This is a genomic window from Rhizobium sp. M1, from assembly GCF_002531805.1.
Taxonomy (GTDB): domain Bacteria; phylum Pseudomonadota; class Alphaproteobacteria; order Rhizobiales; family Rhizobiaceae; genus Rhizobium; species Rhizobium etli_C.
Genome location: NZ_NWSW01000024.1, coordinates 1 through 112,897 on the forward strand (window position 1 = coordinate 1; position 112,897 = coordinate 112,897).

The window sequence follows — 112,897 nt, forward strand, 5'->3', positions numbered from 1 at the left end:
GCCAGGCGCTGGAAGCATCGCACCGCGGCTGGGGCAAGTCGATCATCATCGGCGTTGCCGGCGCCGGCCAGGAGATCTCCACCCGGCCGTTCCAGCTGGTGACCGGCCGCAACTGGATGGGCACCGCCTTCGGCGGCGCGCGTGGGCGAACCGACGGGCCGAAGATCGTCGACTGGTACATGCAGGGCAAGATCCAGATCGACCCGATGATCACCCATACGATGCCGCTCGAAGACATCAACAAGGGCTTCGAGATGATGCACAAGGGTGAAAGCATCCGCGGCGTCGTGGTGTACTGACGCAAATCTCCGAACGGAATGCGGCGAAGGTTTTCATTGGTTTAGCCTCGGCCGGACCGAACCCCAGCGTCACGTCGGATCAGTGACTTTCAAATTTTAAGGGAGGGATACGTGCTAATAGGGTCGCCTCGAGAGAGGCTGGAAGGAGAGGCGCGCGTTGCAATGACGCCTGACAGCGCCACACAGCTTCAGAAACTCGGATATCAATGTGCCATCGAAACTGGCGCCGGCAAACCCGCGGGCTTCTCCGACGATGCCTACCGTGCTGCCGGGGTAACGGTTGTCGACAGCGCCGAAACGCTCTTTGCAAGCGCCGACGTGATCGCCAAAGTGCGCCCGCCGGAGTCAAGCGACGTGGCGAGGCTTTCGAGCGGCAAGACGCTGATCTCGTTCTTCTATCCGGCACAGAACAAGGACCTGCTGGACCAGGCGAAATCGACCGGCGCCAACGTGATCGCCATGGATATGGTGCCGCGCATTTCGCGCGCCCAGAAGATGGACGCCCTCTCCTCCATGGCCAATATTGCCGGTTATCGCGCCGTGATCGAGGCCGGAAATAATTTCGGCCGCTTCTTTACCGGTCAGGTGACCGCCGCCGGCAAGATCCCGCCGGCCAAGGTCCTGGTCATCGGCGCGGGCGTCGCCGGTCTTGCCGCGGTCGGCACCAGCGTTTCGCTCGGCGCCATCACCTATGCTTTCGACGTGCGGCCGGAAGTCGCCGAGCAGATCGAATCCATGGGCGCGGAATTCGTCTTCCTCGACTTCGACGAACAGCAGCAGGACGGCGCTGCGACGGGCGGCTATGCCGCGCCCTCCTCGCCCGAGTTTCGCGCGGCACAACTGAAGAAGTTCCGCGAAATCGCGACTGACATCGACATCGTCATCACGACCGCGCTGATCCCGGGCCGCGACGCGCCGAAGCTCTGGCTTGCCGACATGGTCGCCACGATGAAGCCGGGTTCGGTCATCGTCGACCTTGCCGCCGAGCGCGGCGGCAATTGCGACCTGACCGTCCCGGACCAGAAAATCGTATCCGACAACGGCGTCACCATCATCGGCTACACCGACTTCCCAAGCCGCATGGCCGCACAGGCTTCGACGCTCTATTCGACCAACATCCGCCACATGATGACGGACCTGACCCCAAATAAGGATGGCGTCATCGTCCACAACATGGAGGATGACGTGATCCGTGGTGCGACGATCGCTTTGAAGGGCGAGATCACCTATCCGCCGCCACCGCCAAAGATCCAGGCGATTGCCGCCCAGAAACCAAAGGAAAAGCCCAAGGAGCTGACGCCTGAAGAAAAGAAGGCCGCGGAGGCGGCCGGCTTCAGGTCTGCGACGCGAAACCAGGTCGGGCTTCTCATCGTTGGCGGTCTCCTTATGCTCCTCATCGGCGCTTTTGCACCGCCGGTGTTCATGGGTCATTTCATTGTCTTCGCACTCGCCTGCTTCGTTGGCTTCCAGGTGATCTGGGGCGTGTCGCACTCCCTGCATACGCCGCTCATGGCAATCACCAACGCCATCTCCGGCATCATCATCATTGGAGCGGTCCTGCAGATCACCGCTGGCGGTTGGCTGGTCACGGCGCTTGCCGCCATTTCCGTGGCGATCGCAACGATCAACATCGTCGGCGGGTTCATGGTGACACGCCGCATGCTGAACATGTTCCAGAAGTCCTGACCGGGTCGAGGGAGAATTGACAATGTCTATCGGTATCCAGACCGCGGCCTATATCGCAGCCTCGGTCCTCTTCATCCTCGCGCTTGGCGGTCTTTCGGGCCAGGAAAACGCAAAGCGCGCCGTGTGGTACGGTATCGTCGGCATGGCGATCGCCGTCATTGCGACGATCTTCGGGCCAGGCGTCGGCCTTTCGGCGGTACTCATCATCATGCTCGTGATCGGCGCCGTCGTCGGGACGGTCATGGCGCGGCGCGTCGAAATGACCGGCATGCCGCAACTCGTGGCGGCCCTTCACTCCTTCGTCGGCCTTGCCGCCGTCTTTATCGGCCTCAACTCCGATATCACGGCGCATGAATTCACTGCGCATGCCGAGCAGATCATCCACGAGGTGGAAATCTTCCTCGGGGTCTTCATCGGTGCTGTGACCTTCACCGGTTCGATTATCGCCTATGGCAAGCTCTCAGGCCGCATCGGCGGTAAGGCGCTGATCCTGCCCGGCCGCCATGCTTTCAACATCGCGATGGTCGCCACCTCCCTCATCCTCATGCTGCTCTACATGAACGGCGCGGGCTCATGGACGCTTTATATGATGACGCTGATCGCCTTCGTCATCGGCGCCCATCTCGTCATGGCGATTGGCGGGGCCGACATGCCGGTGGTCGTTTCCATGCTCAACTCCTATTCGGGCTGGGCAGCGGCGGCGACCGGCTTCCTGCTCGGAAACGATCTTCTGATCGTCACCGGTGCACTCGTCGGCTCCTCCGGCGCGATCCTCTCCTACATCATGTGCAAAGCCATGAATCGGCAGTTCCTGTCGGTGATCCTCGGCGGTTTCGGCAATGCCTCTGGCCCGGCAATGGCTGTCGAGGGTGAACAGGTTGCGATCGACGCCGAAGGCGCTGCCGCCGCGCTTAACGATGCCGACTCAGTCATCATCGTGCCCGGCTACGGCATGGCGGTTGCACAGGCGCAGGGTGCGGTCTCCGAGCTCACCCGCAAGCTACGTGCGACCGGCAAGGACGTACGCTTCGCCATTCATCCCGTCGCTGGACGCCTGCCCGGCCACATGAATGTGCTTCTGGCCGAAGCAAAGGTGCCCTACGACATCGTTCTGGAAATGGACGAAATCAACGAGGATTTTTCGAACACGGACGTCGTCATCGTCATCGGCTCCAACGACATCGTCAATCCCGCAGCACAGGAAGATCCGAATTCGCCGATATCAGGCATGCCGGTTCTGGAAGTTTGGAAGGCCAAGCAGGTCTTTGTGTCCAAGCGCGGGCAAGGCACCGGTTACTCCGGCATCGAGAACCCGCTGTTCTACAAAGAAAACACCCGGATGTACTACGGCGACGCGAAGGACTCGATCAACAAGCTGCTGCCGATAATCAACTGATCTCCGCTCCAGGAGGGAGGAGTCTCGCCTACCTGGCGACTACCCTCCCCCAGGCAGACTGCGGATCCCATCGGCTCGCATGCGAGGGCCATACGTATGGCTCGCTAAGCAAGATCGACGTGCTGATGCCCTGGAATTATTCGCGGCGGACAAACGGCTGAAGTCCGCTTTTTTTGCCCGAAGCGGACGTCACGTTCATAATCGGTTGGCCATGCGCCAAACTGCCCACCCTAATCCTTGTCCAGCAAGCCCGCCGCCAAGTACCGGTACGAGCAGGAAAGAGATGAACAATCCGATAAGCCCTACCATCGCGGCAAGCCCATTTACGAAATCGCTGGAGGTGCAAACGTCGCCCCAATAGCATCCGCCGAATGCCATCATCGCTAAATCTATGAGCAGCAGTTTTACCATGAGCCACGTCTGGCCTGCTCTGAAGCGGCCTTTTGCGAGTTGCCAGTAGGTGAGCGGAGCGCTGAGAAGGATGATCGGGACCGCTGCGAGTGCATAGGTTTTGAAGTCACCTATATCCATTTTGATCCCCGAAAGCTTCTTGTGAGCCTATCGAGAGCATCTGAATAAATTGGAAAAGAATTGGTCTGCTTTTGGCGCTTTGTTGCTGTTGATGTTGCAGCGGTAGTTTTCGGAACGGCCTACCGCGCTTGGTCAATGTGACAGGAAGACACCGCTTACCCTTCGGGCACCCAAGGTCTTGTCGGGAGAAATAGTGTCGCGAGGCAATGGGATTGCCAACTCAGAAATATACTCGATCTGGCTCAAGTTCCCCGAACTCGACAGTCCGTTCCTCGAAATACACGAACACGAAGTCACGTTTGATAGAGAGCAGCCGAGAGTGAATGAACCGGGTTTCAGTCACCTGTCGTTCCAGACACCAGATATCGGCAGTATGCTGTCGGAAATTACTCGAGCGGGTGGCGCGCAGATTGGCGAAATCACGGATTTCGGGACGGCGGAAAAGCCATTTCTCATCGCCTACGCACGCGATCCCGAGGGAAATGTCCTTGAGCTTGAGCAGACCTGATCGTCAGGTCTACCCGGGCGTCGTCCAGCCGCCCAGGATGTTCGGTAGAATAACGTGCACCATCCTCACACCCTAGTCTTCGGGCGCAATTCCAATCACGATGCCACTGAGTGTCTCGTCGAACGGTAGCTGACAGGAAAGCCGGGAGTTCTCCTGGCGGTAGTCGGATCCCTCGAGCAGCTCGGTTTCATCGATCGAGGATACCGGCAAATTTGCGCTCGTGGGAAGCTGCTCGACATAGACGTGACAGGTGGCGCAGGACAGACAGCCGCCGCACATCGCCAAAAGTTCGTCAAACCCAGCATTCCGGATATTCTCCATAAGCGAAGCGCCTATCCGCCCGTCGAAGCTATGAAGCTCTCCGTCTCGGGTCCGTACTGATATGGTAGCCATTTTTCCTCCACTTTTCCTACGCCTGCACCGCCTTACGACGTGACGAGGTCGATTTCTTTGAGTTGTCTCGATGTGTCCGCCAAAGCGGCGGGATCGATCCTTGCTGCGCTGTCGACAAGCTTTCGCCCCTGCACGTAATCGCGCGGCGAATTGATGCAATCGAGGGCGAGAACCGCCCCGTCCTTCAGATAGATGAGACTGAAGCTTCGGGAGGCAGGATCTCCTCGCATGACGACACTGTCGAAGCCGTAATTGAGGCCGACCGTCTGCATTTTCAGGTCGAACTGATTGGACCAAAACCACGGCGTTGCATCGTATTCCTTGAACTGCCCGCAGATCGCCTTGGCAGCGGTGGCCGCCTGATCGGTCGCGTTCTGCACAGATTCAATGCGGATGCCCGGGCCATTTTCCAAGCGGGCGCAGTCGCCGACGCAATAGGTGTTCGGCAGCGACGTACGGCAAAACTGATCGATATCAACACCGTTTTCGCCCTTGGCTCCCGCCGCGACCAGCGGATCGACCGATGGGATGATGCCAATTCCGACGACCACGATGTCGGCTGCAATCGCCTCGCCGGAGGCAAGAACGACGCTCGACACGCGGCCGTTCACGCCCTCCACAGAGGCGACATTGCTATTGAGGCGGATGTCGACACCGCGCGCCCGGTGCTCTTTTTCGTAAAAGCGTGATACTGGCTCCCCCGCCACGCGCGCCAGCACACGGTCAAGGGCCTCGACAAGGGTTACGTCCTTGCCGATCTCCCGGAACACTGCGGCCGCTTCCAAGCCGACGTACCCGCCGCCGATGATCACGATCCTTTGCGCATCGGGAAGAACATCGAGCAGTGCGTCGCAATCCGCCTTGCTGCGGATGTAGAAAACGCCTGCCAGGTCTTTGCCGGGGCAGGTAAGCTTCCGCGGATCGCCGCCCGCGGCCCAGACCAGCTGGCCGTAGGAGAAAGATTCACCGCGATCGGTCATCACGGTGCGAGCCGTGGGATCGACCGCGCTCACATGCCGCCCAAGCAACAATTCCACCTCACGCGCGCCCCAGAAATCCTGGGGCCGCAGGTGCATCCTGTCGAATGTCTTCTTGCCCGCCAGATAGTCTTTCGAAAGCGAGGGGCGGTCGTAAGGCACTTCCGGCTCAGCGCCGATCAGCGCGATGCTTCCCGTAAAGCCGGACTGTCTGAGTGCGGCGGCGGTCTGCGAACCGCCGTGTCCGCCGCCGACGATCACGCAGTCGAACGATCGGGTGAGGTTGTCCGGTGTCATCTCACGACTTTCTTTCAGCGCCGATGAGGACGAAGCACATCGTGGCAGGCCTGTCGCCCCTATTGCGCCAGGCATGGCGGGTGCCGCACTGGACCACGACGTCGCCCTGCTTCAGCAAGGTTTCGACGCCATCGTCGAGTTCGAGCCAGATCTCGCCGTCGAGGACGATGTCATAGTCGACCGTGTCGGTGGTGTGCATGCCGGGCGCGTCAGGCTCGAAAGCCTGGATCAGGCCGGGGATGTGGACTGTCTGCTCCTCGATGGCGGAGGCGTGATCGACGGTTGCGAACACCGAATCCGGCGGGAAGACGACGATCATGAGTTTCGTCGCTCCCGGCTCAGGCGTGATCAATATTTGCGGCGGCGCCTGCTCAGCCTGGTCTTGCGGGAGGACGGGTTTGGCGGCGGTGGCGTAAAGAACCGACGTCAAATGTCCCGGCACAGAATCGTAGGCGTGGGCGTTGGGCGTCGGGCCGTCGCTGACAAACACCGACTTCCCGTCCCTGATACCCGTGACGACGCGGCGAGGAATGCGCAGTTCAGTGGCCCTATTCATAGGTCAGGCCCTTCGCTTCGAGCTGCGGACGCATGTTGTTGATGTCGAGGCTGAGTTGGCCCGACTCGTAAAGGCCGCGCTTTTCGTCTTCCATCCGTTGCCGCTTGCGGGCCTTTTCGAGCACCTGAGCTGCCTCATCGCGCTTGACCACGCAGACCCCGTCGTCATCGGCGATGATGACGTCACCCGGTTCGATATAGGCGCCGGCACAGACCACTGGCACCTGCACGTTCGCCAGCGTTTCCTTGACGGTGCCCTGGGCCGAGATGGCCTTCGTCCATACCGGAAACTTCATCGCACGAAGATCGGCTACATCGCGGACGCCGGCGTCGGTCACCAGGCCGAGAATCCCTCGCGCCTTGCAGGAGGTGGCGAGCAGGTCGCCGAAATAGCCGTCGGTGCATGGTGAGGTCGGTGCGACAACCAGGATGTCCCCCGGTTGGGCCATTTCCAGCGCCACATGGATCATCCAATTGTCGCCGGGCGGAACCTCGCAGGTCAGTGCCGTTCCACCGATGCGCGCGCCGTCGATTACCGGACGCAGGTGCGGCGCCAGCAGCCCTTTCCGTCCCTGAGCCTCATGAACCGTGGCGACGCCGAGCTTACCCAGCGCCTCACATATTTCGCGGTCCGTCCGCGGGGTCTTTGTCATTACTTTCATCGAAAATCTCCTGATGTGACCATGGAACGCGCCTCAACAGATCGCTTAGCTGGATGCAGCTTCGAGGAGACCGCGATCGAACACGTCCCCCGCTAGAGGTCTGGCGCCTTCGTCAAGCAGGTTCGCGCGGATCATAAGGTCGATGGTGGTGTCCATCGCAGCTTGTGGAATGGACAGGTCACTGGGCCACATACCCATGTCACGCATATAGCGAAGCCCATGTGACGCCAGATCGACATCCTCCTTCGTCGTGATCCGCTGGAAAATTGGCAGCGTGACATCGTCCCGACCGGGATCGTTGGTGATCGCATAGGCATCGATGAGCGCCCGCAGGAAGCGGACAACCTTGTCGCGGTTGCCGTCCAGCCAGCTCTTGCGGCCGATGACGGCGGCGAAGACGATTTCAGGGATGATGTCGTTGATCTCGCCGATCAGGTTAAAGCCGTCCCGCTCGGCCAGGAAATTCCAGGGTGCCGGCTGCGGCGCGCAGTCGATCTCACCTGCCTGGAGTGCTTCCCAGCGCTTGGTGTGGATGCCGGCGAGTTCGAATTCATAGTCGCCTGGATAATGCAGCCCATCCTTGGCGAGCAGCATCTGCGTGTAGATCGCAGTGCCTTCGGTGAGCGACGACGTACCGACCTTTTTGCCCTTGAGATCCTTGATCGACTTGATCGAAGGCTGGGCGACGAGCGACATCGGCAGGCGGTTCGAGTTCGAAGCGACCACACGCAGTTCGCCACCTTTGACGAAGTCGGAGACCGCGCCTTCCGGCGGCGTGATGGCGAGGTCTGCTTCCCCCTCCATTACGGCGCTGGTCGCCTTGTCGACGGTACCCATCTTTTTGTATTCGATGGACAGCCCATGTTCGGCGAAAATACCGAGTTCTTCGGCGACGAAGACCGGTAGCCAGTTGAACCCTTGCGCCCCGCCTGCGAGGCTCAGATGTTGGCTCGAAGCCATTTGATTTCTCCCTGATAGTTGCGGCTTCAAAGGCCGCGCTCGCGTAGTCTCTTGTCCAACAGCGGGTAGACTCGCCGCGCGTTCCCTTCGAAGACCGCATGTCTCTGGTCGTCGTCGAGCCCGAGCTGATCGATGTATCTCTTGGTGTCGTCGAACGGATGCCCGGTCTCGGGATCGATCGCCTTGACCGCGCCGAGCAGCTCCGAGCCGAAAAGGATGTTCTTGACATCGACGACGTTGAATAGCGTATCGATGCCAGCCTGATGGTAGACGCAGGTGTCGAAGAACAGGTTGTTCATCAGATGCGTGTCGAGGCTGGGCTTTTCGAGCATGATCGACAGTCCGCGGTAACGGCCCCAATGGTACGGGGCAGCGCCGCCGCCGTGCGGGATGATCAGCTTGAGTTCCGGGTGGCGTTCGAACAGATCTCCCTGGATGAGCTGCATGAATACCGCGGTGTCGGCGTTGATGTAGTGCGCTCCCGTCATGTGAAGGCAGCGTTCGCAGGAGCTTGACACGTGGATCATCGCGGGAACCTGGAGGGCGACCATGGCCTCCCACATCGGGTCCCACCACGGATCGTAAATCGGCGGCGCGCTCCAGCGTCCGCCAGAGGGATCGGGATTGAGGTTGCAGCCGACGAAGCCGTTCCCGACGCAACGCTCCAACTCGTCGATGACAGCGGAAAGGTCGCCGTCGATTGTCTGCGGAAGCTGACAGACGGCGGCGAAATTGTCGGGAAACATGTCGACGATGCGGCCGACATTGTCGTTCGACAAACGCGACCACTCCTTGGCGACTGCCAGGCCTGGAACGTGGTGGCCCATGCCGGAAGCACGCGGGCTTAAGAGCGTCACGTGCGAACCGCGCTCGCGCTGTATCTTCAGCTGGTTCGCTTCGATGATGTCATGGAGCTGCTTGTCCGGAATGCCCGGATAGATGGGCTGCTCGAAGGATTTGCCTTCCGCATAAGCGACCTGTGCCGTCCGGAAGGCATGATGCTCCGGCGGTTCCGTCGTGAAGTGGCCGTGGCAGTCGATGATGAGCGACATCAGGCGCTCCACTTCGCCGGAAGTTCGGAAATGCCGCGAAACCGCCAACCCTTGCCCTTCATCTCGCGCGCGGGGTCGAGCCGGAGGTCGGGCAATTGCCGGAATACCTCCGCCAGTGCGATCTCGCCCATGGCCCTCGACAGGAAGTGGCCGGAGCAGAAATGCGGGCGGAAGCCGAACGACAGGTGCTGCTTCTTCTTGCGGAACATGTCGAAGCTGTCGGCGTCTTCGAAGCGGGTCGCGTCGCGGTTGGCGGAGCCCATGACGATCGCCACAGACGCTCCTTGCGGAATGACAGTTCCCGCGAGCTCGAAATCTTCTTTGGCGACGCGCGGCGTCACGCCGATCGGAGCGATCCAGCGGAGGCCCTCATCGAAGGCGCGCATGGCGTTTTCCTGCGGCTGCTCCGCCATGACCTTCGCTTGACCGGCATTTGTAAGAAGACCGGCGCAGGCGTTCGCTGCCGCGTGGCCCGGCTCCTGCAGGCCGCCGAGGATGATGACGCGCATGGTGGGCGAAATTTCCTCCCAGCTGCGGACCTCGCCTTTGGGCATGCCTCCGTACATGACGTGGCTCAGAAGCGAATTGTTGGGCTTGGAAAGACAGGCTTGGTAAAGATCGCCCATCTGCCTGTCGATGTCGGCAAGCGCATCGTCTAGCCGCTTCCAGATTGCCGCGTCGTTGCCGACATTCTGCAGGCCGAGCGCCATCGCATGGAACCACTCGACGAGCGTCTCGTTGGGCGTTTCCGTCAGGCCGATGACGTCGCCGATGCAGCGCACCGAGATAGGCTCGAAGAGTTCGACCGTGAGGTTCGCTTCTCCATTCTTCTTGATGGAGTCGATATAGCGCTGCACGACCGGGCGCGTCAGACCTTCAACGAACGAGCGCACGCGCTCCTGCGTAAGGTTCTCATCGATGCCTTCGCGAAGGCATTGATGGTCCTCACCGGACATCGTCAGGACGTTCGGCATGCCCATCACGCGGGCTTCCGGCCGGTCAGTCGATCCCGACGGCCCGAACACCTTGTCGTTGCCGCCGACGGTGCGGCAATCGTCGAACCGAGTGATGAAATATTCCTTCGTTCCCTCGAAGAAGGCCACGGGCTGCTCTGCCCGCAGACGCGCGTAAACGGGATACGGATCCCGGTAGAGGTTATCGCCCGTCAGTTCGGTGTGTGATCCCGTCATTGATCTCCTCCCATGCCCCCCTTGGGGAGCTGTCGCCAATCTAGCCGCCACGGTCTCCAGCCGGACGGTACGTGGACGTTTCGGGGAAGCAATCGAGTGCGATTGATACTTGACATACCGAAACGTCTTCGGATACGGATAGGTATCCAAAGCGGGGTGAGCTGTCAACAACAGAAATCGACAGATCGAGGAGAAGCCGCTTCAGGAGGGAGGAATAAAGTGAACGACAGCAGCATCGAAGAGGTGCGCCCGGTGCTCCGGGCGCGGGATGTTTCCGTGCAGTTTGGCGGCGTGAAAGCGCTGACAGACGTGTCGCTTTCCGTAAGGCCGGGCGAAATCTGTGGGCTGATCGGGCCGAACGGCGCCGGAAAATCGACGTTTCTCAACGCGGCAACCCGCCTCGTAAATTACGCAACTGGATCGATCATGCTCGACGGCCAGCCGCTCGAAGGCGTGGAAACGCGCGACATGATTGGAAAGGGCGTCGCACGGACGTTTCAGAATCTGGGCATCTACGCTTCGATGACGGTTCTCGAGAACGTCATGTTGGGTGCCCATCACCGGCTTGGCGGAAATTTCGCTAAGGCGATCCTCGCACCGTTCCGCGCAAGAGTGCTGGAGCGGTCTACGCGTGAAAAGGCAATGGCGGTGCTCGAGGAGGTCGGCATGGCGAACCTCGCCGCACGCGCGGCCGGCTCGCTGCCCTATCCCCTGCAGAAACGGATGGAAATCGCCCGGGCGCTTGCCGCGGAGCCGAAAATACTCCTTCTCGACGAACCCGCCGGCGGGCTGACCCACGGCGAGGTCCACGAATTCGGCGCGCTCGTCGACGGGATAAGGCGCAGACACAATCTCTCCATCCTCCTTATCGAGCATCACATGGGTTTGGTGATGAGCCTTTGCGACCGGATCGTCGTTTTTCACCTCGGCCGCAACCTTGCCGAGGGAACTCCCGCCGAAATCAAGTCAAACGATGCGGTGATCGCCGCCTACCTCGGGAAAGCGGCATGACCCTCCTGGATATCAAAGATCTGTCCGTCTTCTACGGCAAGACGCGGGCACTGTTTGACTGTTCGTTCTCAGTTGATGAAGGCGAGTTCGTCGCCCTGCTCGGCGCAAACGGCGCCGGCAAGACGACGCTGCTGCGCGCAGTCTCTGGCCTCCTGCCCTTCAAGGGCTCGGTTTCCTATGCCGGCAAAGCGCTCGACAAGATCTCCGCCCAGACGCGCCTTGCCCTCGGTGTTGCACACATACCGCAAGGTCGCGGCACATTCACGGAGTTTACCGTGGAGGAAAACCTGTCGCTCGGCGCCACGATCGTGGCCAGCCGCTCGCAGGTGAGGGAAGACAAGGAACGCTGGTACGAGACGTTTCCCAGATTGCGGGAACGGCGCAACCAACTCGCCGGAAACCTCAGCGGCGGCGAACAGCAGATGCTCGCCGTGGCTCGGGCTCTGATGTCCAGACCGAAACTGCTGATGTGCGATGAACCATCTCTCGGATTGGCGCCCTCGATCACGCAGGAAATCCTGGCGATCTTCAAGTCCCTGAACAAAGAGGCCGGCATGACTTTGCTCGTGGTCGAACAGAACGTCGACATTACCCTTCAATACGCCGACAGGGCCTTTGTCATCGAAGCTGGCCAGATCGTCGCGAGCGGTGCGGCAAGCGATCTGATCGGCAACGAAGACATCAAGAAATCGTATCTGGGGGTCGCCTGATGAGTTTTTTCTTCCAGCTCGTCGTCAGCGGCTTGACCACGGGCGCCATCTACGCGGCGCTGGCGCTGGCGCTCGTCCTGATTTTCAGGGCGACGAATGTCGTCAATTTCGGCCAGGGCGAGATGGCGACATTCTCGGCCTATGGCGCTTGGCAACTGATGCAGTGGGGCGTGCCGCTCTGGCTCGCCGTTCTTGTGAGCCTCGTGGCGGCATTTGCTATCGGGATCGTGACATTCCGCCTGATCATCCGACCGATGATGGACGCTCCCGTGGAAGCGACCGTCGTCATCACGCTAGGCATCCTCGTGCTATTCCAGGCCGCCTGCATGTGGATTTGGGGGGCGGAACAGCTCTCCTTCCCAAGCCTTTTTCCAGGTGGCGGCTTTAGTATCGGCGACGTCCGCGTGCTTGCCTCTGCCGTCGGGACACTGGCAATCCTCCTGGCGATTGCCTTGGCGATGGGTTTTGTCTTCCGCTTCACCAAGCTCGGCCTGTCGATGCGCGCAGCTGCCTTTGATCGTACACGCAGCGTTCTCGTTGGTGTCGATGTCGAACGAATGCTGATGCTCGGCTGGGGCTTCGCCGCCGTCATCGGGGCACTCGCCGCGATCCTGATTGCGCCCCGCCTATTCCTTAGCCCGACGATGATGACACCGATCCTGTTCTATGCCCTGGCGGCTGCAACGCTCGGTGGCTGGGATAGTCCGCTCGGCGCCATCGTCGGCGGTCTCGCGGTCGGTGTCGCCGAAAGCCTGGGGGCAAGCTACCTCCCGTTCATCGGAGCCGACATGCGTATCGCGGTCCCGATCGCGCTGACGTTGACCATCCTGCTCGTGAAGCCCGTCGGCCTGTTCGGCTCCTACAAGGTGACAAAACTATGAGAGACATTTCCCTCTCAACCGCGATCAAGCTTGGTGTCTTCGCAATCGTCGCGGTATCGATTCCGGTCTTCGCCCCGGCCTACGCGCTCCAGCAAGTGGCCATAGCGATCGCCTATACAATTGCGATCCTCGGTCTGAACCTTCTGATGGGATATGCCGGGCAGATTTGCCTTGCCCAAGGAACGCTGTTCGGCGTTGGCGCCTATGTTTCCGCCATCCTGAACGCGACCTACGGCATTTCTTCGCTGGCCACGCTACCGGCCGCGGCTGCGGTCGCCGCCGCAGTCGGCCTGGTGATCGGCCTTCCGGCGCTCAGGCTTCAAGGTCTGCAGTTGGCCATCGTCACTTTCGGTATCGCGGCGGCATTCCCGCAATTGCTCCTCAAGATGGGAAGCCTGACCGGCGGCGTATCCGGGCTTCCCGTCGACGCTCCCGAGACGCCTGATTTCATGGCGGATGTTCCGGAGCTTTGGCTTTACCTGATCTCGCTCGCCTGTGCCGGCGTCGGTGCATTGCTCGTCTCCCGAATGCTGTTCGGCGACGCCGGTCGCGCTCTGAGGGCACAGCGCGACAACCCTCAGATTGCCCAGGCGCTTGGCGTGAACCTGACGCGCACCCGGCTGTGGGCGTTCGCGATCAGCTCGGCGCTCGCGGGACTGGGCGGTGGCGTGTTCGCGATCGTCAGCGGCTTCATCAGCCCGGAGTCTTTCCTGGCGATCCTGTCGATCAACATCGTGATTGGCAGCATTGTTGGCGGCGTCACTAGCATCGTCGGCGCCTTCGTCGGCGGCCTGTTCATGGTGTTCGTTCCGAGTTGGGCATCGGACATCAACCTGAGCCTCGGCAATCTGATTTACGGCCTCGCGCTGATCCTCATCATGATGGTCGCACGCAACGGGGTGACTGGCTTCATCGAAAAATGGCTTTCGGTGATTTTTCGGAGGTCGGCTGGCTGAAAGCCCGCCATCGAACTGGGAGGAATTGAAATGAGACTGATCTCTATACTGAAGGGATGTACGATGCAGCTGGCCGCGGCCGGGTTGCTCGTCGCTTCTCACGCTAGCGCCGCGGAACCGTCGCCAGGCATCACCGATGACACGATCAAGGTTGGCGTGACCGGACCTTTGACCGGTCCTGTCGCGGTCGTCGGCGGCGTCGCCGAGGGCATTAGGGCGCGTGTCGAACAGGCCAACGCCGAAGGCGGCGTCAAGATGGGCGACGGCAAGACACGCAAGATCGAACTCGTCATCGAGGACGATGGCCTTGATCCGCAGCGCACATTGGCGAATGTCCGCAAGATGGTGGAAAAGGACAAGGTCTTCGCCTTGGTCGGCACGGCTGCCACCCCGAACAACCTCGCGATCGGACGCTACATCACTCAGAAGAAGGTGCCGAACGTCTTCATGTACTCCGGCGTTATTTCCCTGAACGCTCCGGAGTGGGAAGTTGGGTTCGTGCCGTCCTTCTCGACGGAAGCGGACGCGTTTACCGAATATCTCGCGATGAACAAGCCCGACGCCAAGGTCGCGTTCCTGTATCTGAACACGGAAACAGGCCAGACATTCATGAAGGCATTCGACCGCGCGATCGAGGGTTCGGCGATTAGAGTGGTCGAACGTCAACCAGTGACATCACAAGACCCCACTGTGGAAACCCAGCTCAATACGCTGAAGGCCTCCGGCGCCGACACGCTCGTCATCATCGCCGCGCCTCGCCAGGGCGGCGAGGCCATCCGCTTCCAATCCGAAAGTGGATGGAAGCCGTTGACCCTGGTCACAAATCTTTCGTCTTCGTATCCGGTCCTTCAGTCCGTTGGCCTGGAAAATGCCAAGGGTATCATCACCTCAGACTTCCTGAAGCCGATCATTAGCGACCAGAAGTCCAATGACGAGGGCATCAACCGATACCTCGATGCCATCAAGTCGGCCAAAGTGAACTTTGTCTTCGCCAACACGATCGGCCAAACCGGTTATTCGATCGGCGATGCGCTCATCCAGTCACTTGAAAAGCTAAAGGAGCCGACCCGCGAGGAACTGATGAAGGTCGTCCACAATATGGACGGCTGGCAGAGCCCGCTGCTTTTCGACGGCATCAAGGTGACAACCAAGGAGGGGTCCGACGTCTTTCCGATCGAGGCACTCCAGCTTTACCAGTTCGATGGGCAGCAATATAATCCGGTCGGCGGGGTATTGCATTTTGAAGGAGATACGCACGAGTGAACGTTACGTTCGCTTCGCGCGCACCATGGCGCCGACCCCTGTCTTCGCCAGTCGGTATCCAAATTGGGCCGCAGGGGACGGTGCGCTTCGTTAGCTGTTGAGCGAATACAGCCGTTCCGGCCTTTGCAAAGACCGGAACGGCCATTTCTTGAAAGCGGCAGCTAACGTGTAGCCACCGATCAGGTTGGAGGAGATCAGCATCGATCCCATTGCGCCGTGAGGCCGGCGAAGCGGACCGACTAACAAGCCAGGAAAACGTAGCCCAACGCTTTTCGGTGCCGCCCGCTTACTTCAGCGCTCCCCGCCTGACCCAGCTGACGGCAGGATCTGTATACGCGTGGGCGCTCGTGCTGGTGCTCGCTGGTCCGGTCATTTCAGAATTCGGAAGACGATCTGCTCCAGCTCAGGAGGGGTTTCTGCGGTAGATACGCCAATCGGCGGTCTCCCGCACGAGGTCATAGTGTCGGGCTATATAGTGCGCATAGATGTCCCGCATGCCGTCTCCGGTCCAGATTTCTATGGGCCACTTCGGGTCGAGGATCAGGTCCACGTCGGCGAACATCTCTTTCGCGGCTGGATGATACTCAGGCCCAAGAGTGCGTCCCCAATGATACCAGACGCTATCTCCGGCCGGCGGCGTGAGACGGAGGCCGGCAGAAAACGGATTAACGAAATCCAGAACGGCAACACGCTTAGACCCGGCATCCAATTGCGAAAGGGCGGCCGAGGCGTCGGCAAGTGTACGGTTGTAACGTTGGAAATATTCGAATTGGCCGGCACTCCACATCTCAACAAGCCGAACCCCGGAAAAGGCAGGCAGCGGAACAGCTTCGCCTCGTCCGCCGGCCGAATAATGGGCATGAATGGCAAGCGACGCAGCATTGCCGACCGCAGCCGGCATGAGCAGGAATGCGACGAGCAGCGGCAGGGCGATCCGCGCTCTTGCATACCGAGAGCGAAGCTCGGCGCGAAAGAGACTTTCCGAGAGCACGGCAGCGCTCGCGCCCAGCGTCAGAATCCCAAAGAATTGGAAGTTCTGCTCGATCAGGAGGATTCCTGATGTCATGCAGAAGGCGACAAAGAGCAGATGCCGATAGGTTGGTGTCAGGATGAGAAGGATGACGGCGACAGCCAGGTAAGCAAGAAGGTCGGCGAAATTATTCCGTACCACGTGACCGATAGCCGTCATCGTCGGGAGGCCGCCGCTGTTCTTCCCGGCAAGACTGATGTCGAGGAGGTAGTTGACCCCTCCGCCCCAGACCGTCTCAATCGCCAGGATGCTAGCGGCGACGATCCCAAACGCGAGCGCCACCCAGCCGGTCTGGCGACGGTCAAAAAGCATGAACACCAGAAAAGCAAGGCCCACGACACCATAGGTGATCTTGGTGTAAAGCATCAGCAGCACGAGGAAGCTGGCGCATGCTGCGTCCGCGCCTTTGCCGCTGGTGGCGCCAGGCAAGCGGCACAGGTACATGACCAGCAGCAAGCCGAGTGACGCCCAGCCGATCCGGTTGTAAAACATGGCAAAGCTGAGCTCCCCGATCCGCTCGCCCGGGTTTGCAGGTACCGCAAGCACCAGAAGCAGACAGCTTGCCAGCAGCAGCCCGAGCGGCCAATGCATTCGGCTGGCGACGATTTCGGCGGCGACGAGCGAAAATAAGAGGATCAGCAGGGACAGTCCCACTGGCATTGCCGCACCCATGCTACCGGACAGAGCGTAGCCGACAGCCGGGATATAGAATGTCAGCGGCCCGAGAGGTGTGTGGAAATCAACGTTCGGCACCTGTCCCGCCGCGATCCGATGTGCGCCATCCAGAAAGACGAATAGATCGTTGACGTATTTGGTTGTGACCGTTGCGCCCGGCAGTGCGAGGAGTCCGGCAAGAAACAATCCGATGCAGGGGACAATGGCACGCCACCAGTTCAACCGAACGGCCGGTCGCGCTGTACCTTTCTCCCGTATCGACGTCGTTGCTTGCGTCACCGTGCCTCACTTTGCGCCTTTGCCTGGGCGCCACTGATAAATCGTCCATTCGGATGTCTTCCGCACCACATCGAAATTCGCCGAAAGGAACGGGCCATACAGCTCCTGCAACGGCAGGCTGTTAATGCCTGTTTTGGGCACCATGACGATCTTGACGTCGGCAAAGAGCACCTCCGGCGGGATATAGGATCTTTCATTGATGTTGCGGTTCCAGTGAAGCCAGGCGGTGTCGCCGGCGGGCGGGCGAATGCCGAATCCAGCCGAAAACGGGTTTGCGAAATCGAGGACGAAAACCCGTTCGGCTGGAACCGGCAGAGACTGGAGAAGCGCGCCACCGCTGACAATGCCATCGAGGTAGCGCCTTATGAAATCGGGCTCCCCGCCAGGTGGATCGACTTCCCGGACATCGTCAAATCGCGGCAGCCCGAGAGACTTCCCCGCCTTCTCGGTCGCGAGAGCCGTATGCAGGGCGACGGCCGCGCTGTGCTGCACGATCGGAGGCAACAGGAACAAGATAACGATCAGCGGCAGGGCGCCGGCAGCACGAGCCAAGCGTCCTGCTCGTCCGCCTTCATTGTCCGGTTGAAGCCGGGCCGTCTTCTGCGCCAGCACGGTGGCCCCGCAATAGAGCGTGATGATGCCCCAGCTGTGGGCGTTCTGATTGATGAGCGCCACGCCGGCGCCGATGCAAAAGCTACAGAAGACAAGATCTTTCAAGCTGCGGCTTTGCCAGACGGCGAGCGAAGCGACGGCCGCGAACACAGTGAGATCGGACATATTTTCGCGCAGATTTTTCAGAATGCTGCCGACATCATGACCGCCGCTGACGCGCGCCGCCGCCCGCAGATCCTCAATGTGCTGGGCAGTTCCGCGCCAGAAGAACTCGATGGCGACCATCGCCAGTCCTGTCAGCAGCAGAGCCATCACGCCCCAGCGGCGTTGTTGCCGATCCGAGAGAATGATCAGGATCAGACCGGTTCCGGCAAGGCCGTAGGTCACCTTGGTATAGAACGAGACAAGCAGAAGAAAGGCGGCCGCGAGAGCATCGGCAATATTATTGCGCCTGTTTGGCGACTGCGGCGCCAGATACATAACCAACAACAGGCCGAGAGCGACCCAACCGATGCGGTTATAGAACATCGCGAAGGAAGGATACCAGATCGAACTGCCGAGATTGATCGGAGCCGCGAGAATGAGAACAAGGAATATGCCGAGTGCGGCAGCCAATGAAGGTGCGAGGCGCGACACAAGAATGCGGATCATCGCGGGGATGAAAGCGACGAGGACGATCGCCATCCCAAGTGGTATGGCAGCTCCGAAATTTCCTGACAGAAGATATCCCGTAGCCGGAATGTAAAATACGAGTGGCCCGAGCGCCGTGTGGAAATCGCGGTTCGGCACCTGACCAAAGGCGATGCGATGCGCACCGTCGATAAAGATCAGCACGTCATTGATGAAAGCGGCATTGATGGTCCTGCCCGGCAGTGCCAGCATGGCCGCACAGGCCAAGGCGACGACGATGATTGCGAGTTCCGCCGACAGCAATCGCCGTATCCAGACCGCAGGTCGCCTGTGGGCACTACCTCTCGCTCCGATGGCGTAGGCGGCCTGATTTGTGGGTTCCGTCACAGCCGCAACCTCTTGAAGATGGACTCTGGGATTGACCGGATTACCGTCATCAGCGGACGCCAGACCGCTCTGACGTAGACGACGTCACTGCGGCTCCCGCCCTCGGCGGCCGCGAAAATCTTTTGCGCCACCTCCTGCGGTTCGGCCGTGAGAAGCGGCGGAAGCTTCATCCCATCGGTCATCCGCGTGCGAACGAAGCCGGGCTTCACGGTCAGCACGCGCACGCCGGATCGGGACAGCCTGTTCCTCAGGCCGGACAAGAAGGCGGTCAGGCCAGCTTTGGCGGCGCCATAGACATAGTTCGACGCTCGTCCGCGATCGCCGGCGACAGAGCTTGTCCCCACGATCGTGCCCGATCCGCGCGCCGCGAAACGCTCGGCCAGAAGACCAAGAAGCAAAGCCGGACCCTCGAAGTTGGTCCGCATGACCATGGCCGCATATTCGAGCTCTTGTTCAGCCCGCGACTGCTCACCCAGTTCGCCGACGACGCAGACCACCGTGTCGGGTAAGGGCGATACGGCGCCGAGGAAGGCCTCGAAGCGCGTAGTCTGCAGGATATCGAGCTCATGAACGGTGACCGCTGCTCCAGTCCGTGCGGCGATGTCGTCGGCTTCACGTTGAACGGCCGCGCGCGTCCGTCCTGCCAAATGAATGGCCCAGCCTGCCTCGGCATAGACAATTGCCGTCGCCCGACCAATATCCGAGGTCGCGCCGATCATGAGCAGTGTCTTGCCGGTCCCCTTCATATGCCGAGCCTTTTTGCCAAGCGGGAATTGAAGCGACGATCGGCCCCGGTTGCTCTTCGCAGCTCTTTGAACGCGTCCAGTCTGGGGTAGCCGGATTCGAAGGTAAGGCGCGACTGGCGCGCATCCTTGGCGAGATAGAGGCGCCCCCCTGCCTTGACAACCAGCTTGTCGATTTCGTCGAGCAGCCGCAACACCTCTTGTGTGGCCGGCAGGTCGAGCGCGAGCGTATAGCCCGGCGCAGCAAAGGAGAGCAGACCTGCACTGCCTCGCAGCCTTTTGAGAACGGCAAGAAATGAACCTTTGCCCGAGTGCGCAAAACGGTCGAGGATGCTCGTGAGGACCTGGAGTGCATCGGCGTCCGGCACCACGCATTGATGCTGGAGAAAGCCTCCTTTGCCGTACAATCTGTTCCATTGAAGGATGCGGTCGAGGGGGAAGAAGTAATTATCCCAATGGACCAACAAGGGCTTGGCCGACTTGCGAATACCGGACCGGAAATAGAGCTCATTGAAGGCGGCAACGCTCGCCCTGTTCAGGAGCCAACCGGGCATATCGAGCGGCAGGGAAAGGGCCGCGCTGGTTGGCGAAGGAAAGCGATCGGCCTTCGGGGTCTCACCGACCTGCTCCTGTGTTGCGTGCTCGCCCGCAAAAATCAGCGACCGTCCGAGAGAAGCGCCTTTCGACAGGCAATCGATCCAAGCCACCGAATAGGTCGCGTCCTCCGATTGCCGCAGCGCCCTCAATGCTTCGCCGAGATTCTCGGCTACGGTCGTCTTCTGGGTGATCCAACCGGTCTCTATCGGCCTCAAGCGAAAGCTTGCTTCGGCAATGATGCCTGTCAGGCCCATCCCGCCGATAGTCGCTGAAAAAAGCTCCGTATTCTGCGAGCGGCTACAGGTGAGGATCTCGCCGCTGGCGGTCACCAACTTCAGTTCGTCGACGTGATCGCCGAATCCACCGTGGCAATGATGGTTCTTGCCGTGAACGTCTGATGCGACCATCCCGCCGATTGTGACGAACTTCGTGCCCGGAACCACCGGCGGAAAATAGCCGCGGGGCACCAGCGAGCGCAGGACGTCGGAAAGCATGACGCCCCCCTCTACGGTGAGGACCCGACCGGTAGCATCGAACCTTTTCATCCGGTTCAATCCACCACACATCAAGGTGGAATGCTCGCCGATCGCAGCGTCACCATAGGAGCGGCCATTGCCGCGAGCGATCAAACCTGGGTGCGATGCTGCAATCCCGCTCAGGGCCTCCGGAAACCGGCAGTTCAACACCTCGCTCTCATGACGCGGATAACGTCCCCAGCCCTCCATCGTCCGTCACGCCTCCCTTGGCTTGAAGACGAACTTTCGGTCGAGAGCGTATTTCGAGACATAGCCGATCGCCAGGCCGATCGCTCCGCCGGTGTATTTGGCAAGTTCCGTCTTCCAGAGTGTCCAGAAGGCAATTTCGAACCCCCAGAATATGAGCGTCGTCAGCACGCTGAACAAGCCGTACAGCGCGACCTTCGACATCTCGTCGCCATGCGAGGAGTAACGGTCGAAGAAGATCCAATTTTTGTCGAGAACATATTTCAGGGCGAAGCCGGCGGCGGTGCCCGCGAGGATCGATGGCATCAGGCCCGACCACGGCGCTATTTGGAGAACGATCGCCTGAACCAGGAAATTGGCGGCGGTGGAGAGCATCGCGAAGGCGACATAGCGGAGCGCGACGCCGGTTGGAGTGCTTCGCTGCTGGAACTGCGAGCCCATCATGACCACCTCACATCGCGGCAACGACGAACAGGCTGGCAGCCCCCAGCGTGGCGAGACTGACCTTGTCCCTGATAGCGAAGACCACCGGATCATCATGCATCTGCCCCCGATGGGCGAGCATGAGGATGCGCGCGATCCAGCAGGCGAGGACCGGCCCCGCGAGCCACAGCATTCCCGGCCGGGCATAGATGTCCTGTGCGTTGTCGCTCGCGGCGTAGAGGGCAAACAGCGTCAGTGCATTCATCCCCGCCCCCGCTGCCAAGGCACCCACCATGCCGATGTCGGCCTTCCTGTAGTCCCGGCCCTTGGAGTCCGGCAGGCGCGCGGCGCGACGTCCGATCAACTCGGTGTATCGTTTGACCAAAGCGAGCGAGAGGAACCAACTCATCATGAAGGCAAGGAGCCAAGGCGATGGCCAAACAGAGAGGGCTGCGGCCCCTCCGATCACCCGCGTGGTATAAAGCGATGCAAGGGCCACGACATCCAGGATCATCTTGCGCTTGAAGAAAAACGAATAGGCGGTGGTCAATGCAAAATATCCCGCCAACACAAGAACGAACCCTGGCGTCACCATGACGGCAACCATGAGCGATAGGAGAAGCAGGATTGGGATGACGGCAATGGCGTCCGAAAGCGGGATGTCACCGCAAGCAAGAGGCCTGCGGCATTTCGTGCGATGGCCGCGGTCGTCCTGGAGATCCACCAGATCATTGAGGATATAGACGCCGGAAGCACAGAGTGAGAATGCAAGGAAAGCCAGACCGGCGCTGACCATGCTGTCGACATCGAAGAGCTGATTTATCACAAGCGGGACAAAGACCAGCCCGTTCTTGACATACTGATGCACACGCAACAGCCGCGCCCAAGTGCGCCAGGTCGCCTTTTCACACGGCAGATGTTGGACGTTGGCGCACTGCCGGCTGAGTTTTTGCGCGACCGCGGGCGATGTCCGTATGGCATAGGATTTGGCGGCATGGCGCCAGACAGGAAGATCGTCCACATCGTTGCCAATATAGTCGAACCCGCTTTTTCCGAAAGCGGCGACGAGTTGTTCCGCTTTGACATCGGCAGCGCAGTTCGTTGTTTCGCTGGTTGCAAACCAACCGTCGAAAAGGCCGAGATGTTCGGCAACTGCGGAAACGAGACGCTCATGGCTCGCTGACGCGAGATAGATAGGTCGTCCCTCCTCCTTTGCGGCCCGGATCACCTTCAAGACCTCCTCGTCATACGGAAGGAGAGCCGGATCGAAATCCACTGGTTGCGAAAGACGGTGCTTCAGACAGGCTTTTCCGCCGAACAGGGCCTTGACGAGATCCACAGCAGAGTGAGGGCGTCGAGCGAGTTCGGAGAAAGCGGTTTCGATCAGCAGATCGGATCGTACGAGGGTGCCGTCCAGATCGACCACCAATGGGCAAGGCTGCAGTAACGTTTCGAGGTTTCCGGGACAGACCGCCGACGGCGGCGCATGTGGCTCGAGGCGTTCATCCTCCTGGAGTCCCGGCAGAAACTCTCTTTGCAGGAGGAACTCACGTTGCAGTTCGCTCAAAGGAATTCCCCTCTGCTTCAAACCCAGGAGTTCGTCGAACGCCGGCCGAGGCGGTTAGTTCCATTGCCGCAGAAATGCTCCCTCAGGTTGCGCTTATCCTGCCCATCCCGAAATATTTCCCGGAAAACTCGTGGTCTGCAAGGGAGGATGATTGCCTGCGTTCATCCGTGCTTTTGATGACGCACCTTTCGATCTCGCCCATGTTCTATTCAATCTGCCTCTTTACGGTTGGCGCGAAGATGGTGGTTCTCAAGAGCGTTGATGAGTTCGGCTAAGATCGTCCCGTCTACGCCAACGACATGCCTGTCTTCGGGGTAGGCGCCACTCGCTATGTCGGCGGAAAATTCGCGGAATGCGTTGACACGTTCATTCTGCAGACGGTCGAATTCGGCGGCGAAGTTGCGATAGGTTTTCGAGTGCCGGGGGTAATGACCTCTGTTGGCCCCCAACACATCGGTGGCGAAAAGATATTGGCCGTCGCAGCCGGCACCGGCGCCCATCGACATGACGATGAGCGATGTTCTTTTCGTGATTTCCGCGGCAACGGCTGCGGGGACCACTTCGAGCTCCACCATGACGGCACCTGCCTCCTCCAAGTGGCGTACGTCATCATAGACGCGCACTGCCGTCTCCAAGCTCTTTCCCACGGCCTTGAAGCCGCCTGTCCAGGTCGCTTTTGCCGGGATCAATCCGGCGTGGCCGCAGACAGGAATTCCTTCTTCGGCCAGCCGTCGAATGATACGCGTGCTGGCAGCACAGTAGACGGCGTCGGCCCCAGCACGACGCGCGGCGAAGGCTGCGTGAAGATATTCCTTGGGCGTAGCGAAGATGCCGTAGCTCAGGCTCGTCACGCAGAAGATCGTTGGGGCTGCGTCCTTGAAGCCCGGCTGATCGAGCAGAGGCGGCGGCACGGAGATCATGTCGATGCCGGCCTGCTCCGCAGCGGCCGCTTCTTCCAGGCTTTCGACGCGAAGCATCGACAGCTGGCGCTTGCCTTTCAGGGTGCGCAGGTCGGCAACCGTTAGCCGTTTTCGGTTGTTCATGACATGGCGACCTTGGGGGCGAGGAGCGTTTTCAGTTTGATGTCTGCATCGGCGAGGCAGACAGGGTCAGGCGAAACTCGGTTTCGGATCATCGCTTCGGCAATCTTTATGTCCCTGGCGATGCTTGTGCCGCGCGCGATTCCGCCGGCGAAGACCATGGTTCCGTCCGGCGCGAGTTGGAAGACGATCACGGCGCCGTCGTTCATTGTTCTGACAATGGAGGTGCCGTCGTTGCGGGTGAGCCCAACCACCTGCAGTCCGAGTTCATACTGATCGGACCAAAACCAAGGGACGTTGACGAAGGGCTCGCGACTTCCCAGCATGGCAATAGCGGCATGCTCCCCCTGTTCCCGTGCACTCCGCCAGCTTTCGATGCGAATGCGCCGGTCGCCGAATAGTGCTGCTGGAAAGCTGCAGCAGTCACCGGCCGCAAAGATATTGGCGTCACCTGTCTGCAAATTGAGGTCGACTTGAATGCCGTCGTGGCATGCCAGCCCGCAAGCATGGGCAAGTTCAGTGTTTGGAATCGCCCCGATCCCGATCACTACGAGGTCAGCCTTCACTTTGCTGCCGGCAAGCTCGATCGTGGCGGCCTCGTCGCCGGCATGTATGCCCAGGATGACGGAGCCGGTCTCGATGACGACGCCTGCCTCGGAATGGCGGGCGGCAAGCACCTCACCGATACAGGATGGCACGCCGCGCATAAGGATTCGCGGCTGCGCCTCGATCACGATGACATCGGCATCTTGTTGCCGTGCCACGGCAGCAAGCTCCAGGCCGATAAAGCCGGCCCCGACCATTGCCACCCTGATGCCGGGCCTTATGCGACCATGGAAACGATCCGCATCATCCAGCGTCCGAACCGTCATGATCCGGTCATGCGGGGCCACGCCTGTCAGGGATCGCGGGCTCGCCCCTGTGGCCAGCAACAGCTTTTCATAGGGCACGCGCCTGCCGTCCTGAAGAGCGACTTCCCTGCTTGACCGGTCGATAGCGGCCGCAGTGGTCGACGACAGATGATCGATCCGAAGAGCGGCGAGTTCGGCCTCGGTGATGATCGTGGTCGCTGCGCGACCCGGCGAACCCTTCGAGAGCGGCGGACGCTCATAGGGCATATGACGTTCGCCGTTGATCAAGGTCACGGTTCCCTCATAGCCTTTCTCCCGCAAGGCCACAGCCGCCCGGCAACCGGCTTCGCCCGCGCCGACGATGACCATGCCGCGCGCCGGCATCAGGAAATCGCCATCTGCAGGCGGTCGCCGTCCAACCGAACGGCATAGATCGCCAAGTTTTCGCAGACAGGACCGCTCAGCGCCTTGCCGGTGCGATAATTGAACCGGCCATTGTGCTTGGGACATTCGATGATGTCGCCCATGACAAGTCCGTCAGCGAGCGCGATGCGCTCATGGGTGCACAGGCCATCGGTCGCGAAGAATTTTCCGTCGGGGCTGTGGTAGACGGCATAGGTCCTGCCGCCGTGGTCGAAGCGAATGACGTCTTCCTCATCGATGTCGTCAATACCGCAGACGTCGATCCAGATCTGGTCGCTCATGATCCTGGCTCCTAGCTCACCAGCGCCGCGCTGGGCATGACAACGAGATCATGAAGTTCACCGCGATAGGGCTTCGCCGTCGGCGGTAAGCGTCGTGCGATATAGTAGCCTGGATCCCGTACCTGCTTCAAAACCGCCGGCACGATCTCGCTATAGGCGGCGAGCAGGCTGGGATAGGGTGTTGCCGTATCGTGCTTGATGGCCTCATGCAGCTTGGGAAGCGTGTAGTAAGGCACCATCGGGAACATGTGATGCTCCACGTGATAGTTCATGTTCCAGTAAATGAAGCGGAACAGCGGATTCATCATCACCGTCCTCGAATTCAGGCGATGATCAAGCACGTCTTCGGCCAGTCCCGCATGCTGGGTGAGATCGAAGAGGCGCGCCAGCCAGGCGCCGTACATCGTCGGCAGCGCCCCGACCAGCAGAACCGGAATCCAGCTGCCGAAATAGATCGACAACAATACCGACGCCGCATGAATGGCCAGCCAGATGCGGGCGGTACGAAAGACCTTGGCCCGCGCCGTCTCCGGCAGGAACGCACGCTCATCCGCCGTCAGCCGACCGAAGCTGTGCTGGATCATCGAAATCGTCGCCTTGTAGACTCCGGGAACCGCGAAGAAGCTCAAGATAATCGACGGGATATTGGGCGGCCGCTTGACCGCGATCTCGGGATCGCGTCCGACAATCAGGGTGTCCGTGTGATGGCGGGCATGGCTCCAGCGCGTGACTTCGGGTTCGCGCATAATGAGGAAACTCGCCACCTGATAGACAACGTCGTTCATCCAGATCGTCTTGAAGGCCGTGCCGTGGCCGCATTCGTGCCAGCGGGAGTCCGAAGCCGATCCATAGAGCACGCCGTAGATGATGAAGAACGGCAGCGCCGCCCAGTTGCCGAAAAAATAGATGCCGCCGAGGGCGCAGGCGACCATCAGCCCCCACCATATCGCGGTATCCCTCAGCGCCGGGCCATCCTGGCGCTTCATCATCGCCTTCATGTCCTTGCGGTCGAGCGCAGTGTGATACCACTCGGCGGCGGCTAATCCCGCCTGTTCCGCAGCTTTTGAATCCGCACCGACCAGGCTGTAGTCGCGCTTTTGGGTGCCTGTCATCTGGATACCTCCGATCGATGGAGGAAAGGATACCCTTGCGATCTTCTTGATCAAGGCGCTATGATGCTTTCCATCATTCCTGGCAATTTTTGATGAAAATTCATCAAGAGAGGCAGACGATGGCAAAACGTGTTACCGCAGCCGACGTCGCACGAAGAGCGGGCGTCAGCACGGCGACTGTCGACCGCGTCCTGAACGGACGCACGGCAGTCAGCGACAAGCGCGCCGAACTCGTTTACCAGGCGGCGCGCGAGCTGAATTACCACGGCGTGCCCGCCTTGAGATCGAGACTGCCCGTCAGGCGCAAGGTCGTGCGAATAGGCCTGGCGCTCCGGCGCCGGCACAACTCCTTCTATGTCGCGGTCGAAGCCGCCATCCGGTCCGCCTCCACGAAATTCGAGGAGGCGGACATCGATCTCACGGTGGTCTACCAGTCCAACAATTCGCCGCGGGAGGCCGCGTCCATCATCCGAAAGCTTGCCGAGACATGCCACGCGATCGCCATCATGGCGCCCGACCATCGGGTGGTGTCAGAGGCCGTGATCGAAGTGCGAAGCCGAAACGTCTTCGTCTTCTCTTTCCTATCGGATTTCGCCGTCGACGCCCGGCAGGCCTATCTCGGTCTCGACAACAGGAAGGCGGGCCGGTCGGCGGCCTGGGCTGCGGCGCATACCGCGCCCAGACCCGGCGCACTCAGCATCGTCGTCGGAAACTACAGCTATCTGGCCCAGGAGATGAGGGAGGCCGGCTTTCGTGCCTATATTCGGGACCATGAAACCGACTTTTCGGTGATGGACACAGTGGCCGCAGCAGAGTCGGAAGACGATGTGCGCATGGCCGTGGGCCGCCTTCTCGATGGGCATCCCGACATCGTCGGCATCTATGTGGCATCGGGTGGCTTCGAGGGCGCGCTGGAGGCGCTGCGCCGGCGCGACAAGATCGGGGCGGTAAGCCTGATCTGCAACGAGCTGACGCCGAGCTCCCGACAGGCCCTCATCGACCGGAGCGTGGCAATGGTCATCGCCACGCCGATCGATCAACTTGCCGAGCAGCTGGTTTATGAAGCCGCCCACGCCGCAACCGGCAAAGCAGACGATGTATCGAAGCCCGGACCTATTCCCTTTTCGCTCTACATCGCGGAGAATATCTAGGTGCTGTTCCGGAGACCGTTAATCCTCGTGTAAGCCACGTGAACTCGAGCAGACCACGTCTGCCTTCGCTTCTCCTCTTGTCAGCCAACCAACGTCGCCGTAACGAATCTCTTATGGACAAATCCATCGACTCACTCACTGGCGCCTCGACCTACCTCAACATACGGGGAGACATCATTTTTGGCGGTCTGCCGCCTGGATCGAAGCTGACGCTTGCGCCGCTTCGGGAGCGCTATGGCGCCAGCGTGCCCACGCTCCGCGAAGTCCTGAACAGACTGACATCCGAAGGTTTCGTGGTGTCCGAAGATCTGAAAGGTTTCCAAGTCGCACCGGTATCCATCAAGGGATTGAAGGAAATAGCCTCGCTGCGTGAGCTGTTGGAGTCCAGCGGCCTGCAGGACTCGCTGAAAGCAGGCGATGTGGAATGGGAGTCGGACGTACTGGCCGCTCATCATCGACTGTCATCGATCGAGGGCGCCATGATCCGTGGCGAAAAGGTGAATGTCAGGACATGGAAGCAGTGCGATCGGCAGTTTCATGCGGCACTGATCGCGGCCTGCGGCTCCGACTTTCTCGTTCGCACCTATAACAGCGTCTTCGACCATTACCTGCGATATCAGATGCTTGCGCTCGGCTTTCGCGGCGAGTCGGCGGCACTGGAACACCGCCAACTTCTCGAGGCGGCGCTTGCCCGGGATGTGAACAAGGCACTCGAGGTTCTCCACGTGCATATCGCCGAAGGTGTGAAGCAGGCAATCGCCACCGGGCCCCTGAGCAAAAGCCTTGCTCGGTAACGACGAGGCATCGCGCGGGGTGCGCGATGCCTTGGCGAAACCGACACGGGCGAATGGCTCTACGACTCCACGAACTCTTCCTTGTTCTGCTGGAATGCCGGCAGGAAGATCAGAAGTACCAGGGCCAGGATCATCAGAATAAGGACGATCGAAATCGGCCGGGTGACGAAGATCGAAGGGTCGCCCTTCGAGATGACGAACGCGCGGCGCAGATTCTCCTCCGCCATCGGGCCCAGGACGAAACCCAGCAGAAGTGGGATCGGCTGAAAGCCGAGCATGATGAGCACGACGCCGAAGACGGTGAACCCGGCCATGATGAACAGCATGATCGGCGTCACATTGAGCGTGTAGGCCCCGATACAGCAGAAGACGACAATCGCCGGAAAAAGCACCCTGTAGGGTACCTTCAAAAGCCGAACCCAGATGCCGATCAATGGCAGATTGATGACGACGAGCAGCAAATTGCCGATAATCATGCTGGCGATGAGGCCCCAGAACAGGTCGGGGCGGGAAGAAATCACCTGCGGCCCCGGTTGGATGCCCTGAATCAGCATGGCTCCGAGCATCAAGGCAATCACCGGATTGGTCGGTATGCCCAGCGTCAGCAGCGGAATGAAGGATGTCTGCGCCGCCGCATTGTTCGCGGCTTCAGGACCGGCGACGCCTTCTATGGCGCCGCGGCCGAACCGGGACGGATCCTTGGCGATCCGCTTCTCCACCATGTAGCTGGCGAAGGGGCTGAGCGTGGCACCGCCGCCGGGCAGGATGCCGAGCAGGGATCCGATCGCCGTCCCGCGAATGACGGGAAGCACGGCCTCCTTCAAGTCCGACAGGCTCGGCAGAAGATTGGTGATCTTCTGCGTCATCACCTGGCGGGACATGGGCATCGACAGGTTGAAGATGATCTCGGTCAGCCCGAAAAGCGCCATTCCGACCGGAACGATATCGAGTCCCGACGATATCTCGCCGATTCCGAACGTATAGCGCAGGGACCCCGTCTCGACATCCGTGCCGACCAGCCCCAAGAGCACACCAAGAAGCGCCATCGCAAAGGCATTGAGCACGGAGCCGTGGCAGAAAACGACGGAGGCGACGAGGCCAAGCAGCATCAGCAGGAAATATTCGGGCGCGCTGAAGTTCAATGCGAGAGACGCCAGCGGCGGCGCGAAGAGAACGATCAGAAACGTCGCGACGCAGCCGGCAAAGAGGGATGAAAGAGCCGCCGTCGCGAGTGCCACGCCGGCCCTGCCCTGCCGTGCCATCTGGTGACCGTCGATGCAGGTGACGGCCGAGGTCACTTCCCCGGGCAGATTGCACAGGATCGCCGTGGTCGAACTGCCGTATTGCGCACCGTAATAGATGCTCGCCAACATGATGAGCGATGTCAGCGGGTCCATCATCAGCGTGAACGACAGCAACATCGAGATCGTGGCGAGCGGCCCGATGCCGGGCAGGACGCCGATCAGCGTGCCGAGGATCGAACCGATGAAAGCAAAAAAGATATTGGTTGGCGTCGCGGCGTGGAGGAAGCCGGCGAAAAAGCTTGCGAGGCTGTCGATCATGGCGTCCACCTCGGCCAAAGCGGAAGTGCCTGGCCAAGCAGGACCACGAAGACGACGGCGCAGAATGCACTAAGCAGCAACGCGATCACCATATCGGAGCGCGAAAAGCCGCCGCCCATCGCGAACCGACAGAAGACCGAGACGATCACGACTGTCGCGACGACGCCCATGGGGCCGATGAGAAGCCCGAAGAGCACGGGCGCTATCGCAACAAAGAGCAATGGCCGCAGCTTTGCGATCGGCGCTTCTTCCTCCATTGCGGCCCGGGCGGACATGGCGATTTTTGTCATGCCAATGAAAGCAAGGAGCACGCTGATCGACATCGGAATGAAGCCCGGCCCCATTTGACCGGGCGATCCGACGCGGAGGCGCCATCCGAAAAAGATGAAAAAAGCAGCGAGGGCCATGAGAAGGACGCCGCCGAGGAATTCCTTGTTCAACGTTATCTTCGTCATGGCCATACGCTCACTCGACCTTGATGTGAGCGGTTTCAGTGACCTTGCCGATCAAAGGACTCGATGCTGCGATTTCCTCCGAAAAGGCCTTCGGCGTGCTTGCCACCGGGCTCATGCCGGCGGCTTCGAGGCGCTTCCGGACCTCTTGGTTATCCACTGCGACCTTGATGACCTCATAGAGCTTGTTCACGATGTCATCGGGCGTATCCTTCGGTGCCAGAACGCCGAACCAGTTCTTGATGGCCGCCAAATCGTCATAGCCGAGCTCAGCCGCCGTCGGCGCATCCGGAAAGGCCGGATAACGTTCACGGCCAGTCGCCATGATGACCGTGAGTGCCCCGCTCTTGACGTGCTCGACGATCGACGAGGCGCTATCGGCGAAGAACTGCACCTGATTGGTCAGAAGATCTGGAAGCAGGGCGGACGTACCCTGGTAATGCACAGGCGTCACCGGTACGCCGAGATGGGCTCGGAACATCTCGAGCACGACGTGCATGTTGCCGCCCGCGCCTGACGTCGCATAATTGAGCTGGCCGGGATTGGCTTTCGCGTAAGCAATCAGATCGGCGACCGACTTGATCCCCGTCTTGCTGCTCACGGTCACGAAGAGCGGTCCTTCGGCCACCATGGTTATCGGCTTGAGTTGCGTCAGCGGATCAGCCGGCATGGTCTGGTAGGTATGCGGGTTGTAGATGATCGGCCCGGCGGAGGTGAAGAGCAGCGTGTGGCCGTCCGGCGTGGCATTGGCGACAGCAGCCGTTCCGACATTGCCCGCCGCGCCTGTACGGTTTTCGACGAGCACCTGCTGACCCAGCTTTTCGGCCATGATCGGTGCAACAAGTCTTGCCAGAAGGTCGGTCAGGCCGCCCGGTGCGAAGCCGACGATCATCGTGATCGGCTTGGTGGGATAGGCCTGCGCCCTTGCCAGACCGGGCAGCACAGCCGTGGCCGCCAGTCCACCGATAACGCCAAGCGTTCCTCGTCTTGTCAAATCCATCAGCGATTCCTCCCCTGGCTGATTTCATATGTGCATCTCTAGCACATGACAATAATCGACGCGAAAAGATAATTCGTCAATCATCTTATAATTTTTATTTTGATAAGATGATTTGCATTGCAATTTACGATTTGCTGCGGCACTCTCGGCCCACGTTTCGGCCACGCACCGAGGGAGCAAGTGTGAAGAATCGTGTGATCTACGTCCTCAACGGGCCAAATCTGAACCTTCTCGGAAAGCGCCAGCCCGAGATCTATGGCAATGAGACCCTGGCCGATGTTGAGGTCAGATGCCGCGAACTAGGCGCCGCGCTGCGGCTCGAATTGCAATTCCGTCAAAGCAACCGCGAATACGAACTCATCGATTGGATCCATGAGGCGCGGGACGTTGCAGCGGGCATCATCATAAATCCCGCCGCGTTTACGCACACGTCCGTCGCGATACTTGATGCTCTCAATGCCTTCGAAGGCGAGATCATCGAGGTGCACATCTCGAATATCCACCGCCGAGAGTCCTTCCGGCACCACTCCTACGTATCGGCGGTCGCAGGAGGCGTCATCGCCGGATGCGGTACCGAAGGCTACCTCCTGGCGCTGCGGCGGATGGCGTCACTTCTGGCCGGAGTCAGCCCCGGAGTCAGCCAATGAATGCTCCCGTGAACCTAGCCGTTCTCGGCGCCGGACTGATCGGAAAACGCCACATCGAATTCATATGCGGTGACCAATCGGCCCGTCTTTGCGCCATCGTCGATCCATCCGAACCTGCCAGGGCCCTTGCCGACAAGCTCGGCGTGCCATGGGCGCAGAACCTCGATAGCCTGCTCAGGCAACACAGGCCGGATGGGTTGATCATCGCGACGCCCAATCAGATGCATGTCGAAAACGGCCTGCAAGCCGTTGCGGCCGGATTGCCGATGCTCATCGAGAAACCGCTCGCCGACGATGTCGTATCCGGAAGACGCCTGGTGGAGGCAGCGGCGGCGGCAGAAGTGCCCGTTCTCGTGGGCCATCATCGACGATATAACCCGATAATCCGGAAAGCGAAGGCCGTGGTGGAAGGCGGCAAGCTCGGCCGTGTGCTCACAGCACATGCGATGTTTTGGCTCTACAAGCCGGACGACTATTTCGAAGTCGACTGGCGGCGCCAGGCCGGCGCAGGGCCGGTTTTCATCAACCTCATCCACGACATCGACAATCTGCGCTACCTCCTTGGCGACGTCGTATCCGTGCAGGCCAGGGAATCGAACGCAGTACGCGGCCATGCTGTCGAGGAGACAGCGGTGATCATCCTGGAATTCGCGAGTGGCGCCCTGGCCACCTGCTCTATAAGCGATGCCGTCGTCGCACCATGGAGCTGGGAGCATACGACCGGCGAAAATCCCGTTTATCCGCGCGAAGATCAATTCTGTTACCTGATCGGTGGAACGCATGGATCGCTGAGCATGCCAGGCCTGCAGCTGTGGCGGAACACCGCCGAACGGAGCTGGTGGGAACCCTTCGAAAAGTCTGCCGAAACATTCGAACAAAAGGACCCGCTGGCAGAACAGATCCGGCACTTCTGTGATGTCATCCGCGGTAATGAAGAGCCGCTCGTCAGCGGTCGCGAAGGGCTGGAGACATTGCGCGTGGTCCTGGCAGTGAAGCAAGCGGCAGCCACTGGCGACACCGTTCGGCTTTGACGGCGGACGGGTTGCTCGGCGCATGAGGAGGCGACGATGAAGACATCGATAGCGACAGTGTCCATCAGCGGGGAGCTACCGGAGAAACTGGAGGCGATCGCGCGCGCCGGCTTTGCTGGCGTGGAGATCTTCGAAAACGATTTCCTCGCATTCGATGGCAGTCCGGCGGATGTCGGACGAATGGTGCGCGATCACGGGCTGGAAATCACCCTGTTCCAGCCGTTTCGCGATTTCGAAGGCATGCCGCCCAGCCACAGGCAACGCACCTTCGACCGTGCCGAACGCAAATTCGATGTCATGGAGGCGCTGGGCACCGATCTCGTCCTTGTCTGCTCGAACGTCTCGCCGATATCGCTCGGTGGTATCGAACGCGCGGCCGACGACTTTCGCGAACTCGGCGAGCGGGCCGCGAGGCGCGGGCTGAGAGTGGGCTACGAGGCCCTCGCCTGGGGCCGTCATATCAACGATCACCGCGACGCCTGGGAAATAGTCCGGCGCGCTGACCACCCCAATATCGGCCTCATTCTCGACAGCTTTCATACGCTTTCGCGCAAGATCGACGTCAATTCGATCCGGTCGATCCCGAAGGACAAGATCTTCATCGTCCAGCTCGCCGACGCGCCTTTGATCGACATGGACCTTCTTTACTGGTCACGACATTTTCGCAGCATGCCCGGCGAAGGCGACCTGCCGGTGACCGCTTTCACCGAGGCGATCGCCGAAACCGGCTACGATGGCTATTTCTCGCTGGAAATCTTCAACGATCAGTTCCGCGGCGGCTCCACGCGCTCGATCGCCGCCGACGGCTATCGCTCTCTGATCTATCTCGGCGACCAAGTGCGCCGCAGCCCGAATGTTTCGGCGCTCACCCTGCCCGCCATGCCCGAACGCGCGGTCGTCAAGGGCGTGGGTTTCGTGGAGTTCTCCGCTGACGAGGAGAGCGCCGCCGATCTCGGCCAAATCCTCAAGACGCTGGGTTTCCGTTTGAGCGCGCGGCACAGGACCAAAAAGGTCTCGCTCTACAGCCAGGGCGACATCAGGCTGATTATCAACAGCGAGGAGCGCGGCTTCGCCGGTGCGTCATTCGCCATGCACGGCACGACGGCCTATGCGATCGCGCTTCAAGTCGAGGACGCGCAGCGGGCGCTCGACCGGGCGATCGCGCTTGGTGCCGAGCCGTTCGAGCAACCGGTGGCGGACGGAGAGGTGCGGATTCCGTCGATCCGCGGCGTTGGCGGCGGGCTGATCTATCTAATCGACGACAAGAGCGAACTCGGCCGCTTTTCCGAGATCGACTTCATCGCGGTCGACGACGAGAGTGAGATTGCGCCGGTTCATCTCGAACGGGTCGACCACGTCGCGCAGACTGTCGCCTATGACGAGATGCTCACCTGGCTCCTGTTCTACACGTCGATTTTCGACTCACAAAAGACGCCGATGGTCGACATCATCGATCCTGGCGGGGTCGTGCGCAGCCAAGTCGTTGAGAATGATAGAGGCACGCTCAGAATCACGCTCAATGGGGCGGAAAATCGCCGCACGCTCGCGGGCCACTTCATCGCCGAGACGTTCGGCTCGGGCGTGCAGCACCTCGCCTTCCACACAGACGACATCTTCGCAGCAGCCGAGGGGTTGCAACGGAACGGCTTCCGGCCACTCGATATCTCTCCGAACTACTACGACGATGTCGAAGCCCGTTTCGGCCTCGATCCGAAGCTGACCGAGCGGCTGAAGGCACACAACATCCTCTATGACCATGATGAACACGGAGAATACTTCCAGCTCTACAGCACGACCTTTGGAGAAGGTTTCTTCTTTGAAATTGTGGAGCGCCGCGGCTATGCCGGCTACGGAGCACCCAATGCGATCTTCCGCATCGCAGCGCTGAAGAGACGGCTGCGGCCAGACGGGATGCCGAATACGCGGGCGTCGAAGCACCCTGCTTCATGAAGCTGCGGAGCGATGTCTGAAAAGAAGACATGCCGGGCCAGCTCCCCTAGATAGCTTATGGAGCCAGTCCCGTGTCAGTCTTGGGGCCTATCATATGCGGAGCTGATCCGATGCCTCTGAGCCCTGCAGCCACGCCGGAATATCCTGCTTGGCGTGCAGAACCCGCCACACGTCGACATGGTCGGCCCGCTCAAGGTAGAAGATCACATAGGGAAAACCCCTGATCGTCGTGCAGCGCAGATCGAGCAGGCCGAGTTCATATGCGTAGCGCAGTGAACCCGATGCGGGACGCTCTGCGATCAAGGTATAGGTTGATTGCAGTGCATCGATGAAGCCTATCGCTATCTGTGCTCCCGCCGTGTGAGCGTAATAATCCACGGCATTCTCGACATCCCCGCGAGCCGACTGGCGCGGGACGATAGGTTTCGCGGTCACTTGGAGCTTTGTTTCGTTGCGCGCTCGCGCAAACTATCGAAATAGCTCGTATTAACGGGTTCGGTCGCCTCGGATGACGCGCCCTCAAGCAGAAGATTGCGCAACTGCTGCCGATCCCTATCGCGACGGATCAGTTCGCGCACGTACTCGCTGCTCGTGCCATATCCTCGACCGGCGACCTGCTGGTCGACGAAGTGCTTCAGATTATCCGGTAGCGAGATATTCATTGTGCTCATGGGACCAAAGTAGCCGCCATGGCAAAATTTGGCAAGGCATGAGCCTTCGTCCGGCGGCGAGGCGCATCGCGCCGTCGGCGACGCCACTGCGTCCGGCTCAGCTATCGAACGATTTTGCTCGCCTTCTGGGAAACGCCAATGTTCCAAGCCCGAAGAGCATCGCACACCTCGGCTCGCGTGGGCGCGCCGGTGCGTCCGCCGAACACCTGGCATTTGAGCGCCGCCGCCATGGACGACAATCGCATCGTCTCTTCGATCGGCAGGCCTTCAGCGATCGCCAGCGCGAAAGCGCCATGGAAGATGTCGCCCGCCGCAAGCGTGTCGACCGCTCTGACCGTCGGAGCGGCAAGATGGCGGATGTCGCCGCTTGGTTCATCGAACCACAGCGAGCCGCTCTCGCCGGCCGTGACGCTGATGAAGGCATGTTCGAATTTCCGCTTCAGAAGGCCGACGCTTTCCACCAGATCCGCGGTCCCGGCAAGCCGCTCGGCCGCCGGCTGTGAAAAGATGATGTGGCTGGCCGCCGGCGCAAGCATCTCGATGACGCCCTCGCCGGCAACATCGCCATCGAGAATGGCCGGTATGCCGGCTTCGCCGGCCGCGATCAGCGTCCGCAGCGCCAGCTTCGGCCAGCGGACGTCGACAAGCACGGCATCGAAGGCAGAAATCTCCTGCGCGCTGACCGGCCTGACCGTATCGTGCAGCCGCTCGTCGTAGAAGGGCACGATCAAGCGCTCGCCCTGATCATCGATGAGGATCGTCGAGATGGCCGAGCGGGCGCCGTCTATCCGCAGCATGTCGCTCGTCTCGATGCCGCTCTTGCCAAGATCGGCAATGATACGTTCGCCGGCGGCATCGTCGCCGACCGCGCCCCAGAGGCTGGCGGCGCCGCCGAGCCGGACGATGGCGTAGGCGGCACTCGACGCCATGCCTTCGGCGACCTGCAGCATCTCATAAGGCAGGATCTTGCCCTGGCCGGCGGGCAAAGTTCGGACGCGAAACAGCGTGTCCAGAACCGCCGCGCCAACACACAGGATGCGGGGGGGTGGATTGAAGTCGGAGGAAATCGTCAAGGGCCGCCTCGCCCGTTCATTTGACGGCCCCGGCCGTCAGGCCTGCCACGATCTGCCGTTGCGCGAACACGGTCAAGATCAGCACGGGCAAGGTGACGATCAGCGCCGCCGCTGCAAGCGGCCCCCAACTGACCTGTTCGAAGGAGAGCATGTTGTAGACGGCGACGGGAAGTGTGCGCGTCTCGCGGCTGGCGAGCACGATGCCGAAGACGAAGTTGTTCCACGAGAAGATGACTGACAGGATGAAGGAGACGACGATGCCCGGCCTCGCGATCGGCAGAGCGACCAAGCGGAAAACCTGCCAGGGGGTGGCGCCGTCGATGCTTGCGGCCTCTTCCAGCTCCATCGGGGTGGTTTCGAAATAGCCGATCATGATCCAGACGACGATCGGCACCGTGACCACGAGGTGGATGATGATCTGCGGCATCAGTGTGCCGAGCAGGTTCAGCCATTGGAACAGCAGGAAGAGCGGAATGAGGAAGGACAGCCCCGGCGTCATGCGCGCGATCATGATGACCATCGCCGACTTCTCCGCCTTCAGGCGAGCGATGCCATATCCGGCGGGTACGCCGATCAAGAGCGCCAGAAGCGTGGCGCTGCCTGTCACCAGCAGCGAATTCCAGAGATAGAGGAAGAAGTTGTTTTCCTCGAAGACCTTCAGATAGTTCGTCCAGGCGAAACGCTCCGGAATGAAGATCGGCGGATAGGCGCCATTGTCGATTTCATATTTCAGCGACAGCGAGATCATCCAGAGGAAAAACAGGATGACCGGCGAGATCATCACCAGAGCGACGAACAGCAGTCCGATGCGGTCGAGCGTCTTGCGCTTCATCAGCGTCCCTCCCCGTTCGACCAGTTCGCCCGCTGCCGGACCATCAGAAGCACGAAGGACAGCAGCACGATCAGGATGAAGAAGATGACCGCCATAGCCGAGCCATAACCGATATCGTAATAGGCGAAGGCAGTGTTATAGAGATAGATGTTGATCGTTTCCGAGGCCGTGCCGGGGCCGCCCTGGGTCATGGCGTAGATGATGTCGAAGCTTTTTACGGCATCGATGCTGCGGATGATCACGGCGATCATCAGGAACGGCGCAATCATCGGCAGCGTCAGATAACGGAATTTCTGCCAGACATTCGCTCCGTCGATTTCCGCACTTTCATAAGGCTCGCGCGGAACCGCCGCCAGGCCGCCGAGCACGATCAGCATGACGAGCGGCGTCCATTGCCAGGTCTCGACCAGAACCAGCGAGGGGATGACGCTCCTCTGGTTATAGATCCACTCCTGCGGTCCAATGCCGACAAAGGACAGGAGGTAATTGAGAACCCCGAGCTGCGGATGGAACATCATCGTCCACACCAGCGCGATGGCGACAGGCGTCGCCATCATCGGCATCACGAATATGCCGCGCAACAGACCGCGGAACGGAAATTGGGCATCGAAGATCAGCGCGGCGAGCGTCCCGAGAAACAGGGGCGCTGCCACAGAGAGCGTCGTATAGAGCACCGTGTGCCAGAGCGACTCCCAGAAACGCATGTCGACCGCCAGGCGGGCGTAATTGTCCAGTCCCGCAAAGACTTGCGATTGACCGAGCGTCCAGCTGTTCACGCTCATCCACAGGGTAAACACCCATGGAAAGACGATGACGGCGGCTATGACGATCAGCGCCGGGATGACGAAGGGCCAGTAGTTGGGAGCAAACCGATCCGGTTTGCTCCTTCCTTTGGACGCGGTCTTGGTCGCTGTGGCCGTTTCGATGCTCGCCGCCATTATCCCTCGCTTTTCGCCAGCACGGGTTCGAACTGGGCCGTCGCCGCCTTCAGCTCGGTTGCCGGATCGGCGCCGCCGATCATGTTGGTCAGACCGACGCCATAGATGTCGCGGAACTCGGTGACCGGAATGATGACCGGCAGCGCGAGCTGCGAAATCTTGCCGGAGCCGGCGACCGCATCCAGCCATGCGGCCGGCATCTTGACGCCTTCGCGGACCTTCGCATCCTCGAGGACGGACTGGCGGAAAGGAACGCCGGCGCCGGCCTGCAGCAGGCGCGCGCCCATGTCGTGCGAAATCGCCCATTGGCAGAAGAGGTAGGCTGCTTCTTTTTTCTGGCTTGCCGCGACGACGCCAAGACCGTCGCCGAAGGTTCCCGCTGCCTGCGCCTTCGGGCCTTTCGGCATGATGCCGTACCCGACCTGGCCGACGACACGCGACTTTTCCGGATTCTCGATCGGCGGCGCAAAGCCGACGCCGTCCAGCCACATGCCGATCTTGCCTTGCAGGAAGGCCGACTGCGCCTCGGCCCAGTTGAAGCCGGAGACGCCGGGAGGGGCGGTCTTGGTCATCAGCTTCTGGTACAGCGTGGCGGCATCGACCGCTTCCTGCGATGTCGTGCGCAGCTTGCCGTCCGGTCCGAGCGGGCTCGAACCGTAGCCGAGCAGCAACGTCGTCCAGACCGGCGTGTTGGCGTTCTTCAGACCGCGGGCGACGAAGCCGTAAGTATTGGTCGAGGGATCGGTGAGCGCTTCGGCGGCACTTGCCAGCTCTTCGAAGTTGGTGGGGTAAGCAAGCCCTTTCTTTTCGAACAGCGCCTTGTTCCAGTAGATGATCCAGTAATCGACCGAGAAAGGCAGGGAACGCAGGACGCCATCCGCATCCTTGGCGAAGGCCAGGCCTGCTTCGGCAAAATCGCTTTCAGTGAGCGACGGATCGGTCAGAGCCGGGTCCTTGAGGAAACCGCTGATATCGGCAAGCCAGCCGCCCTTCTCGAACTGCCGCTTCTGAACGTGGTAGCTCATGTGCACGACGTCGAAGCTCGGCTTGCCGGAGCTGAGCTCGATGGTCGTCTTCTGGCGCTGCTGCTGTTCGGGCGTTGCTTCGGCATTGACCTTGATGCCGGTGAGTTCCTCGAACTCGGGCAGGTACTTGGTCAGGATCTCGCTGCGCGGGCTCTTGACCAGGTTGACTTCGAGCGTGGTGCCGGCGAAGCGCTTCCAGTCGACGGCAGCGGCGGCCGGCCGCATGCCGAGCACGCTGCTGGCCCCGAGAGCGGCCGTCCCCGCCAGAAAACCGCGCCGCGTCGGATTGATGAATGATGGCATGTTGATCCTCCTCCTTTTGCCGGCGATCTCCTCATCCCCGGCTGTTCATTCCCGATTATATCCTGAGCGCACGATCCCTTGCATGATTGATGTGTGCGACAAGGCTGTTGACGGCGTCCTCCGCCGATCGTCGTTCGATTGCCTCGAGCACTTTCAGATGCTCGCCCATGACGGGTCCGACGTGACCCTCGATGCGAAAGCGATCCTGGCTGATCAGCCGCATCTTGATCGAGTTCACGCGGTAGGCGTTCGAAATGATGGTATTTCCAAGAGCGTCGATAAAGGCATCGTGCATGCCCCAATCGACTGCCTGGGCGCGCAGCTCCAATTCGTGCGAGCCATCCCCGTTTCGGATGGCGTCGGCAATATCCCGATGCTGCTTCAAGAGCCCGGCGATCGTCTCGTCCGACGCCGACCGGGTGAAGAGTGCCACGGCCTCCTTCTCCAGGAACACACGCAGCTGGAACGCTTCGCGAATGAGGTTCAGATCGATGTGAGCGATCTGCAAGCCCCGCTGCGGCACCGTCTTGATCAGCCCTTCGGCTTCAAGCCTGGGAATGAGCTCGCGGATGGCGCCGAGTGTCAGTCCCGTCAATTCCACGAGACGGCGCTGCGAAACGAACTGGCCGGGACGCACGTCACGCGCGAGCAGGTGGCGCGTGAAACTCGCATAGGCCTTTTCCCGCAGCGTCGGCTGCTCGTCCGTTCCGTCCATCGCCTCCTCCAGCACCATGTCCGACCTATGCGGCTTTCGACCGGAAAAGACCGTCGAAGGCGCGGAAGAGCTCGGTCCGCCCCTCCCCGGATATTGAAACGAGCGGCGGACGAACCGCAAGCCAGATTTCATCCGATGTCTGATGTGCCACCATGGCTTTCACGGCTGGGACGACCGGATATTTGAGCAGTTCGTCCACGAATGCCTCGATGCGGGGATCGTCCTTGCCGTCTTCGGCCATCAGCTTGACGTCGTGGGGTACGAAATTTGCCATGCCCGAGATCGCGCCCTGGCCGCCAAGTCGTACGCCCCTGGCAAGATGGCGTTCATCGCCGATCAGGATGATGAGGTCACCATGGGCCTTGAGCAGGCTTTCCGTGAACGGCCAGTCGCCGGACGAATCCTTGACGCCTGTGACGATGTTCGGAAAGGCGCTCCGCAAGCGGCCGATCAGCGACACCGTCAGCGGAACCATGGTGATCGAGGGAATATTGTAGACGATGATGTCCCGCGCCCGATCGCCCAGCATGGCGAAGACGGCCGAAAACCACTGGAAGACGCCGTCGTCACCGACATTTTTGAAATAGGACGGCGGAGCCAGAAGGATATTCCTCGCTCCCAGGGAAAGGGCATGGCCCGCCTGTATCGCCGCATCCTCCACCGAGTCGACCAGGACGCCGGCGATGATGTTCTCTGCCGCGATCCCTGCATCGAGAAAGGCCGCCAGCACGCGTTCGCGTTCCCGGCTTCCGATGGATGAGCCCTCGCCCGTCGTCCCGAACAACGTCACGCTGCCGCAGCCAGCAGCAAGGCACCGCCGCCCCTGCGCAATCATCGCATCGAGGGCGATATCGCTATTGCCGTCAAACGGCGTGGCAAGGGCGACAGAAAGCCCGAATTTTGATGGCAAAATCATTCCTCCCCCATCTGGTGGATCAGATCTAGCAGACTGACATGTTAGCTGTAAAGACCCAGTGCCGGAAGTTCCCTTCATGCGTCGATGAACGCGCGGCCTAGGACTTTCTTTCAATTTCACAGTAGACAATGCTGCGGTTCGAGCCGGACCAAACAGACATCTTCGCATCTGTCCCAGTCACGCTTTCACCGGCGATCAAGCCCATTTCGCGTTCTGAGCGCAACAGCAGCGCCCAGTTCATGAATGTCTCCATATAACCATCGACATCCGTTTCCGGAGAGAAGTTGGCGAAGAGAAATGTGCCGCCGGGCTTAAGCATGCCGACGCACTTCCTGGTCAGCCTGACGGCCACCGCGTCCGGCAAATAGTCGTAGAGACCTGCGGCATAGACGAAATCGAACATTCCCAGCGCATGCCTTCCACCGAGCACGGATTTGACCGACCCGTTCACCGCCTCGACCGACGTGCCGGCGAAATCGCGGGCTACGGTTCCGACGCTCATCGGGTCCTGATCCAAAGCGACCCAGCGTTTGATCGCGCCGGCGCCGAGTGCGCGCGACAAAGGCCCTTCACGAAGATGCCCCGAAGCGATGGCCAGAACTTCGGTGGAACCAGGCCGAGCCGAAGCGATTTCGTCGACGCGGCGCGCCAGAATGTCTCGACGCTCCCTTACCGCGACGGATGACGAAGCATTTCGAGTATAGGCGTAGATCGAACGTCCCAAGTCGCTCGATGATGCGACTGCGTCCTCGATCTCGGGCCTGCCGTAGATGAAGTCGAGAAGACGTGCGTCGCCGGAATAGCCGCGCGGCTTTTCGAACGACCAGCGGGTTAATGGATCTTGATGCAGATAGTGAGCAACCGGATGAGATTGCGCGGTCGGAACGATGACGTCCCACACGTCGGGATGAAAGCGACGCCGCAACTGATGCAGGGCCTCGGTGAGCCGCTCGATTATCGCACCTGGCTCGACACCGGATTTGAACTGACGGAGCGACACGTCAAGGCTGACGGCAAGCTCGGCTTTGGCAACTATAAGGTCGCCCGGCTTCGGCGCGGCAAACCTCCTTGCTGCCTGGCGAATTTCACCGGGCGCAACAAGACTTTCACCATCCAAGACAAGACTTCGTGCCATTTCGAGACTCCCTTGACCTAGCGTTAAGCATAATCAACCTCGAAATAGGATGCGACTGGAATCCACACGGGATAAGGGTAATTCTACTGTTGCGGGTGGGAACCTGCTTCTCTACGAATGTTAAATAACAAGACAAACCCGTTGCAGGTTGCCGAACGAAATTTTGGAGGGCGCCGAAGCATGGCTTGCAGTTTATTTTCGCTGGATCGTAGCCGAGCTGGCATCGTTACATGAGCGCGGCTTACCCTACTGTGCGGGGTGATGAATCAACCGACAGCTTTTCATTTGCCGAGGCTTGCAAATCTCTGGAAGCCGAAAATGATTCTGCCAGAAGGCAAAGCTCACGGCATGGTCTTTGGATCGCGGTCGCCGTTTATCTGTCCTTCGCACTTCCCGACCAGTGGCTTATCCCCGACGTTGCGCCTGTGACGATCGCCGCGCGATTCGTCGTCGCAACGATGGCGCTGCTGACTTTCGAAGCCTTGCGATTGGCAAAAGCGAAAATCGTCTGGCTCGACATCACATGCGCCGCGGCACTGCTTGCGGGCTATTTGGGCTGGCTTTACCCGGCGATTGGCACCCGTGACGTCGCTGCCATGTCTTACTATATGATTTTCGGCGCCATCTTCATGATGGGCGCCAACCTCTTTTTCAGTTTCTCGTTTCGGCTGTCGGTGATCACCTCCAGCTTCGTGCTCTGCGCGTTTTTCGTGACGATCGAGGCGTATTTTCCTTCAAGTCAAATCTACAAGCTCGCTTTCGGCATGTTCTATATTTCCTGCTTTGTCTTCACGTCTTCCATCAATTGGCGATTGAATGTCGAGCGTCGAAACGTGCTGCTGAACGCGGCGGAGGCTCGCTATCAGCACTGGGAAGCCTCCGAGCGCGGAAGGTCGCTGCTCGAGCTTTCAAATACCGACTATCTGACAGGCATAAGCAACCGACGCGCGCTGGATCTGCGGCTCGACGAATGCTGGGCCGCCTGGAAAGACGAAGGCCGTGACTTTGTCGTGTTCCTCATCGACGTCGACTTCTTCAAACGCTTCAATGATCGCTACGGGCATCAGGAGGGAGACCGATGCCTGACCGTCGTCGCCAATGCGCTGAAGGCGGTTGTAGAGTCGTCCGGTGGCATGATCGGCAGGTACGGCGGCGAGGAGTTTATCGTGGTCATGCCGGCTGAAACTCCCTCGATCGCGATGAGTCTGGCCGAAAAGATCAGAATGGAAGTCGAGTTTCTTGCGATTGCCCATGACGAGCGACCAGATGATAGCCCGATCGTAACCGTCAGCATCGGCGTTGCTTTCACCCGCGACGACGTCGGAGAGAAAGTGGAGCGAATAGTGCGCGAAGCCGATCTTGCTCTCTACAATGCCAAGGCAAGTGGCCGAAATTGCATTCGTAGGTTTGATCCCTCGTTGCCTCGCCCCGATGACAATGCTGGTAAGCTCGTCCCGCTGCTGACGGCCGCCATTGACCGCAAACTGGTCTCGCTCGTTTACCAACCGATCTTCGACCTGACGAACGGGAGAGCAAAAGCCGTCGAGGCTTTGATGCGCCTCAGGATGCCGGACGGTACTGCGGTTTCGCCGAGGACATTCATTCCGGTTGCAGAACGAACGGGCGCTATCCTCGAATTGGGTAAGTGGGCGATCGAGACGGCATGCCGTGACATACTGATGACAGATCGGATGGCCACCGTCAGCGTCAACGTGTCGCCCATACAACTGCGCTCCCCGGGCTTCGCTGCGAGCGTCGCTGATATTCTTGCTCGGTGCGGGGTCTGCGGGTCGCGGCTGGCCTTAGAGGTCACCGAGGGCCTGGACATGGATATGCAGTCGGAGGTGCTGAAATGCATTGCCGATCTGCGGGCTCTCGGCGTCGAAATTTGGCTTGACGATTTCGGCTCCGGCTTCGCCGGCCTCTCTTGGCTGAGGGCGATCGAGTTTCAGACGGTCAAGGTCGATCGGACTTTTCTGCACGACTGCTCCAACCCACGCGGGTTGACGATGCTTCAGGACATGGTCTCTCTCATCCGCAATCGTGGGAATACGATCCTGGTGGAAGGCGTCGAAACGGCAGCACAATTGTCCCTGCTCAAGGATCTTCGCATTGACCGCGTCCAAGGCTTTCATGTGGGAATGCCGGTTAGCGCCGAACGTCTGAACGCGGCATAAGTCGAGCTCAACGTTTCCAGAAGACCGGTATCTTTTGCCGATCGGCTGGGAATGTGGCCAGTTTCGCTGATCACTTTTGTTCAAGAAGCGTCGCGGGAAAACTGCTATATCCGCCCGATGCAGAATATTTCCCAGGAACAGGCGACCGAAGCCATGCCACTCGCGGGAGCGGAGACGACGCGCTTTTGGCGCGATCCGCGCTTCGGCGGCATGGAATGCCTGAGCGCGACCTTCCTGACGCATGAGTTCGCACCGCACGCCCATGATACGTTCAGCATCGGCGCCATCGAGAGCGGCAGCCAGATCGCCACGATCTGCGGTGCACGCGAGGCCTCCGGCCCCGGCGATCTCTATTTGATCAATCCGGGCGAGACGCATGACGGGGCGCCGACCGATGGCGGCTATCGCTATCGCATGATCTATCCCGACCTGTCGCTCTTTCGCGAAATCCTCGAGGATGTCACCGGCCGCACCTTTCGCGGCACGCCGGCCTTCGGCAAGCAGATTCTTCACGATCCCAAACTGGCCGCGGCGTTTCTTGGTGCCCACCGGACCTTGGAGGCCGGAGTCGGGGCACTGGAGACCAGCCAGAGCATGTTCCTGGTGCTCGACGCAATGTTTCGCCAGCATGGAAGCTCGATCATCGTGCCGACCGACACCTCGGAGCGTTCAGCGGTTCGGCGCGCGCGGGATTATCTGACGGAACACTATGCGACCGATCTGGGGCTGGAAGAACTCGCCGCCGTCGCCGGCCTCAGCCGCGCGCATCTGATCCGCGCCTTCCGCAAGGAATTCCATATCACGCCGCACGCCTTCCTTACCGATGTCCGCGTCAGGAGCGCGCGCCGCAGGCTGCGGGCGGGTGACCTGCCGGCAGAGGTCGCGCTGGAATGCGGTTTTGCCGACCAGGCGCATTTCACCAGGCACTTCAAGGCGCGCACGGGATTAACTCCTGGCCAGTATCGGGCGAGATAATCACTTTCGTTCAAGACGTCGCTTCGGCACGGCTCTATGACCTCGGCATCAAGCGGAGGTTCGAACGTGCGCAAAAATGAAATCTGGGCCGAATTTTCAGGCGGAATGCGGGCGATCGCGCCACTCGTTGCCGCCGTCATCCCGATTGGGCTGGTGTTCGGTGCCGTCGCCGCAACGAAGGGGCTCTCGCCTCTTGAAGTCGGCCTGATGAGCGCGCTGGTTTTTGCCGGCGGCTCGCAATTCGTGGCGATGGATATCTGGACACATCCCGCCTCGTGGACAAGCCTCGGTTTTGCAGCCCTTCTCGTCAACATCCGCCACGTGCTGATGGGAGCATCGATCGTCACAAAGATGCAGTCGTTTTCACCGCGCGCCCGTTATCTCTCGGTACTCTTTCTGGCCGATGAAATCTGGGCGATGGCGGAATTCCGCGCCGGGGTGGCGAGGCTGAAACCGGCATGGTTTGCTGGGCTGGCAGCGCCTTTCTACCTGGCATGGGTTCTTTCCGGGCTGGCGGGCGCCACACTCGGGACGTTCCTCGGCGATCCCGCAACGCTCGGATTGGACTTTGCCTTTCCGGCCGTCTTCATCGTGCTCGTCATGGGTTTCTGGAAGGGACGCGAGACCGGCGCCGTTCTGCTTGCGAGTGCGGCGGCGGCCGTGCTTACCCATCACTTCGTACCCGGCGTCTGGTATGTCGCGGCCGGTGCTCTTGCCGGTGTCGCGGCCGCGACCTTCAGCGGTATGCGCCGCCTGGAGGTGACGCCATGACGCTCGACCTGCAGACCTTGTTCGCCATTCTGGCCATGGCGGCTGCGACGATCCTGACGCGTGTCAGCGGGCTCTTTCTGCTGCGGTATGTGTCGCTGGACGGCAGCAGGCGCAAAGCGATCGAATCCATTCCACCCGCAGTGCTCATGGCCGTGGTGGCGCCGACCGCTTTTGCGACAGGGATCGCGGAGAGCGCCGCCTGTGCCGTTACCGCGCTCGCGGCCCTTCGCTTGCCGATGCTGGTCTCCGTCGCGGCCGGCGTCGTCTGCGTAGCGTTGCTCAGGGCGATTGGCCTGAACTGAACGGCTTTGAAGGGGACTAGGTACCGCGCACAAGTCCGATTCCATTTGCGCTTGCCCATTGTCCGATATCCTGCTTCGTCAGAGCAACGGCCATCAAGTCAGGAAATTGATCCGGCGTGCAGGCGAAGACCGGGCAATCCATGGCGGCGATCGCGCCGGCGTGGCGGGCGTCGTAGCCCGGCCTGCCGTCGTCGGAGAGCGCCAGCAGAACGATGACGTTGACGCCGGATTGCTTGAGCGCGGCGACACGCGCCAGCATGGAGCCGGCATCCCCGCCTTCGTAAAGGTCGGTGATGAGAACGAGATGGGTCTTGTTCGGCCGGTCGATCTTGGTCTCGCAATAGGCAAGCGCCGCATTGATATCCGTGCCGCCGCCGAGTTGCACGCCGAACAGAACCTTGACCGGATCGGCCAGATCTTCCGTCAGGTCGACGATCGCGGTGTCGAAACAGACGAGCTTCGTCGACAGGACCGGAAGGGACGCCATGACGGCGGCAAAGATCGATGCGTAAACGACCGAAGATGCCATCGAACCGGACTGGTCGACGCACAGCATGACATGATCGAGATCGGCCTGCGTCCGGCTTTTACGCGCGAACCCCACCAGGGTCTCCGGCACGATCGTGTGGAAATCCTCCTGGTAGTGGCGAAGATTGGCGCGGATCGTCCTCGGCCAGTCGATATCGGCGTGACGAGGCCGACGGGTGCGCTGCGAACGGTTCAGGGCGCCGGTCACCTTCTCCACCGTTTTGGACTGCAATCGCTTCATCAGGTCCTCGACCACCTTGTTGACCACCGCGCGGGCAGTCTCCATGGTTTTGGCGGGCATTGCGCCGCGCAAGGAGATGAGATCGGCAACGAGATGCACGTCCGCTTCCAGCGTCTCGAGAAACTCCGGCTCCAGCATCAGCGCCTTGAGATTGAGGCGCTCGAACGCGTCCTTCTGGATGACCTGGACGACAGGCGAAGGAAAGAACTCGCGGATGTCGCCGAGCCAGCGCGATACTTTCGGCGAGGATGCACCGAGCCCGCCGCGCCCCTTGCGCCCCTCGGATTCGTAGAGGACCGACAGCGCGCGGCTCAGGCGCTGGTCCCGCTCGCCGAGACCCTCCATGTCGTCGTCGCCAAGTGCCAGCTTCCAGCGTCGGATACGTTCAGAAGTCATGCGCGTCCATTCCCAGGATCGTCTTCAGCAAAGGCAGCGCCCGTTCGAAGGCAGGGTTGTCCTCGATCACATCAGGCGCGGCCGATCGTTCCTTTCTTCCACCGGCGATGCGTTCCATGATCCGCTTGCGGCCGACCGCATCGAAACCGGTCAACGCACGCCGGAAGAGCGGCAGGCTCTCCACGAAAACCTCTTCGTCCAGCCCGCAGAGCCATTCGTCGATGAGGAAGAGCAGCGTCTGATCCTGGATCAGCACCTCCGCAGACCCCGAAATGAAGGCTTCGATGAAGGCGCCGGCCCGTGTGGGGCTCTCGCCCACGATCTGCCGCGAGAAGGCAGCCGAGATTCGCGGCTCGTCCCAAAGACTAAGGTCATGCAGACGGCGGAGACTGACGCCCACGACCGGCGCCGCCGCCTGCTCGTCGTCGACCAGGAGGGCGAGCTGGCGCCGCCATTCCTCGAGCAGCGCGGGATCGCCAAACAGGCCAAGAGCTTCGTCATAGGCGCGCATGGCGATGATGCGCTGAGATGCGGCATCATCGTCCAATTGGCGAGAACCGATCCGGACGCCGGCATTGACTTCGACGCTGAGTGCGGCGATCAGCGCGCGAAGCTCCGGCTCCGGCAGCTTGCGGGCGGTTCCGTAGCGGACAATGCGCACGAGCGGCGCGACCGCGTTCATCAGATCGGTGATGTCATTGTTCTGCACGGCGGCGGCCTGCAGAAGATCGATACAGGCGCTGGCAGCTTCGGGAAGATCGGCAACCAGCGCGCCGCGCACCAGTTCCGAAAGCGCCGCGATGCCGTTCGCGTTTCTGCCTCGATCGATCGTCGCCGCCGCTGCGGCCTGTTCGATCGTCAGGCCCCAGACAAGCGCCTCCGCCAGCCCGACGGACATGTCCGGCGACCATGCGAGGCTCCAAATCTCGCGGTAGGTTCCGCGCCCGGCCTCCGCGTCGATCAGCCGGCCCCAATGGACGCCGATCAGGTTGAGGCGGTGCAGGAAGGTCGATTTGAGCAGCCCCGCCTCGCTTCGCAGATCGAGCTTGATCTCGCTTGCCGTTTCTTCCGGCTTCAGCCGCGTCCTGCGGCACCACAGCTCGAAATCCTTGGCGAGCGGCATTTGCGGCACCGCTTCGTCGATCTCGCCGATCCGGCTGCCGATATAAAGCTTGCGCTCGATCATCGCGAGCGGGATGTCGTCGCCATGGCATAGGCTGGAAAGCGAGGCATCCCGCATTTCGGCCAGTCCGGGCACGCTCAGCCCCCGCATGCTGGCGAGCCCGAGCGCAAGGCGGGCCGCCTCAATGGCTGAGGCTGTCGAAGCGTCAAAACCTTCCTGCCGCAAAAGAGCTGCCGTCCGCGCCTGCCAGACGGCGGCAAAGGCTTCCGGCCCGTCATGACGATCGCTGGAATAGAGGCTCCAGAGATGCCGATACCAACCGGGCGAAATGACGCCTGCGCCATAACCGGACGCGTAGCTCAACCGCCCGTCACTCCAGGGCGCCCAGGTCGCCTCCACCTTCACCTTCGGCAGATCCTTGACGATGGCGCGGTCCTCGGCGACCGTTGTCTCGGCGCGCAGCCCGCCCACATGCCAGGCGCCGATCACGACCGCGACCTCGCCGTCATGCTGCTTCAGCGCATCCCGGATATGCCCGCGCATGAAGGCCTCACGGCGCTTTTCGCGCAGCCATTCGGCATCGCTCATGCCGCCCGCATCCGCCTGATGCTGACGCGCTTCCGTCATTGCCGCTTCTATGGCGGCGAAAATTTCGAGCGGCGACTGGCCGCTGCCGTGCTGTTCGATCAATCCGTTCCAGAAGCTTTCGCCATCACCATATCCGGCGGCCTCGGCAAGCAGATCGAGAGGGTCGAGGCGGATCGTGGGGGCTTCCGAAACGCCCTCCTCCGGATCTTCGCCCTCGCTATTTTCTGCCAACTCCGCCGCCTTCCTTTCGAGGGCGGCAAGCCGTTCCTCCCGGGCCGCTTTGGTCAGCGCCAGGGACACGGCGGCCGGCCAGTCGATGAAACGGACAGGACGGCCGTGAGCAAGCGCCCATTGCATGGCCACCCATTCCGGAGAGAATTCAGCAAAAGGCGCGAAGACGGCATTGGCGGCCTCATCGGCCGCGTAAAACAGCATGGCCAATGGCGGCTTCATGCCAGGCAGCGCCGCATGCTGGATCAGCGCATCGCCTTCCGTCGACCCTTCGATCAGCACGCAGGCGGGATCGAGCGCGTCGAGCGCGCCCTTCAGAAGCGCCGCCGAACCCGGCCCGTGATGGCGGATGCCGAAGAGATGCGCCTTCCGCTTCATGGTTCAGATCACCTCGCGGATGGCCTCGTAAAGATCGCGCCAGCCGTCGCGGGTGCGCACCACGGTTTCGAGATATTCCGACAAGGCGACGCCATCCTGCACCGGATCCTTGACGACCGCGCCGACAATATTGGTGGCAAGCGCATTGGCATCGATGCGGCCATCGCCGAAATGAGCGGCTTCCGCCCAGGCCGAAACGCCGACGGAGATCGCCTCGGCGGTCGACAGCGTACCGGTCGAGGTCTTCAGTTTCGTCTTGCCGTTCAGGGTCTTGCCGTCCCGAATTTCACGGAACAGGGTAACGACGCGGGCGAGTTCCTTGTCCGCGGGCTGGATCGGCGGCAGACTGAGGTTGGTGCCGATCTCGCCGACGCGCTTCACGACGATCTGGGTCTCCTCTTCGAGCGTGTTCGGCGATGGCAGGACCACGACGTTGAAACGCCGCTTCAGTGCCGAGGAAAGCTCGTTGACGCCCTTGTCGCGATTATTGGCCGTGGCGATGACGTTGAAGCCGCGTTCGGCATCGATCGCGATATCGAGCTCCGGCACAGGCAGGATCTTTTCCGAAAGAACCGTGATCAGCGTGTCCTGCACGTCGGAGCCCATGCGGGTCAGTTCCTCGAGCCGGAGCAGCGTTCCCTCCTCCATCGCCCGCACCAAAGGCGTCTTGACCAGCGCCTCCGGCGACGGCCCCTTGGCGAGCAGCAAGGCATAGTTCCAGCCATAGCGGATTTGATTTTCGTCCGTGCCGGCTGTGCACTGGATCAGGCGTTGCGAAGAACCTGATATCGCCGCGGCCAGATGTTCGGAAACCCAGGATTTCGCCGTCCCCGGCAGGCCAAGCAGCAGCAGCGCCCGGTCCGTCGCGAGCGTGGCGACGGCAGTTTCGATCAGTCGCCGGTTGCCGACGTATTTGGCCGATACCGGCGTTCCATCGGATGCCTTTCCGCCAAGGAGATAGGTAACGACCGCCTGCGGAGAGAGCTTCCAGTTGGCGGGTCGGGGACGGTCGTCGCCCTTCGCAAGGGCGGCCAGTTCGCCAGCGTAGATCTGCTCTGCAGGACGGCGAAGTTGGGCTTCAGGCATTTGCGGTCTCCAGGCTGTCCATGAGGTCGAGGAAAAGAATGGCATTGCTGCTTTTGGCGGGATCGAGCCCGGCAAGCTCGGCGCGCAGCGTCGAACGCATCGATGACGGGCACATGACGGCCATGCTGTCGGCGATATCGGCTTCGAAGCGCCCACTGTCCCCGCGCAACGCCTGCCACGGCTTGGAGCGCAGGATATCGCCGAAGACGTTTTCCGTCGTCTGCCCTCCCAGCCATTGCGCCATCCCCCGCATCGCCCAAGGCGACGTGTCGGCCGCCCACCTGTTCGGCCGAAAGATGTATTCGATCCAGAGCTGCCGCATATCAGCGGGATAATCCGCCAGTATTTCGCTATCGAGCTGGTGAAAGGCCTCCCAACCATTGAGGAGATGGCGCTCGGTGATCAGCTTGACGATATCCAGCCGCTTATCCTGCGTCGCCATGAAAAGCAGTGCCGCCAAGAGGTCGCCTTGCTTCTCGGCGGCAGCCACCACGCCATCTACCGTCATCGACAAGGCGTCGGCCAGAACCTCCAGACCGACTAAGCCGAAGGTCTCGTTGAGCCAGCTCATCTTTGTAAAATCTCGGACGGTGGCGGGCACGTCGAGCGACAGGGCCGTCTTCTTGAAAATCAGCCCGGTCTGGGAAACCTTGATGCGTTCCAGGGCGGCGCGCAAAGCCGGATTGTCCCCTTCGAACCCCGGCAAGCGGACGAGCAGCCTCTGAGCGAGCTCGCGAACGCGTGGCGCGCGATCCTTCTCCAAGCTCCTCAGAAACGGCGCATCTGCTTCCGACAGATTTTTCCAGAACGCGGCGAGAAGGCGCACGCGGCTATCGGCATTCTCCGACGTCCAGGCTGCCTCGACCATCGCCCGCGCAGCATCCGGATCGGAAGCTCTGCGGCCGTTGATGTAGCCAGCTTTCACGGCTGGCGTCGCAAGCATCCAGGTGTCGTCACTCAGGCTGTCGGGCGCGAAGTAATTCTGCTTCTGCGCGACCGGCGTTTCACGCTCGGAAAAGGCAAGCGCTTCCGCTCCGAGATTTTCGGCGTGGGCTTTCACAAACGGTTCGAGCCTGGGCAGATCGAACGGATGCAGCCGGAGCCTCTTTTCGGCAAGCTTTTGGACGATTGCCGCGGACAGTTGACCCGACGCCTGGTTCTTGCCGGAAAGCAGCCGAAGCAAGAGCTTCCTTGCCGCGTCCGGCAGGATTGCCGCATGATCGGTGATAGCCTCCTCGGTTTGGAACTGTCCCGGCGGAGGCGGACGGTCGAACCGCAATGCCTGGCCAGCAAGCGCCAGCGCCTGCAGCGGATCGGTGGCGCCGATACGATCGAGTGGCAACCCGCTCCGGGTACCGGACAGAAGCTTCGGCAGGATCTCGCTCTTCAGGCTGGTCAAGCTCATGCGGTCCACCGTCCAAGCGCCGTTTCAGACCAGCAGAGCGTCAGCTCGGTCCCATCCCAAAGCCCGGCGCCATCGATCGCTTCGAGTTGCAGGAGCGGCCAGCTTGCCGCCGATTGCGATTTCGCAAGCGGAAGACTGATCCCATGGCCGCTGAGGTGGATGGTTTCGCCCGAGCGCCTGAGCCGCGCGCCGCGAAACATGACCGGATAGTCGCCGAGCCAGGGTTTTTCGGTCAAGGCCTCCTCGTAAAGGCCATAGGCGTCGGCGAGATCGTGCGGCGGAAGCGCCAGCGCAGCGTCGGACATGACGCTGCCGGTTGCCTGGCTGGCGATCAGCGCCCGCAATGGCACGCTCGACGGATAAAAGATCAATTCAGCTTCGAAAGTATCGCCAACGCTGTAGCCGCTTGAGGAGGCGCCCGTCGAAACCGGGACGTATTCGATGAGCACCGCATGCCTGTCGCTACCGTGAAGCCAGGTCTCGATTCGGCGGAGCTTATCCGGCTGCACCTCGCTGCGGGTCGCCCAAACTCGCCAGGCGCCGGAAACGCGTAGCGCCCGTTCATCCTCGAGCAGCGCTTCACGCGTGACGTTCCAGCCCATCATCTGCCTGAGATCCTGGCGCAACGGCTCGGACAGGCTATCCTGGCGCCGATAGGCCTCGGCCAGGAGATGCAGGGTAGCGAGTTCCTGAATGGCAGCAATCGGGCGGGCAGCCTCCGCGCAGGCGAAAAGCCGCGCCGGAATGGTATCGACCCGGAGCGCCAGGCCGGAGGCCTTGGCGTCAAACAGGCGCTGAGCCATTACCCGGCAGGTAGCCGTTGCCTTGGTCGGAAAGGCGGCGAAACCAGCATCCATCTGGTCGGCAATCCAGGTATTGAGTTCGTCGAGGCCGTTGGCGATGGACGTCTCGCGCTCAAGCCGGTTGCGTTCCCGAGCCGCCGCTACGCGGGCCTCCGCCTTCGGATCAACCACCGCCCCGATTTCCTCGGTCGCCGCGATCGACGCTTTGGGTTTATCGGCGCCGGCTGCTGGAGCGCCCGCATAAGGTCCGCGTCGGCGCGACAGCCAGTCGTTGACCCAGTCCGGCGCCGTTCCGATCGCAAAATCGACCTTGCCGTCAGCGCGCATCCACATCAAGGCGAGCGAATGCTTGCAGGGAAACTTCCGGCTGGGGCAACTGCATTTGTAGCCGGCATCCGGTTCGGTGACGGAAATTCTGTAGGGCGTGGCGCCGGAGCCTTGGCATTCGCCCCAGATGAGGCCCGATCCGTCCTGGGCGAGCGTCGGCCAGCTCGAGGGTTTGAGAAGCTTCTTGGCTGCGGCGAGCGAGCCTTGATCCGGGGCAAGCTCTTCTATCTTTGCCAAACTCAAACTCAATGGAACCCCCGACTCGGCCACATTCCACTATCGCGCGTTTTCTGGCATGGCATAGCAGAAAGTGCAACGCCTGCCCGGCGCAACAACCCGTCATGGAATCACTCTGCTTCAAACGAGTGGGATATTCTCGCGAAAGATGATCCGTGGCTCGATATTCTTCAAGGACAAGGTCGGCGTGCTTGCCGCGATCGAGCCGAGGAGCCTTATGACAACCTGCTCGCCGATCAGGCGCGCATTCTGGTCGATCACGACGTCGATCAGATCTTCTGCCAGCCATGCCCGCGTCGCGTCAGTGAGGTCATGCATGATGACGAAGGGACGCTTGTTTCCTTGCGCTGCTTGCAGAACTTCGGCGATGCCGGCCCTGCCTGCGCCGACGCAATAGACGCCGACGAGATCGTCGGTGTCGCGTAGCATCCGTTCCATGGCCGGCTGGGACAGCTTGTTCTCGTCACGGGTTTCGATGGCAGGAAGGATCGTCAGATGCTTGAATTGCTCCTCCAGCAACGTCCGGAATCCATATTCCCGCTGCTGGTGTCCGTGGAGCGTTCGCGAGCCGAGGAACAGTCCTATCGATCCCTTCTTCTCACGCGACGTGAGGCCCATGATCAGCGCCGCGGTTCGCCCCGCCACCAGATTATCGACGCCGACGAAGGCAGAACGTGGGGTCGAGAGAACATCCGTCACTAGGGTCACGACGCGGACGCCGGATTCGCACAGGCGCCGGATCGCATGCCGCGTCTTCGGGTGATCGACGGCAATCACGCCGACGCCGTTGGTCCGAAGCGGAAGACCTTCCAACGCCGCTACGAGCGCGTCAGGGTCGATGCCGTCGAGTGCCGTGACATTGCACGACGCCACGAGCGGCAGGGATGACGCGAAGGTGGTGATCTTCCTGGCGACGTCCTGCATGAATGAGTTGTGCGCAAAGGGGATGAAGAACTCCAGATGTGCGGGGCGCGAGGGCAAGGGAAGCATCCCCTCGGTCGGCAGATAGCCCAGTTCCTTCGCGGCGCGAAACACCCTCTGGCGATTGGCGGCGCTGACACCACCACGGTCGTTCAATGCTCGATCGACCGTTGCAGTCGAGAGGCCAGCCTTCCGGGCGACATCGGAAATCGTCGTTTTCTTCATGATCCTTCCCTTCGCGCAGTTGAGGGAAATGCCGTTTTTTCACATCAAAAGATGAGGTTAATCACATCATATCCCACCTGCAGCATAAGTAAGGACCGCGAAATGAAGTGAGCGTCTCAAATACAATAATTACCAAGAGTTCCGCTGAAATCCAATCAATATGGGAGGAGGAAACTGATGTGATTTGATGTGATATTGAGTTGCGAAGCTTCTGTCGACAGCCCAGTTTGGCATCAGCAGGGTCATTACAACATCACGGGTAGCAGGCCGAGGATCGGCAGATCTCGCAGCGGCCCGGCGTGATGAATATGGATGTAGGGGCGAACGGGTGATGTGTCCGGAGCGATCCGAGGTGCCGGCGGCAATACAGGTGAACGGCCTGAGCGGGACCGGTCAGTCGCTTTCAGCGCAGCATTTGCTCCCGCCACCGGAGATGATCGCATGAGCGCCAATTCGGCCGATAGCGAAACATGCGGGCCGTCTGCCGCCCTCCCCCGCGACTACGGTTTGACCGGTGCTTCCGCCAGACAAGCCGTCGAGGCGGGCCTGGTGGCGGCCGAATGGTATCACACCGAAGTGCCGCGCAAGCTGATGAAGGAGTTGATGCAGCGCAGCGACCAGCCAGCGATCCGCGACACGATTCTATGGGCAGTTCTCCACGTGGCTTTTGCCGCTGGCGGCATCTGGTTCTGGGGCAGCTGGTGGGCGGTGCCGTTCTGGTTTGCCTATGGGGTGATGTATGGCTCGGCCTGCGATGCACGCTGGCACGAATGCGGCCACGGCACCGCCTTTCGCACGCGCTGGATGAATGACGTGCTTTATCACATCTGCTCGTTTCAGGTGGCACGCAACCCGGTGAACTGGCGCTGGAGCCACGCCCGCCACCATACCGATACAATCATTGTCGGCCGAGACCCTGAGATCGCCTGGATGCATCCAATTGCGCTGACGCTGAAAGCGCTGGCCTATACCGGCGTGGTCGAGGTCTGGCAGAACCTCAGGACGCTGGCGCGTAATGCGGCCGGGGCCCTCTCGCCGGACGAGAAGGACTATGTGCCCGAGAGCGAATGGCCCAAGGCGATGTTCTGGGCGCGGGTGCATATGGCAATCTACGCAGCCGCTATGCTGACCAGCATCGGCATGCTCATCGCCGGTGCCGGTTGGAAGGCGGCGATCCCGCTTCTTCTGATCGGCGGTCCGCGCATCTATGGCTGTTGGCATATGGTGATGACCGGGCTCCTCCAGCACGGCGGGCTCGCAGAGGACGTGCTCGACCATAGGCTTAATTCGCGCACCGTCCATATGAATCCCGTCAGCCGCTTCATCTATTGGAACATGGGCTATCACGTCGAACACCACATGTTCCCGATGGTGCCTTACCATGCGCTGGCAAGGCTGCACGAGGCGATCAAGCACGACCTGCCGCCCGCCAACACCTCGATCTGGGCCGGCTATCGCGAGATGTTTCAAGCGATTATGCGGCAGAGACGGGAGCCCGGCTATTATCTCAAGCGTGCCTTGCCGCAAGGGGCGAAGCCTTATCGCGAAGAGCTGCATGCGGCTGTGCCGGAAAGGTCCCTCGCATGATCGCCCCGCCATCAGAGATGCCCATTGAACATGGAAGCGAGGACCATATGCCCTGGATTGCTGCCTGCGCCGAAGACGACATCGAAAAGGAAGACGTTTTGGGCTGGGTCCATGGCGGACGGAGCTTTGCAATCTTTCGCAGCCCTGACGACGAATTCTTTTGCACCGATGGGCTCTGTACCCACGAGCAGGTGGAGCTCTCAGACGGATTGGTGCTCGACTATGTGATCGAGTGTCCCAGACATAATGGCCAATTCGACTATCGAACGGGAGAGGCCAAGCGCTCGCCTGCCTGCGAGAACCTGCGAACCTATTCCGTCCGGCACGAGGGCGGGCAAGTCCTGGTGTTGGTCGAATGACAGAGTTGAGAAAACAGGAGAGCCGGGGCGCCGCATCACGCCGTTTGCCGACGGTGGCGGACCTGTGCGCCTGGAAAGGCCGGCGCCAGTTGACCATGCTGCGCTATTTCAGCCTCGATGAGGCGGCAGCCGCCGAAGCGGCGGGGATCGATATCGCCTCGGTGCCGGCCGAGATCGTCCTTGATCCACGCTACCGCGCGGTTGCGCCGACGGTCTTCTCGATGACCGGGCAGACCCATCTCGAGATGGGTACCCCGGACGATTATCTGCGCTGGTGCGGCAATGCGCTGAGCCGCGGCGCCGACGCGGTCTACTGTTCGGGCTCGCTGAAGACGGTCGAAAAGCTCTCCCGTGAATATTTTCCCGTCGTTGGTCACGTCGGGCTGGTTCCTACCCGCGCCACCTGGACCGGTGGCTTCAAGGCCGTCGGCAAGACTGCCGAGGCGGCGTTGCGGCTCTTCAAGGAAGTCAAAGCCTATGAGAGCGCCGGTGCCTTCGCGGTCGAAATCGAAGTGGTGCCCGCAGAAGTCGCAGCCGAGATCAGCAAACGGGTCGAAATCCTGTTGTGGTCGATGGGTGCCGGGGCTGGCTGCGACGCGCAGTATCTCTTCGCCAACGATATACTGGGCTACACCGAAGGTCACGTCCCACGCCACGCCCGAACCTATCGCGATTTCGGTGCGGAATATGCGCGGCTGCAACGCGAGCGGATCGCAGCTTTCACCGAATATGCCGCGGACGTCGCCGGTGGGGCCTTCCCGCAGGATTGCCATCTGATCCGCATGGATCCGCGCGAACTGGAGAAGTTCATCGACGGGGTCGATCGGCAATGAGGAGGCCGCCCGCCGCCACGTCGCGCGTCATACAACAGCTTTCACCGGCCGGGAGGAGCTAGAGACCGGCCAAACCAAAGGGAGGAAACGGGACATGCTGAGACGGACTTTTCTGGGCGCGGTGGCCGCATTGGCGCTGATGCCGGCAGCAGCAATGGCGCAGAGTGCGGCGAACAAAACCTTTTACTGGATATCGCACGGCTCCCCGACCGATCCGGTCTGGACCTACTTTCTTCAGGGTGCCGAGAAATTCGCTGCCGATACCGGCGTGAAGGTGAACACGTCCTTCCATTCGAATGATGTACCGAGCCATCAGGAAGCCATCCGCGCCGCCATCGCCGCCGGCGCGAACGGCATCTGCACGACGAGCCCGGGGCCTGGCACCTTGGTGGATGTTGTCAACGAGGCCAACCGGGCCAACATCCCGGTCATCAACTTCAACACCAAGGACCCGGCGCCGGCCTGGAGAGCCTATGTCGGCGTCGACCTCAAGGTCGTCGGCCGCACCTGGGCACAGTATCTGGTCGACCATAAGTTGGTGAAGAAGGGAGATTTCGTCTGGATGCCGCTCGAAGTTCCGGGTGCAGGCTACGGCGAAGAGGAATCGGCGGGTGCCGACGAAGTGTTCAAGCCGCTCGGGATCACCTGGGAAATCCAGGATGCGTCCTACGACCAGGCCGAGGCCATCAACCGGATGACCGACTACGTGACCGCCAACCGTAAGAAGATCAATGCCGTCATCGGTCTCGGCGATCTCGTAACCGGCTCCGTCAAACGCGTGTGGGATCAGGCCGGCATCGCCAAAGGCGAGATTCCGGTGGTGGGATGGGGCAACTCGTTGGATACGACCACAGAGGTCAGCGAAGGTTATGTGAATGCCGGAATGTGGCAGGATCCGTTGGCAACCTCATACATGTGCCTCTCGGCGCTCATGTCTGAAGCGAGCGGCATCCCGATCAACTTCGACATCATCACAGGCGCACTCTACGAGGCCGATAAGGCGCCGTTCTACGCTAAGATCATGGGCGGCAAATAAGCATGCCATCCCGGCATCCGCGGTACCTTGCCGCGGATGCCTGTTCCAGCCCCAACGCGAGAGTCCACAATGATCGAGCAAAGCAGCGACGCTCTTACCCCGCAACGTGACAGGCCTAGCGTGGTCAGGACGTTTATCGCCTATCCGGAATTCGGGCCTTTCGTCCTTCTGATCGCGATGCTCTTCGTTTTCACGGCGATCAACCCCGCCTTCCTGTCGCTGATCAATGTCGGCAATGCCCTGACTTTCACCGTCGAACTCGGCCTCATTGCGCTCGCAATGACCCTTCTGATGACCGCGGGGGAATTTGACCTTTCGGTCGGTTCGGTCTTCGGCTTCGCCCCCGTGGTGATGTGGACTTTGTTCAATGCGGACGTGCTTCCCTTACCGCTGGCGTTCCTTGCGGGAATAGCCGTCGCTCTGGCGATCGGTCTTTTCAACGGTCTGTTCGTCACCCGTCTCGCTATCCCTTCATTCCTGGTGACGCTGGGTACGCTGCTGGTCATCCGCGGCACGGCCTTGTGGCTGACGGCCGGCTTTCCGCAGCGCACCTGGGACGCCGAAGAGCAGTGGTTGGCGCAATTGCTGGTCGGCGACTTCTATATCGGCGACCTGCGCGTTTTCATGAGCCTCATCTGGTTCGTGGCGCTAGCGTTGGGGCTACACTACGTCCTGACCCGCACCCGGTTCGGCAACTGGATCCAGGCGACCGGCGGCAATCCCAATGCTGCCCGAAACCGCGGGGTGCCGATCGCCAGGGTCAAGGTCATCCTGTTCATGCTGTCCGCCGCAATGGCGGCCTTTGCCGGCATCGTCTCGTCGATCCGCGTCTCGGCCGCCAACCCCAATGCCGGAACCGGCTACGAACTCGAGGTCATCGCGATGGTGGTGATCGGCGGCACCGTGCTGAATGGCGGCCGCGGGACAATTCTTGGAACCCTGCTCGGCGTCCTGATCCTGCGACTGATGCGCAACGGGATCGTCCTGATCGGGGTGCCCGGTCTCGCCTACAATATTTTCATCGGTGCGATCATCCTGGCGATGATGGCGCTCCATGCCGGCCTTGAGCGCCGGCACAATACGGGGGTCTGAGGATGAGCGGTACCGAAACCCTCGTCGAGATGCGACACATTGAGAAATTCTATGGTCGCGTCCACGCTTTGCGCGATGTCAACCTCACCATAAGAAAGGGCGAGATCGTCGGCCTTCTCGGCGATAACGGCGCGGGCAAGTCCACCCTGATCAAGGTGCTGTCGGGCGCGGTTCCCTACACGTCCGGCCAGATCTTCATCAAGGGCCGCGAAGTGCGGTTGCGCAGCACCAACGACGCGATCGCGAGCGGCATCGAAACCATCTACCAGGACTCCGCCCTGGTCCCGCAGCTTTCCATTGCCCGCAATCTCTTTCTTGGACGGGAGCTCAGAACAGGCCCCCGCTTCCTCGACCGGCTGGATCAGGAGCGGATGAACGCGGTTGCCGCCGATCTTCTGAAGCGAGTCGGAATTTCAAAGAACATTCCGCCCACTACGCCGATCGGATCGCTTTCCGGTGGGGAACGGCAGGCGGTGGCAATCGCGCGCGCCATGTATTTCGACAGCGACCTCATCGTCCTTGACGAACCCACCAACAATCTCGGTGTCGCCGAAACCCAGGGTGTGCTGCGTTTCGTGCGCGAGGCACGCGACACCGGCCACTCCTGCATTTTCATCGCGCACAACATCCATCATGTCTTCCAGGTGGTGGACCGCATGGTGGTGATGCGACGCGGCACCGTCGTCGCCGACGATCTAAGCCCCGCTACCTCATCGATCCAGGAGGTCGAAAATATCATCACCGGCGAACATATCGCGGCATGATCGAGATCCGTGCCAAGGGAATCCGTTTCGGCTTCGATGCGCGGACCGGTCTCCTCGACGGCTTTACCGTGGAAGATGAGGGGCACGAAATCGCTCTGCTGCACCGTGCGCCCTGGGTCGGCACGGAGGAGATAATGCCGCCCGGTACGCCGCCGCATCTGATGGTGCTCGGCGGCGATTTCTTCTGCGCACCCTTCGCAGGCAGCCAAGAGGGATCACCCCTTCATGGCTGGACCGCCAATTCGCCCTGGGATGTGGTCGAACAGGAGGCCGGGCGGCTGCGGGCCAGGCTGCAGCGCACCGTCTGCGGCGCGACCGTCACCAAGGAGCTCGAGGTTGAAGACGGGCACGCCTGGGTCTATCAGCGCCATGTCTTCGCCGGCGGGAGCGGCCGCATTGCCATCTCGAACCATGCCAACGTGTCGCTGCCTCGGGGCGGACTCATCAGTTGCTCCCCCAAATCGGCATGGGAGACGCCGCCGGCGCCGCCCGAAGTCGATTCCGCCCGTGGGCGTTCCGGCCTGCGCTACCCCTCGCGGTCAACGGCGCCCGACCGCTGTCCTGGGATCGACGGATCGGTGGATCTGAGCCGGTTCCCGTGGAACCCGCGGCATGAGGATGTCGTCATCGCCATAGAAGGCCGCGAACACAGCTTGGGTTGGACCGCGGTGACGCGGCCGGTCGAGGGAGATCTGTTCCTTTCCCTCCGGAATGCCCGCCGGTTGCCCATGACTATTTTCTGGCATTCCAACGGCGGCCGCGACTATCCCCCGTGGTCGAGCCGACACTTCGGCTGTTTGGGGGTCGAAGAGAGTGCGGCCGCAGCCTTGCGCAGCCACTCCCGCGAAAACGACCTCTCAGGTCCCGGGGCTCTCACCCTCGTCCGGGACGGGGAAGCCGAAGCAAGGCATGCCATAGGCGCCATCTCGTGGCCATCAGGCGAGCGCGTCGAGGATATTCGTGTGGTGGACGGTGCCATAGAAGTTTGCGGCGATCGAGGAGGGTTCCGGCGCCTGGCTTTCCGGACGCATTTTCTCGATTGAGGCGAAGGACGCAAGATCGGCGCGTTGGAGCTAAATCGCACTGCTACCCTGCACTCTCAGGCTGCGTGCAGAGCAGTTTCGATGGCAAGGCAAAATGACTTGCCTTGCCCGTTGCCGATAAGCCCGGTCCGGGCGCTACTCCTTCACCGCCCCCGTCATCGACGACACGTAGTAGTCGACGAAGAAGGAATAGAGGATGACGACAGGCAGTGAGCCGAACAGCGCCCCGGCCATCAGCGATCCCCATTCGAAGACGTCGCCGCGCACCAGTTCGGTCAGGACGCCGACCGGAATGGTCTTGTTCTCCGAGGACTGGATGAAGGTCAGCGCGTAGATGAACTCGTTCCACGACAGGGTGAAGGCGAAGATGCCGGCCGAGATCAGGCCGGGCACCGCGAGCGGCAGGATGATCTTGACCAGGATCTGCCAGCGGTTGGCGCCGTCCACCAGGGCGCTCTCCTCGAGTTCGAACGGGATCGAGCGGAAATAGCCCATCAGCAGCCAGGTGCAGAAGGGAATGAGGAAGGTCGGGTAGGTGAAGATCAGCGCCAGGCGCGAGTCGTAGATGCCGAGCTTGAAGACGATGAAGGCGAGCGGGATGAACAGGATCGACGGCGGGATGAGATAGGCGAGAAAGATGACGAGGCCGATCTGCCGCGAGCCGGTGAAACGCACGCGCTCGATCGCATACGCGCCGAAGACCGACGCCACCAGCGACAGCGCCGTCGATCCCACCGCTACCAGCATCGTGTTCCACAGCCAGCCGGGATAGGACGTTTCGAGGAAGAGGTATTTGATGTGGTCGAGCGTCGGCCCGATCACCCAGAAGGGACTGTAATTGTTGTAGTCGGTCAGCTGCTCGTTCGGCTTCACGGCGGTGATCGCCATCCAGTAGAAGGGAAAGAGCAGCACGAAGACGAAGACCGCCATCGGCAGATAGAGCATCACCACGCGGCGCGGCAGCCGGTTCAGGTAGCTCATGCCCTCGGCATTGTCGGTCAGGACCTGATCGGCGGTTTTGAGATTGGTCGACATCGTTATTCCCCCTAATCCTGGCCGCCCTGCTGCCATTTGCGGCGTTGCAGGCCGAAGAAGCTGAACATGATGGCGCCGAGCAGGAAGGGCACCATGGCGACGGCGATGGCCGCCCCCTCGCCGAGCTGCCCGCCCGGAATGCCGCGCTGGAAGGAGAGTGTCGCCATCAGGTGCGTGGCGTTGACCGGCCCGCCCTTGGTCAGCACGTAGATCAGCTGGAAATCCGTGAAGGTGAAGAGCACCGAGAAGGTCATGACGACGGCGATGATCGGCGTCAGCATCGGCAGCGTCACATAGCGGAAGCGCTGCCAGCTCGTCGCGCCATCGAGCGAGGCGGCCTCCTGCAGCGAGGCTGGGATGGTCTGCAGGCCGGCGAGCAGCGAGATCGCCACGAAGGGGATGCCGCGCCAGACATTGGCGACGATGACCGAGATGCGGGCATTGGTGGGATCGCCGAGGAAGTTGATCGGCGCGTCGATCAGCCCCAGCTTCATCAGCGACCAAGAGACGATCGAGAACTGGGAATCGTAGATCCACCAGAAGGCGAGCGCCGAAAGCACCGTCGGCACCACCCAGGGCAGGAGCACAATCGCCCGGAAGAAGGATTTGAACGGCAGGTGCTGGTTCAGAAGCAGCGCCAGCCAGAGGCCGAGCGCGAATTTCAGCGCCGAGGCGATGACCGTGTAGAGAATGGTATTGAAGACCGACAGCCAGAAGACGGCGTCGTCGGCGAGGAACTGGTAGTTCTCCAGGCCGATGAAGATGCCGTCACGGCCGATCCGCGTGTCGGTGAAGCCAAGCCAGACGCCGAGCCCCAGAGGGTAGGTCAGGAAGCAGACAAGAAACACCGCGGCCGGCAGCATGAACAGGAAGCCGAGCACATTGTTATTCTGCATCAGCGAGGAGATCGGTCCACGCGTATCCCCGGATTTCAAGGTCGACATTGCTTGTCTCCAGATTGCATTCAGTTCTTGAGAGACGGACGGCATGCCGGCTGCCGGCATGCCGTCCGCCTGACTCTGGATCAGACGCGGTAGTAGCGGTTCGCCCGGCGTTCGGCTTCCTTCATTGCGTCCTCGGGCGACTTCTGGCCGGTAACGGCGGCAGCATACATGTCGACGAGCACGTAATCGGCCATGGTCGCCGCCGAGGCGTAGCCGAGCGGGCCGGCATAGCCGTTCGGGCGCAGCCTTTCCGAAGCGCGGGCATAGGGCGCGTGGACCGGATCGGCGGTCCAGACCGGGTTCTTGGCGAAGGCCTTGAGCGGCTGGCAGCAATAGGCGCTGGAGCCCTGGATCCAGGCGTTCATCTGGTCGGCTTCCATCATGAACTTGATGTAGGCCTTGGCGGCTTCCGGATATTTGGTGTGCTTGAAGAGCAGCAGCGAACTCGTCTGGAAAAGCTCGACGCTCTTGCCGACCGGTCCGATCGGGAAGTTCGTCGTGCGCATGTCCTTGGCGATCTCGGCGAGCTTCGGATCGTTCTTGGCCGTGTAATAGACCGAGACGCCGTTGGCGATCAGCGATACCTGGCCGGCCAGGAAGGCGCGGTTGTTGTTGACGTCCTGCCAGCTTTCCGTGCCCGGAATGAAGGTTGCGTAGAGCTCCTTGGCGTAGTTGATCGAGGCGAGCGTTTCCGGGCTGTTGATCGTCACCGTGCCGCTTTCATCGACCATCTTGCCGCCATGGCTCCAGAGCAGCCAATGGGCGTAGTTGTTGCCGTCGCCGACCGCCTTGCCGTGCGGGAAGCCGGCGGGCGTGCCCTTCGCCTTCATGGCCTTGCATAGCTCGAGGAAGCCCGCGGTATCGTTCGGAAATTCGTTGAAGCCGGCCGCCTTGACGTGGCTGTCGCGATAGACGACCGCATTGCCGATCGCCGTCAGCGGCATGGCGATGAACTTGTCGTCGCGGGTGGCGTAACCCTTCACGCCGTCGTACCAGCCCTCATATTTGTTGCCGAGATAGTTGCCGAGTTCGGTGAGATCGACCAGCTTGTCCGGATATTGATGCGCGTCGTCGAACCAGCACATGATGAGGTCGGGACCGGAGCCGACATTGGCGGCAACGGCTGCCTTCGGACGGATGTCCTCCCAGCTTTCCTTGTCGATGCGCACTTCCACGCCTGTGGCTTCGGTGAATTTCTTGGTATTGGCGATCCAGGCATCCTCATCGCCCTTCACGAAAGGCGTCCAGCGCAGGAGCCTGAGGCTCGCGCCGCTTTCCGGCGTGTAGGTCGGTTCGGCCTGCGCCAGAGATGGCCTGATGCCGAGACCGGCAACGCCGGCAACGGCTGCCGATGCGGCAAGAAATTCACGTCTCTTGATCGTCATGAGATTCCTCCTCATTGAAACAGCGGGAGCAATTCTCCGGCATCCACCTCCCGCTTGGTGAACGGCGGCCTGGCATCCCCGGGGAGCTTGCGCTCCCGGGATGCTTGCTCTCCGGCGGCAGGGAGAACTCCTCCTCTCCCGTGCCGCCGCCGGATGGCATCAGTCGGTCAACCTCTTGCCGCCTTCGGCATCGAAGAGGTGAACATGCGCGGCGTCGATCGCCACGCGGATGGCTTCACCCGGGCGGGCATCGACACGCTCGCGGAAGACGCAGCTGACCTCGCTGCCGCCGAGGCGGACGGTCAGATGTGTTTCATAACCGGTCGGCTCGATCACCACGATCTCGGCCGGCAGCCCATTCGGATCGAGCGAGATATATTCGGGGCGCAGCCCGTAAACGAGGTCGCGGCCCACAGCGCTCGCAGGCGGATTGGCAACCGGCAGCCGCGTGCCGTTGGCCGCGACGAATTGACCGGGATTTTCCGGATCGAGCCTGCCGTGGATCATGTTCATCGCCGGCGAGCCGATGAAACCGCCGACGAAGAGATTGGCGGGACGGTCGTAAAGCTCGAGCGGCGAACCGATCTGCTCGACGATGCCGTCATGCATGACGACGATCTTGTCGGCCATCGTCATCGCCTCGATCTGGTCATGGGTGACGTAGACGGTCGTCGTCTTCAGGCGCTGATGCAGTTCCTTGATCTCGGCGCGCATGGCGACGCGCAGTTTCGCATCGAGGTTGGAGAGCGGCTCGTCGAACAGGAAAACTTCAGGATCGCGCACGATGGCGCGGCCCATGGCGACGCGCTGGCGCTGGCCGCCGGAAAGCTGGCGCGGATAGCGGTCAAGCAGCTTGTCGAGGCCGAGGATGCCGGCGGCATATTTCACCCGTTTCTCGGCTTCCGCCTTCGGCGCCTTGTTGAGCATGAGCGAAAAGCCCATGTTCTGCTCCACCGTCATATGCGGATAGAGCGCATAATTCTGGAAGACCATGGCGATGTCGCGGTCCTTGGGCGGCAGCGTGTTGACGACGCGCCCGCCGATCTTGATTTCGCCGCCGGAAATATTCTCGAGCCCGGCCAGCATCCTCAGAAGGGTCGACTTGCCGCAGCCCGAGGGGCCGACGAGGATGACGAATTCCCCATCGGCAATATCGATGTCCACCCCCTTGATAACGGGATGCGCGCCGAATGATTTCCGGACATCTTCGAATTGAACGTTTGCCATACTCCCTCCTCCCAGATCATGAGCATTACGCAAGCACTGTATCTATGTCGTTTTCGGCCGGCGGCAGCCCGCCTTCTCACCCCCGCCCGACAAATGGCATCTTTGTCGCCATCACGGTCATGGTCAGCACATTGGCGCTGAGCGGCAGGCCCGCCATGTAGACGACCGCATCGGCAATAAGCGCCGGGTCGATCGTCGCCTCCGCGGCAATACTGCCGTTTGCCTGCAAGACGCCGGCCGCAATCCTCGTCGTCATGTCGCTTGCGGCATTGCCGATATCGATCTGGCCGCAGGCGATGTCGAATTCGCGCCCGTCGAGGGCGGTGGATTTCGTCAGTCCTGTAATGGCGTGCTTCGTCGCCGTGTAAGGTGCGGAATTCGGGCGCGGCGTGGTGGCGGAAACAGAGCCGTTATTGATGATGCGCCCGCCGCGCGGGTTCTGGCTCTTCATCAGCCGGAAGGCCTGCTGGGTGCAGAGGAAAGCGCCGGTGAGATTGGCGGCGACGATGGCGCTCCACTGCTCAAAGGAAACCTCCTCCAGCGGCACCCCCGGCACGGTGACGCCGGCATTGTTGACCAGGAGGTCGAGCCGCCCGTATTTTTCCAAGATCGCATCGAAGAGCGCGCGAACGGAGTCCGGATCGCCGACATCGGCGGAAACCGCGAAGAACTCCGCGCCGGTTTCGCCACCAAGCTCGGTTGCCGCCTTTTCAAGCACGTCGGCCCGCCGTCCTGAAATGACGACCGTGTAGCCGGCAGCGCCGAGCCCCCGCGATATGGCACGCCCGACGCCGGTGCCGCCGCCGGTGACAAGCGCGATCCTTGCCTCTCCGCTGGCCGATATGCTCATGCGATCCTCCCGCCCAGTTCATCCTCAATATGCACCTTCAGGATCTCGTCAAAGCTCGTCTCCGCCTTGAAGCCGAGCGAAGACGCTCTCTCGGCGTCGAACTGGGTCGGCCAGCCGGCGACGATGCGTTCGATCACCGGATCGGGCACGCGTTTGATGAGCGCGACCGCCTTGTCGCCGGCCACGCGGCGCAGCGCTTCGATCTCTTCGGAGACCAGCGCGGAAAGTCCCGGCATGGTGAGGTTGCGCCGCGCCCCGATCCGTGCCGTATCGATCGTCGCGGCATGGACGAAGAAGCCGACGGCCGCGCGCGGACTTGCAAACCAGTGCCGCACGTTGTCGCTGACCGGCAGCACCGCTTCCTTGCCGACCAGCGGTTCGCGCAGGATATTGGAGAAGAAGCCCGATGCCGCCTTGTTCGGTGTGCCGGGCCGCACGCAGATGGTCGGCAGCCGGATGCCGATGCCGTCGAAAATGCCGCGGCGGGAATAATCTGCGAGCAGCAGTTCGGCGATCGCCTTCTGGGTGCCGTAGCTCGTCAGCGGCGTGGTGAAGAATTCGTCGGGAATGACCTCGGGAAACGGTGTGCCGAAGACGGCGATCGAGGACGCGAAGACGAGGCGCGGCACATAGGGGTTCGTCAGACCGGCCTGGCGGATCGCATCGAACAGGGCGCGCGTGCCGTCGAGATTGACGGCGTAACCCTTGTCGAAATCCGCTTCCGCCTCACCCGAGACGATGGCGGCGAGATGAAAGATCAGCTCCGGCCGGCCTTCGATCAGCCTGTCGGCGGCGCCGGCACCGGCGAGGTCGACCGTCAGCGCCGTCGAGACCGGCCGGAGCGCTTCCGGCACCGGCGGCTGAAAGGCGTCCACCAGCGTCAGCCGGGTGACGGGCCGGCCGAAAGCCAGCGGCTCGCGCGCGATCTTCTCAACCAGCTTGCGGCCGACCATACCGGCTGCGCCCAAAATCATCACATGCATGGCGGCTCTTCCTCCCGTTCGGCCGGTGTCGTCGGCAAGATCGCGCTGCTCGTCGCATTGTCCTGGCGGTCAGTGCCTGTCGCAGCTGGCGGCGCGATCGGAATCTGTCCGATCGAATTCAGATAGGTCTGCAACCCGCAGGTCAAGCCGGCTTGGCTGACCCGCAGATCCTCGCAGTCAAATATTCGTACGATGCGGGACGCCCGAAGCTGTGTCCGTCCCGTTTCTGCTCCAGGGTTTGATCGTTGGTATCGATACCGGTATCGGTAACAACGCCTATTTTGGTCGCATATGTCAAGTAGTGCGTGTTTTCCTTTTTTGGAAAAGAGCCTATGAATCTGGTGTTGGCCGCTGGCGAGGCAATTCGACTAAGGAATCGTGCGATGCGTAAATCCACACTGGAAGAGGTTGCTGCCGCGGCCGGCGTCAGCAAGATGACGGCATCACGGGCCCTTCGCGGCGCGGCCGACGTCTCCAAGGAGACCCGCGCAAAAGTGCTCCAGCAGGCCGAACGGCTGAGCTATGTCGGCAACCGGCTGGCGCTCTCGCTGTCGTCGCAGCGCACCAACCTCGTCGCCGTCGTCGTTCCCAGCATGTCCAACATCGTCTTTCCCGAGATGCTGGCGGGCATCTCGGCCGGACTGCGGGGATCCGGCATGCAGGCAGTGTTCGGCATCTCCGACTACGATATGGCGAAAGAGCGCGAGATCATCCGCGACATGCTCTCCTGGCGGCCTGCCGCCATCATCGTGACAGGCCTCGATCAGCCGGCGGAAACGGTCAGAATGCTGCAGAGTGCGGAGATCCCGGTGATCCAGCTGATGGACCTCGACGGCACGCCCGTCGATTTCAACGTCGGGCTTTCTCATGGCAAGGCGGGAGAGGAGATGGCAAGAGCGCTTTTGGCGGCCGGCCGGCGGCGGTTCGGTTATATCGGCAGCGCGATCGACAGGGACTTGCGGGCCGGCAAGCGGAAGGCCGGGTTTGAGAAGGCCCTGCGCGAGAGCGGCCTTTCTTTCGTGGCGGAGCGGTTCAACGCCGCCTATTCTTCGGTGGCCCACGGCAAGCGGCTGACAATGTCCATGCTCGCGGCAACGCGCGATCTCGATTGCATTTACTATTCCAACGACGACATGGCGACCGGCGGCGCCTTCGCATGCCTGGAACTCGGCGTTTCCAGCCCCGCCGATATTCTGATTGCCGGATTCAACGGACTTGATGTCGCCCGCGCCCTGCCCGTCAAGATCGCGACCTCGATCTCGCCGCGGCGTCAGATGGGCGAAGCCGCCGCCGCACTTCTGCTTGCTGCGAGCAGAAGTGACGGAAATCCGCCTTCCGAAAAGATCATCGTGTTCGATCCCGAGATTACCGGCGTCGATTAGGCTCCAGCAACCGCTCGTCAACAAAGCCTATCTGCATCCGATCGCGGATGGCTGATGGCGTCTGCGACGCAGATAGACGTCGTCCGGCCGGCGTGCCGCCGAAACACTATCCTATGGCCTGATCGCCTATACTTTGCTCGAGGCCGCCGGCCGCTCCTTCATTCTTGTCGGAACCGAGTGATCGCAACACCTCCTTTCATCGGTCTCGACCGAGCTGTTTTGCCAGATCTGCAAGCATTGCGACCTGCCCCTTGAGAATCTTGATCTCAGCCTCTGCGGTGGGAAACCACTCGGCGCGGTCGACTTCGGGAAAATTCTGCAAACGGCCCGATCGCGGCGGCCATTCGAGCTGAAACTCTGAACTGTGCACCTTCGCGACATCAAGCTCGGCCTCCACCGACCAGACGACGACGATTTTTCCGCCCGGTTGGCGATATTCGCCGAGCGGGGCGAAGGCTCCCTGGATTTCCACGCCGAGCTCCTCCCGCGCCTCCCGAATTGCTGCCGACAGCTCGTCTTCACCGGCTTCGATCAATCCCTTCGGGATCGACCAGGCGCCCTCGTCCTTCTTTGCCCAGAACGGACCCCCGGGATGCACGAGCAGGACCTCGGGCCCCGTCTCGGAAAAGCGGTGGATGAGAAGTCCGGCGCTACGGACCGCCATCGGCAACTCCAGGCATGAGCGTGGCCTTTTCCTCGACAACTTTCCGCGTGGTGGCGCGTTAGGGGTGACAGCCACACAGATGCGCGGAGTATATCATGGCCAAAGGATTTCGTTTCGACCTGCTTGCCAAGAGCGGTTACGTGGCGCGCGGCGTCGTATTTCTGCTTGTGGCGGGCCTGGCCGTGTTCTCCGGCGTTGCCGGCGGACGGCCGGAAACGCAGTCGGCGCTTTCGACGCTGCTCGCACAGCCCTTCGGCCGCGTCTGGGTGGGGCTGATCGGCATCGGCCTTCTCGGTTTCGTGGCTTGGCGGCTGGCCCAGTCCCTGGCCGATTCGGACGGGCATGGCACCGGCGCCAAGGCGATCGCCATCCGCACGTTTCTCTTCGGCAGCGCCGTCGTCTACCTCGGGCTTGCCGGATACGCGCTGGCACACGCGTTCTTCAGCGGTGGCGCAAGCCAAGGCTCGGGTGAGAAGGGATTGGCTCAGTGGATCATGTCGCAGCCGTTCGGTGCCTATCTTGCCGTTGCCGTCGGCCTCGGCTTCATCATCGGCGGGGTCGTGACGGCAGCCAAGGGCATCACCAGGAAATTCGAGCGCTATCTCAGGCTCGCCGATGCCAGCGGCGTGGTCACCACGGTCTGTGTCTACGGCCTCGTCGCCCGCGGCGTCGTCTTCGTGATTACGGGAATCTTCTTCGCCTATGCGGGTTTTCGCGTCGACCCGCAACAGGCGGGCAGCATGGCGGACGCGCTTGAATGGGTGAGACAGCTGCCTTTCGGCTCGATCCTTTATATCGCCATCGCGGCCGGACTGGCGGCCTTCGGGGTCTATAATCTCGTCGAGGCGCGCTATCGCGTCGTGCGCAGCCCGTCCCTTGCCGATGTCAAACATTCGATCCCGACAGCCGGCCATTGAAAAAAACGGTGACTTTCCAACCGGGCGAGCTGCGCCATCTCTGTCAGATGATTTACTTCACCGGCGATACCCATTTTGCAGATCCGCGCGTCCTTCGCATTGACCGACGCCCCTTCCCCGACATGGCCTCGCATGACGTGACGCTGATCCGGAACTGGAACGAAATCGTCGATCCGCAGGACGACATCTGGCACCTCGGCGACGTCATGTCCTTCCGTGGCGGGGATTGTGACCAGCTCCTTTCGATGCTGAACGGGCGCAAGCACCTCATCATCGGGAATAATGACCCGCCGACGACGACGGAGGCGACGGGATGGGCGAGCGTGCAGCACTACAAGGAGATGACGCTGGACGATCATCTGCTGATCCTGTGCCACTACCCGTTCCGCACCTGGAACAAGATGGGCAAGAAATCGATCAATCTGCATGGACATTCCCATGGCCGCCTGAAGCCCCTGCCCCGCCAGTACGATGTCGGCGTCGATGCGAACGGTCTCAGGCCGGTGTCGCTGGACGCCTTGTTGTCAACGGAGCGAGCGCTGTGATCCGGCCGCATCGCGTGATTGGAAACGGATGGAAAGCATGGGCCGGCAGGACGAGATGAAGGCCTGGTTCTCTTCGCTGGAGCCGGTCCAGCCGGTCGAGATGATCGGCTTGTGGAGGGGGGCGGGTATTCCGTCGGATCACCCGCTCAACGGCGTTCTCGAGAACCTTGGCTGGTTCGGCAAGCGGTTTCACGCGGACATGCGCGCGGACGCCCTCCTCTTTCAGTGGCGAGCCGATCGGCTGGTCGCCATCGAACCCGGCTTTTTTCCAATCGGGCTGGCCATCAAAGCCGCACCGTTCGGGCGCACAAGGGTCGCCCGGAGCTGGTTCTCCTATCTGCAGAAGGCATTGCGTGCGAGGGGCACGACCGCGTCCCTTGCGCTTCAGACCTCGGGGGACGGGGTCACCGCCGCAATGCGTTACGACAGGCAGCCGATCGTCGATTGCTTTCGCAGAATGAATGGCCAAGAGCTGGCTGGCATGATGTGCATTACGGGCGACGCCCGTCGTTATTTCTTCAAGCTGCGAAGAATCGATGCCACCGCAGCGACGGCGGGTCGTCGGGAAGCGGCCGCCCTTCACGCGCGCGGGCGGCAAAAACAATCTGACGCCGGGAACAATCTGCCATGCCGACCTGTTGTCCGGAGACGCAAACCAGGGGGGCTGCCATGCGTATGGTCCTGATCGCAACTTTTCTCTTGCTGCCTTGCCTGCCTGTCGGGGCAGTGGCGTCGGAGGTCGGTTTTTTGCAGTCTTTGGCCGGCGACTGGAGCGGGACTGGAAGGGTGCTCACGCGGATTGGCGGCACGAATCTGAAGGTTTCCTGCACCCTCCGATCTGATGCCAGCGCATCCACCGTTTCGATGAACGGGAAGTGTCGCGGCCTAGCGGTTTTCACCAGAAGCTTTTCGGCGACCGTCAAGGCCGCCGGAGAGCGTTATACCGGCAATTATGTCGGGCCGTCAGGACAGCCGTCGAAGCTTGCCGGCAGCAGGAAAGGTGCTGCCCTCAACCTGCGTGTGACCTGGGCGCGGCTGGTCAACGGCGATCGAGACGCAGTTTTGATGATCGAGAAAGTCGGGCAGAACCGGCTTCGACTGCAGACCGTCGACCAAGATCCTGCTTCCGGCCAGCCGGTCGTGACCAGTCGCATCGATTTGCAGCGGCCCTCGACGGCAGAAAGATAGCAGGCCGCTCGCTGCTCCCGGCGGCGCGACATCCCGATCGCTGTCTTGGTTTCAATGCTTTCTGGCGTGATGGTCGCCGCGGGTCGCCCGCTGTTGCGGCAGGGAAAACACACGAGATTCCAAGGGATTGAAGTGTTCACATGAGCAAGCCCGTGCGTCGGCTCACGTATCAGGCAGCCATTCGGATGAGCGCGTCGCAGAGCTGTCGGGTGTCGTAAGGCTTGGGGAAGAAGACGCCGCGCTCGGGCAATTCATCTTTGTCCGGCTGCTTCATGCCGGAGACGATGATGATTTCAACGGGCGGCCAGCGATTGCGGACGGCTTTTGCGAGCTTCAAACCGTCCATCTTTCCCGGCATGTCGATGTCTGTGAACAGGATCCGAATGCCGGGCACGCTTTCGAAAAGCATCAGAGCCTCATCGGCATTGCGTGCTTCGAGCGCCTCCAAGCCTGCTTCCTCGACGATGCCGACCGCCATCATCAGCAGCAGAGCTTCGTCCTCGACCACGACTACCTTGGTTTTCATGTTTCGCTCGCATGCATGTCATCCTTACCCAAAGGGTCAACTTCGCCTCTCGCAACCGGTTCCCCGATCAAAAATATTACTTCGAAGACGAGGCCCCCGGGTCTGTAGTCCGACCTGGACCGCGCCTTCGCCTTCGCCGGGAAGGCCCGTTCTATCAGTATCGAGCCGAAGCCCTTTTTCGTCGGTGTCGAAACCGGCGGCCCATCCGCTTCCGTCCAGACGAGAAGGACGCGTCCGTCATCGTGCTTCCACTCGATGGTGACTGTTCCATTTTCGCTTCCGAGACTTCCATACTTGGTTGCGTTGGTCGCCAGCTCGTGCACCACGAGCGAAAGCGGCAGGGCGACGTCTGCGGGAAGAACCACTTCCGGACCATCCATGCGAATGCGCTCGGCCTGCGAGGCGACGTGGGCACGCAAGGCCGCGGAGACAATCTCCCTGACAGACGAGGCCGATCCCTCGCGCGACAGGATGAGATCATAAGTGCCGGCGAGCGCTGCGAGCCTCTCGGCGAAGGAATTGTATCTTTCCGGATCGGAGCGTGAGAAGGTTTGCCGGGCGATCGCCTGAACGAGGGTGAAGCCATTCTTGACCCTATGCGCCAGTTCTCGGACAAGGAGGCTGCGCTCCTCCTCCGCCTCCTGGCTCTGGCGTCTTCGTTCATCGAGTTCGTCAAGCAGCCGGTCGAAGGTCGCACCGACGACACCGAGCTCGTCCGGTCCTTTCATGCCGGTGCGCGCCGTGGTTTGACCGCTGCGCCACTTTTCCATCACATCCGCGATCCTGGAGATCGGCACGAGGATGAAGCGGTTGCCGATGAAGATCGCAGCGAGGAAGGCAAAAAGCGCACCGCCGACAATGGCGAGCGTATTCATCGTCGTCGCCCGGTTGATCGGCGCGAAAGCTTCCTCCTTGGAGAAGCCGGCGCTGACATAGAGAGGGCTGGAGGGCAGCGCGATCGGGCGATAGCCGAGGATGCGTTCGGTTCCGTCCTGGCTCACCACATCGATCACGTCGGGCTGCTCGGCATGGATCAGGCGCTCAAGCGCATCGGGTACGACGGTGCCGACGAAGCGCTCGGGCGAGGGAACGCGCGCAACGATCGTTCCGTTGCCGTCGGCTATCGTCACCGCGTTGCCGGGAGCAACGCCGCGCTCGGTGATGCGGTTCTGCAGCCAGTCCAGCCGGATTCCGCTGACGATGACGGCCTTCATGGCGTCGCCCTCCATCAGGGGCATGGCGAGCGGCAGGACGGGTCTGTCGACAAGGCGACTCTGCGTATAAGTGCCGACAACGAAAGCCTTGGTCGTGAGCATCTGCCGGAAATAGTCTCGATCGGAGAAGGTCACGCCCTCGGGAAAAGCCATGCTGCCGCAGATCGGCTGTCCGTCGAGCCCGACGACGAAGATGGTGCGGATGTTCGGAATGCTTTCGACAACCGCCTTGAGCGCCGCATTGCAAGCCGGGACGTCGAGCTGCCGGACGGAAGGCATGGCGGCGACGGAGACAAGAAGGGCGTGCAGGCCCTCTATGATCCGTTCGACTTCCGACGAGGCTTGTCTGGCCGCTTGTGCCGCGGATGCGCGCACTTCTTCATTGCGCTGGTGGCGCAGCGCGACTTCGTTGTAAACGAGCATCGCCACCACCGGCGCCAGCGCCGCGACCGCAACTGCGACCAGCTTAAGTCTCATCCTGCTTCCTCTCGGAATAAGGTAGGTAGCATGTTCGAGAGGGTCTGGCCCAGATCACGCGGCCAAACTTGTTTACAAAATATCAACGCAGGAATCCGGACGTCCGCGCGGCAGCCTTGCCGAGTTTCCGATTGCGGCTAGATAGAGCAAAGATGAATGATGCCAAAAGCACGTCCTTCGAAGGTTCTGCAGCCGGGTCCTTTTCGCCGCGGCCGCTGACCGGCGCGATGGGGGATGAGGTCGAACGCCTTTTATCGGGCCGAACGCGCGATATTCGCCTGACGGGCGACCTGCTGCGCCGGTTCGACGAAAGGCTATGGCGCCAGAGGGCGAAAGTCATCCGTTCCTGGATGACATGGGTCGCCTTCGTCGATGTTCTGACGCTGGCGCTGAATGCCATGCTGCTTCCCCGTGAGGTTGCCCTGTTGATGGTCGCCCCGGCCTGCCTGCTGCCGCCGGCGGCGATCCTGACGGCGCTCGTCTGGACCAAGCCGCGCCCGGCAGCGGTTCAACGCGCATCGCTCCTTGGCGGAATGTGCGTCATCCTGCTGTCGGTCGCACTCGTCGGCGTCTTTGCGGGGGGTGAATTCTACGAGCGCCATTTGACCATCATGCTGTTCGTCGCCACGAGCGCTATCACCATCTTCAGCGTGCCGCTCGCCTGGACGATCGCAATCGCCTGTTATGCCCTCTGCCTCTATTTCACCTTTCAATGGTACAACCCGCTCGTGGACGCGGGCAGCGTCATAGCCGGGACCCTGTTCTTTTCCTGCGGGATCATCGCGACCGTGGTCGCCAGGCGAACGATGAACATTCTGGCGCAGAAGACATTTCTTCTGGACTGCAGGGATCAGCGCCGCGTCGCGGAATTGGCCGATGCGAATGCCCGATTGGAGCGGCTAGCCAGAACCGATCCGCTGACGGGGATCGCCAACCGTCGTTGGATGATGGAAACGCTCGAGAGCCTTTGGCGCCACGGCCGTGAAACCGGCATCGTCGCCATGCTCATGTGCGACATCGACCACTTCAAGGCGCTGAACGACAAGCTCGGGCATGGCGAAGGCGACCGCTGCCTTGTCAAGGTCGCCGGCATCATCCAGAGCTGCGTGCGCGCCGATCGCGACCTCGTCTCACGACACGGCGGCGAGGAATTTCTCATCGTCCTTCCGGATGTGGAAGAAGAAGAGGCTGTCGCGGTGGCGAAGCGAATACGTGAAAGCGTGGAAGCTGCCGCCCTTCCGAACCCGTCTTCCGGCGTCGGCCCGTCGGTGACGCTGAGCGTCGGGGTGGCCTTCAAATCGGCGGCCGACACCGGCGTTTCCCTGGCCAATCTCCAGCACGAAGCCGACGTCGCACTCTATCGCGCCAAGGAAGCAGGCCGCAACCAGGTCTGCGTCTTCCACCGTCCGCCACCCGCTGCCGAGCAGATCGCCGCCCGCCGCTGAAGGCGCAGCTGGCGTGGGATTTCAATCGACGCGCATCGGCGCAATCAGCGTCAGCGGATCACCAAAACCGCCGCCATGGCGACTGCCGAGATGAAGCCGGCGGCGCTGAGCCCGAACGTCAGATATTCTGTCGCTCTTTGTCGGTGGCCGAGCTCGACACTTCCAAGGACGGCCGCAATGCCTCCCGCTATCCAGCTCGCCAACGTCAGTGCGCCGAAGAAAAGCGCCCACTGCGTTGCTGTCTCCATGATTCTGCTCCCGTTTCGGCCGCCGCCCGGCAGGAACACCCCTGCGCGGGTCTATCAGTAACAAACCAGGCCCGCTTTGTTTCCACATGGCGTTGCACTTTTTTGAACCACTCGGCACGCCGCTGCGCACCACTCGCAGCTTGTCAGGCTGGTTGGCGCTGCGAAACAGCGGTTTGCAGCTTGACGTTTCCACATTGTCTACTTAATGTCTTCTAAAAGAATTATGAGGAGCTGCGACGAGATGAATAGCGAGACTGCCAGTCCTGATCGCAAAGCCAGCCTCGAACTTGCGCTGCGCAGGCGCATCCTGACGATGGAGCTGCCGCCGGGTTCGGTGCTGGATGAAGTGTCGTTAAGCGAAGAGTTCGGGCTCTCTCGTCCGCCGGTGCGCGAACTGATGCGGCAGATGGCCGGTGAGGGCTATATCGAACTCGAGACCAACCGCGCCGCCCGCGTCAGCTCGATGAGTTATCAGTCGTTGCGCGACTTCTTCCTGCTCGCGCCGATGATTTATATTACCGCCAACAAGCTCGCGGCTGAGAACCGGACGAAAGGCGAACTCGAGGTCCTCAGAACGATCCAGCGTTCCTTCCGCAAGGCGGTCGAGGACTGCGATGTCGAAGGCCGGGTCTTCTACAACGACCAGTTCCACCGCCAGATCGGCGAAATGGCCCACAATGTCTACGTCGTCCCGAGCCTGCGCCGCCTGCAGATCGACCACGCCCGCATCGGCAAAATCTTCTACCAGCATCCGAATACGCCGCGCATGCAGGAGGAACTCGAGCTGGCGTCGGATCAGCACGAGGAGATGATCGAGACGATCGAGCGGCGTGACGCCGAAGCCTCCGGTGAGCTGGCGCGTCTCCATATCGAACTCTCCCGGCGGAACATGGCCATGTACGCGGCCCCCGAAGGGTTGGAGACGCCGACCCTCTAAGCCGCCCGAGATCAATACACCCAGCTCACGACAATCCGGCTCGACAGTTCGGCCAAACGCAACGGGATTTTATCGATGACCGCCTTTCCCTTTCCAGGACTCAATCTCGCCATCACCACCCCGTTCGACGCTGCCGGCGGCATCGACTACGGACGGCTCGAAGCCAATGTCGAACGCTATCTTGCCGCAGGCGTGCGCAGCTTCCTGTTCAGCTCCGGCACCGGCATGCACGTCTATCTCTCCAAACAGGAATCCGAGGAGCTGGTCCGCCGTGGCGTCAAGATCGTCAACGGCCGCGCCAAGGTGATCGCCCAGACTTCGGCCTTGCTGGTGGAAGATGTGGTGGAGCGGACCGCCCGCGCCCGCGATGCCGGCGCTGAGGGCGTCATGGTGCTGCCGCCCTTCTTCGAGGGCCCGACCGACGACCAGGGCATTCTCGATTTCTACGCCGAAGTCGCCAAATCAGGCCTTCCGGTCATCGGCTATAACGTGCCCCAGGCGGTCGGCGTCGCCATCACGCCCGAGCTTCTCGACAAGCTCAATGAAATTCCGGGCTTCTCCGCCGTCAAGGACAGCAGCGGCGACCTCGCAAAACAGGCAGGCCTCATCCGCACCGGCCGTTTCGTCATGAACGGCGCCGATCCTCTTGTGCCCTACGCCCTCTATGCCGGATGCGACGGTCTGATCTGGGGTGGCGCGAATTTCGCGCCGAAGACCTCAGTCGCTCTCGTCGAGGCGGCCTCCCAGCGCAAATGGGACGAGGTGCGCGAACTCTGGAAAATCCTGGAGCCGGCGATGGGTCTGATCTGGGAAGGCGATTACGTGCAGTCGGTCTATGCCGCCGCCGATATGGTCGGCTATGGCGCCGGTGTGCCGCGAAAGCCGCTGCGCGCCCTTGCGTCCGAAAAGCTCCCGGCGCTGCGGCGCTCGCTCGCGCCGCTCATGGAGCGGGAGGCGATTTGACAGTGAGCCGGGCCGCAAAGAACGTCTTCGTCGCATCGAAGCTTCCCAAACGCGCCGGCGTTTCAGGTTGGGTGGCGACACTTCCGCCGCGGAAACCACAGCCGGCGCTGAGCGAAGCGATCTTAGCCGATGTGGCGATCATCGGCGGCGGCTTTGCCGGCCTGTCGGCGGCGCACCGGCTCTCGCGGCTCGATCCGACGCTGCGGGTCGCCGTTCTCGAAGCGGGCATCGTCGGCGAGGGGCCGGCCGGCGCCAATTCCGGCTTCATCATCGACCTGCCGCACGAAGTTTCCTCGGATGATTTCAGCGGCGAGTCGGAGGTCAAGTTCCGCGACTCCGTGCTGCTGCAGCGTTCGGCAATCGCGCTCGCGAGCGAGCTCGCGGCAGAGAACGGCTGGGGGAAGGAACTGTTCGATCCCTGCGGCCGCTACAGCATCGCGATGAGCGCGGAAGGCGACAAGCATCTCGAAGCCTATTCGCAGCAGCTTGCGAAGATGGGTGAAGCGCATCGCCTGCTCAAAGGGCAAGAAATCGAGGCCGTGACCGGATCGAAGGCCTTCACCTCGGGCCTGTTCTCGCCCGGCACGGTCATCATCCAGCCGGCCGCCTATGTAAGAGGCGTGGCCGACTGCCTGAAGGCGCCGGTGCGGCTTTGCGAGCAGACGCCGGTTCTCTCCTTCGAGCGCTTCGCCGGCGGCTGGCTGCTGAAGACGCCGCATGGATCGGTGCAGGCGGCAAAGATCATCCTCGCCAATAACGGCCATGCGGAAAGCTTCGGCTTCTTCCGCGGCCGCCTCCTCCACGTCTTCACCTACGCATCCCTGACGGAAGAGTTCGATCCGGCACGGCTCGGCGGCGAAAGAAAATGGGCGGCGACGCCTGCGCTGCCGATGGGAACGACAGTGCGGCGGATAAACACCGGTGGCGGAGACCGGATTCTGGTGCGTTCGCGATACAGTTATAATCCAGGCATCGAAACCAGCGATGCCGCCATCCGCAGCGCCGGCCGCCTGCATGACGGCAAGTTCGCCCATCGCTTCCCCACGCTTGCCGGTGTCGGCATGCAGTACCGCTGGGGCGGCGCGATGGCGCTGACGCACAACCATGTGCCGGCCTTCGGGGAAATCGAACGCGGCGTTTTCGCCGCCTGCGGCTGCAACGGCCTCGGCGCGTCGAACTCGACTGCCGCCGGCATTGCGGCCGCCGAACGTTTGCTGGGACACGAATCCGACCTCGGCCGCGTCTATGACAGGATGACCAAGCCGGTTTTGCTGCCGCCGCAGCCGCTGACGACGATCGGCGCGAAGATCCATCTCGCCTGGCGCGAATGGCGCGCCGGCAGGGAGTGACACAGCCTTCTAAAACGTAAGCTGTACCTTACAGGCGGCCGTCCGGTCGCCGGCCAGTGTGAAGGCTGTGTTGGCCTCTTCGAGGGGCAGGCTGTGGCTGATGATCGGCCGGACATCGATCTCGCGGCTGGAGATCAGCTCGACGGCGGCGGCGAATTCCTCGTCGAAACGCTGCGTGCCGTGGATATGGAGTTCCTTGCCGACGATGGCGTTGAGCGGGATCGGGATCTCTCCGGTGACGCCGACCTGCACGATCGTGCCGCGCGGCCTGATGGCGGCAATGGCGCTGCGGATGGCGGGTGCGGCGGCCGAGCATTCGAAGACGAGATCGAAATAGCCCTTGCCCGTCTCGAATTCGGCAAGTGCTGCAGCCTCTCGAGACACATTGATCGTCCGGCTCGCGCCCATCGCCTCGGCTCTCTCCAGCGCCGCATCGGCCAGATCGGTCACGATGATCTCGGCCGCGCCGTGATAGCGGGCGGCGGCAACCATCAGGCAGCCGATCGGGCCGGCGCCTGTGACGAGGACGCGTTTGCCCGCGATTTCTCCCGCACGCGATGCCGCATGCAGGCAAACGGCCAAGGGCTCGCTGCAGGCGGCTTCCGCAGCCGTCGTCGCCGCTCCCACTTCGAAGCACTGCTTGGCCGGCACGACCAGCCATTCCCGGAACATGCCCTGCTCATGAGGCAGGCGCATCGCGCTGCCCATGAAACGCATGTCGAGGCAGTGGATCGGCAGTCCCTTCCCGCAATATTCGCATTGGCCGCAGGGCTGGCTCGGGTTGACCGCCACCAGCGTCCCGGGTTTCAGGTCTGCCCCTTCCCCTGCCCTCTCCACGATTCCCGATGCCTCGTGACCGGGTATGATCGGTTCGCGCACCCGGATCGGTCCGAAGCCGCCGTCCTGATAATAATGCAGGTCGGAGCCGCAGATGCCTGCGGCTGCCATTTTCAGCAGCACCTGGCCTGGGCCGGGGGGCGCAACGGTGTCGGCCTCGATCCTGAGATCGCCCTTTTGGTAAAGCCGTGCCAGACGTGTTTGCATCATGGCCCTCCTATCTCAACAGTCCGAGTTGTTGCGGCAGCCAGAGCGATACGGCCGGGATGAAGGTGATCAGGATCAATGCCAGGAAGAGCGGCACCAACCAGGGCAGGATTGCCATGGTGGTGCGTTCGACCGAGAGTTTCGCCACGCGCGACAGCACGAAGAGCACCATGCCGAGCGGCGGATGCAACAGGCCGATCATCAGATTCAGCGTCATGATCAGGCCGAACTGAACCGGATCGATCTCGAACTTGGCGACGATCGGCAGCAGGATCGGCACGAGGATGGTGATCGCCGCGATCGTATCCAGGAAGCAGCCGACGAACAGCATCAATAGGTTCACGAGGATCAGGAACACCCATTTGTTGTCGGTGATCGACAGGATCGCATCGGAAAGCAGCTGTGCGGCCTGGCTGACCGTCAGCAGCCAGGCGAAGACCGAAGCCGCGGTGACGATGAAGAGAACGGATGCCGTCGTCTCGATCGTATCGAAACTGGCCTTGGCGAGCGTCGAGAATGTCATGGTGCGGTAGCGCACGAGTCCGAGGAACAAGGACCAGAGCACGGCCGCCACCGCGGCTTCGGTCGGCGTGAACCAGCCCATCGTCATGCCGCCGATCAGGATCACCGGGGTCATCAGCGCCATGACGGCGGAAAAGCCGAAATACCAGTCGAGCGCCAGAAGCACGAGAAGGGCGATGCCCGCGGCGGCATTCATCGACAGGCCGGCCCGCATCATCAGATAGATCGCCACCGGCACCATCAGCACGACGAGAATCTCCAATCCGGCCGACAGCAGCTGCCTGACGTCGAACGGCGCGTCCGAGCCCCAGCGCTTCTTGTAGGCAAAGGCGGCGACGGTGATCATCATCAGCAGCGTCATGACGATGCCGGGCAGGATGCCGGCCATGAACAGAGCGCCGATCGAGACGTTCGCCATCATGCCGTAGATGACGAAGGGCAGCGACGGCGGGAAGATCGGGCCGAGCGTGGCAGACGCCGCCGTCACGCCGACCGCGGCTTCGACCGGATAGCCGTGATCCTTCATCGCCTTGATCTCGATCGTGCCGATGCCGGCCGCATCGGCGAGCGCCGTGCCCGACATGCCGGAGAAGATGACCGAACCGATGATGTTGACCTGTGCCAGCCCGCCCTTCATCCAGCCGACCAGCGCGACCGCAAAGGAATAGATGCGGCCGGTCACACCCGCCGAGTTCATCAGATTGCCCGCCAGGATGAAGAAGGGCACGGCGAGCAGCGGAAAGCTTTCGACGCCGGCGATCATGCGCTGAGCGACGATAATGTCCGGCGCGATGCCGTAGAGCACGATGTAGAGCACGGACGCGACGGCCATCGAGATGGCGACGGGCACGCCGATCAGCATCATCACCAGAAAGGAGCCAAGAAGCAGCAGCATGGGATCAACCCTCGACGGTCTGGAATTCTTCCGGGCGCTCCAGAACGGAGTAGCCGCGGCGCATATTGGCGATGAAGACGATCACCGCGCGGATCAGCATCAGCACGAAAGCGACAAGCACCGAGTAGAAGACGATGTTGCGCGGCAGCTCGATGGTGACCATCTGCTCGTCGGCGACGATATCGACGTAACGCCACATCAGATAACAGCCGTAGGCGAAGAAGCCGATGCGGACGATATCGACGAAAGTGGCGAGCACGCGCGCCAGCCCCGCCGGCATGTAGTGATAGAACACGTCGACCTGGATATGCCGCGAGGTGCGCACGCACATCACGGCGCCCAGAAAGACGACGCCGATCAGGCAGTTGATCGCGATCTCTTCCGTCCATGCGTAGCTGTCGTTCAGCACATAGCGCGTGAAAAATTGCAGGAAGACGCAGCCCGCCATCAGCCAGAAGACGATCAGCGTGATCCAGTCCTCGATGGCGTAGTCCGAGACCTTTGCGGTCGGCGCATGGCCTTCGAATTCGTGGCCGATTTCCTCGGCCGTGATTGGCGTGTGAATTTCTTGCGACATGATCGGCCTTGTTCCTGTTGGCGAAGGAGGGCGCGGCGCGCCTAACCTTGATGACGAGCCCCGCTCCTCGCTCGGCGTCATCCTCGGCCTTGTGCCGAAGATCCGCTGCCCTATCGAACGGGGGCAGATGCTCGGGACAAGCCCGAGCATGACGAAAGAGAGGTTGGCGGTCTTCGCCGGCAATCTAGAGGACGCGACGCCGGAACGCCGCGTCCAGCGGCTCTTACTGGATCGCCCGGATCGCTTCCCAATCGGCCTTCTCGTAGCCGAAGTCCTCGAACTTGACCTTCTCCATCACAGTCTTTTCGAAGTCGGCCTTGTCGACCTCGGTGACGTTGATGCCCTTTTCCTTGAAGGTGGCGACGAGGCTGTTTTCCTTGCCGGCGATGGTCTTGGTGGTGCGCTCGGCGGCCTCCTGCATCACTTCGCCGAAGATCTTCTTGTCTTCGTCGGAAAGGCTTGCCCACCGCGTCTTCGAGATCACCGTGTTGAGGTGGTCGACGATATGGCCGGTGAGGATGATGTTCTTCTGGACTTCGAAGAACTTCTTCGCCTCGATCGTCGTCAGCGGGTTTTCCTGCGCCTCGACCGTGCCGTTCTGCAGGGCGAGATAGACTTCGGCGAAGGCGATCGGCGTCGTGTTGGCGCCGCAGGCGCGCGGCATGGCGAGATAGGCCGGAACATCGGGCACGCGGATCTTCAGGCCCTGCATATCGGCGCATTTGGCAATCGGCTTGTTCGATGTCGTATGGCGCGTGCCGTAATAGCTGACGGCGGCGATGTGATTGCCGGTCTTGTCCTCATAACCCTTGGCGAGACGCTTGAAGACGTCGCTCTTGGTATAGGCGATCAGGTGGTCCGGGCTGCGGAAGATATACGGGAAATAGGTGACGCCGATCGGTTTGTAGTCGCGCGCCGCAAAGCTCGATCCCGAGATGATGATGTCGACCGTGCCGAGCTTGAGGCCCTGGTTGATGTCGGCTTCCTTGCCGAGCTGCGAGGCCGGATAGACCTCGATCTTGTAGCGGCCGTCGGTGCGCTTGTTGATTTCTTCGGCGGCCCAGACGGAATCGGTGTGGAAGGGCTCGGACGTTTCATAGACGTGCGCCCATTTCAGCACGGTCTGGGCGTGGGCGATCGCTGTACTCGCCATGATCGCGGCTGCGGTGCAAAGTATCGTTGCCAGTCTGCTCTTCATCGCTCTCTCCTCCGAGCTCGGTTAAGTCTTGGCCGTTCCTTTCGCGCGCCCCTTGTCGTGGCCGCGCTTCTCTTCTCCCGAGAACTCCTCCCCGAAGCTCTCGGAAAATCTCTTCTGCGACATGGTGAGATGGGTGCGCATGGCGGCTTTTGCGCCCGCTGCATCGCCGGCGGCGATCGCATCGCGAATCGTCCGATGTTCATCGAGAGCACTGCGCCATGTATTCGGCCCCTCGAAATGGCTGGCGAGCCTGGCGAAATAGGGGGTCATGCGCATGTCGAACATTTCGCCGGTCACGCGGATCAGCGTCGCATTGCCGACGATGGCGGCAATGCCGGTGTGAAAGGCCCGGTCGGCGGCAAGCACTGCGCTCGCATCATTGACGCCGCCGCTCATGCGCATCAGCGCCTCGTCGAGCCCGGCGATGCCGTCCGGCTTGGCGCAGCCCGCCGCTTCCTCGGCAATGGCACATTCGATAATGGCGCGCGCCTGCAGCAATTCGAAAGGTCCCTCCGCCGGCTCGCGTTCGCTTGCCGCAGCATTGGCGGCATGCTGGCGCACCACATAGATGCCGGATCCCATGCGAATGTTGACGAGGCCTTCGACCTCCAGGACGATCAGCGCCTCGCGTACCGTCGGGCGTGATACGGACAATTGCTCCGCCAGGTCGCGCTCGGCCGGCAGCCGCTGGCCGACGGCAAGCTCGCCGCTCGCGATCATCAAACGAATCTGGTCCGCCACCTGTCGATAAAGGCGGCGGGATTCAACGGGCGAAAACATCGTGCCTCCCTGGCGGCTTCTCCTCAAGCCGCGGCTGGTCAACTGGCCTGACCAATTAAATGTATCGATATCATCCGCCGGGTTGTGCGTCAATGCGCCGCATAAACGCAGAACACGAGCGTTGCGGATGGTGACGGTCCGCAACGGGACAATGTCGGCGGAGGTGCGGCAGCACATGGAATTCCGGAAGTGCCGGGACGACGCCGATCGGCATTTTGCCCAGGAGCATCAGCAGATCATGATACGGAGATGAGCCACCGCATCAGAGAGACTCGCGCTCATCCGCCATCCGTTCGCGAAACCGATCAATGGCAGGTGATGGCCGTGTCGGTTTCAAGACGCACCATCATCGCCCGGAGCCGAAAGAGCTCCCTGATGATATCTTCCCAGCAATCGTCATCGGCTCTGGCGATCGATACCATCGATTCGCGGACCGTCTGAAGCAGATGATGGAGAACCGGGCGCCGATCGGAGGCGCCGTCGCAGAGATCCTGAAGCTCATCGATGATCTGCCTGAGGGCAATCTGCCGTTCCGGAACGCTCAAACCTGAGGAACAGACCGGGATCGAGGCGCTGCGCCGGCTTCTATCCGCCATGGCACGCCAGCCGGCCGGCTTTCGCGGCGGGCCGCGAGACCGTGCCCGATGCATCTGGTGAGGTCGGCAGGTCTTTCGCATCCAGGTGCATGTGGCGCATCAGGCCAGCGAGCTTATACGGATTGCGGATGCCGCATTCGAACCAGGAGACGAGTTCCCGCGCAACGTGCTGCGCCGCCGGACTGCCGATTTCGCAGGATTTTTCCCGGCACCACCCCCTCAGCACGGCATGCAGCATGGCTATGTCATCGGGCTGCAGCGCCGGCTTCGTAATTCCAGAATGCTGGCTCATCCGCATTCCTCCCAATATATGAGCCGATCCTAATCTTCGGATTTTCGTTTTCAACTACGGGTACGGAAGCGTACGGAGGCGAGCGGTCCGTGGGCTTCCTCCGCCAAAGCCGTGGAACCAACGTGGTCGGATCAGGTTCGGCGGGAATGGTGAATGACCGTCGCGCGGCGGGCTTGCATGTGTTACGCACGAGGAAGCGGATCGTCTGAGGTTTGAGTCGCCATTGAACAGCGTGAGCACCGTCCAAACCAAGGCTATTGTGGGCATCCGCCATGAAATCGCTCAGTCCGGTCGCCGGCAAAACGATCCTCATCATCGGTGAGCCGGGCTTCCTCTCGGACGATGCAAGACAGGCCCTGATCACCTGTCAGGCTTCGATCGCCGGGCCGGTCGTCGTCTCCAGCGCGATGGAGTGCTTGAGCGAGGGGCTCGTGTTCGAGGCCGCGATCATCGACATCAGGATCTCCGATCAGGCTATGCTCTGGCTGAACGAGTGGCTGGAGATCCGAGGCATACCCTTTGTCTTTGCGCATGATCAGCGCTCCAAAGCGCCGCCCGGCGGCTTTAACCTCAGCGGCCGTCCTGCCGATATCGATGCGATGATTGCAGCGTTGTTCGGGCCGGACCTGTCCTATTATCATTGAGGGTGTCCGTTTGCAGGGGCGCCGGCCGGCCCGAAGGCGGAATGGCCGGATCGTAACGCGGATTGCGAGGCCGGCGGCTGCGCATCGACATCAACGCGCAAGGTGCCTGCCGATCAAACGCCGATATTCCTCCTCGGCCGCTCCGTAGGAGCCGTGCGCCTCTTCGATCAGTCCGCGCCGATTGAGAATGACGATCTGCCGCCGCGTGGAGCGGATCAGGCCCTTGCCTTCGAGCAGGTGCAGCGCGACCGTGACGCCGGCGCGGCGAACGCCAAGCATCACAGCCAGGAATTCGTGGGTCAGCCAGATGGTCATGCCGTCGGTCCGGTCATGAACCATCAGCAACCAGCGGGCAAGCCGCTCCTCGAGCTTGGCGTGACCGTTGGCAAGGACGGTCGATGTCGTTTGCGCGAGCAGCGCCTGGACATAGGCAAGAAGCAGGCCGCGCAGGGCACGGCTCTCTTCCATCGCCGCAGAGAGGATACGCGCCGGCAATTTGAAACCGTGTCCGGAGACCTGCATGAATGTGCGGTTCGCCGATTGGTCGCCGCCGAGCACGACCGCGGCGCCGGTCATGCCCTCACGGCCGACGATCCCCACTTCAATATCCCGCCCGCCCGGAAATCTCGCCACGATCGAGGCAAGACCCGACTCCAGGAGGTAGACGTCGCTGACCGGGGTATCCTCCGTTTCCAGGATCAAGGGGACGTCCAGAGTAACGGGCTCCAGATGAGGCAGCAGAAGCTCGCGCTCTTGCGGCCCCATGGCGCGCAAAAGTTCATTCCGAAAATTCAATTGTTCGTCTTCCATGTCCATCCACGCAACGATGATGATGCGATCGTTGTCGCGGGCGAACCTAACCATCTAGAATCATTGAGCAATACACTGTGCAATAGCGTACAGACGTGCTCGGCGACGTCTGCCCGCAAAGAATATCCGCGTAGAATCAGTGATCAGCGGTGCGGCGATGGCGGGAACCAACAAAAGTCCTGTGAGTTGGGGTTGGGCGAACGCAGCTGGCGAACGCGACCTGGCTTCGGCGGTCCTGCCTGTAGCATCCCGTACTTGCCGGAGGGCAAACAATGGCAGAAACCATGATGCGGCCGAAAGAGAATCGCCTGCTGGGTCTTTTGCCGGAGGACGAATATACGGCAGTCGCTGCTCATCTCGAACCCTGCGCCATCCCCCGCGGTCACATTATCGTTCCGGCAGATGCGGTGATCGAGCATGCCTATTTTCCATGCTCGGGCATAGGCTCGGTCATCAATATTTCGCCTGAGGGCAATCGTGTCGAAGCGGGATTGTTCGGCCGCGACGGTTTTGCACCGGTCGCGGCGGCGATAGGTGCAGGCATCAGTGTCCCAGAGGTCACCGTCCAGGTGCCGGGTTTCGCCTATCGTCTGCGGCAAACCACGCTGCTGGATCTGATGAAAACGCAGCCGGTTTTCGCCAGCCTTCTCCATAAGGTCGTTCATGTTCTGGCGACGCAGGCCGGTTTCACTGCGCTCTCCAACGCCGTCCATGAGATCGATGAGCGGTTGGCCCGCTGGATATTGATGTGTCACGATAGGATCGACGGCAATGAGCTCGCGCTGACGCACGAGTACATTGCCTTGATGCTGGCGGTGCGGCGGCCGAGCGTCACCACCGCCCTGCATCTGCTCGAAGGCTACCGCTTCATCCGCTCCGTCCGCGGCCTGGTGATCGTCAGGGATCGCGCCGGCCTGGAGGACTTCGCTTCCGACGCCTATGGCAAGGCAGAGGACGAATATGAGCGTTTGATCGGGCCTCTCAGGAAATCGAGGCGCGGTCTCACCGACATAGCGTCCCCACAGCCGGCATGAACAGGCGGATCAAAGCCTGCCGGTGACTTATATCCCGGCATACCATTCGTAGCCGCGATCCTCCCAGAAGCCGCCATTGCCGCCGTAGAGCTGGCCGAGATCGGCGACCGCCTCGATGCGGGTCAGATACTTCGCCTGCTTATAACCGAGCTGCCGCTCGACCCGCAGCCGCAGCGGCGCTCCATGCGCCACCTCAAGGTCGCGGCCGTTCATCGAATAGGCGAGGATCGTCTGCGGGTGGAAGGCGTCGACGAGATCGATGCTCTCATAGTACCAGCCGCTGCCGTCGAGCGTCTTTTCGTATTCGTCGGCGCAGTGAAACACGATGTAGCGTGCCTCGGGCTTCAGCCCGACCGATTGCAGCAGGGCGGCGAGCGGCAGACCGCTCCATTTGCCGATCGCGCTCCAGCCTTCGACGCAGTCGTGCCGGGTGATCTGCGTGCGCGACGGCATCGCCTTCAGCTGCGCCAGCGTGAACTGCGACGGCTTTTCGACAAGGCCGCCGACATCAAGCCGCCAGGTCGAGAATTGCCGGCTCACCCAATCGAGATATTGCGGGTTATCGGGCATGCTGGTGCCGTTCGAGCGAAAGACCGGCGAGAGATCGGCCTCGGTGAATTCTCGGGCGAGCGCATCATCGCCGAGCAGGAAGCGCTGCGTTGTCATGCTGAAGCCCTCGGCGATCTTCAGTACCGACTTCGTCCGGTCGTTTTCGACCAATGCGTCGCAGCCGCTCAATCCCAATGCGGAGGCGGTCAGGGTCGAGCCGATCAGGAAGCGGCGGCGGGTGATCAGGCGACTCATCGTTCGTCTCCCTGTTCGATGGCGTAATAGCCGGTGATCATCGAGCGCAGATTGTTGAACACACCCGACAGGATCACCATGGCGATATGCACCGCGACGAAGGCGACGAGCGAGAAGGCGGTGAGGAAATGCAGGGTGCGGGCCGATTGCCGTCCACCGAAGACATCGAGCAGCCAGGGCGCCACCGCGTTGAAGCCCGGCGACATGGTCAGACCCGTCGCAATCATCAGCGGCAGAAGCAGGAAGATCACCACGAGATAGGTCAGTTTCTGCAGCGTGTTGTAGTGCTGCGCCTCGGGGCCTTTCGGAAAGCGCAGCCGGGCGTGGTTCACGACCTCGTGGCCGAGATGGGCAAGTGTCAGTTCGTTGCCAGCCGGTGCAAGATCTCGGCGGAAATGCCGGCTGATCAGTCCATAGGCGAGGTAGACAAGGCCGTTGACGACGAAGAGCCAGGCAAAGAAGAAATGCCAGCGTCGGCCGCTCGACAGGTCCTGATAGCTCGGAAGCGTGAGCCAGTTCGGAAAGCCCCTTGCCGTCGCCTCGCCGTCGACATCGGAGAGACCAAGAAAGCCCGTCGTATCGAAGGTAAACGGACCGACATGCGTCAGCCCCTTCACCCGGTCGCCGTCTTCTGTTGCTTCCATGGAGATGAAGGACGGATCGTTGTCGGCGCCGTATTGACCCCAATAGAGCGCCGGGTGAGCATTGAATATCTGCAGGCCGCTGAACAGCAGCACGGTGAGGCAAAGCACGTTCACCCAATGCGACAGGCGGACAGCGAGACTGTGGCGGTAGATAAGCGTGCGGCCGGTTGTCGGGCCGGCATCGATCGTCGCCATGATTGTTCTCCGAATGAATGGACGTTTCGGGAGAAGAAGACGCGGCCGCCGCCCGCTGCATAATTCCTTAAATCGGAATCGATTTAAGGATAAAATTATGCAGCAATCAAAAGTGCTACAGCGTCCTTTGCGCGTCTAAAAAGACGCGCGGCGCTGTAGAAAGTTTCAGCGGCCGCGGAGACGCGAAACGCCTACTACATCGCGTCGCAGGCCTTCATCATGTCGGCCTTTTTCATCGCATCCTTTTCCATGTCGGCCTTGTTCATGCAGTCGGTCTTGGGCCCCGATGTCTTCATGGTGTCCTTCGACATCGCGCTGCTCTGCATATTGTCCTTCTTCATCGTATCGGACTTCATGGCGTCGTCAGCCGAGGCGACACCGGCAAGCGAAAGACCGACGATGAAAGTGCAGGCTGCGAGGCTGGAAAAAAGCTTGGTCATGGAACTCTCCTGAATGGATTTTTCATGTCCACCGGCGGCCTGCCGATGGCTCACATCCGGTTATTCGCGGGAGTGCCGGGATGCGTTACAGCTTCACGCGCATGTGATAGGACTGTGATGCCGCAATTATTTTGATCTTTCCTGTAACCGATTGGCCGCTTCCAGCGAATGAACTCGTGACAGCATGACAACCGCCCATTCGGAAGAAGCCCTGAAAGCATTGATGCTTCTCTCCCTTGACGGGGACGAGGCTTCCTATCGGCGTTTGCTCATGGCTTTGCGTGTGCTGCTTGTCGGTTACTACAGCCGCAGGATGGCTGCGGCGACGAAAGCGGATATGGAAGATCTGGTCCAGGAGACATTGCTGGCACTGCATTCCCGCCGGTCCACCTATGACCGGGAAAGACCTTTCACCGCCTGGTTCTTTTCGATCGCCCGCTACAAGCTGATCGACCATCATCGCGGCCGCGGCGGGCGCAGACTGGCTGAGACCGAACTGGCCGAAGAGATCGAAAGCGATTTCAGCGAGGAAGCGGTGACGGCCCGCATGGATGTCGAGCGGTTGCTGGACGGGCTGCCGCCGAGACAGCGGGAGCTGATCCGGCAGGTGAAGCTCGAAGGCCAGTCGGTCGCCGACACCGCGAACCGCACCGGCCAGTCTGAATCGGCGGTGAAAGTCGGCATCCACCGGGCGCTCAAGGCGCTCGGAGAAAGATTGCGAGGCGCATCGTGACAAAGACGGACGACATCATCGAACGCCTGGCAGGGGACCTGAAGCCGGTGCCGCGCAACGCACTGCGGCGCCGCTTCATGCTCGGCATCGTGCTGTCCCTCGCTTTCTCCTTGTTGCTGATGCTGATCATTCTTGGGCTCAGGATCGATATGCCCGACGTGCTGATGCTGCCGGTTTTCTGGATCAAGTCGGCCTATAATGCCCTGATCGCCGCGGCCGCCTTTGCAGCCGTTTTCCGGCTTTCCCGCCCCGATGGTTCCGAGGGAAGCTTTTTCGGTCTGCTTGCCGCGATCTTCGCCGCCATGGCGGCGGTCGCGGCCATCCAGCTCATGACGGCTCCGGTCGAGACCTATCCGGTGCTGATCCTCGGCTCCTCGGCGCTCCATTGCCCGGTCTTGATCTTCGGTTTCGCGCTGCCCGTTTATGCCGGTGTCGTCTGGGCATTGCGCCGGGCGGCACCCGCTGATCTCAGGTTGGTGGGTTTTGTCGCCGGCATCGCCGCCGGCGCTGCCGGCGCCTGGGTCTATTCCTGGTTCTGCACCGAAAACGGCATGCCCTTCGTGCTGATCTGGTATTCGCTCGGCATCCTGCTCACCGGCGCGCTGGGTTCGCTCACCGGCCCCCGCCTGCTCCGCTGGTAAATCCTATCTCATCCCGTTGACCGGAACATTCCGCCTTTCGGCTGGTTCGAGGACTGAAGGAGAGGAAGATGAGCCAGCAATCGGATCGCCGCGCTTTCGCAATCTATATTGGAGCCATCGTCTTGGTCGGGCTTTTGATCGTGCTCGGCGCTACGCTCTCTTGGAACGCGGGCAGCAGAAGCGATCAGAGCACGCAGTTTTCACGGGAAGCCAAGCCCTGATGGAGCTGCCGATGAATCGACCGTGGGGCGCTCAGTCGACGAGATGGTTGCCGAGCATTGCCAGCAGCGACGCGCGGGCGCGGCTGACACGGCTTTTTAACGTGCCGATGCGGCACCCGCACATCCTGGCGGCATCCTCGTAGGTCGTTCCGGCAGCCACCAGTGTCAGAGCACGGCGCCTGTCGTCGGAAAGCCGTGTCAAAGCCCGCTGCAGTTCGTGCTCCCGCAGCGTCCACTCCTGGGTTGGCGCGATCGCAATCTGTTCCATCGCCGCATCCATCCCTGCCGGCTCGCGTTTTTGCCGGCGGTAATTGGTGCAGAACGTATTTCGAAGGATGGTGAAAAGCCAGGATTTGAGCGAGGTGCCGGGCTGATAGAGGTGCAGCGAGTTCAACGCCTTCAGCAAGGTCTCCTGGACGAGATCATCAATGTCGTCGTCACTGCGCAGAAACCTGCGGGCAAAGGCGCGCAACGCCGGCGTCAGTTCGACGATCTCACGCTCGATTGCGGACGTTTCTTTGCAATGCGACGTAGGCCGTACTGAAGACGAGGAAGTCATTTTTCTCTCCTGGAATGAGAGAGAAAGCTCCAGCAGTCCTATTCGTTGCCGTACGATATCGGACAAACCGAGCAGTTCAGCCTGGACCGACGGCTTTGTGCCGACCGGTCACGACCTCGCCCGCGGCATGCTGAGGGCCTGATAGCCCGCGCCGCACAATCGGAAGCCGGCATTCTGCAAGCCGTGCGTTGCCCCGGCTCCTCCGGAGATCAAAGACCGAGCTGCCAGATTTCGGCGGCGATGATATTTCCCTCGGGTGCGGTCAGACGCACCGCAGTCACCCCCTTGAAACCGGGTAGTCGCTTGGTGCCCGTCCAACGGCCGTCGTCGGCGAAGACCTCGATCGAGCCGGCATCGAGAAAGATCCGGATGGTCGACGGGCGTGCGCCGGCGGCGATATAGCGGGGCGATGCTTTGGCATTCGCCACCGAGAAGGGAATGCTCAGCCCGTCGTCGTTCAGCTGCACCGCGACCGTTGCCTCGGGATGTTCGAGATCGAGGCGGAAGGCGTTGCCGGCCTGGCCGAGGGTGAGCAGGATTTCGACGGCGCCGTTGGCGAGATCGACGGTCCGGCCATCCAGAAGAGCTTTGGCATCCAGCCGGCGCTGCCGCAGGCTTTCGACCCCCGACACCGGCGGCGTGATCAGCGCACCGCTCTGCAATGCGAGTCGGCGCGGCAGGGTCATCGCCGTCGGCATGTCGATCTCTTTTGATACATCCGTCCAGTTCGCAAGCCAGGCGATGCCGATCGGGCCGCCCTCGTCGACGAAGGCCTGGAACGCGTAGGCGTCGGTGCCGAAATCCAGCTCCTGCTCGAATTCCACGGAGAAGCCGCGGCCATCGAAACGGCCGACGGTCGCAAGCGTCATGTTGCGCCGGCCGGTTGCCGGGTCGCGGCTGGTCAGCAGACCGAAGATCAGGGCCCAGCGCGTCGAAGGGTCGTTGGCGGGACCGTCGAGCGGCAGCATGCAGGGGCATTCCGCCGCCGTCATTCCGAAGCGGTTCTCGCGGTGAAGCGTGCCGAGGAAGGTCCATCCCGCCGCCGCGGCCGGATCGGCGGTTTCGTAGAGCAGGATGACGCCGCCCTCCCGGTCTCGCGTGCCGAGCAGCATCTTCCATCTGCCGTCGGGGCCCTTGAAGACGTAAGGGTCGCGGAAATCGGTCGTCAGGCCGAGCCCGGCCGGACGCGCCGGCAGGATCAGGCGCGCCGGCTCGACATTGACAAGATCGCGGCTGGTGGCGGTGAACTGAACCTGTTCCTCCGGTTCCCGGTCCTTCATATGCTCGGTGTAAAAAATGCGAAGGCCGGCTTCATCGCCGGCAAGAGCGATCGCCGAGCCGGAAAATGCCCCGCCCCGCCCGTCGGCCCGCGCGGCAAGTTCATCCGAAGGGAAAAGAAAGATCGGGAGATGCGTCCAGTGAAGGTAGTCCTTCGAGACCGCATGACCCCAATGCATGTTGTTCCATCGAAGGCTATGGGGATAGTGCTGGTAGAAGAGATGCAGCTTGCCGCCGAACCTTCCAAACCCGTTGGGATCGTTCATCCAGCCGAAAGGCGGGCGGAAATGATAGCTGCCCGGCACTTCGGGGGTGGCATTGGCGGAGCGGACATGCAGCAGCCGGATGCCTTCTTCCAGAACGCGGGACTGAAGGAAGGCATAGAGGACCGAGACCTCGGTTGTCGCGGGATCGTAGGAAAAGGCGGTCTCTCCGCCTCTTTCCAGCGTCAGCGGCCGAAACTCGAATTCATCGGAGTTTGCCGTCTCGACAGCGCCGGCCGGGTCTCCGTCAACATGTGCCGTGAGCCTTCCCGGGGCGCTGCCATGCGACGCTCTGATCCAGGCATGGATCGTGGCGCCCGCAGGCAACACGGCGCGGATCGTCTCCAGCTCCACTTCATCGGAGGGAGAAATCGGTTGGCTTGCCATCAATTCAACCTTTCACGGCAGAGCCGATAAAGGAACTCACGAACCAGCGCTGGAATGCGAGGTAGAGCCCCAGGATCGGGATCATCATCAAAACGGAGGCCGCCATCGCCCGATCCCAGTAGATGCTGTCCTGTCCGAAGAAGGTGGCGATGGCCACCGCGATCGGCCGGGCATAGTCGGTCTGCGTGACGAGGATCGGCCAGAGATACTGGTTCCAGGTCTCGATGCCCATGAGGATCGACACGGTGGCGAGGGCGGGCAGGCTGAGCGGCAGGAAGATGGAGCGATAGGCCCGGAAAAAGGAGGCGCCGTCGATCTCGGCGGCCTCCAGCAATTCCTTCGGCAGCTGCGCGAAGAACTGGTAGAACAGGAAGATGTAAAGCGGGCTTGCGACCCAGGGCACGATCTGCACCGCGAAGGTATCGGACATACCCGCTCGCGAAACCATGATCACCAGCGGCATGATGATGCTTTCCTGCGGGATCACGTAGAGCGCAATCACGACGGAGAGGATGACGGCGCGGCCCTTGAGCGAGCCCCAGGCCAGAACGAAGCCGGCCATCGAATTGACGATCAAGCCGGAGCAGACCGTGGTGACCAGGATGATCAGCGAGTTGATGAGGTAGCGTCCGAAGGCGAGTTCGCCGGAGAGGTGGCCGACTTCGGCATAATTGGAAAGCGTCGGGTTCGATACCCAGAAGGCCCGGAAGCTGCCCATGTCGGCGAGAATCTGGAACCGGTCGTCCTTGAGGCTGGCGACGACCAGCAGCAGCAAAGGAGAGACGATCACCAATGCGATGATGAAGATGCTGACGGTTTGGATGGCGCGGAGGACCCTGGCGGCGGAACGGGGCCGTGCTGCGCGGGCCTGCGGGATCGAGAGAGCGATATCAGACATCGAAGCGCCTCAGGAGCTGGCGCTGGATCAGCGCGATGACGAGAACGATCACGAACAGGATGACCGAGACGGCGGAGGCATATCCCATCTTCTGCTCTTCGAAGCCGGCGCGGACCATGTAGTGCACCACCGTTTCGGTGCTGCTCTTCGGCCCGCCCTGCGTGAGGATGGCGACCTGGGTATAGAGCTTGAACGCCTGGATGGTGGTGATGACAAGCACGAAGACATGGGTCGGCCGCAGGCCGGGCATGGTCACATGCCAGAAGCGGCGGAAAGCATTGGCGCCGTCGATCTTTGCGGCATCGTAGAGTTCATCGGGAATGCCCTGAAGGCCGGCGAGATAGACGATCATCTGGAAGCCGTAGGCCTGCCAGGCCGAGAGCAGCACGAGCGAGAACATCGCCCATTGCGGATCGCCGAGCCAATCGATCGGCTGGATCGCCCCGCCGGAGAGGAAGCCGAGGATCTGGTTGAACGGCCCCGTCGGATACTGGAACAGCGTGCCCCAGATGACGCAGACCACGACCATCGAGGTGATCGCCGGCAGGAAGAACATGCCGCGCAGCAGATTGCGCAACGGCAGCTTCTGATGAAGCAGCAGCGCCGTCGCGAAAGCGAGGCCGCACTGCGCCGGAATGATCCAGAAGGTGAAGCGCGAAACGTTCCAAAGCGCTGTCCAGAACAGGTCGTCCTGGAAGATGCGGATGAAATTGTTGAACCAGACGAAGCGGACCGGCGTCGGCCGCGGCACCAAAGGCTGGTTGGTCATCGCCGTCCAGAAGGACAGGAGAAACGGCAGGATCAGAAAGAGCGTCAACAGGATGACGGCAGGCGCAAGCATGGCCGCTTCCTGCATCAGCCGTCCCTTGTCATGCCGGCGTGCCGGAGCCTTTCGGACGGATGTCGAAGATATCGATTGTTGCATGGCCATTGGCTCCTCCTCTCCAGTCTCGATCGCCGGTCCCGCCCTGCAATGTCCGGCGGGGACATTGCAGGGCGATCGAGCTTATTGCTCGTCGCCGAACGGCGGATAGCCGTCATTGTCCTCGATATCCTGGTCGATCTTCTCGGCGGCCGCTGTCAGCGCCTCCTTGGGATCGCCGCCATTGAACACCTCGTCGACGGCCTGCATGAAGGCGGAGGTAATGGTCGGATAGGCTGGATGCGGCGGGCGGGCGACGGCCGTCTTCGAGGCCTGCTCGAAGGCGATCGCCATCGGGCCGCCAGGGGCGTAGAGCGGAGATTCAGCGGCGAAGCTCTTCAGGCCGGGATAGCCGGACTGGCTTGCGACGTAGGCGCGGAACTCCTTGTCCTTCAGCAGGAAGCTGACGAACTTGCCTGCAATATCGGGATGCGCCGACGTCTTGGTGACCGCCCAGATCCAGGTGCCGTCGGGGCTCGCGCCCTTGGCGCCGAATTTTGGAAGCGGCAGCACGACGATGTTGTCCTTCATGGTCGCGGCGGCCTCCGCATAGACCCAGTGTCCGCCGAGCGCCAGCGCCGCCGGATTGCCTTCGGCGAAGAACTGGTTGGTTCCCGCCGATTGCGGCACGACCCAGCCGTTCTTGACCCATTTCTGCATCATTGCCAGCGCATCGACGCAGGCGTCGCTGTCGAGCGTGCCCTCGGATTTCCAGGCCTTGCGGTCGATCAGATCGCAGCCGGCCGATTGCAGGATCGGGCCATAGGCATAGGTGATCCATTCGGTCTTGATGCCGTAGCCGCGGAAGGTGTCGATCGGCCACTTCACGCCGTCGACTTTGGAAAGCTTCTCGAGATAGGTTTCGAACTCCTCCCGGGTCCAGGCATCCTCGACGGATTTCGGAATGCGGGCGCCGATCGCCTCGAGATATTTCTTGTTGCCGTATAGCACGACCGACGAGTCGGTCAGGCCGATGGCGTAGAGGTCCTTGTCGATCGGGTATGTGCCCTGGGCGATATTGGACTCCGTCATGTCGTCGACGACATCCTTGTCGATCAGCGGCTTGATCGGTTGAAGATAGCCCGACCAGACGTAATTGGCGAGGAAGGGCGCATCGAGCTCCATGACGTCGGGCAGCTGCTTGGCCATGACGGCGGCGCTGAACTTCTCGTTATAGGCATCGTGCGGCGCATAAATGAACTGCACGTCGACATCGGGATTGGCGGCCTCGAACCGTTCGGCGACCTTGCCATAGGCGGCGACAAAACCGGGGTCGCCCTGATGCATGACCTGGATTGCGGTTTTCTCGGCTGCCTGCGCCCCTACGGCTGATAGTGCCGAGGACAGGACCAGAGACCAAAGTAAACGTTTACCCATTAGAATTCCTCCTCAATTGAATGGGTCTATTTCAAATTCATACGGATGCCCGCTCCACCAGCTGGAACGGCAGTTTCTGCACCCCGACCGGGACCCGGTCTTCGGCAAGCAGGATTTGCGCGGCCTGGCGGCCCATGGCGCGATGGGGAAGCGCCATCGTGGTCAGCGGCGGATCGAGACGCGAGGCGATCTCGACCTGGTTGTCGAAACTCGCCACGGCGACGTCGTCGGGAATGGCAGCACCCGCCCGGCGCAGCGCGGCATAGACTTCCATGGCCACGCGGTCATTGCCGCACAGGATGGCATCGGGGCGCCGGGGGCCGTTCATCAGCGCATGCACATGCGCGGCCACGAGGCTGTGCGCCCGGTCGCTGTAGATCGCCTTGCTGACGGCGGGCAGGACGATGGCGCCGGCTCCGTCGATGCCGGCCTGATCGAGCGCCTGGCGGAAGCCGAGTTCCCGGAGTTCGCCGGCGAGCAGCCCGGGCAGATTGATGAAGGCGATGTTGCGCCGGCCGGCATCGATGAGATAGTTGGTAATCTCGAGCGCCGCCCCCGTTTCATCGGGCACCAGCGAGGTGACGCGGTCGTTGGCATCGCGGCAGTTGATCATGACGCCGACCGCATCGGCAAATTCGGCCGGCAGGTCGACGCTCTTGTGATACATGGCGGCATAGGCGATCGCCCGCGGGCGAAAGCGCCGCATCTCGTCGAGGATCGAGGCGATGCTCCGGTGCCCGCCGAGGGTCATGGCGAAGACGGCCATGTCGGCGGCGCGCACGGCGCCGTCGAGCCCCCTGATGATCTCGGTGGCGAAAGGCGAGGTGATCAGATCATCGGCGACCAGGCCGACGAGCGGCATCCAGCCCTGCCGCATGCTGCGAGCGGCGAAGTTGGTGACATAGCCGAGCTCCTCGGCAATCTCCTTGATCCGCTGCCGGGTTTCCTCCGACATGCGGGCCGAGCCGCCATGCAAGGCGCCTGACACCGTCTTGACCGAGACGCCTGCGCGGACGGCTATGTCGTTGAGTGAGGCGGTCACGGGAGCCCTTTGGGTTATCGATTACCCAAATTGATATCGGTCGTTTTGCTGGAAGTCAAGTTGTGCTGGCGTTGCTGACGCAAAAGCAAGCCGCCTCCCGGAGATTTGCCTGAGCCCTGTGGCCAACTCAACCAGAATTCTTGCGATGTTCGAAAATGAGGGTTTCGGAAAGGGCGGTCAGGATGCGCAGTGCGCAGACGCGTAAAACCCCGCCGAAGCGGGGTTTTTCTCGCAGGCAGCGCTCAATTGTTGTGTGCGGCGCAGGCCTCATCCATCGGCGTGGCATTGCTGGTGCCGCCCTGCGTCTGAAGATTGTCCGAGTTGTTGACCGGATTGGGGCACTTGGTCTTGTCCATTTTCATCGTGCCGCCGGTCGTGGAACCGGTCGTGGTGGTATCGGTTGCCATCGGCTTTTTGGCCTTCGTGTCGCCGGTCGCGCCGCCACCCTGATCGGCCTGGTTCTTATCGATCGTGGCGCCGGCCGGCGCCGGATTGGATTGGGCGAAGGCCGATGTGGCCATGCCGATGGCAAAAAGCGACGCTGCTACGAGTTTCATATGCATTGGGATATCCTCCTTGGGGAATTTTGCCGTATTGGCCTATCCACAACCTCACCGGCAGGTCATTGTTCCGCAACGGCTGCTGACTAATATGTGGCAGGTCTGGAGCCTTCGACCGGCAGACGCAGCAGCTTGAACGCCTGATCGGGCGTGTCAGATCGTCCGGTCGAAGAGCGCCAGCGACCGGGTATCCTTCAATCGGAAGACCTGGGCGGGCCGGTTGCTCGCCCGGCGCATCTCGCCCTCGACCGGCTCCAGGAAATCGGCGTCGGCCATGCGCTTTCGAAAGGCCGATTTGTCGAGCTTGCGGCCGAGAAGAGTCTCGTAGACCGATTGCAGCTCGCTCATTGTGAAATGGACTGGCAGCAGATGTCCGGGCAGGCTCGAATATTCGACCTTGCCGCGGATGCGGCCGAGCGCCTCCTTCAGGAGGGCCGCATGGTCGAAGGCGATGGGACAGCCGACGCCCTCGCCCTCGATCAGCCGCCATTCGGCCTCTCCGGCGATTCCGCCCTGCCGTTCGGCGACGTCATCGGCGGAAAGCAGCGCGATGTAGACGATGCTGATGCTCCAGCCCCTCGGGTCGCGGGTGCGGCTGCCCGTGGTTTGCAGCTGTTCGAGATAGGGTGTTTCGACGCCGGTCTTTTCCTTCAGCACGCGCCGGGCCGCGGCCTCGAGATCCGCATCCTCGTCGATATGGATCCAGCCGCCGGGCAAGGCCCAGTCGCCGGAAAAGGGCGCGTTCGCTCGCCGCACGAGAAGCACGGCGAGGCCGGCCGGCGACAGCGAGAAGATCGCAAGATCGACGGTCGCGATCGGTTTGAAGGCGTCATTGTTATGCGTTGTCATGATGCGAATATAACATGCGCGAGGCTTAGTGTAAATCTTCAACTAAGTTAGTTGACATTTATCACTAACTCATGTTTTCTCCATTTCGACACGAGCAGGGGGCTCGCGCCTGGAACAAGGAAACGGTCATGTTCGGACTGCGCTTCATCAAGACGGAACCTACGCAATACGTCATCCAATATCAAAACGGCAACGCCATTCGTGAAGGCGCCGGCCTGGCCTTCTGGCATTTTGCGCCGTCGAGCTCGCTGGTCCTGGTGCCGACGGCGAGCGTCAACGACCCCTTCATCTTTCCGCTGGTGACGTCGGACTTCCAGGAAGTGACCGTGCAGGGGCAGATCACCTATCGCATCGCCGAGCCGCGCCGCACGGCAGCGCTCCTGAATTTCACGCTCGACCACAAGGGTCGCTATGTCTCGGAGGATCCGCAGAAGCTTTCGACCCGGGTGATCGACCGCGTGCAGGTGGCGATGCGCGCCGAGGTCCAGACGCTGTCGCTGAAGGAGGTTCTTGCTTCGGGCGAGACGCTCGTCGCCGGCGTGGCTGAAGCCCTCAAAGTACATCCGACGATCGAAGCGCTCGGCCTTGAAATTCTCGGCCTGTCGCTGCTCGCCGTCATGCCGAAGGCCGAGACGGCCAAGGCGCTGGAAGCCCATGCCCGCGAGGCTCTGCTCCGCCAGGCCGACGAGGCCATCTATAGCAGGCGCAATGCCGCCATCGAGCAGGAGCGGACGATCAAGGAAAACGAGATCGCCACAGAGATCACGCTGGAGAACAAGAGGCGGCAGGTGCGCGAGGCGCAGATGGAGGCCGAGCGCGCCGTGCAGGAACGGCAGCTGCAGATCCGGCGGGAAGAAATGGCCGGCAAGATCGCGCTGGAAGAGCAGAACCGCGATCTGGTGACGCTTGCCGCGACCAACGCCAAGGCCGAGGCCGATGCGCAAGCCTATGCGCTGACGGCGATGATGAAATCCTTCGAGCAGGCCGATCCGAAAGTGCTGCAAGCGCTCGCCTCGGTCGGCATGAAGCCCGGCCAGCTGATGGCGCTCGCCTTCCGCGACCTCGCCGACAATGCGACGAAGATCGGCCAGCTCAACGTCTCGCCCGATCTTCTGCGCGAGATATTGCAGCCGCAGGAGGGCAAGGACCGTGCCGGCCACTGACGAACGCAAGATCATCCTCGTCGTCCGCCCGACCCGCCTCGACGAGCTCATCGCCCGGTTCAACACGGTGCAGCAGGCGCAGTTCTATGTCGAACATCTCGGCGCCGATTTCAGCGATTACCTCGCCGAGAAGAGGCGCTACGAAACGGCGATCGCCGAGGTGGAGGCCAGCCTGCGCGCGGTCGCCCGCGTGCAGCGTCTCGACCGCCGCTACCTCCCGAACTTCGTCTTCGGCCCCGACGATGTCGTCGTCGTGCTCGGCCAGGACGGGCTGGTCGCCAATACGCTGAAATATCTCGACGGCCAGCCGGTGCTCGGCGTCAACCCCGATCCGATGCGCTGGGACGGCCTGCTCCTTCCTTTCAACCCGAAGAGCCTTCCGAAGGTGATCGGCGAGGCGCTGAGGAACAAGCGGCCGATCAAGCGCGTCAGCATGGCCAAGGCGACGCTGAATACCGGCGCCGTCATCCATGCCGTCAATGATCTCTTCATCGGCCCGCAAAGCCATGTCTCAGCCCGCTATGTCCTGCAGGCGGAAGAACGCGAGGAGCGCCAGTCCTCCAGCGGCATCATCGTCTCGACAGGCATGGGCTCGACCGGCTGGCTGAAGAGCCTCTATTCCGGCTGCCTCGGGGCCGCGAGCGCGCTCGGCCTCGAACCCGCTGAGCGGACGATCGACATGTCCTTCGCCTGGGATGCGGATTACCTGCGCTATTTCGTCCGCGAACCCTTCCCGAGCCGCACCACCGGCGCCACCATCGTCGCCGGCCTCGTCTCCGATACCCAGCCGTTGACCATCGTCTCCGAAATGCCGGAACACGGCGTGATCTTCAGCGACGGCATCGAGGCGGATTTTCTGGAATTCAACGCTGGGACGCGGGCAGTGGTGACCGTCGCTGAACGGCAGGGGTCGCTGGTGGTGTGAGCGGCCTCGGCGAACATATGTATGTGGCCGCCGATCGGGGCGTTGCGACATATGAAGGATCACCTATGCTGCAGATCTTCAGCGGACAATTTGGAAAGCTGACACTGTCATGGGCGTTTTCGTTTTGCTGATGGGCTTCCCCGGCGTCGGGAAACTGACGATCGCGACTGAATTGAGTTCGCTCTTTCCTGCAAAGATCATCGATAATCATTGGTTCAATAATCCGATACTCCGCCTGCTCGATGACGATGGCGCGACACCGCTTCCGAAAGGAATCTGGGAATACACCGGCAGAGTGCGGCAAGCGGTGCTGGACGCGATTGTCGCATACTGCCCTCCCCCGTCGAACTTTATTTTCACCCATGCCGGTATCGACGGCGACGAGCGTAGCGCCCGCACGTATCAGCAGGTCTCCGACGCGGCCCGACGGTGCGAGGCGCTGCTCGTGCCGATTAGATTGCTTTGCGACGAGGAGGAATTGGCGCGCCGTGTTTCGACGCCCGCGCGTCGCGACCGGCTGAAGTCAATTGACGCGCAAGCCTCCAGAGAGAAAAGCAGACAAGCGCGCGTGCTCGATCCCAAACATCGGTTTACCCTGGACTTGGACGTGACTGCCAAAACCGCAGAGGTCAGCGCAGCAGCAATCCAGCATCACATTTTGAGCGTTGTCGCCGGCGATTTTGGCCCGCCCTAGAGAAAAGGTCCTGTTATCGCACCACAGTTGGCAGCTCGGCTGACCCGGCTTTTCACTGCTGAGGGAAAAGATCTGGAACATAACGCATTGATTTCTTTGCGCCGGATCTCTTTACGGAAGCAATATGATTGTTCAATTCCGTTACATCTGTGGTGGTGGTATGACGCCGACGCTCCCGAGAAACCTTGAGACGAGCGCCAGCGCTCAAGCAGTTCCAGATGCGGCAACCTCAAGAGAGCCTCATCCTGAGGCGCGGAAGCCGAAGGCTAGAGCCTCGAAGGACGAGGCGGGTGCGCTGGGTTGGTTCATGCAAGGAGTGGCGTTGCGGCGTGTCCTTCGAGGCCCCGCCCTTACGGGCTGCGGGCTTCAGGATGAGGAGCGTTGGAGGATGCCGCGCGCCGCTCAAAGGGGCCTTTAAGACGGCTGCCACCGCCGCAAGACGGCCGCCAGCGCTCAGCAACTCCAGATGCCGCGGGCGCTCAAGAGAGCCTCGTCCTGAGGTGCGGAAGCCAAAGGCTGGAGCCTCGAAGGACGAAGCGGGTGCGCCGAAACCGGAAGGATGCAAGGAGTGGTGTTGCAGCGCGTCCTTCGAGGCTCCGCCCTTGCGGGCTGCGCGCCTCAGGATGAGGAGCGTTGGTGGATGCCGCGCCAACGCTCGCGAGAAACCTTGAGATTGCCGCAAGCGCTCAAGAGAGCCTCATCGTGAGGCGCGGAAGCCGAAGGCTGGAGCCTCGAAGGACGAGGCGGGTGCACCTAGATCGGAACAGCGCCGTCAAACCCGGACAAGGCGCCCCTTCGATCGGCGCGTTCAGTTGCTCCGCGGCTGGTCATCTACGGCAGCGGCCGGCGAAACCAATCCGCGCTGCGCACGCGTCATGCCGTCCGGAAGCTGGAACCAGTCATGCCTGGATTGTTCGAAGACGGAAACCAGGGGCACGGGGAATGTCGGGTCTGCGAAGGCGCCGACGGCGACGATGCAGAGATTCGGATTGAAATCGCCCTCCCAATACAAGGAGGTTCCGCAGTTCGGGCAGAAGTGGAAGCGAACCTTGCGCCCGTCCGCGCCGTCACGCTCGAAGAGCTTCCGCTCTCCCTCGATCGTCACTTCGGTTTTCTCGAAGACTGCACCGCTGCCCGCCACCGCACCAGTTCTGCGCTGGCAATCGCGGCAGTGACATAGGCTCACCTTGAGCGGGTCGGTTGAGGTCTTCGCGCGGAGCGATCCGCAGTGGCATTGTGCAAGTCTTTCCATGTCCAATCTCGCTTGCTTCGCTGTTGGTCCTGTTCGATGTCTGGTGGCATTCGATGAGAGATGTCGGAGAGTATCAGGTCTGACGCTCAAAGCCCGACCGCTAAGTGCTCGAAGGGGAGCGGAAGCGCCTTTTCAGAGGGGCAGAAGCCCGGCGCGGGAGAAGGCGCCGGGCTTCAATAGTGACCGACAGCATGGGAGGAGGAGTGCCGTCCGTCGGGCCGGCGCAGCCGAGGAGGAGTATGGCGCGTCGGTTCGTTACGAGGTAGTGAGGCAGTACGGCGAATTCAAGCCTGGGTGTTGCGTCAATACTGCGCAGGTGCAGGGCGTCATGGCGCGGCTACGTCAGCCGGTTCCGTGCTACGTTGTCCGCGGACAACTATCCCGCTGCCGCCGCAATAGGCGAGGCCTTTTGCTCCAGCAAACTGTCATCGCAATCCTTGTTGTCCGCGGACAACCGGATGATCGGCGCTCCTCCGTCTCATGCAACCGCTGCCGCCGATCAACGTTTCGGTTCGCTGTGTCATCATCGGTCGGTGCGCCGCATGAGGTCGATGTAGTGGTCTATAGGTCGCCACTTGTTTGTGTGTTAACGTTTGGCAAGGCGTCTTGTGAGGGGGCCATGGAGAGGAAGCTTGCGGCCATCCTTGCGGCTGACGTCGTTGGATATTCGGCGCTGATGGAGCGTGACGAGACCGGGACGTTCGAGCGTCTCGTCGGGATTCGAAAAGAGCTAATCGAGCCGGAAATCGCGAAGCGGCGCGGTCGCATCTTCAAGCTCATGGGCGACGGGTTGCTCGCCGAGTTCGGCAGCGTCGTGGATGCCGTCGAATGCGCGGTGTCGCTGCAGGGCGTACTCAAGGAGCGCAACGCCGAGGTGAAGGAGAGCGAGCGGCTCGAATTGAGAATAGGGCTCAATCTCGGCGAAGTCATCGTCGATGGCGACGACTGTTATGGCGATGGCGTCAACGTGTCGGCGCGTTTGCAGCAGCTCGCCGATCCTGGCGGTGTCTGCATCTCCGGCAAAGTCGCGCGTGAGGTCGAAAAGACGCTCGCCTTCGGGTTTGAGGCGATGGGTGAGCAGCAGGTCAAAAACATCGCCGAGCCGATCACGGTTCACCGTCTCGTGCAGGAAGGGACCTCCCCGCAGGAGCGTCTGTCCAGGCCGCCTACTCTGCCGAACAAGCCGTCGATAGCCGTGCTGGCCTTTGCGAACATGAGCGGTGATCCTGAGCAGGAGTATTTTGCCGATGGGCTGGTCGAGGATGTCATCACCAATCTCTCGAAGATTCCGAGCCTGTTCGTCATCGCGCGAAACTCAACCTTCGCCTACAAAAGCAGGCCGGCCGACGTCAGGCAAATCGCGAGAGAACTGGGCGTCCGCTACGTGCTGGAAGGCAGCATCAGGCGGGCGGCAAGCCGAGTGCGCATCAGCGCGCAATTGATCGAAGGGAAGAGCGCCACCTATATCTGGGCCGACAAGTTCGAAGGTGCGGCCGAAGACATTTTCGATTTGCAGGATCAGTTGACCGAGCGCATCGTCGGGACGCTCGAGCCGACAATCAGGCATGCGGAGATAGAGCGGGCGCGCCGCAAGCGGCCTGACAGCCTGGACGCTTATGACTTTTTCCTTCGCGCATTGCCGCACAGCTATGCCAATACCCCCGCGGACACCAACGAAGCATTGCGGCTACTGGCCGATGCTTTGCGTCTTGATCCCAACTATGCCGCCGCGCACGGTTATGCCGCCTGGGGGTACGAGCAGCGCTTCCTGCGCGGCGGCTTCGATCCCAAGGACAGGGCCGCGGCGCTCAGCCACGCCGATGCGGCGCTCGCCACCGGCTCGGACGATCCGCAGGCGCTGTGCCTCGGAGCCTTCGTCCATGCCACGATCACCCATGACTACGAGCGCTCGATCAACGCACTCGATAGGGCTTTGATGCTGGACAGCAATTCGTCGCTGGCCTACGGGCTGAGTGCGATGGTGCATATGTTCAACGAGACCTATGATCGGTCCCGAGATCACGCATTCAAGGCCCTTCGGCTCAGTCCGCTCGATCCGATGAACTATCATTCCTATCTCGCATTGGCATGGGTCAGCCTGTTTGGCGGGCGGTTCGAGGATGCCGTGAAATACTCGGCCCTGGGAGTTCAGGTGAATCCGGGCTTCAGCATTCTCCACGCTAGCCTGGTGGCAAGCTACGCCAATCTCGATCGCTTGGAGGCTGCGCGAGCGGCCGCCGCGCGATTGCTGAAGGTCGCGCCGAACTGGACGATAGGTGGTTTCGTGCAAATGGATGTCGTGCGGCCGCAGCTCATGAAGGGGCTGGCGTCGGCGTTGCGCAAGGCCGGCCTCCCGGAGTAAGATTTCCTGCCTGTTCCTCTCCCTTTATCGGTCCGGCAGGCCAGATCCTTCCGCTCGAGGAACTGATTGTCGTGGATAACGGCAGCGGCTATTGCTGGCCATTGCCGGTGGCGCTATTGATGTGTTTAGAGACTTTTTTCGCCTGTCGGAATTCAGCCTCAGGCCGCGTTTTCCAGGCATAATTCCGACCCTCAGGACCTGAGGGGCGCCACATTGCGGCCCTGTCGATATAACCCCAACACAGCAGTAACGAAACCAAAGTCCGGTTTTGCTTCCGTAGTGCGGTAGGGTTCCAACAAAATCAGCGGCTTACAATCTGCGAAACCCTTATGGGTCCGGCCTCTTTAGGGCGTCAGCCCCTCCCCTGCCCCGGGAATTTCCGCAGGAAAGCAACGGCTTGCATCCTTTAGCGGCAATCGGCGTTATCCACGCAGCAAATCGGAGGATAGGGTAATGGCAGATGCGTTCCGCCTCAAGAGGTTCTCGATCGCGGCGACGGTGATGGCCGCAGCGATCGGCGCGTTTGTTGTCCTCCAGGCAAGGCAGCGCGGGGCTGTCGCCCTGTCCGGCGATATCGCCTGGGGCGACGACGATCATGGGCGCAGCGCGGCGACGCCGGAGGCCATTCCGCTCAGCGGTCTTCGTGACGTATTCTGGCGGGTCTTCCACGAGATCCTGAACGACCGGGTCTCGCTCATTGCTGCCGGCGTGACCTTCTATCTGCTGCTGGCGATATTCCCGGCGCTGGCGGCGCTCGTCTCCCTCTACGGACTGGTTGCCGATCCGCTCACGATATCCGAACATCTTCGCGAACTGGTCGTCCTCCTGCCGCCGGGAGCGTTCGATCTTCTCGCCGACCAACTGAAGGCGCTCATCGAACGACGCGAGAGCACGCTCGGAATCACCTTCTTCGTGGGTCTCGCCATCGCGCTCTGGAGCACGCATAACGGCACGCTCGCGATCTTCGATGCGATGAACGTGGCTTATGAGGAGGATGAGAAACGGAGCCTCGTGCGACTGAATCTGATCGGCTTCTGCTTCACCTTATGCGCGATATTCTTCGCCGTCCTCATGGTTGCCCTCGTCGGCGTGATGCCGCTTGTGCTCTCCTTTCTGTGGCTCGACCAGTTCAAGGAGCAAATGGCGCTCCTTCTCAGATGGCCGCTGCTGCTGCTGGTGGTGGTGGTCGCGGTCATGCTGGTCTATCGCTTCGGCCCGAGCCGCGAGCCCGCCAGAGTGCGGTGGATGACATGGGGCGCAGCTCTGACGACGCTCGCCTGGGCCGTCATGTCACTCGGCTTTTCCTTCTATCTCGAGCATTTCGCCAACTATAACGCGACCTACGGCACGCTCGGCGCGTTGATCGGTTTCCTCATCTGGATCTGGCTTTCCGTCGTCATCCTCATCGTCGGTGCGGAACTGAACGCCGAACTCGAGCATCAGACAGCCAGGGACACGACGACGGGGCAGCCGCTGCCGATGGGCGCGCGCGGGGCCTATGTCGCGGACACTTTGGGCGAGACCATGAGCTGATCGTTAAGGAGCGGCATTGATGCCCGCTGCTTCGATGCGGTTTTGATGTATTTTGTGCTTCGGCAGGTTCGACAGAGGAGACGATCATGACCGCCCCGCATCCTTCCAAAACGCATATCGGCAATCATGCACTGCATCCCGAAACGCAGATGCTGAACTACGGCTACGACCCCGAGCTATCGGAAGGGGCGGTCAAGCCGCCGGTATTCCTGACCTCCACCTTCGTCTTCAATTCTGCCGAGGATGGCCGAGACTTCTTCGATTACGTCTCGGGCCGCCGCGAGCCGCCGGCCGGCAAGGGGGCGGGCCTCGTCTATTCGCGCTTCAATCATCCCAACAGCGAGATCGTCGAGGACAGGCTCGCCGTCTATGAGAAGACGGAGAGCGGCGCGCTGTTTTCCTCAGGGATGGCGGCGATCGCCACGACCTTGTTCGCCTTCGTCCGGCCGGGCGATGCGATCCTGCATTCGCAGCCGCTCTACGGCGGCACGGAAACCTTGCTGGCAAAGACCTTCCTCAATTTCGGCGTCGCCGCGGTCGGCTTTGCCGATGGTGTCAGCGAAAATTCGGTGCAGAAGGCGGCCGACGAGGCGGTGACCAAGGGCCGCGTCTCCGTCATCCTGATCGAAACACCCGCCAATCCGACCAACAGCCTGGTCGATGTCGCGATGATCCGGCGCGTTGCCGATGCGATCGGGGCAAAGCAGGGGCATACGCCGATCATCGTCTGCGACAACACCCTGCTCGGGCCGGTGTTCCAGCGGCCGATCGAGCACGGCGCCGATATTTCGCTTTATTCACTGACAAAATATGTCGGCGGTCATTCCGATCTGATCGCCGGGGCCGTTCTCGGCCGCAAGGCCGTCGTCAGGCAGGTCAAGGCGCTGCGCGGCGCGATCGGCACCCAGCTCGATCCGCATTCCTGCTGGATGCTCGGCCGTTCGCTGGAAACATTGCAGCTGCGCATGGAGCGGGCAAACAGCAATGCGCGGGCCATCGCCGATTTCCTGCGCGATCACCCGAAGGTCGAGAAGGTCCACTACCTGCCCTACCACGATCCGGAATCGCCGTCCGGCCGCACCTTCGCCGCGCAATGCAGCGGCGCCGGCTCGACCTTCTCCTTCGACATTCGCGGTGGCCAGCCGGCTTCGTTCAAATTCCTGAATGCGCTGCAGGTCTTCAAACTCGCCGTCAGCCTGGGCGGTACGGAATCGCTGGCGAGCCATCCCGCGACCATGACGCATTCCGGCGTGCCCGCCGATGTAAGGGAGCGGATCGGCGTGCTGGAATCGACGATCCGCCTGTCGATCGGCATCGAGCATCCCGACGATCTGGTCGCCGATCTGGAACTGGCGCTGCAATCTGCTTGACGGCGCCACGTAGAACGATGCCCGGCGGCGCCGGGCATCGAGAGTTTATTTGTCGTCGATCGTCAGCTCTGTCTCGTCCGAGTTCACCACGAAGATCGCGAGCAGCTTCGCCGGCTCGGTCTTGCTGCCGTTGGCGCTGACGCTGTGATGATCGCCGGGGAATTCGGGAAAGCTTTCGCCGGCCTTATAGGTCTTCACCGGGCCGTCATTCACCTGGCTTTTGATCGAGCCCTCCAGAACGGTGGCGTAGATGAAGGCCGATTTCGGGTGAGTATGGCCCGGCGACATGCCGCCAGGCTTATATTCGACGAGCACGGCCTTGATGCTCTTGCCGGGAACATTGGGAAGCTTCTGGTCGTAGACCAGGGTTACCTTTGCCTTGTCGCCCGCGGCATAGGCTGCTGTGCCGGCGACAAGGGCAACGGCGAATGCCGCTGCCGAGATCATTTTTCCTGACATGACTGGTCTCCTTGCGTTGATGGGAACGGTTGTCGGCGCGGCTGCGACGGCGGCATGGGCCGTCAGGCGCTCATCTTCTGTGGCGGATGCTGGCGCAGCCAATCATCGAAGCGAATGCGGCCAAGTCGGGCCTTCGGCCCTGCCACCAGCGAGTTGTCCTCGAGCTCGACGCCGAAATAGCGGGCGTGCGGATCGGTCATGATCTGGCGCGGGTCATTCGTCGCCTTGAAAAGCTGCGTCACGACCTCGGTAAGGCGGATCTTCTCCGGACCGCCGATTTCGATCGTGCCGTTGACGGGGGCGGCGAGCGCCACGTCGGCCATGACGTCGGCGACATCGTCCGAGGCGATCGGCTGCACATAGGCCGGCGACAGATGCACCATCTGGCCGACCGTGCCCGACTGGGCAATGCCCGCCATGAACTCATGGAACTGCGTGGAGTGGACGATGGTGTAGGGTATGCCGGAGCCTTTGATCAGCTCTTCCTGGGCCATCTTGGCCCGCATATAGCCGCTGCCCTGCAGCCGCTCTATACCGACGATCGACAGGGCGATGTGATGTTTCACGCCGGCGGCAGCGGCCGCCTTGAGCAGGTTGCGGCCCGAGGTCTGGAAGAATTCCAGAACAGCCTTGTCCTCGAAGGAGGGCGAATTGGCGAGATCGAGCACCACCTGCGCGCCAGCAAGCGCTTCCGCCACGCCCTTGCCGGTGATCGTGTCGACGCCCGTATTCGGCGAGGCCGGCAGCACGTCATGTCCCTTCTTGCGCAATCTTTCCACGGTCTTCGTGCCGATGAGGCCGGTGCCGCCGATGATGACGATTTTCATGGGTAGTCTCCTTCTCCATTGCGAGGAGTATCCTCTGTTGACTTGAGGCGGGTGCCGAAACCGCTTCCTCTATGAGGCAGGCGCGCGATGTCAGGCTTGGCCGGCTACAGCCGACGGGCAGGAGAATGCGCCGGATCACGGTCGCGAACCATTCTCCCACCGTCGCTGTCGACCTATGCGAAGGAAGTAGGACGGCTCGCCCAGCGAGAGATCCGATCGGTTGAAAAGAAGGAAACGTGTCTAAGTCGGCGTCAGCCGAACCTGCCCCGGGGCAACGGGCGAACCTTGGGTGGCGGGATTGGCAACGCTTCTCCCCGGCGGGCGTGCGGCGCTCCTGGCCCATTTGATCGGTATTGCGATAAACAGCGCCTGGAGCAGATTGTCGTCTTCTGAGTGGATTCGTGGCCGGGCTGCGGTCCGGATCGACCGACAGCCGACATCAGTGCATCCGGTCTGCCTCCCAGGTCGCCGGCCCGCGAAATTCGATGCCGTAGCGTTCCGCCAGCTGCAGGAGCCGATCCATGTCATCCGGCAGCCGCGGCGCCTGCGCGGCCGCTTCGATGAAGAATTCCTCCAGGCCGCCCGGCGTCAGGATGGTGAGGTTGCGTCCGGGAGACGTGCCGGTGACCCGAAACGTATGCGGCACGCCGCGCGGCAGGAAGATCGAGCTGCCTGGGCGGACCGGGACAAACTCGCCATTCAGCCAGAATTCGTAATCGCCCTCGATCACATGGATCACTTCGTCCTCGTTGTGATGAATGTGGATTGGTGGTCCGCCGCCGGCAGGCACCTTGCCTTCAAACACGCCGAGGATGCCGCCACTTTCGAACCTGCCGATATTGATGGTGTAGGTCGTGTTCATCCACGTTACCGTTCGTACGGTTCTCGCCGCGACGCTCATGGCAATTTCCTTCCGAGGTCATTTTGGAATAGAGTTCCGGGCTGTTCTCCATCACTATTGCCGATAGCGACCGCACGGAAATCGAATGATCGTATAGGGGATATTGACCGCGTGAATTTCTCCGCCCTCGACCTGAACCTGTTGCGCGTCTTCGACGCCATGATGTCAGAGCTTTCGACGGTGCGGGCAGGCGAGCGGGTCGGCTTGTCGCAGCCGGCCGTGAGTTCGGCGCTCGGCAGGTTGCGCGCCTTGTTGGACGACGAATTGTTCGTCAGGGAAGGCAATCAGATGATGCCGACGGCGCGCGCCCTCGAACTGCGTCAGCCGATCAGACAAGCGCTGGCGGGCATGGAAGAGGCATTGGCAACGAGCGCCGTTTTTGATCCCGCCACCTCGACCCGTTCCTTCATGCTGATCGGATCGGATTACTTCTCGACATTGCTGATGCCGCCGCTGGCTGCCCGTGTGGCCGAAGCGGCACCCTCCGTCACCTTGCAGATGGTCGACCATGCCTCGTCGGAAGTCTTCGAGGTGTTGCGCGATGGCAGAGCGGATATCGTCATCGACCGATCGCTCGAGCCGCCGGAGTGGGTCGCCAGCCGCAA

113 protein-coding genes and 2 pseudogenes (1 of these 115 cut by a window edge) are annotated in these 112,897 nt (G+C 61.5%); 46 read left to right on the forward strand and 69 right to left on the reverse strand.

Going from position 1 to position 112,897, the window contains the following annotated elements; genetic code table 11:
* The 3 genes and pseudogenes from CO655_RS22675 to pntB all read left to right on the forward strand — a co-directional run.
* Positions 1-299 (forward strand): annotated as a pseudogene (locus tag CO655_RS22675) (S-(hydroxymethyl)glutathione dehydrogenase); the annotation flags it as partial.
* A 111-nt stretch (positions 300-410) separates the two neighbouring features.
* Positions 411-1,985 carry a Re/Si-specific NAD(P)(+) transhydrogenase subunit alpha gene (locus tag CO655_RS22680; protein WP_097666768.1) on the forward strand — a complete coding sequence of 525 codons (1,575 nt, stop codon included), beginning with the start codon at positions 411-413 and terminating at the stop codon, positions 1,983-1,985.
* Between the two features lie 22 nt (positions 1,986-2,007).
* A complete protein-coding gene (pntB, locus tag CO655_RS22685) occupies positions 2,008-3,381 on the forward strand; it encodes a Re/Si-specific NAD(P)(+) transhydrogenase subunit beta (protein WP_097666770.1) in 1,374 nt (457 codons plus the stop codon).
* A 195-nt stretch (positions 3,382-3,576) separates the two neighbouring features.
* Here pntB and CO655_RS22690 read toward each other — a convergent pair whose 3' ends face one another.
* Entirely contained in the window at positions 3,577-3,912 is a 336-nt protein-coding gene (locus CO655_RS22690; RefSeq protein WP_097666772.1) for a hypothetical protein, read from the reverse strand.
* Between the two features lie 193 nt (positions 3,913-4,105).
* Here CO655_RS22690 and CO655_RS22695 point away from each other — a divergent pair, with 193 nt between their 5' ends.
* On the forward strand, positions 4,106-4,420 hold the full coding sequence (locus CO655_RS22695; protein WP_097666774.1) for a glyoxalase: 315 nt from the start codon (positions 4,106-4,108) through the stop codon (positions 4,418-4,420).
* A gap of 72 nt (positions 4,421-4,492) precedes the next feature.
* Here CO655_RS22695 and CO655_RS22700 read toward each other — a convergent pair whose 3' ends face one another.
* The 7 genes from CO655_RS22700 to CO655_RS22730 form a co-directional block, all read right to left on the reverse strand.
* Entirely contained in the window at positions 4,493-4,741 is a 249-nt protein-coding gene (locus CO655_RS22700; protein WP_245310134.1) for a 2Fe-2S iron-sulfur cluster-binding protein, read from the reverse strand.
* Between the two features lie 104 nt (positions 4,742-4,845).
* On the reverse strand, positions 4,846-6,087 hold the full coding sequence (locus tag CO655_RS22705) for an FAD-dependent oxidoreductase (protein WP_097666776.1): 1,242 nt from the start codon (positions 6,085-6,087) through the stop codon (positions 4,846-4,848).
* A 1-nt stretch (position 6,088) separates the two neighbouring features.
* Complete coding sequence (locus CO655_RS22710; RefSeq protein WP_097666778.1) at positions 6,089-6,643, reverse strand: cupin domain-containing protein; 555 nt, start codon at positions 6,641-6,643, stop codon at positions 6,089-6,091.
* Positions 6,636-7,304 carry a 4-carboxy-4-hydroxy-2-oxoadipate aldolase/oxaloacetate decarboxylase gene (locus CO655_RS22715; RefSeq protein ID WP_097666780.1) on the reverse strand — a complete coding sequence of 223 codons (669 nt, stop codon included), beginning with the start codon at positions 7,302-7,304 and terminating at the stop codon, positions 6,636-6,638. The genes CO655_RS22710 and CO655_RS22715 overlap by 8 nt, the downstream gene beginning before the upstream one ends.
* A 45-nt stretch (positions 7,305-7,349) precedes the next feature.
* Positions 7,350-8,264: an ABC transporter substrate-binding protein gene (locus CO655_RS22720; RefSeq protein ID WP_097666782.1), complete on the reverse strand. Its 915-nt coding sequence runs from the start codon at positions 8,262-8,264 to the stop codon at positions 7,350-7,352.
* A 26-nt stretch (positions 8,265-8,290) separates the two neighbouring features.
* The gene (locus CO655_RS22725; RefSeq protein WP_097666784.1) at positions 8,291-9,316 is read right to left on the reverse strand and encodes an amidohydrolase family protein; all 1,026 of its coding nucleotides are present in this window, start codon (positions 9,314-9,316) and stop codon (positions 8,291-8,293) included.
* The gene (locus CO655_RS22730) at positions 9,316-10,506 is read right to left on the reverse strand and encodes a cytochrome P450 (protein ID WP_097666786.1); all 1,191 of its coding nucleotides are present in this window, start codon (positions 10,504-10,506) and stop codon (positions 9,316-9,318) included. Before CO655_RS22730 ends, CO655_RS22725 begins: the two co-directional genes overlap by 1 nt.
* Before the next feature lie 219 nt (positions 10,507-10,725).
* Here CO655_RS22730 and CO655_RS22735 point away from each other — a divergent pair, with 219 nt between their 5' ends.
* From CO655_RS22735 to CO655_RS22755, 5 genes are read left to right on the forward strand one after another with little or no spacing between them, the layout of a single operon-like run.
* Positions 10,726-11,517 carry an ABC transporter ATP-binding protein gene (locus CO655_RS22735; protein ID WP_097666788.1) on the forward strand — a complete coding sequence of 264 codons (792 nt, stop codon included), beginning with the start codon at positions 10,726-10,728 and terminating at the stop codon, positions 11,515-11,517.
* Positions 11,514-12,227, forward strand: a complete 714-nt coding sequence (locus tag CO655_RS22740) for an ABC transporter ATP-binding protein (RefSeq protein WP_010030770.1) — start codon at positions 11,514-11,516, stop codon at positions 12,225-12,227. Before CO655_RS22735 ends, CO655_RS22740 begins: the two co-directional genes overlap by 4 nt.
* Complete coding sequence (locus tag CO655_RS22745; protein ID WP_097666790.1) at positions 12,227-13,108, forward strand: branched-chain amino acid ABC transporter permease; 882 nt, start codon at positions 12,227-12,229, stop codon at positions 13,106-13,108. Before CO655_RS22740 ends, CO655_RS22745 begins: the two co-directional genes overlap by 1 nt.
* Positions 13,105-14,064, forward strand: a complete 960-nt coding sequence (locus CO655_RS22750; protein WP_097666792.1) for a branched-chain amino acid ABC transporter permease — start codon at positions 13,105-13,107, stop codon at positions 14,062-14,064. The genes CO655_RS22745 and CO655_RS22750 overlap by 4 nt, the downstream gene beginning before the upstream one ends.
* A 30-nt stretch (positions 14,065-14,094) precedes the next feature.
* Complete coding sequence (locus CO655_RS22755; protein WP_097666794.1) at positions 14,095-15,327, forward strand: ABC transporter substrate-binding protein; 1,233 nt, start codon at positions 14,095-14,097, stop codon at positions 15,325-15,327.
* 403 nt (positions 15,328-15,730) lie between these two features.
* On the opposite strand, the gene CO655_RS22760 is transcribed toward CO655_RS22755, so the two are convergent.
* The 10 genes from CO655_RS22760 to CO655_RS22805 form a co-directional block, all read right to left on the reverse strand.
* Complete coding sequence (locus tag CO655_RS22760; protein ID WP_010034004.1) at positions 15,731-17,254, reverse strand: hypothetical protein; 1,524 nt, start codon at positions 17,252-17,254, stop codon at positions 15,731-15,733.
* A 63-nt stretch (positions 17,255-17,317) separates the two neighbouring features.
* Complete coding sequence (locus CO655_RS22765; protein ID WP_245423884.1) at positions 17,318-18,856, reverse strand: hypothetical protein; 1,539 nt, start codon at positions 18,854-18,856, stop codon at positions 17,318-17,320.
* An 80-nt stretch (positions 18,857-18,936) separates the two neighbouring features.
* Complete coding sequence (locus tag CO655_RS22770) at positions 18,937-19,686, reverse strand: SDR family oxidoreductase (protein WP_097666799.1); 750 nt, start codon at positions 19,684-19,686, stop codon at positions 18,937-18,939.
* On the reverse strand, positions 19,683-21,005 hold the full coding sequence (locus CO655_RS22775; protein WP_097666801.1) for an FAD-binding oxidoreductase: 1,323 nt from the start codon (positions 21,003-21,005) through the stop codon (positions 19,683-19,685). The genes CO655_RS22770 and CO655_RS22775 overlap by 4 nt, the downstream gene beginning before the upstream one ends.
* Positions 21,006-21,011: 6 nt before the next feature.
* A complete protein-coding gene (locus CO655_RS22780; RefSeq protein WP_097666897.1) occupies positions 21,012-21,443 on the reverse strand; it encodes a GtrA family protein in 432 nt (143 codons plus the stop codon).
* A gap of 10 nt (positions 21,444-21,453) precedes the next feature.
* Complete coding sequence (locus tag CO655_RS22785; protein WP_097666803.1) at positions 21,454-22,992, reverse strand: UbiA family prenyltransferase; 1,539 nt, start codon at positions 22,990-22,992, stop codon at positions 21,454-21,456.
* A 209-nt stretch (positions 22,993-23,201) separates the two neighbouring features.
* The gene (locus tag CO655_RS22790) at positions 23,202-24,035 is read right to left on the reverse strand and encodes a 3-methyl-2-oxobutanoate hydroxymethyltransferase (protein ID WP_097666805.1); all 834 of its coding nucleotides are present in this window, start codon (positions 24,033-24,035) and stop codon (positions 23,202-23,204) included.
* Entirely contained in the window at positions 24,032-25,267 is a 1,236-nt protein-coding gene (locus tag CO655_RS22795; protein ID WP_245423886.1) for an FAD-dependent oxidoreductase, read from the reverse strand. Before CO655_RS22795 ends, CO655_RS22790 begins: the two co-directional genes overlap by 4 nt.
* Positions 25,267-25,587, reverse strand: coding sequence for a MocE family 2Fe-2S type ferredoxin (locus CO655_RS22800; RefSeq protein ID WP_097607327.1), 321 nt, complete (start codon positions 25,585-25,587; stop codon positions 25,267-25,269). Before CO655_RS22800 ends, CO655_RS22795 begins: the two co-directional genes overlap by 1 nt.
* Positions 25,588-25,598: 11 nt before the next feature.
* Positions 25,599-26,699 (reverse strand): fatty acid desaturase family protein, encoded by a 1,101-nt coding sequence (locus CO655_RS22805; RefSeq protein ID WP_097666904.1) that lies wholly within the window; start codon positions 26,697-26,699, stop codon positions 25,599-25,601.
* 119 nt (positions 26,700-26,818) lie between these two features.
* Here CO655_RS22805 and CO655_RS22810 point away from each other — a divergent pair, with 119 nt between their 5' ends.
* Together CO655_RS22810 and CO655_RS22815 are read left to right on the forward strand one after the other, a co-directional pair.
* On the forward strand, positions 26,819-27,850 hold the full coding sequence (locus CO655_RS22810; protein WP_010029923.1) for a LacI family DNA-binding transcriptional regulator: 1,032 nt from the start codon (positions 26,819-26,821) through the stop codon (positions 27,848-27,850).
* A gap of 113 nt (positions 27,851-27,963) precedes the next feature.
* On the forward strand, positions 27,964-28,644 hold the full coding sequence (locus CO655_RS22815) for an FCD domain-containing protein (RefSeq protein ID WP_097666807.1): 681 nt from the start codon (positions 27,964-27,966) through the stop codon (positions 28,642-28,644).
* Between the two features lie 59 nt (positions 28,645-28,703).
* On the opposite strand, the gene CO655_RS22820 is transcribed toward CO655_RS22815, so the two are convergent.
* The 3 genes from CO655_RS22820 to CO655_RS22830 are packed head-to-tail and all read right to left on the reverse strand — an operon-like array spanning position 28,704 to position 31,658.
* Positions 28,704-30,206 (reverse strand): tripartite tricarboxylate transporter permease, encoded by a 1,503-nt coding sequence (locus tag CO655_RS22820; RefSeq protein WP_097666809.1) that lies wholly within the window; start codon positions 30,204-30,206, stop codon positions 28,704-28,706.
* A complete protein-coding gene (locus CO655_RS22825; RefSeq protein ID WP_097607331.1) occupies positions 30,203-30,667 on the reverse strand; it encodes a tripartite tricarboxylate transporter TctB family protein in 465 nt (154 codons plus the stop codon). The genes CO655_RS22820 and CO655_RS22825 overlap by 4 nt, the downstream gene beginning before the upstream one ends.
* Before the next feature lie 4 nt (positions 30,668-30,671).
* Entirely contained in the window at positions 30,672-31,658 is a 987-nt protein-coding gene (locus CO655_RS22830) for a tripartite tricarboxylate transporter substrate binding protein (protein WP_097607332.1), read from the reverse strand.
* Positions 31,659-31,852: 194 nt separating this feature from the next.
* On the opposite strand from CO655_RS22830, the gene aroQ reads away from it, so the two are divergent.
* Genes aroQ through CO655_RS22845 form a run of 3 tightly spaced genes read left to right on the forward strand, consistent with a single transcriptional unit; the run spans position 31,853 to position 35,286 of the window.
* Positions 31,853-32,305 carry a type II 3-dehydroquinate dehydratase gene (aroQ, locus tag CO655_RS22835; protein WP_245423888.1) on the forward strand — a complete coding sequence of 151 codons (453 nt, stop codon included), beginning with the start codon at positions 31,853-31,855 and terminating at the stop codon, positions 32,303-32,305.
* Positions 32,302-33,336: a Gfo/Idh/MocA family oxidoreductase gene (locus CO655_RS22840; RefSeq protein ID WP_097607334.1), complete on the forward strand. Its 1,035-nt coding sequence runs from the start codon at positions 32,302-32,304 to the stop codon at positions 33,334-33,336. The genes aroQ and CO655_RS22840 overlap by 4 nt, the downstream gene beginning before the upstream one ends.
* 36 nt (positions 33,337-33,372) lie before the next feature.
* Complete coding sequence (locus CO655_RS22845) at positions 33,373-35,286, forward strand: sugar phosphate isomerase/epimerase and 4-hydroxyphenylpyruvate domain-containing protein (RefSeq protein WP_097607335.1); 1,914 nt, start codon at positions 33,373-33,375, stop codon at positions 35,284-35,286.
* Positions 35,287-35,376: 90 nt separating this feature from the next.
* Here the strand turns inward: CO655_RS22845 and CO655_RS22850 are convergent, their stop codons facing one another.
* The 9 genes from CO655_RS22850 to CO655_RS22890 form a co-directional block, all read right to left on the reverse strand.
* A complete protein-coding gene (locus CO655_RS22850; RefSeq protein WP_097607336.1) occupies positions 35,377-35,721 on the reverse strand; it encodes a type II toxin-antitoxin system RelE/ParE family toxin in 345 nt (114 codons plus the stop codon).
* Positions 35,718-35,957, reverse strand: a complete 240-nt coding sequence (locus CO655_RS22855; RefSeq protein WP_097581545.1) for a type II toxin-antitoxin system ParD family antitoxin — start codon at positions 35,955-35,957, stop codon at positions 35,718-35,720. Before CO655_RS22855 ends, CO655_RS22850 begins: the two co-directional genes overlap by 4 nt.
* Before the next feature lie 101 nt (positions 35,958-36,058).
* Complete coding sequence (locus CO655_RS22860; protein ID WP_097666813.1) at positions 36,059-37,030, reverse strand: sugar kinase; 972 nt, start codon at positions 37,028-37,030, stop codon at positions 36,059-36,061.
* Positions 37,031-37,046: 16 nt separating this feature from the next.
* Positions 37,047-37,862: a carbohydrate ABC transporter permease gene (locus CO655_RS22865; protein WP_097607338.1), complete on the reverse strand. Its 816-nt coding sequence runs from the start codon at positions 37,860-37,862 to the stop codon at positions 37,047-37,049.
* Positions 37,862-38,803 carry a sugar ABC transporter permease gene (locus tag CO655_RS22870; RefSeq protein ID WP_097607481.1) on the reverse strand — a complete coding sequence of 314 codons (942 nt, stop codon included), beginning with the start codon at positions 38,801-38,803 and terminating at the stop codon, positions 37,862-37,864. Before CO655_RS22870 ends, CO655_RS22865 begins: the two co-directional genes overlap by 1 nt.
* Complete coding sequence (locus tag CO655_RS22875; protein WP_097607339.1) at positions 38,800-40,128, reverse strand: sugar ABC transporter substrate-binding protein; 1,329 nt, start codon at positions 40,126-40,128, stop codon at positions 38,800-38,802. Before CO655_RS22875 ends, CO655_RS22870 begins: the two co-directional genes overlap by 4 nt.
* A gap of 55 nt (positions 40,129-40,183) precedes the next feature.
* Entirely contained in the window at positions 40,184-40,861 is a 678-nt protein-coding gene (locus CO655_RS22880) for a GntR family transcriptional regulator (protein WP_010032809.1), read from the reverse strand.
* Positions 40,862-40,868: 7 nt separating this feature from the next.
* Positions 40,869-41,753, reverse strand: a complete 885-nt coding sequence (locus CO655_RS22885; protein ID WP_097607482.1) for a dihydrodipicolinate synthase family protein — start codon at positions 41,751-41,753, stop codon at positions 40,869-40,871.
* A gap of 103 nt (positions 41,754-41,856) precedes the next feature.
* A complete protein-coding gene (locus CO655_RS22890; RefSeq protein WP_097666815.1) occupies positions 41,857-42,894 on the reverse strand; it encodes a class I SAM-dependent methyltransferase in 1,038 nt (345 codons plus the stop codon).
* A 230-nt stretch (positions 42,895-43,124) separates the two neighbouring features.
* Here CO655_RS22890 and CO655_RS22895 point away from each other — a divergent pair, with 230 nt between their 5' ends.
* The 4 genes from CO655_RS22895 to CO655_RS22910 all read left to right on the forward strand — a co-directional run bounded on the left by CO655_RS22895 (position 43,125) and on the right by CO655_RS22910 (position 47,119).
* Entirely contained in the window at positions 43,125-45,071 is a 1,947-nt protein-coding gene (locus CO655_RS22895; protein WP_097607342.1) for an EAL domain-containing protein, read from the forward strand.
* Between the two features lie 117 nt (positions 45,072-45,188).
* Positions 45,189-46,046, forward strand: a complete 858-nt coding sequence (locus CO655_RS22900; RefSeq protein ID WP_097607343.1) for an AraC family transcriptional regulator — start codon at positions 45,189-45,191, stop codon at positions 46,044-46,046.
* Positions 46,047-46,151: 105 nt separating this feature from the next.
* The gene (locus CO655_RS22905) at positions 46,152-46,817 is read left to right on the forward strand and encodes an AzlC family ABC transporter permease (protein WP_097666907.1); all 666 of its coding nucleotides are present in this window, start codon (positions 46,152-46,154) and stop codon (positions 46,815-46,817) included.
* Positions 46,814-47,119 carry an AzlD domain-containing protein gene (locus CO655_RS22910; protein WP_077989843.1) on the forward strand — a complete coding sequence of 102 codons (306 nt, stop codon included), beginning with the start codon at positions 46,814-46,816 and terminating at the stop codon, positions 47,117-47,119. The genes CO655_RS22905 and CO655_RS22910 overlap by 4 nt, the downstream gene beginning before the upstream one ends.
* 16 nt (positions 47,120-47,135) lie before the next feature.
* Here the strand turns inward: CO655_RS22910 and CO655_RS22915 are convergent, their stop codons facing one another.
* From CO655_RS22915 to CO655_RS22940, 6 genes are all read right to left on the reverse strand, one after another.
* Entirely contained in the window at positions 47,136-48,284 is a 1,149-nt protein-coding gene (locus CO655_RS22915; protein ID WP_097666817.1) for a VWA domain-containing protein, read from the reverse strand.
* The gene (locus CO655_RS22920; protein ID WP_097607346.1) at positions 48,274-50,604 is read right to left on the reverse strand and encodes a DUF5682 family protein; all 2,331 of its coding nucleotides are present in this window, start codon (positions 50,602-50,604) and stop codon (positions 48,274-48,276) included. Before CO655_RS22920 ends, CO655_RS22915 begins: the two co-directional genes overlap by 11 nt.
* Before the next feature lie 3 nt (positions 50,605-50,607).
* Positions 50,608-51,690 carry an AAA family ATPase gene (locus CO655_RS22925; protein WP_010032790.1) on the reverse strand — a complete coding sequence of 361 codons (1,083 nt, stop codon included), beginning with the start codon at positions 51,688-51,690 and terminating at the stop codon, positions 50,608-50,610.
* Positions 51,683-53,095 carry a DUF5691 domain-containing protein gene (locus CO655_RS22930; RefSeq protein WP_097607347.1) on the reverse strand — a complete coding sequence of 471 codons (1,413 nt, stop codon included), beginning with the start codon at positions 53,093-53,095 and terminating at the stop codon, positions 51,683-51,685. The genes CO655_RS22925 and CO655_RS22930 overlap by 8 nt, the downstream gene beginning before the upstream one ends.
* Positions 53,092-54,462, reverse strand: a complete 1,371-nt coding sequence (locus tag CO655_RS22935) for an SWIM zinc finger family protein (protein ID WP_245423890.1) — start codon at positions 54,460-54,462, stop codon at positions 53,092-53,094. Before CO655_RS22935 ends, CO655_RS22930 begins: the two co-directional genes overlap by 4 nt.
* A gap of 120 nt (positions 54,463-54,582) precedes the next feature.
* Complete coding sequence (locus CO655_RS22940) at positions 54,583-55,608, reverse strand: LacI family DNA-binding transcriptional regulator (RefSeq protein WP_097666821.1); 1,026 nt, start codon at positions 55,606-55,608, stop codon at positions 54,583-54,585.
* 441 nt (positions 55,609-56,049) lie between these two features.
* Here CO655_RS22940 and CO655_RS22945 point away from each other — a divergent pair, with 441 nt between their 5' ends.
* The 7 genes from CO655_RS22945 to CO655_RS22975 all read left to right on the forward strand — a co-directional run bounded on the left by CO655_RS22945 (position 56,050) and on the right by CO655_RS22975 (position 62,322).
* Positions 56,050-57,195, forward strand: a complete 1,146-nt coding sequence (locus CO655_RS22945; RefSeq protein WP_097666823.1) for a fatty acid desaturase family protein — start codon at positions 56,050-56,052, stop codon at positions 57,193-57,195.
* A 47-nt stretch (positions 57,196-57,242) separates the two neighbouring features.
* The gene (locus tag CO655_RS22950) at positions 57,243-57,554 is read left to right on the forward strand and encodes a MocE family 2Fe-2S type ferredoxin (RefSeq protein ID WP_097666910.1); all 312 of its coding nucleotides are present in this window, start codon (positions 57,243-57,245) and stop codon (positions 57,552-57,554) included.
* A complete protein-coding gene (locus CO655_RS22955; RefSeq protein ID WP_097607351.1) occupies positions 57,551-58,387 on the forward strand; it encodes a 3-methyl-2-oxobutanoate hydroxymethyltransferase in 837 nt (278 codons plus the stop codon). Before CO655_RS22950 ends, CO655_RS22955 begins: the two co-directional genes overlap by 4 nt.
* A 94-nt stretch (positions 58,388-58,481) precedes the next feature.
* Positions 58,482-59,423, forward strand: a complete 942-nt coding sequence (locus CO655_RS22960) for a substrate-binding domain-containing protein (RefSeq protein WP_077989851.1) — start codon at positions 58,482-58,484, stop codon at positions 59,421-59,423.
* Between the two features lie 69 nt (positions 59,424-59,492).
* Complete coding sequence (locus tag CO655_RS22965) at positions 59,493-60,515, forward strand: ABC transporter permease (RefSeq protein WP_097666825.1); 1,023 nt, start codon at positions 59,493-59,495, stop codon at positions 60,513-60,515.
* 2 nt (positions 60,516-60,517) lie between these two features.
* Positions 60,518-61,279: an ATP-binding cassette domain-containing protein gene (locus CO655_RS22970; RefSeq protein WP_097607353.1), complete on the forward strand. Its 762-nt coding sequence runs from the start codon at positions 60,518-60,520 to the stop codon at positions 61,277-61,279.
* Positions 61,276-62,322 carry a hypothetical protein gene (locus CO655_RS22975; RefSeq protein WP_097666827.1) on the forward strand — a complete coding sequence of 349 codons (1,047 nt, stop codon included), beginning with the start codon at positions 61,276-61,278 and terminating at the stop codon, positions 62,320-62,322. Before CO655_RS22970 ends, CO655_RS22975 begins: the two co-directional genes overlap by 4 nt.
* A 135-nt stretch (positions 62,323-62,457) precedes the next feature.
* Here CO655_RS22975 and CO655_RS22980 read toward each other — a convergent pair whose 3' ends face one another.
* The 6 genes from CO655_RS22980 to denD form a co-directional block, all read right to left on the reverse strand.
* Positions 62,458-63,357, reverse strand: coding sequence for a carbohydrate ABC transporter permease (locus tag CO655_RS22980; RefSeq protein ID WP_064684203.1), 900 nt, complete (start codon positions 63,355-63,357; stop codon positions 62,458-62,460).
* Positions 63,358-63,368: 11 nt separating this feature from the next.
* Positions 63,369-64,301 (reverse strand): sugar ABC transporter permease, encoded by a 933-nt coding sequence (locus CO655_RS22985; RefSeq protein ID WP_097607356.1) that lies wholly within the window; start codon positions 64,299-64,301, stop codon positions 63,369-63,371.
* An 80-nt stretch (positions 64,302-64,381) separates the two neighbouring features.
* Positions 64,382-65,686, reverse strand: a complete 1,305-nt coding sequence (locus CO655_RS22990; protein WP_097666829.1) for an ABC transporter substrate-binding protein — start codon at positions 65,684-65,686, stop codon at positions 64,382-64,384.
* A gap of 159 nt (positions 65,687-65,845) precedes the next feature.
* On the reverse strand, positions 65,846-66,913 hold the full coding sequence (ugpC, locus tag CO655_RS22995; RefSeq protein ID WP_012489698.1) for a sn-glycerol-3-phosphate ABC transporter ATP-binding protein UgpC: 1,068 nt from the start codon (positions 66,911-66,913) through the stop codon (positions 65,846-65,848).
* Between the two features lie 76 nt (positions 66,914-66,989).
* Entirely contained in the window at positions 66,990-67,763 is a 774-nt protein-coding gene (locus CO655_RS23000) for an SDR family oxidoreductase (protein WP_097666831.1), read from the reverse strand.
* Positions 67,760-68,746 (reverse strand): D-erythronate dehydrogenase, encoded by a 987-nt coding sequence (gene denD, locus CO655_RS23005; RefSeq protein ID WP_097607359.1) that lies wholly within the window; start codon positions 68,744-68,746, stop codon positions 67,760-67,762. Before denD ends, CO655_RS23000 begins: the two co-directional genes overlap by 4 nt.
* Positions 68,747-69,129: 383 nt before the next feature.
* Here denD and CO655_RS23015 point away from each other — a divergent pair, with 383 nt between their 5' ends.
* The gene (locus CO655_RS23015; RefSeq protein WP_097666915.1) at positions 69,130-70,128 is read left to right on the forward strand and encodes a LacI family DNA-binding transcriptional regulator; all 999 of its coding nucleotides are present in this window, start codon (positions 69,130-69,132) and stop codon (positions 70,126-70,128) included.
* 196 nt (positions 70,129-70,324) lie between these two features.
* Here CO655_RS23015 and CO655_RS23020 read toward each other — a convergent pair whose 3' ends face one another.
* Positions 70,325-70,792, reverse strand: a complete 468-nt coding sequence (locus CO655_RS23020) for an NUDIX domain-containing protein (RefSeq protein ID WP_097666835.1) — start codon at positions 70,790-70,792, stop codon at positions 70,325-70,327.
* A gap of 95 nt (positions 70,793-70,887) precedes the next feature.
* On the opposite strand from CO655_RS23020, the gene CO655_RS23025 reads away from it, so the two are divergent.
* From CO655_RS23025 to CO655_RS34775, 4 genes and pseudogenes are all read left to right on the forward strand, one after another.
* Positions 70,888-71,709 carry a DUF1206 domain-containing protein gene (locus CO655_RS23025; protein ID WP_097666837.1) on the forward strand — a complete coding sequence of 274 codons (822 nt, stop codon included), beginning with the start codon at positions 70,888-70,890 and terminating at the stop codon, positions 71,707-71,709.
* Positions 71,710-71,756: 47 nt separating this feature from the next.
* Positions 71,757-72,254, forward strand: coding sequence for a metallophosphoesterase family protein (locus tag CO655_RS23030; protein ID WP_097666917.1), 498 nt, complete (start codon positions 71,757-71,759; stop codon positions 72,252-72,254).
* A 28-nt stretch (positions 72,255-72,282) separates the two neighbouring features.
* A pseudogene (locus CO655_RS23035) lies at positions 72,283-72,789 on the forward strand (GXWXG domain-containing protein); the annotation flags it as partial.
* 134 nt (positions 72,790-72,923) lie between these two features.
* A complete protein-coding gene (locus tag CO655_RS34775) occupies positions 72,924-73,442 on the forward strand; it encodes a hypothetical protein (protein ID WP_097607364.1) in 519 nt (172 codons plus the stop codon).
* Between the two features lie 169 nt (positions 73,443-73,611).
* Here CO655_RS34775 and CO655_RS23045 read toward each other — a convergent pair whose 3' ends face one another.
* Entirely contained in the window at positions 73,612-73,968 is a 357-nt protein-coding gene (locus CO655_RS23045; protein ID WP_097607365.1) for a response regulator, read from the reverse strand.
* Entirely contained in the window at positions 73,965-75,659 is a 1,695-nt protein-coding gene (locus tag CO655_RS23050) for an HWE histidine kinase domain-containing protein (RefSeq protein ID WP_097666841.1), read from the reverse strand. The genes CO655_RS23045 and CO655_RS23050 overlap by 4 nt, the downstream gene beginning before the upstream one ends.
* A 152-nt stretch (positions 75,660-75,811) precedes the next feature.
* Between CO655_RS23050 and CO655_RS23055 the strand changes: the two genes are divergently transcribed.
* Positions 75,812-77,104: a diguanylate cyclase gene (locus CO655_RS23055; protein WP_097666843.1), complete on the forward strand. Its 1,293-nt coding sequence runs from the start codon at positions 75,812-75,814 to the stop codon at positions 77,102-77,104.
* Positions 77,105-77,154: 50 nt separating this feature from the next.
* On the opposite strand, the gene CO655_RS23060 is transcribed toward CO655_RS23055, so the two are convergent.
* Complete coding sequence (locus tag CO655_RS23060) at positions 77,155-77,352, reverse strand: hypothetical protein (protein WP_170965015.1); 198 nt, start codon at positions 77,350-77,352, stop codon at positions 77,155-77,157.
* A gap of 241 nt (positions 77,353-77,593) precedes the next feature.
* Between CO655_RS23060 and CO655_RS23065 the strand changes: the two genes are divergently transcribed.
* The 3 genes from CO655_RS23065 to CO655_RS23075 all read left to right on the forward strand — a co-directional run bounded on the left by CO655_RS23065 (position 77,594) and on the right by CO655_RS23075 (position 80,601).
* Entirely contained in the window at positions 77,594-78,289 is a 696-nt protein-coding gene (locus tag CO655_RS23065; protein WP_097666845.1) for a GntR family transcriptional regulator, read from the forward strand.
* Between the two features lie 75 nt (positions 78,290-78,364).
* On the forward strand, positions 78,365-79,252 hold the full coding sequence (locus tag CO655_RS23070; RefSeq protein ID WP_097666847.1) for a dihydrodipicolinate synthase family protein: 888 nt from the start codon (positions 78,365-78,367) through the stop codon (positions 79,250-79,252).
* Positions 79,253-79,254: 2 nt separating this feature from the next.
* Positions 79,255-80,601, forward strand: a complete 1,347-nt coding sequence (locus tag CO655_RS23075; protein WP_097666849.1) for an FAD-binding oxidoreductase — start codon at positions 79,255-79,257, stop codon at positions 80,599-80,601.
* A gap of 9 nt (positions 80,602-80,610) precedes the next feature.
* On the opposite strand, the gene CO655_RS23080 is transcribed toward CO655_RS23075, so the two are convergent.
* From CO655_RS23080 to CO655_RS23110, 7 genes are all read right to left on the reverse strand, one after another.
* Positions 80,611-81,645, reverse strand: a complete 1,035-nt coding sequence (locus tag CO655_RS23080) for an L-idonate 5-dehydrogenase (RefSeq protein WP_097666921.1) — start codon at positions 81,643-81,645, stop codon at positions 80,611-80,613.
* Between the two features lie 10 nt (positions 81,646-81,655).
* Complete coding sequence (locus CO655_RS23085) at positions 81,656-83,062, reverse strand: TRAP transporter large permease (protein ID WP_097666851.1); 1,407 nt, start codon at positions 83,060-83,062, stop codon at positions 81,656-81,658.
* A 4-nt stretch (positions 83,063-83,066) separates the two neighbouring features.
* Complete coding sequence (locus CO655_RS23090) at positions 83,067-83,639, reverse strand: TRAP transporter small permease (protein ID WP_097581446.1); 573 nt, start codon at positions 83,637-83,639, stop codon at positions 83,067-83,069.
* A 223-nt stretch (positions 83,640-83,862) separates the two neighbouring features.
* Complete coding sequence (locus CO655_RS23095; protein ID WP_097607374.1) at positions 83,863-84,837, reverse strand: sialic acid TRAP transporter substrate-binding protein SiaP; 975 nt, start codon at positions 84,835-84,837, stop codon at positions 83,863-83,865.
* A gap of 21 nt (positions 84,838-84,858) precedes the next feature.
* Positions 84,859-85,617, reverse strand: coding sequence for a FadR/GntR family transcriptional regulator (locus tag CO655_RS23100; RefSeq protein ID WP_097607375.1), 759 nt, complete (start codon positions 85,615-85,617; stop codon positions 84,859-84,861).
* A gap of 305 nt (positions 85,618-85,922) precedes the next feature.
* A complete protein-coding gene (locus CO655_RS23105) occupies positions 85,923-86,213 on the reverse strand; it encodes a hypothetical protein (RefSeq protein ID WP_245423894.1) in 291 nt (96 codons plus the stop codon).
* Positions 86,203-86,505: a hypothetical protein gene (locus tag CO655_RS23110; protein ID WP_097666853.1), complete on the reverse strand. Its 303-nt coding sequence runs from the start codon at positions 86,503-86,505 to the stop codon at positions 86,203-86,205. The genes CO655_RS23105 and CO655_RS23110 overlap by 11 nt, the downstream gene beginning before the upstream one ends.
* A gap of 272 nt (positions 86,506-86,777) precedes the next feature.
* Here CO655_RS23110 and CO655_RS23115 point away from each other — a divergent pair, with 272 nt between their 5' ends.
* Positions 86,778-87,149, forward strand: a complete 372-nt coding sequence (locus CO655_RS23115; RefSeq protein WP_097666855.1) for a hypothetical protein — start codon at positions 86,778-86,780, stop codon at positions 87,147-87,149.
* A 90-nt stretch (positions 87,150-87,239) separates the two neighbouring features.
* On the opposite strand, the gene CO655_RS23120 is transcribed toward CO655_RS23115, so the two are convergent.
* Positions 87,240-87,959, reverse strand: coding sequence for a Crp/Fnr family transcriptional regulator (locus tag CO655_RS23120; protein WP_097607487.1), 720 nt, complete (start codon positions 87,957-87,959; stop codon positions 87,240-87,242).
* 272 nt (positions 87,960-88,231) lie between these two features.
* Here CO655_RS23120 and CO655_RS23125 point away from each other — a divergent pair, with 272 nt between their 5' ends.
* A complete protein-coding gene (locus tag CO655_RS23125; protein ID WP_097607378.1) occupies positions 88,232-88,993 on the forward strand; it encodes a Crp/Fnr family transcriptional regulator in 762 nt (253 codons plus the stop codon).
* Positions 88,994-89,020: 27 nt separating this feature from the next.
* On the opposite strand, the gene CO655_RS23130 is transcribed toward CO655_RS23125, so the two are convergent.
* The 3 genes from CO655_RS23130 to CO655_RS23140 form a co-directional block, all read right to left on the reverse strand.
* Positions 89,021-89,797 (reverse strand): molybdopterin-binding protein, encoded by a 777-nt coding sequence (locus CO655_RS23130; RefSeq protein WP_097666857.1) that lies wholly within the window; start codon positions 89,795-89,797, stop codon positions 89,021-89,023.
* Positions 89,794-90,636 carry a cytochrome b/b6 domain-containing protein gene (locus CO655_RS23135; RefSeq protein ID WP_097666859.1) on the reverse strand — a complete coding sequence of 281 codons (843 nt, stop codon included), beginning with the start codon at positions 90,634-90,636 and terminating at the stop codon, positions 89,794-89,796. Before CO655_RS23135 ends, CO655_RS23130 begins: the two co-directional genes overlap by 4 nt.
* A 194-nt stretch (positions 90,637-90,830) precedes the next feature.
* Entirely contained in the window at positions 90,831-91,076 is a 246-nt protein-coding gene (locus CO655_RS23140; RefSeq protein ID WP_097666861.1) for a pentapeptide MXKDX repeat protein, read from the reverse strand.
* Positions 91,077-91,260: 184 nt separating this feature from the next.
* On the opposite strand from CO655_RS23140, the gene CO655_RS23145 reads away from it, so the two are divergent.
* The 3 genes from CO655_RS23145 to CO655_RS33930 all read left to right on the forward strand — a co-directional run bounded on the left by CO655_RS23145 (position 91,261) and on the right by CO655_RS33930 (position 92,671).
* Positions 91,261-91,809, forward strand: coding sequence for a sigma-70 family RNA polymerase sigma factor (locus CO655_RS23145; protein WP_097666863.1), 549 nt, complete (start codon positions 91,261-91,263; stop codon positions 91,807-91,809).
* Positions 91,806-92,450 (forward strand): DUF1109 domain-containing protein, encoded by a 645-nt coding sequence (locus tag CO655_RS23150; protein WP_097666865.1) that lies wholly within the window; start codon positions 91,806-91,808, stop codon positions 92,448-92,450. Before CO655_RS23145 ends, CO655_RS23150 begins: the two co-directional genes overlap by 4 nt.
* Before the next feature lie 68 nt (positions 92,451-92,518).
* Positions 92,519-92,671, forward strand: a complete 153-nt coding sequence (locus CO655_RS33930) for a hypothetical protein (protein ID WP_010031536.1) — start codon at positions 92,519-92,521, stop codon at positions 92,669-92,671.
* Positions 92,672-92,702: 31 nt separating this feature from the next.
* Here the strand turns inward: CO655_RS33930 and CO655_RS23155 are convergent, their stop codons facing one another.
* The 8 genes from CO655_RS23155 to CO655_RS23190 form a co-directional block, all read right to left on the reverse strand.
* Positions 92,703-93,230: a sigma-70 family RNA polymerase sigma factor gene (locus tag CO655_RS23155; protein ID WP_097607384.1), complete on the reverse strand. Its 528-nt coding sequence runs from the start codon at positions 93,228-93,230 to the stop codon at positions 92,703-92,705.
* 209 nt (positions 93,231-93,439) lie between these two features.
* Positions 93,440-95,158, reverse strand: coding sequence for a GH32 C-terminal domain-containing protein (locus tag CO655_RS23160; protein ID WP_097666930.1), 1,719 nt, complete (start codon positions 95,156-95,158; stop codon positions 93,440-93,442).
* A gap of 4 nt (positions 95,159-95,162) precedes the next feature.
* Positions 95,163-96,056, reverse strand: a complete 894-nt coding sequence (locus CO655_RS23165) for a carbohydrate ABC transporter permease (RefSeq protein ID WP_097607385.1) — start codon at positions 96,054-96,056, stop codon at positions 95,163-95,165.
* Entirely contained in the window at positions 96,049-96,987 is a 939-nt protein-coding gene (locus CO655_RS23170) for a sugar ABC transporter permease (RefSeq protein ID WP_097607386.1), read from the reverse strand. The genes CO655_RS23165 and CO655_RS23170 overlap by 8 nt, the downstream gene beginning before the upstream one ends.
* 75 nt (positions 96,988-97,062) lie before the next feature.
* Positions 97,063-98,355: a sugar ABC transporter substrate-binding protein gene (locus CO655_RS23175; RefSeq protein WP_097666867.1), complete on the reverse strand. Its 1,293-nt coding sequence runs from the start codon at positions 98,353-98,355 to the stop codon at positions 97,063-97,065.
* A gap of 37 nt (positions 98,356-98,392) precedes the next feature.
* Positions 98,393-99,397 carry a LacI family DNA-binding transcriptional regulator gene (locus CO655_RS23180; protein WP_097666869.1) on the reverse strand — a complete coding sequence of 335 codons (1,005 nt, stop codon included), beginning with the start codon at positions 99,395-99,397 and terminating at the stop codon, positions 98,393-98,395.
* 242 nt (positions 99,398-99,639) lie between these two features.
* Complete coding sequence (locus CO655_RS23185; protein WP_097607389.1) at positions 99,640-99,960, reverse strand: hypothetical protein; 321 nt, start codon at positions 99,958-99,960, stop codon at positions 99,640-99,642.
* A gap of 150 nt (positions 99,961-100,110) precedes the next feature.
* Entirely contained in the window at positions 100,111-100,806 is a 696-nt protein-coding gene (locus CO655_RS23190; protein ID WP_097666871.1) for an NUDIX domain-containing protein, read from the reverse strand.
* A 128-nt stretch (positions 100,807-100,934) separates the two neighbouring features.
* On the opposite strand from CO655_RS23190, the gene CO655_RS23195 reads away from it, so the two are divergent.
* From CO655_RS23195 to CO655_RS23205, 3 genes are all read left to right on the forward strand, one after another.
* Entirely contained in the window at positions 100,935-101,969 is a 1,035-nt protein-coding gene (locus tag CO655_RS23195; RefSeq protein WP_097666873.1) for an SPFH domain-containing protein, read from the forward strand.
* Entirely contained in the window at positions 101,956-102,894 is a 939-nt protein-coding gene (locus tag CO655_RS23200) for a sugar kinase (RefSeq protein WP_097666875.1), read from the forward strand. Before CO655_RS23195 ends, CO655_RS23200 begins: the two co-directional genes overlap by 14 nt.
* A 109-nt stretch (positions 102,895-103,003) precedes the next feature.
* A complete protein-coding gene (locus CO655_RS23205) occupies positions 103,004-103,588 on the forward strand; it encodes an AAA family ATPase (protein ID WP_097666877.1) in 585 nt (194 codons plus the stop codon).
* A gap of 808 nt (positions 103,589-104,396) precedes the next feature.
* Here CO655_RS23205 and CO655_RS23210 read toward each other — a convergent pair.
* A complete protein-coding gene (locus CO655_RS23210) occupies positions 104,397-104,840 on the reverse strand; it encodes a GFA family protein (protein WP_097666878.1) in 444 nt (147 codons plus the stop codon).
* Positions 104,841-105,459: 619 nt separating this feature from the next.
* On the opposite strand from CO655_RS23210, the gene CO655_RS23215 reads away from it, so the two are divergent.
* From CO655_RS23215 to CO655_RS23225, 3 genes are all read left to right on the forward strand, one after another.
* On the forward strand, positions 105,460-107,202 hold the full coding sequence (locus CO655_RS23215) for an adenylate/guanylate cyclase domain-containing protein (RefSeq protein ID WP_280953072.1): 1,743 nt from the start codon (positions 105,460-105,462) through the stop codon (positions 107,200-107,202).
* A 453-nt stretch (positions 107,203-107,655) separates the two neighbouring features.
* Positions 107,656-108,735 (forward strand): YihY/virulence factor BrkB family protein, encoded by a 1,080-nt coding sequence (locus tag CO655_RS23220; protein ID WP_097666881.1) that lies wholly within the window; start codon positions 107,656-107,658, stop codon positions 108,733-108,735.
* Between the two features lie 86 nt (positions 108,736-108,821).
* Complete coding sequence (locus tag CO655_RS23225) at positions 108,822-110,105, forward strand: cystathionine gamma-synthase family protein (protein ID WP_097607398.1); 1,284 nt, start codon at positions 108,822-108,824, stop codon at positions 110,103-110,105.
* A gap of 45 nt (positions 110,106-110,150) precedes the next feature.
* Here the strand turns inward: CO655_RS23225 and CO655_RS23230 are convergent, their stop codons facing one another.
* The 3 genes from CO655_RS23230 to CO655_RS23240 form a co-directional block, all read right to left on the reverse strand.
* On the reverse strand, positions 110,151-110,564 hold the full coding sequence (locus tag CO655_RS23230; protein ID WP_097607399.1) for a cupin domain-containing protein: 414 nt from the start codon (positions 110,562-110,564) through the stop codon (positions 110,151-110,153).
* Positions 110,565-110,626: 62 nt separating this feature from the next.
* Positions 110,627-111,391: an SDR family oxidoreductase gene (locus tag CO655_RS23235; protein WP_097666883.1), complete on the reverse strand. Its 765-nt coding sequence runs from the start codon at positions 111,389-111,391 to the stop codon at positions 110,627-110,629.
* A 439-nt stretch (positions 111,392-111,830) separates the two neighbouring features.
* The gene (locus CO655_RS23240) at positions 111,831-112,292 is read right to left on the reverse strand and encodes a cupin domain-containing protein (RefSeq protein WP_097666885.1); all 462 of its coding nucleotides are present in this window, start codon (positions 112,290-112,292) and stop codon (positions 111,831-111,833) included.
* A 111-nt stretch (positions 112,293-112,403) separates the two neighbouring features.
* Between CO655_RS23240 and CO655_RS23245 the strand changes: the two genes are divergently transcribed.
* Positions 112,404-112,897 carry the 5' portion of a LysR family transcriptional regulator gene (locus CO655_RS23245; protein ID WP_097666887.1) on the forward strand. It continues 481 nt past the right edge of the window, so the window shows 494 of its 975 coding nt (coding positions 1-494); its start codon is at positions 112,404-112,406; its stop codon lies off the right edge, out of view.

Bases quoted from the DNA above. Each gene is read 5' to 3' on its own strand.
- pntB (WP_097666770.1), top strand. From the start codon at position 2,008: ATGTCTATCGGTATCCAGACCGCGGCCTATATCGCAGCCTCGGTCCTC.
- CO655_RS22690 (WP_097666772.1), bottom strand. From the start codon at position 3,912: ATGGATATAGGTGACTTCAAAACCTATGCACTCGCAGCGGTCCCGATC.
- CO655_RS22700 (WP_245310134.1), bottom strand. From the start codon at position 4,741: ATGGAGAATATCCGGAATGCTGGGTTTGACGAACTTTTGGCGATGTGC.
- CO655_RS22705 (WP_097666776.1), bottom strand. From the start codon at position 6,087: ATGACACCGGACAACCTCACCCGATCGTTCGACTGCGTGATCGTCGGC.
- CO655_RS22710 (WP_097666778.1), bottom strand. From the start codon at position 6,643: ATGAATAGGGCCACTGAACTGCGCATTCCTCGCCGCGTCGTCACGGGT.
- CO655_RS22715 (WP_097666780.1), bottom strand. From the start codon at position 7,304: ATGAAAGTAATGACAAAGACCCCGCGGACGGACCGCGAAATATGTGAG.
- CO655_RS22720 (WP_097666782.1), bottom strand. From the start codon at position 8,264: ATGGCTTCGAGCCAACATCTGAGCCTCGCAGGCGGGGCGCAAGGGTTC.
- CO655_RS22725 (WP_097666784.1), bottom strand. From the start codon at position 9,316: ATGTCGCTCATCATCGACTGCCACGGCCACTTCACGACGGAACCGCCG.
- CO655_RS22730 (WP_097666786.1), bottom strand. From the start codon at position 10,506: ATGACGGGATCACACACCGAACTGACGGGCGATAACCTCTACCGGGAT.
- CO655_RS22740 (WP_010030770.1), top strand. From the start codon at position 11,514: ATGACCCTCCTGGATATCAAAGATCTGTCCGTCTTCTACGGCAAGACG.
- CO655_RS22745 (WP_097666790.1), top strand. From the start codon at position 12,227: ATGAGTTTTTTCTTCCAGCTCGTCGTCAGCGGCTTGACCACGGGCGCC.
- CO655_RS22750 (WP_097666792.1), top strand. From the start codon at position 13,105: ATGAGAGACATTTCCCTCTCAACCGCGATCAAGCTTGGTGTCTTCGCA.
- CO655_RS22755 (WP_097666794.1), top strand. From the start codon at position 14,095: ATGAGACTGATCTCTATACTGAAGGGATGTACGATGCAGCTGGCCGCG.
- CO655_RS22770 (WP_097666799.1), bottom strand. From the start codon at position 19,686: ATGAAGGGGACCGGCAAGACACTGCTCATGATCGGCGCGACCTCGGAT.
- CO655_RS22775 (WP_097666801.1), bottom strand. From the start codon at position 21,005: ATGGAGGGCTGGGGACGTTATCCGCGTCATGAGAGCGAGGTGTTGAAC.
- CO655_RS22780 (WP_097666897.1), bottom strand. From the start codon at position 21,443: ATGGGCTCGCAGTTCCAGCAGCGAAGCACTCCAACCGGCGTCGCGCTC.
- CO655_RS22790 (WP_097666805.1), bottom strand. From the start codon at position 24,035: ATGAACAACCGAAAACGGCTAACGGTTGCCGACCTGCGCACCCTGAAA.
- CO655_RS22795 (WP_245423886.1), bottom strand. From the start codon at position 25,267: ATGCCGGCGCGCGGCATGGTCATCGTCGGCGCGGGCGAAGCCGGTTGC.
- CO655_RS22800 (WP_097607327.1), bottom strand. From the start codon at position 25,587: ATGAGCGACCAGATCTGGATCGACGTCTGCGGTATTGACGACATCGAT.
- CO655_RS22805 (WP_097666904.1), bottom strand. From the start codon at position 26,699: ATGACAGGCACCCAAAAGCGCGACTACAGCCTGGTCGGTGCGGATTCA.
- CO655_RS22810 (WP_010029923.1), top strand. From the start codon at position 26,819: ATGGCAAAACGTGTTACCGCAGCCGACGTCGCACGAAGAGCGGGCGTC.
- CO655_RS22815 (WP_097666807.1), top strand. From the start codon at position 27,964: ATGGACAAATCCATCGACTCACTCACTGGCGCCTCGACCTACCTCAAC.
- CO655_RS22820 (WP_097666809.1), bottom strand. From the start codon at position 30,206: ATGATCGACAGCCTCGCAAGCTTTTTCGCCGGCTTCCTCCACGCCGCG.
- CO655_RS22825 (WP_097607331.1), bottom strand. From the start codon at position 30,667: ATGGCCATGACGAAGATAACGTTGAACAAGGAATTCCTCGGCGGCGTC.
- CO655_RS22830 (WP_097607332.1), bottom strand. From the start codon at position 31,658: ATGGATTTGACAAGACGAGGAACGCTTGGCGTTATCGGTGGACTGGCG.
- CO655_RS22840 (WP_097607334.1), top strand. From the start codon at position 32,302: ATGAATGCTCCCGTGAACCTAGCCGTTCTCGGCGCCGGACTGATCGGA.
- CO655_RS22845 (WP_097607335.1), top strand. From the start codon at position 33,373: ATGAAGACATCGATAGCGACAGTGTCCATCAGCGGGGAGCTACCGGAG.
- CO655_RS22855 (WP_097581545.1), bottom strand. From the start codon at position 35,957: ATGAGCACAATGAATATCTCGCTACCGGATAATCTGAAGCACTTCGTC.
- CO655_RS22865 (WP_097607338.1), bottom strand. From the start codon at position 37,862: ATGAAGCGCAAGACGCTCGACCGCATCGGACTGCTGTTCGTCGCTCTG.
- CO655_RS22875 (WP_097607339.1), bottom strand. From the start codon at position 40,128: ATGCCATCATTCATCAATCCGACGCGGCGCGGTTTTCTGGCGGGGACG.
- CO655_RS22880 (WP_010032809.1), bottom strand. From the start codon at position 40,861: ATGGTGCTGGAGGAGGCGATGGACGGAACGGACGAGCAGCCGACGCTG.
- CO655_RS22890 (WP_097666815.1), bottom strand. From the start codon at position 42,894: ATGGCACGAAGTCTTGTCTTGGATGGTGAAAGTCTTGTTGCGCCCGGT.
- CO655_RS22895 (WP_097607342.1), top strand. From the start codon at position 43,125: ATGAGCGCGGCTTACCCTACTGTGCGGGGTGATGAATCAACCGACAGC.
- CO655_RS22900 (WP_097607343.1), top strand. From the start codon at position 45,189: ATGCAGAATATTTCCCAGGAACAGGCGACCGAAGCCATGCCACTCGCG.
- CO655_RS22905 (WP_097666907.1), top strand. From the start codon at position 46,152: ATGCGGGCGATCGCGCCACTCGTTGCCGCCGTCATCCCGATTGGGCTG.
- CO655_RS22910 (WP_077989843.1), top strand. From the start codon at position 46,814: ATGACGCTCGACCTGCAGACCTTGTTCGCCATTCTGGCCATGGCGGCT.
- CO655_RS22915 (WP_097666817.1), bottom strand. From the start codon at position 48,284: ATGACTTCTGAACGTATCCGACGCTGGAAGCTGGCACTTGGCGACGAC.
- CO655_RS22920 (WP_097607346.1), bottom strand. From the start codon at position 50,604: ATGAAGCGGAAGGCGCATCTCTTCGGCATCCGCCATCACGGGCCGGGT.
- CO655_RS22925 (WP_010032790.1), bottom strand. From the start codon at position 51,690: ATGCCTGAAGCCCAACTTCGCCGTCCTGCAGAGCAGATCTACGCTGGC.
- CO655_RS22930 (WP_097607347.1), bottom strand. From the start codon at position 53,095: ATGAGCTTGACCAGCCTGAAGAGCGAGATCCTGCCGAAGCTTCTGTCC.
- CO655_RS22940 (WP_097666821.1), bottom strand. From the start codon at position 55,608: ATGAAGAAAACGACGATTTCCGATGTCGCCCGGAAGGCTGGCCTCTCG.
- CO655_RS22945 (WP_097666823.1), top strand. From the start codon at position 56,050: ATGAGCGCCAATTCGGCCGATAGCGAAACATGCGGGCCGTCTGCCGCC.
- CO655_RS22950 (WP_097666910.1), top strand. From the start codon at position 57,243: ATGCCCTGGATTGCTGCCTGCGCCGAAGACGACATCGAAAAGGAAGAC.
- CO655_RS22955 (WP_097607351.1), top strand. From the start codon at position 57,551: ATGACAGAGTTGAGAAAACAGGAGAGCCGGGGCGCCGCATCACGCCGT.
- CO655_RS22960 (WP_077989851.1), top strand. From the start codon at position 58,482: ATGCTGAGACGGACTTTTCTGGGCGCGGTGGCCGCATTGGCGCTGATG.
- CO655_RS22965 (WP_097666825.1), top strand. From the start codon at position 59,493: ATGATCGAGCAAAGCAGCGACGCTCTTACCCCGCAACGTGACAGGCCT.
- CO655_RS22970 (WP_097607353.1), top strand. From the start codon at position 60,518: ATGAGCGGTACCGAAACCCTCGTCGAGATGCGACACATTGAGAAATTC.
- CO655_RS22975 (WP_097666827.1), top strand. From the start codon at position 61,276: ATGATCGAGATCCGTGCCAAGGGAATCCGTTTCGGCTTCGATGCGCGG.
- CO655_RS22980 (WP_064684203.1), bottom strand. From the start codon at position 63,357: ATGTCGACCAATCTCAAAACCGCCGATCAGGTCCTGACCGACAATGCC.
- CO655_RS22985 (WP_097607356.1), bottom strand. From the start codon at position 64,301: ATGTCGACCTTGAAATCCGGGGATACGCGTGGACCGATCTCCTCGCTG.
- CO655_RS22990 (WP_097666829.1), bottom strand. From the start codon at position 65,686: ATGACGATCAAGAGACGTGAATTTCTTGCCGCATCGGCAGCCGTTGCC.
- ugpC (WP_012489698.1), bottom strand. From the start codon at position 66,913: ATGGCAAACGTTCAATTCGAAGATGTCCGGAAATCATTCGGCGCGCAT.
- CO655_RS23000 (WP_097666831.1), bottom strand. From the start codon at position 67,763: ATGAGCATATCGGCCAGCGGAGAGGCAAGGATCGCGCTTGTCACCGGC.
- denD (WP_097607359.1), bottom strand. From the start codon at position 68,746: ATGCATGTGATGATTTTGGGCGCAGCCGGTATGGTCGGCCGCAAGCTG.
- CO655_RS23015 (WP_097666915.1), top strand. From the start codon at position 69,130: ATGCGTAAATCCACACTGGAAGAGGTTGCTGCCGCGGCCGGCGTCAGC.
- CO655_RS23020 (WP_097666835.1), bottom strand. From the start codon at position 70,792: ATGGCGGTCCGTAGCGCCGGACTTCTCATCCACCGCTTTTCCGAGACG.
- CO655_RS23025 (WP_097666837.1), top strand. From the start codon at position 70,888: ATGGCCAAAGGATTTCGTTTCGACCTGCTTGCCAAGAGCGGTTACGTG.
- CO655_RS23030 (WP_097666917.1), top strand. From the start codon at position 71,757: ATGATTTACTTCACCGGCGATACCCATTTTGCAGATCCGCGCGTCCTT.
- CO655_RS34775 (WP_097607364.1), top strand. From the start codon at position 72,924: ATGCGTATGGTCCTGATCGCAACTTTTCTCTTGCTGCCTTGCCTGCCT.
- CO655_RS23045 (WP_097607365.1), bottom strand. From the start codon at position 73,968: ATGAAAACCAAGGTAGTCGTGGTCGAGGACGAAGCTCTGCTGCTGATG.
- CO655_RS23050 (WP_097666841.1), bottom strand. From the start codon at position 75,659: ATGAGACTTAAGCTGGTCGCAGTTGCGGTCGCGGCGCTGGCGCCGGTG.
- CO655_RS23055 (WP_097666843.1), top strand. From the start codon at position 75,812: ATGAATGATGCCAAAAGCACGTCCTTCGAAGGTTCTGCAGCCGGGTCC.
- CO655_RS23060 (WP_170965015.1), bottom strand. From the start codon at position 77,352: ATGGAGACAGCAACGCAGTGGGCGCTTTTCTTCGGCGCACTGACGTTG.
- CO655_RS23065 (WP_097666845.1), top strand. From the start codon at position 77,594: ATGAATAGCGAGACTGCCAGTCCTGATCGCAAAGCCAGCCTCGAACTT.
- CO655_RS23070 (WP_097666847.1), top strand. From the start codon at position 78,365: ATGACCGCCTTTCCCTTTCCAGGACTCAATCTCGCCATCACCACCCCG.
- CO655_RS23080 (WP_097666921.1), bottom strand. From the start codon at position 81,645: ATGCAAACACGTCTGGCACGGCTTTACCAAAAGGGCGATCTCAGGATC.
- CO655_RS23085 (WP_097666851.1), bottom strand. From the start codon at position 83,062: ATGCTGCTGCTTCTTGGCTCCTTTCTGGTGATGATGCTGATCGGCGTG.
- CO655_RS23090 (WP_097581446.1), bottom strand. From the start codon at position 83,639: ATGTCGCAAGAAATTCACACGCCAATCACGGCCGAGGAAATCGGCCAC.
- CO655_RS23095 (WP_097607374.1), bottom strand. From the start codon at position 84,837: ATGAAGAGCAGACTGGCAACGATACTTTGCACCGCAGCCGCGATCATG.
- CO655_RS23100 (WP_097607375.1), bottom strand. From the start codon at position 85,617: ATGTTTTCGCCCGTTGAATCCCGCCGCCTTTATCGACAGGTGGCGGAC.
- CO655_RS23105 (WP_245423894.1), bottom strand. From the start codon at position 86,213: ATGGCGGATAGAAGCCGGCGCAGCGCCTCGATCCCGGTCTGTTCCTCA.
- CO655_RS23110 (WP_097666853.1), bottom strand. From the start codon at position 86,505: ATGAGCCAGCATTCTGGAATTACGAAGCCGGCGCTGCAGCCCGATGAC.
- CO655_RS23115 (WP_097666855.1), top strand. From the start codon at position 86,778: ATGAAATCGCTCAGTCCGGTCGCCGGCAAAACGATCCTCATCATCGGT.
- CO655_RS23120 (WP_097607487.1), bottom strand. From the start codon at position 87,959: ATGGAAGACGAACAATTGAATTTTCGGAATGAACTTTTGCGCGCCATG.
- CO655_RS23125 (WP_097607378.1), top strand. From the start codon at position 88,232: ATGGCAGAAACCATGATGCGGCCGAAAGAGAATCGCCTGCTGGGTCTT.
- CO655_RS23130 (WP_097666857.1), bottom strand. From the start codon at position 89,797: ATGAGTCGCCTGATCACCCGCCGCCGCTTCCTGATCGGCTCGACCCTG.
- CO655_RS23135 (WP_097666859.1), bottom strand. From the start codon at position 90,636: ATGGCGACGATCGATGCCGGCCCGACAACCGGCCGCACGCTTATCTAC.
- CO655_RS23140 (WP_097666861.1), bottom strand. From the start codon at position 91,076: ATGACCAAGCTTTTTTCCAGCCTCGCAGCCTGCACTTTCATCGTCGGT.
- CO655_RS23145 (WP_097666863.1), top strand. From the start codon at position 91,261: ATGACAACCGCCCATTCGGAAGAAGCCCTGAAAGCATTGATGCTTCTC.
- CO655_RS33930 (WP_010031536.1), top strand. From the start codon at position 92,519: ATGAGCCAGCAATCGGATCGCCGCGCTTTCGCAATCTATATTGGAGCC.
- CO655_RS23155 (WP_097607384.1), bottom strand. From the start codon at position 93,230: ATGACTTCCTCGTCTTCAGTACGGCCTACGTCGCATTGCAAAGAAACG.
- CO655_RS23160 (WP_097666930.1), bottom strand. From the start codon at position 95,158: ATGGCAAGCCAACCGATTTCTCCCTCCGATGAAGTGGAGCTGGAGACG.
- CO655_RS23165 (WP_097607385.1), bottom strand. From the start codon at position 96,056: ATGTCTGATATCGCTCTCTCGATCCCGCAGGCCCGCGCAGCACGGCCC.
- CO655_RS23170 (WP_097607386.1), bottom strand. From the start codon at position 96,987: ATGGCCATGCAACAATCGATATCTTCGACATCCGTCCGAAAGGCTCCG.
- CO655_RS23175 (WP_097666867.1), bottom strand. From the start codon at position 98,355: ATGGGTAAACGTTTACTTTGGTCTCTGGTCCTGTCCTCGGCACTATCA.
- CO655_RS23185 (WP_097607389.1), bottom strand. From the start codon at position 99,960: ATGCATATGAAACTCGTAGCAGCGTCGCTTTTTGCCATCGGCATGGCC.
- CO655_RS23190 (WP_097666871.1), bottom strand. From the start codon at position 100,806: ATGACAACGCATAACAATGACGCCTTCAAACCGATCGCGACCGTCGAT.
- CO655_RS23195 (WP_097666873.1), top strand. From the start codon at position 100,935: ATGTTCGGACTGCGCTTCATCAAGACGGAACCTACGCAATACGTCATC.
- CO655_RS23205 (WP_097666877.1), top strand. From the start codon at position 103,004: ATGGGCGTTTTCGTTTTGCTGATGGGCTTCCCCGGCGTCGGGAAACTG.
- CO655_RS23210 (WP_097666878.1), bottom strand. From the start codon at position 104,840: ATGGAAAGACTTGCACAATGCCACTGCGGATCGCTCCGCGCGAAGACC.
- CO655_RS23215 (WP_280953072.1), top strand. From the start codon at position 105,460: ATGGAGAGGAAGCTTGCGGCCATCCTTGCGGCTGACGTCGTTGGATAT.
- CO655_RS23220 (WP_097666881.1), top strand. From the start codon at position 107,656: ATGGCAGATGCGTTCCGCCTCAAGAGGTTCTCGATCGCGGCGACGGTG.
- CO655_RS23225 (WP_097607398.1), top strand. From the start codon at position 108,822: ATGACCGCCCCGCATCCTTCCAAAACGCATATCGGCAATCATGCACTG.
- CO655_RS23230 (WP_097607399.1), bottom strand. From the start codon at position 110,564: ATGTCAGGAAAAATGATCTCGGCAGCGGCATTCGCCGTTGCCCTTGTC.
- CO655_RS23235 (WP_097666883.1), bottom strand. From the start codon at position 111,391: ATGAAAATCGTCATCATCGGCGGCACCGGCCTCATCGGCACGAAGACC.
- CO655_RS23240 (WP_097666885.1), bottom strand. From the start codon at position 112,292: ATGAGCGTCGCGGCGAGAACCGTACGAACGGTAACGTGGATGAACACG.